The organism is Spiroplasma apis B31 (assembly GCF_000500935.1).
GTDB lineage: Bacteria > Bacillota_I > Bacilli_A > Mycoplasmatales > Mycoplasmataceae > Spiroplasma_A > Spiroplasma_A apis.
The window spans coordinates 1-115,343 of the sequence record NC_022998.1; the positions used below are offsets into that span (position 1 = coordinate 1).

Here is a 115,343-nt window from a genome sequence, read left to right on the forward strand (position 1 = left end):
ATGACAAACGAAGAATTATGAAAAAAAATTAAGGAATGGTTGATTGAGTCAGACTCGATAGAACCAAATATATACGACGAATATATAAAAACTGCTATGCTTAGGAGACTCTCAGAACAGCATTTGGTAGTGATAGTTAAAACAGAACTATCAAAATGGTATTTGGAAAATATTTTAAGTGTCATGCGCTCTAAAGCATCTTTTTTCTTAGAAAATGATGTTGATCTTTCTTTAATGACAAACGAAGAATACGAAAAAGAACTAAACATTACTGAATTAATAGAACAAAAAAGAAAAAAACTTAAAAGTCAAGATTTTATGTTCGAGAATTTTATTTTTGGTTCAAGTAATATGAACGCGTATAAAGCATCAAAAGCTATAGTTGAAAATATAGGAACTAAATGAAACCCTTTGTTTATATATGGTGATTCTGGATTAGGAAAGACCCACTTATTGAAGGCAATAGCTCACGAAATAGGAAATACAAAAAATAAGCTTGTTGTAAAATACTACACTTCCTCAGATTTTAGAAAAGAAATTGTAGATTCCTTACAAGATGGTTTCAAAGAAATTGAATCAACAAAAGAAAAGCTCTCAAAAATTGACGTATTACTAATCGATGACATTCAATTTTTAGCAAATAGTGGAAAAACAAACGAAATATTCTTTAATCTTTTTAACTTTTTTATCGAGAATAATAAACAGATAGTTTTAACTTCTGATAAATTTCCAGAACAACTTAATGGTTTTGATAAAAGGTTGGTGTCGAGGTTTTCACAAGGTTTGAATGTGAAAGTAGAGACACCAGACATCATAACCGCTATAAATATCGTTGATTATAAGGCGAAAATCGTGAATTTAAACCTTTCTGAAGAGAGTAAAAAGTATATTGCTTCTTTTTTTGGTTCTGATGTCAGAAAAATAGAGGGAATTATAAACAAAATCGAGTTTTCAATAATACAAGATAACTCGGCTGCACCAAAAATAATCGAATTGGAGGATATTAATAAATTCCTTGAGGATTACTCTTTTGCTCCCGGTGGAGAAATCACAGTCCAAAAAATAAAAAACGTAGTGGCGCAAAATTATGGAATATCGGTTAAGTCTATAGACTCTCGATTACGAATGGCGAACATCGTTAAAGCTAGACATGTAGCTATGTTTTTAACTGGGGAGATTTTGAAAAAAAATTATTCTGAAATCGGGGTTGCCTTTGGTGGTAAAGACCACACTACTGTATTACATGCTTTTAAAAAAATTAACGATTTATTAGAAAAAGACAAAATCTTCAAAAAGACTTTAACTAAGATAAAAAAGGAGATAACTTCTTAATGTTAATATCATTTATTTATAGTTAATAAAAATTTTAACTATGTATAATAATATTAACTTATGCTGTGGTTTATCCACATATCAAGACTATAATAATAATATAAATAAATAAAATCTAATAAGGGGGACTTCAGATGTTTTTAAAGATAAATCGTTCATTTTTAATAGAAGAGTTAACTAAGTGTAACCGAATAATAGATCAAAAAACTCCAACACCTAGTCTTATTGGAATTTTAATAGATGTTGAAGTAGACAAAGTTTCTTTTATGTCAACTAACAACTCTCTCTCAATAAAAACATCAACATCTGTAGGTGAACATGGATTATTTATTAAGGAAACCGGAACTTCTTTAATAAGAGGTAAGTATTTTTTAGAAATACTAAGAAGAATGGATGATGAATTCATTTCTATAAACCAAACAGAAACCAATATTATGACGTTATCTGGAGAAAACTCAGAGTTTACTCTAAATATTTTGGACTACAAGGATTACCCAATGTTGGCTTTTAGAGAAAAAGGTGATCAAATTGAACTTAGTGCCTTTGAACTTAAAAAAAGTTTAAACCAAACTATAATTTCAGTAAACGAGTACAATCAAAAAATTGTACTAGGAGGATTAAATTTCTCAGCGATTGATAATCAATTTTTTGTGACTGGAACCGATGGTTTTCGGGTTTCAAGAAAAAGAATATTCATAGATGAAGAAAAGACCTCAAAATTTGAAGCTAATATACCATATAAGAGTGTTATGGAAATCATCAAGGTACTTCCGGATAAAGGAAAAGTAAAAATAGTTCTTTTAGAAAATCATGTTTCGTTTTTATTTAATAACACAGTGTTACAAACAACAATATTAGAGGGTCAGTTCCCAAATGTTAACTCTGTTTTTCCAAGCACATTTGCAAGTACAATTTACGTGGAAAATAAAAAGTTTTTAAAACTTATCTCTCGAGCTGACATACCGAGTGATGAGAATGTTTCAATTGTAGTAAATCTAAAGTTAGAAGGACAAATAATTTATATAAAGTCTAATATACAACAGATCGGAAGCTTTGAAGAAGAATTCAAAGACTTTGAATTAAAAGGTTTGGATGAACAGGACATTTTTTTTAACTCTAAGTTTTTAATTGAATCGCTAAAATCGTTTGAAACTAAGAATGTTGAAGTTAGTTTCATTGATGCTAAAAAACCTATTGTTATCACATCTTCAGAAGATAACTCTTTAAGTCAAATAATCTTGCCTATGTTTTCTAACTAGGCTATTTTTAGGGGTTTTTAAATGTTATAATCAATTTGATAAGTGCAGGTACAATATATGGAAAAGAAATATGGAGCTAATCAGATCCAAGTTTTAGAGGGTTTGGAAGCCGTAAGAAAAAGACCTGGTATGTATATTGGTAATACTAACAAAAACGGTCTACACCATTTAATTTGAGAAATACTTGATAATGCTGTTGATGAAGCATTAGCAGGTTATTGTAATGAAATTACAATAATTCTAACTGAAAAAAATGAAATAATAATTCAAGATAATGGTCGAGGAATTCCAATCGATATACATCCAAAAACACAAAAAACGACTTTAGAGACTATATTTACTGTTTTACATGCAGGTGGAAAGTTTGATGAAGATACTTACAAAATATCAGGTGGCTTGCATGGAGTAGGAGCGTCAGTTGTTAATGCTCTTTCTGTATATGTAGAGGCAATGGTACTACGAGATAGTAAAATATATCATCAGAGATTTTCTGAAGGTGGCACTAAAGCAACACCGCTGAAAATAATTGGAACATCTGATACAAACGGAACTATAATAAAGTTTAAACCCGATCCAGAGATTTTTAAGGATACTATACTTTTTGACTTTAAAACCATACAATCAAAAATTAAGCAATTAGCTTTTCTGAATAAAGGTTTAAAATTTTTTTTATACGACCAAGAAAAAGATAAGTTAAGTACTTTTATATTTGAAGATGGTATAAAGGATTATATAAAAGAAATAAATAGTGGTAAAGAAAAAATAAACGATCAAATTTTTTACATAGCAAGTAGTTACGGAAAAATTGAAGCTGAGATTGCAATACAATACAATGATTCGTATGACGATAACGTATTCTCATTTTGTAATAATATTTTTACTTCCGAAGGTGGAACACATGAAGATGGATTTAAAAACTCATTAATTAGGTCGATAAATCATTATGTGAATGAACTTAAAAACTTCAAAGGAAATAAGTTCGTTTGAGATGACTTAAAAGAAGGTTTATGTGCAATTATATCAGTTAAACATCCTGATCCACTTTATGAAGGTCAAACCAAATCTAAGTTGTCAAATAATGATGCAAAAGATGCTGTAACTAATATTGCAGTCGAAGGATTTACAGAGTATTTGTTGAAAAACCCTGCAGACGCAAAAAAAATAATTGAAAAATTACTTGTATCTCAAAAAGCTAGAAAAGCAGCTCAAAGAGCACGTGAAGACATTAGACGAAAAACAACTATAGATAGTTTCTCATTACCAGGTAAACTTGCTGATTGTGAATCTAAAGATGCAAATGAGTCTGAATTATATTTAGTCGAGGGTGACTCTGCTGGAGGTTCTGCAAAAACCGGTAGAAATAGAAAACATCAAGCAATCTTATCTCTAAAAGGTAAAGTATTGAATGTTGAAAAAGTAAAACAATCGAAAGCTTTTGAAAATAATGAAATACAATCAATTATTGCAGCTATTGGAGTAGGAGTCAAAAAAGACTTTGATATTACAAAACTGAGATACAATAAAATAATAATTATGACAGATGCTGATGTTGATGGGGCACATATAAGGGTGTTACTATTAACATTTTTCTACAGATATATGAAAGATTTAATTCTCAATGGAAACATCTATATTGCTCAACCACCACTTTATAAAATTGAAAATGACAAAAAAAGAGTCGCGTATGCATACTCAGATAGTGAATTAGAAATACTAAAAAATAATGAATTTAAAGACACTAAGTATGTTATTCAAAGATATAAAGGATTAGGAGAAATGGATCCAATACAATTATGGGAAACCACTATGGACCCAAATACTAGAACAATGCTTCAAATCAAAGTAGAAGATGCTTTCTTAGCTAATGAAGTATTTTCAAGTTTAATGGGTGAAAATCCAGAGTTGAGAAGAAATTTTATTACAGATAATGCACAATTTGTAGAAAACATTGATATTTAAATAATAAGGAGGTTGGGCTAATGACTAACAATTTTGGTAATGGAAAAATAATAGAAGTTGATATCAAAAACGAGGTAGAAAAAGATTTTTTAGAGTACTCGATGAGTGTTATAGTTAGTAGAGCTTTACCTGACCTTAAAGATGGTCTAAAACCTGTGCATAGAAGAATTATATATGCAATGAATGACTTAAAAATAACTTCTGATACTCCTCATAAAAAATCTGCACGTATAGTAGGTGAAGTTATTGGGAAATATCATCCACATGGTGACTCATCAGTATATGAAGCTATGGTAAGAATGTCTCAAGACTTTTCATATAGATATCCTTTAATAGAAGGTCATGGAAATTTTGGATCTATTGATGGTGATGGAGCTGCAGCAATGCGTTATACTGAAGCTCGACTTTCAAAACTATCAACCATGTTGTTAAAAGATATTGATATGGAAACTGTTCCGTTTATTGAAAATTACGATGCATCAGAAAAAGAACCAAAATATTTAACAGGTTATTTTCCGAATCTTTTAGTTAACGGAGCGACAGGGATAGCAGTTGGTATGGCAACAAATATACCACCACATAATCTAAGAGAAGTTATTTCCTCAATTGTAGCTTATATTGAAAATAAACAAATCTCGATCGAAGAGATTTTAAAATATATCAAAGGGCCTGACTTTCCAACAGGAGCTTTAATGACAAATGGCGAGAGTATGAAAGAAGGCTATCGCATAGGTAAAGGAAATTTAATAATAAGAGCTAAAATTGAAATTGAAAATAATCAAAAAAAACAACGAATAGTTATTAAAGAGATTCCTTATCAAACAAATAAAATGAGAATTGTAGAAAAAATAGCAGAACTTTACAAAAACAAAATTATAACTGGTATTACAGACTTACGTGATGAATCAAACTATCAAGGAATTAGAATTGTATTAGAACTTAATCAAAATGCCAACGCACATTTGATAATAAAAAGACTTTATAAATATACAAGTTTGCAAACAAACTTCGCAATTAATATGTTATCTTTAAATAATGGGATTCCTGTAGTGCTTAATATAAAAGAAATAATTAAGTATTATGTAAATCATCAAATAGATATAATAACAAAACGCTCGATATAGGAACAAAAAAAACTTGATGCTAAGTTACATATTTTAATAGCTATCAAAAAAACACTAGATAATATTGATAGAGTTATAACTATAATTAGAGAATCTAAAAGTACCAATGAAGCTTACGAGGAATTGAACAAAGCGTTTGGTTTTGATGAAAAACAAGCCAAGGCTATTTTGGATATGCGTTTGCAAAGATTAGTTGGTCTTGAAAGAGAGAAAATAGAGAAAGATATTAACAACATTGAAAAAAGACTTCAAGAATTAAAAATAATTTTGGAATCTAAGGAAGAGAAAGAAAAAATTTTAGTAGAACAACTACAAGAAATCGAAAAAAATTTTGGAGATGACCGTAGAACTCAAATTATCGAAGAAGAACAAACTCAAATCAACGATGAAGAACTCATCCAAAACACACAAATGATATTAACTTTATCTGAAGAAGGTTATTTAAGACGAATAGACCCATTTGAATTAAAAACTCAAAAAAGAGGTGGTAAAGGTATGATAATAAATTCACTACCTGAAGATAACATTGTTATCTCTAAAATAGGAAAAACTAAGGATAACATACTTTTTTTCTCGAACGAGGGTAAGGTATATAAAACAAAGGGTTATAATATAACGCAATTCTCAAGAACAGCAAGAGGTTTACCAATCATTAACTTTATAGGGATAAACACTTCGGAGAAGGTTACAACAATTCTATGTTTAAAAAACAACAAGTCTAAATATAAATTTTTAGTCTTTGTTACAAAAAACGGAGTTGTGAAAAGAGTTCCAGTAGATTTATTTGATAAAATTAATAACTTTGGAAAAATAGCCATCATTTTGGATAAGGGTGATCAATTAGTTTCTGTGGTTGCTACTTCTGGTACAAATAATATTCTTATAGCGTCGCAAAAAGGAAAAATCATCAGAGTATCAGAAAATGACTTTAGACCAATGTCGAGATCATCTAGAGGAGTTAAAGGAATGTCATTAGATAAAGATGATGTTGTTATGACTGCTGTAACCGATTATGGTAATGATAGTATAGCAACCATTTCAGAACTAGGTATCATGAAAAAAACCTTAATATCAGAGTATACTTCATTGGGAAGAGGAGCAAAAGGTGTTGTTGGTATGAAATTGAACGATAAAACAGGTAAGTTTAAATCTATCTTAGCTGTCAGAGATTCTGACAAAATTTTGATGGTATCTTCAAAAGGAAAAATTATTAAAATCAATGCCAAAGATATTAATCTTCAATCTCGAAACTCTATTGGGGTAATTGGATTCGATCTTGATGATGGTGAATATATTACCGCCACTTCTTTGGAGTGAAGTAAAGGAGAATAAAAGAATGATAGATATTAAGTTTATTGAAGATAACTATGAACTTGTTTTACAAAGTCTAAACAAGCGACAAGGAAACTATGAAGGTGTGTTAAAAAAAGTACTTAAGTTGAATGAAGAAAGAAAAGAACTTATCAAGGTTATAGAAGAAAAGAAAGCTAAAAAAAATCAAATTACAAAGACTTATGGAGATTTAGTAAAAAGGAACCAAAGTATTGTTGACTTGAAAAATGAAGTACTAAAAATTAATGAATTTATCGAGAGTAGAGAATCCGATTTCAAAAAAATTGTGGATGAACTAAATAACTGTTTGTTAGAAATACCTAATATTCCTAATGAGAATATACCTTTGGGAGTTAGTGACGAAGACAATTTAGAGGTCAGAACATGACCAGGACTAGGGTTAAAAAAAGATGGTGAAGCTCATTGAGATATAGCAACAAAGCTGAATCTTGTAGATTTTGAATTAGGTAGTAAGTTATCAGGAGCTAGATTTTTAGTTTATACAGGTAAGGGTTCAAAGATGGTAAGAGCGATAGCTGACGTATTACTAACTAGACATACTAAAAATGGATATAAAGAAATATCAGTTCCTCTCCTAGTAAATAAAGAAATCATGTTTGGAACAGGACAACTTCCTAAGTTTGAGGATGATGCATATAAAATAGATGATAAATATCTCATTCCAACATCTGAAGTTCCATTGACTAACCTTGTTCGTAACGAAACTTTGAAATCTACCGATCTGCCGATCTACCTTACCTCATTCTCTCAATGTTTTAGAAGAGAAGCGGGGAGCGCAGGAAGAGATACAAAAGGGATGATTAGACTACATCAGTTTAATAAAGTAGAGATGGTTAAAATAACAGACGAGACCTCCTCATTTATAGAACTTGAAAAAATGGTAACTGATGCCGAGGATTGCCTTAAATTATTTAATATACCATACAGAGTTGTTGAACTTTGTGGGGGAGATATCGGCTTCTCATCTAAAAAAACATATGATCTTGAGGTTTGATTTCCAAACCAAAATAAATATAGGGAAATATCATCTTGTTCTAACTGTGGGGACTTTCAAGCAAGAAGAATGAAAGCTAAATATAGAGACAAAGAAGGAAAAACAAAGTATGTTCACACACTTAACGGTTCTGGTCTAGCGATTGATAGATTATTTGCGGCTATTTTGGAAAATTATTACGATGGTCAAAAATTAATTCTACCTGAAGTATTAAAACCGTATTTCAATGGAGATGAATTTATTACCCAATAAATTGATGTTTCACGTGAAACATTCTCATATTTTGTTTCACGTGAAACATTCTTTGAAACTATAAAATAAATATTTTTATAATTTATAAAAATTATGTGATACTATAAAATTGTCATTGTAAGGGTGACGTTCGAAGTTGGTCAGGATCGGAAGATAGCAGCCATAAGAATCTAGTGCCTTGTACATTGACTTTTTTTATCTCAAAGGAGTAATTTATGTTTGATGATTACTTTAATATTCTCTTAAAAGAACTTAATAAATGTCTTAATACGAATGATGTACCAGTGGCTGCTTTGTTAATAAGAGACAATAAAGTGGAGTTTAAGGCACGTAATGTGAGGGAAAAAAACAAAGATATAGCAGGGCATGCTGAGATAAAAGTTATAAATAAATGTTTTCTACGTCAAAAGTCTAAAAATATGAGTGAATATAAAATGGTTGTTAGTTTACAACCTTGTTTTATGTGTATAGCTGCAATGGAGCAATCTAATATAAAAGAAGTTTATTATTACTTAAATAATAAAAAATGTGACTATGAAAATCTAAAAACAAAATTAAAAATGATAAAATTAGAAAATAAGGAAAGATGTAAAGTTCTTGAAAACATGTTAGTATCGTTCTTCCAAGATTTAAGAAAAAATTAGTATTTAAGGGTGTTGTTATGGAAAATAAAAAAGCGTTATATAGACTTTATAGACCAATTAATTTTGATCAAGTTGCAGGTCACGATGGAGTCAAAGAGATTTTAATATCACAAATTAGATCTAATAACTTTCCTCATGCTTTACTTTTTTCTGGTCAAAGAGGTACGGGTAAAACTTCTGTAGCAAAAATATTTGCTAAGGTTGTAAATTGCCAAAACCTAATAGATTATAATCCATGCGAAAATTGTCTAAGTTGTTTAGAATTTAACAAAAACTCTCATGCAGACATATTCGAGATGGATGCTGCATCAAATAATGGTGTTGATGAAATAAGAAATTTAAAAACAAATACTACAACACTTCCGACCTTCTCTAAATATAAAGTTTATATAATTGACGAAGTTCACATGCTTACGAACTCAGCTTTTAACGCATTACTTAAAACGTTGGAAGAACCACCTAAGCATGTGTTATTTGTTTTAGCAACTACTGAATTATCGAAAATACCCGCAACTATAATATCTCGTTGCCAACTTTTTAATTTTAAAAGTATAAAAAAAGAAGCACTAAAAAACAAAATTAAAGAGATTTGCTTCAACGAAAAAAAACAAATCACAGAAGAGACGCTTGATGAAATTTTTTATATGTCCGAGGGTTCTTTAAGGGATGCGTTGAATTATTTGGAACAAGCGATGACAATATCTGGTGAAGTTATTTCAGTAGAAGAGCTAAAAAAAATCTTTTACATTTCTACAAAAAAAGAGAAATTAGATTTGATTAAGGCAATATTAAATAATGAGAATACCGTAATTATTAAATATTTCAATAGTGCAAATGAAGCTGGTGTAGATTTTCAAACGCTTGTACTTGGTTTAATTGATCTATTGAAAGAAATTATAGAATATAAATTAACAAATAACTTAGGGGTTTTGAAAATATTAAGTATAGAAGAAATTGAAACTTTGAAATATATAAATAAAGAAACTTTATTTGAAATTGTAGAAAGTCTAATTAATGCATTTTCTAAATCAAAAAACTCATCCATAAGCTTTCAATATATTTTGATAAGCGTCTTAAGAATAGCTACAAACATCAATCCACAAGAAACAAACAAATATTCGTCGTCCAATGAGACAAAAACTATAGAGGTTAAAGAAGATACTTTTCCAAATTTAGACAAACAGGAGATGAATATAATTTTCAATAATGATTTGATAAGCGGTGAAAATAACGTTAATCAAAATTTAAATGATGTAGTTAGCACATTGAAACCTGATATAGATTCTTATGCGGATATTAAACATATTGAAAATCACGAAAACATCGATGATGAATCAAATCTTAATGATAGCGAGTTTGTTTACTCGGAAGAAAATCTTTTAAAGGCACAAATGAAATTATTACTTGAAGAACCGAGAACTTCTGATGTTATCGACTTTAGTGATGATTTAATAATATCAATATTGATTGGTGCTGATAAAAATACACGTACAAAGTTATCTGACTTGCTCTACTCTGTGTTTGATGAAAAAATGGGTTGGAGTTACACTCAAAAGTTTATATGCTTTTATAATACAAAATTATCTGCTGCAAACGATAAGGGTCTTATAATACTATGTGAAGACAGGTCTATAGCTCGTTTAATCAACAATAAGTTACAGAAAAAAGATTTTAGAAAAATGATATTCGATTTATTTCAATTAGAAACAAAAATATTAGCTGTTGAAAAAACTAGGTGGAAACATATTAAGAACGAATATCTATTTAGAAAGCAAAACGGTGTTTTTAATGTTAATGTTCCGAATCAGTCTGTCGAGGAGTTTTACGAACAAGTGGTAAAAACAAAAGATGACATCAATAACGAGAACGAGTTTTATAGTAAAGCAAAAGAGATTCTTGGCGTTGATAACATAAAGGTAGTTGATTAGTATATGGAAACACTTATTGAATTGTTAAAAAAAATAGATGGAATAGGGAAAAAAAGTGCGGAGAAAATTCTTGTTGATTTAATATCCAATAAAGAAAGTTTGATTTCTATAGATAATGTTATCAAATCGATTGAGACTGATTATGTCGAATGCGAAAGGTGCTATTATTTCAAATATAAGAACCGTTGTGCTTTTTGTGATGACAGTTCAAGAAACAAAAATATATTGTGTGTGGTGTCTTCTGTTTTAGATGCACAAAGAATATTACATAGTGATTTTAGAGGAGTTATTCATGTTCTTAAAGGGGAAATCAACGTAAACAAAAATAGGTTTCCAGAAAATTTAACTTTGAAAGAATTATTTGTTAGAATTAATCCAGAAGTAGAAGTATTGTTAGCATTGAATTTAACATTCAACGGAGAAGTCACATCTAATTACATAGCCAATGCCATAAAAAGTAAAGCGAATAAAGTCTCAAGGATTGCTAGGGGTATACCACTAGGTGGTATGTTAGATTATATCGATAATGAAACACTTAATGATGCTATAAAAAACAGAAAAAAAGTTTAACAGAAATGAGGGAATTAATATGTTATTTATTTCACTAGAAGGAATTGATGGTTCTGGAAAAACCACAATATCAAAAATGATTAAGGATAAATTACTGCAAAAAGGTTACCAGGTACTATTGACAAGAGAACCGGGTGGAGAACCTATGTCTGAGAATATTAGAAAAATAATCTTGGATCCAGAAGCAAAAATTACTCCTTGAACAGAAACACTTCTCTATGTTGCGGCAAGAAAGCAACACTTAGATACCATAATAATACCCGCATTAAAAAAAGGGATTATCGTTATTTGTGACAGGTTTATGGACTCAACATCAGCATATCAAGGTTGTGGAAGAAATATTGGAATGGCAGACGTTGACGAGTTACAAAATATAGTATTAGGTTCTACAAAACCAGATTTAACAATATTTTTTGATATCACTCCAAAAGAAGCGCAAATACGATTGATCAATAGAAAAAGAACCGTGGATAGGTTAGAACAAGAAGATCAGAAGTTTCATGAGGCAGTTTATGAAGGTTATCAAATGCTAATATCAGAAAACTCAGATCGCATAAAAGTTGTAGACTCAAGAAAACAAATTAATGAAGTATTACAACAAGTTGATTTTCTTGTTGCTAACGCGATAAATGAAAGAATGAAAAAGTAATGGAATTAAATGGTGTTTATGGGTATGTAAATGAATTACTTTTAAAAAAAATAATGTACCAAGCAATAATTGTTTCTGGTGATAATCAGAAACTATTAAATGAATGTGCACACGAACTATCAAGAATGTTAGTTTGTGAAAATAACTCTTTAAGTTTTGATGACTGTGCTTGATGTGTTAAGGCGAATAAAAACTTATTATCAAACGTTGTTGAATTAGGCGATGCTAACACTGAAATAAAGAAAACATCAGTTTCAGCTATGATAAGAGAATTTAACACTAGCAACATTGAACAAAATGATAAAAGAATATATATTGTAAAAAATGCTGAAAATTTAAACTTACAAGCAGCAAATGCAATCTTGAAGTTCTTAGAAGAACCAACAAAAAACACGTTTGCAATATTTTTAACCATAGACAGAAATGCAATTCTACAAACCATAAGGTCAAGGTGTAAGTTTTTAACGTTGAATACTTGTAAAAAAGAGTATTCAAAAAGTAATAATTTAACAATACTTATAGATAAAAAACAAAAACAAAAAATATTACTCTATGGTCAGGTTCTGAAAAAGCAAGATAAAGAGGAAGTTTTAGACATACTCGAAGTTCTGTATAATTATTTGTTAATAAAAGGTTTTCCTTCGATTGCTGAAAAAGCACTAGATCTGATTAGAATAATTCAAAAAGGCGGTAGTCATTTTTTGGCGATAGAGGATCTTTTGATTAGTATAAGTGAGGTAATCTAGTGGAAGTTCTAAATAATGTGTTAGGTTTTAAAGACTTAAAGATAATACAAAACACAAAGATGTTTTCGTTCTCGCTTGATTCAGTACTTCTATCAAATTATTATAAACCTAACAAAAAAGTTAAATTTATTGCTGATTTTGGGACCAATAATGGCATTATACCTTTGTTAATTTCAAGGATTTCTGATTGTAGAATTTGAGGTTTAGAAATTCAAAAAGAAGCGTGTAACTTAGCTAAAAAAAATATGCTTCTGAATAACTTAGAACATAGGGTTAGCATTATTGAATGTGATTTAAGAGAATATGTAAAGAATAAGAATAACTTTTTTGATGTCGTATACTCTAACCCGCCATTCTTTAAAGTGGATGATGGATCAAAACTTAACAAAAAAAGTGAGCATTTAATTCCTGCAAGACACGAAACTTCACTGACTCTAGATGAAACGATATACTCAGCTAAAGTGGCCCTAAAAAACGGAGGAACACTTGTTATGATACATTTAGCTGAAAGGTTAGAGGAAATAGTTGTTTCTTTAAAACAACATAATTTCTCTTTAAAAACATTAAGGATTGTTTATTCTAAAAAAGGTGGGATTGCAAAAAAAGTATTGTTGACAGCAATAAATGATGGTAATCAAGGAATTACAATATTAGAACCACTTTATGTGCATAACCCAGATGGTTCATACACTGAAGAAGTTATTAAAATGTTTGGTGAAACTAATGAGAAAATTTCAGAATAAAAAGTTTTTGATAGGACTCTCTGGTGGACCAGATAGCGTTTATTTGTTGAATAAGATCAAAAACAAGATACCAAAAAATAACTTAATTGCTTGCCATGTAAATTATAACTATCGAGAAGACTCGTCAGTTGATAAAAATATTTGCATAAAAATTTGCGAAAAGTATAACATAAAACTATTTGTTAAAGAAGTCCTTGTTGATTACAAAAGATTAAGTGTTAATTTTGAAGCTTGAGCTAGAGAAGTGAGATATGAGTACTTTTGTGAATTAGTTAGTCAACAACTCGCTGATGTCATTTTGATTGCGCATAATCAGAATGACGATGTGGAAACCTTTTTAATGCAATTACAGAAGAACTCTCTTCCTAACCACTATGGTATAGAGAAATTGAGTTATTATAAGAGTACTCCTATATATAGACCCATTTTAAATATAAAAAAATCAAGAATCATGAAATACCTAATTAAAAATAAAATCGCTTACGCAATTGATAGTACAAATGAAAATTCAATGTTTACTAGAAATAAAGTTAGAAAAAGTCTTATGGAAAATGATTTTAGAAGGCTTTTAAAAGAAAAGAAAAATAAAAATAAACAATTAAAAATATGAGATAAAAAAATCCGTAAAACGTTGGAAAAAGGATTTTTATCAGTTAAAGATTTATCCAATGTTTTCGAGTATAATCAAAGACTCGTATTTGAGTATTTTAAGAGTAAAGATGTTGGTAGCTTGCTTTTCACACGAAAAAAAGCCACTCTTAAAGAATTGATTAAACAATTGCTTAGCAACAAAACCTTCCTGAAAATCAGTTTGGGTGGTTATTCTCTAATCAAAGATTACAATCTGATATACCTGCTAAAAGACAATGAATGACAAACCATAACTTTAAAAAACAATAATGCTCAAAGCGACATGTCTTACTTTTCAAATATAAAAGAAATTAAAACCATATTAGACAAGCATAAAATAGGTGAAAACCTTATAATAACAAACGATTGAAAAACTTTTAAAGACAAAGTCTTTTACAAAAATAAAAAGTTATCTAAATATTATAAGGATAACAAAATCTCATATTTGAAAAGAAATAGGGTTGGGTTGGTAATTAAAGATAACATGCTTTTATTAAATGAAAAACTTTAAAACTATTTTGTTTATAATGATAAAATTATATCGAAAACTTAGAAAATGGTGAATATATGAAAAACAAAAAAACATTTTGACTATGGTTTCTGTTTTTAGCAGCTATCGTTATTCTTGGGGTTTCTGTCTATTTGTTACAAAAAAGTACATCTCAGGTATTAACGTGAGAAGAATTCAATAGACTAAGCCTTGGTGACCTTATTGATAAAGATGCAACCACTGCCCAAAAATTTAATAACGGTTGAATTGCTGTTAATGGCTGGTATTGACTCGATGGTGCAAAACACAAGTTCTATACTGTCATGAATGAAGAACAGTTTAGTCAAGTATCCGCCTTTAATGGTATAAGATGAATCGTTGAAGCTGGATCTTCTTGAATGTCTCTAGTAACAAGCTTCTTACCTATGATAATCCTTATAGTTTTTTACATTTGAATGTTCAATTCAATGTCAAAAGGCGGAATGGGTGGCGGAATGTTTGGTGGAAAAAAACAACGCCCCCGTGAAACAAAATCAGATGTAAAATTTGCTAATGTCGCAGGTATTAACGAAGAAAAACAAGAACTCGTTGAGTTAGTTGATTATTTAAAAAACCCAAATAAGTATGCACAAATGGGTGCACGGATACCAAAAGGGGTTCTTATGGAAGGGCCACCAGGAACAGGTAAAACCTTACTTGCTAAAGCTGTTGCCGGCGAGGCTGGGGTTGCATTTTTCTCTATGGCTGGTTCGGAGTTTGAGGAGATGTTTGTAGGTTTAGGTGCAAGTAGAGTTAGGGACTTATTTAGTGACGCAAAAAAAGCTGCACCTTGTATAATTTTCATTGATGAAATAGATGCAGTAGGTAGAAAACGTAACTCATCTATGGGAACAGGAACTACAGAACAAACATTAAACCAACTATTGGTTGAATTAGATGGTTTCGACACTAACTCGGGTGTAATTGTTATGGCAGCAACTAACAGAGTTGATGTCTTAGATCCTGCGTTACTAAGACCAGGAAGATTCGACAGAACTATTCAAATATCATTACCAGATATTAGAGAACGTGAAGAAATTTTAAAACTTCATGCAAAAAACAAATCTGTTTCACCTGAAATAAATTGAAAAAGAGTTGCTGAAAGAACACCAGGATTCTCTGGTGCGCAACTAGAAAACGTTTTGAATGAAGCTGCTATTTTAGTTGTTAGGGATAAAAGAAAAATGATAACTTTAAACGATATCGATGAAGCAATAGATAGAGTTGTTGGAGGTCCTGCTAAAAAATCAAGAGCAATGACATTACAAGATAAACAAGTGGTTTCTTACCATGAAGCAGGACATGCTCTAATCGGTCTAAAATTGTCAGCGGCGTCAAAAGTTCAAAAGGTAACTATAATACCACGTGGTAATGCCGGTGGCTACACAATTATGACACCTAAAGACGAGTCAAACTTTTCTTCAAAAGAGGATCTATTTGCATCGATTGCAGGTTATCTAGGTGGTAGAGCTGCTGAAGAAATTATTTTTGGTAAAGATAATATAACAACAGGGGCCCACGATGATTTAGATAAAGCTACAAACATTGCAAGAAGAATGGTTACTCAGTTTGGTATGTCTTCACTTGGTCTAACGAAATATTTAACAATGCAAGAAGAATCATACGGTCAAACCAAAGGGATATACTCAGATGAAGTGGCTTATAAAATTGATACTGAAATAGACAAAATTTTAATTGAGTGCTATAACGTAGCTTTCAAAACAATTAATGAATATAGAGATTTGTTAGAACTAATCGCTGAATCACTACGTATTTTAGAAACAATTACAGCAGAACAAATTGAATATATAAATAAAAATAATAAGCTTCCGAAAGAAGTAATTCTTGAAAAAGAAAGAAAAGAAAAAGAAGAAGCAAAAAAAGAATCTGGCGAAATCTTAGAGTTTGAACCAGACGAAGAAAAATAATAAACCCGGAAGGGTTTTTTATTTCAAACTAGTATGTGTAAAATTATATAGTAGGAGAAATTAACTATGGATATGCAAATAAGAGCAATAAGTGAAAAAAATAATATTAAAATGTCGGTAGTAGATATTACCGAATCGTTAGCTGAAATTACGGTTTTACAAAAAACAAATCCCTTAGCATCGGTAGCTCTAGGAAGAACATTGATCGCTAACGCTCTTGTCAGTCTTAGTGTAAAAGATGGCGACAAAGTATCAACAAACATAAATGGGATGGGGCTCGGAGGAACAATAATAGCAGAGTTTCAAAATAACACTATTAGGGGATACATTGAGAAACCTAACTTCGATATTGAAAAAGTTCAAGAAGGTGAGGGTAGCGCCTTATCTCAAGTTGTAGGAACAAATGGGTTTTTACAAGTAACAAGAGAGCTGAATACAAAAGAACCATATACCTCAAGAGTAGAGTTGATTTCCAGTGAAATCAATATGGATTTTATGTATTATTTGCAACAAAGTGATCAAATCAAGTCACTCATAACCACAAGTGTAGAATTAAATGATGATGGTACTATTAAAAAAGCATGTGGAATAATGTTACAACTTTTACCTGGATATAGTGATGAAACAATTGATTACATCGAAGAAAAAATAGGAAGTTTGAGTCATCTTATAAATACTCTTGTAGCTTCAACCAATTATGAGGCGCTTTTAAAGGACATATGTGACGACAGCAAAGTACTGGATATCGCTAAACTCAGATTTGAATGTACTTGTAACTTAAGTAAAGTTATGGAGTCAGTTAAGTTATTAGGAGTGGAAGAATTGAAAAAAGCTTATACGGAAGGAGAAGTTATTGAAGTTATTTGTGATTTTTGTAAAAAAAAGTATAACGTTAATCCAAAAGAATTAGAAAACTTACTTGTGTAATTATGTTAAAATTTTAGTGACGCTATATAATTCTCAAGGAAGGATGTCTAAAATGAATAATAAAGATAACAACAAAGAATTACAAAAGTCTTCGGAACCGAATTCAAAAGAAAAAAAAAGCAAGAGCAGAGAAAATATTAAACCATTAGTTCAAGAACGTGAGTTTAAAATAATCGATGCTCCTGAAAATACTGATGAAGGGGTTAAAGGTTTCAAACAAAGAATAAAAGTACAAAAACAATTGACTTCTAGATACTCAAAAGAAATCTTAAAAGGTTCAATAATTTCAACGACTGGTGTCGAGCCACAAACTTCTAAGTATGTTACTGAATTAGTTAACGTAAAAAAATGATACGTAACTGGAGATATGTTAACACCAGTTTTAAGGGGTATAAATCTTAAATTAGAGAGAGGAAAGTTTATAGTTATTTTAGGTCCTTCTGGATCTGGTAAGACCACATTGCTTAACACAATCTCTGGTCTTGATAAAGCAAACGAAGGAGATGTTTTCGTTTTAGGAAGTAACTTAACATTATTAAAAGACTCTCATTTGACTAAATTTAGAAGGGAAAATGTTGGTTTTATTTTCCAACAGTATAATTTACTTTCTAACCTAACAGCAAAAGAGAACGCTGAAGTCGGAGAGAATTTAAGTAAAAACAAAGAGGGAAGTATGTCAATTGAAGATATATTTAAAACAATTGGTATGGAAGAACAAATGAACAAATATCCTCATCAAATGTCTGGTGGACAACAGCAAAGAGTTTCCATCGCAAGGGCATTAGCAAAAAATCCTGAAATTCTTTTTGGTGATGAGCCAACAGGAGCACTTGATGAGGAAATGGGACGAAAAGTGTTGGACATTCTTGTAGATGTAAAAAACAAGTACAATACTACAGTTATTGTTGTTACTCACAACCCAAACATAAGTGAAATTGGTGACACCGTTATCCATGTACGTAATGGATTGATTGATGAAATACGGCAAAATCCAAATCCTAAAAAACCTTCAGAGATTGATTGATCTTAAAACCTACAAGGTTTTTTTTTTTTTTTTATAACCAATTAGGAAATAGTTTCTTTAAAATAATAGAAATATATATATAATTATATTTGTAAAGGTGGGGATTAATTATGCCAATATTTAGTTTTAGGGGAGTACCAGAAGAAAAGGTGCGAGAATACTATAATAAAGTAGATGAAATAGGAAAACTTATAAATGCAAACGTAAAGAAAATTGTTTTTTGGTTTGAACCTTATAAACTTATAGGTGATTCTCGTCAAGAAAATGCTATTTTAGTGAAGGTTGATTGAATAGGTAGACCGCTAAAGCAAGAATTGCTAGCGAAGCATATTCAAGAAAATTTCTCAAATTACTCAGATAATATTTATGTACAATTCAATGAGGTAAATAACTTTTTATATTTAAATGGAGTATGTGTAGGATAATGAAAATTAAAAATCTAGAAATTAAGGGCAGCATTTTTTTAGGACCTATGGCCGGTACAACAAATGCTGCTTTTAGAATAATTTGTAAGGAAAAAGGAGCTGCATTAGTTTACGCAGAAATGGTTAGTACAGAAGGTTTAGTTCACAATAATAAAAAAACTAAAACAATGATTGAAGTCTCAGATTTGGAACATCCAATATCATTGCAAATATTTGGTTTTGATGTTAATTCATTTGTTGAAGCTGCAAAAATAGTTGAAGAGTATTCTACCTGTGATGTAATTGATATCAACATGGGTTGTCCAGCTCCTAAAGTAGCTGTTAGAAGCCAAGCGGGCGCAAACCTATTGAAATATGAAGATAAAGTTGGGGAAGTAATTAAAGCTGTTGTAGAAAATACCACAAAGCCAGTAACAGTCAAGATGAGAATTGGTTGGGATGAAACAAGCAAAAATGTAGTTGAACTAGCCAAGATTGCGGAAAAAAATGGTGCTAGTGCAATAGCTGTGCATGGAAGAACAAGAAACCAATTCTTTACAGGAAAAGCAGACTGGTCTTGAATTAAAAAAGTCAAGGAAAGTGTTTCTATTCCTGTAATTGGCAATGGTGATGTTGTTGACGGACCAACAGCCAAAAAAATGTTGGATGAGACTGGTTGCGACGGAATCATGATAGCCAGAGCGGCACAAGGTAACCCATGAGTATTTAGAGAGATACAACACTATATCGATACTGGTGAAGAACTTCCGAAACCATCTTATGAAGAATGAAAAGAAACTGTTCTGAGACACGCAAACTTATTAATAGATATGCGTGGAGAAGAACTTGGCATTAGAGAAATGCGTAAGCAATTATTATGATACTTAGCTGTCTTGGAAAAACGCCCTGTAGTATTAGAAATGAAAAAAATGGCAACTGAAATAGTTGTATTAAAAGATATATATAATATATTTAATTTATATGAAAGTTAGAGGTTTTAATATGCAAGATAATAATGAACGACAATTCACTGAACAGGAATTAGTACGTAGAAAAAAATATCAAGAATTAGTGGACATGGGTAAAGACCCATTTATAGAGAACCAATATCAAAGAAGTTACAAAATTGTTGATTTATTTGCAGAGTTTGATAAATTTTCTAAAGATGAGTTGAAAAATCATGAAGGGAAAGTTATAAAAGTTGCTGGAAGAATCAGACTATTTAGAGAAGCTGGAAAAAAAGCTATATTTGGTAATATACAAGACCAAGATGGGTTCATCCAATTTTATGCTAGACAAGATGAGTTAGGAGAAGAAGACTTTCCTTTATTTAGAAATTTAGATCTCGGAGATATCATCGGAATAGAAGGAAGCATTATGAAAACTGATCACGGTGAGTTGACAATCAGGGTAAAAAAATATGTTTTACTGACAAAAGCTCTTAAACCATTGCCTGATAAACACTCTGGTATAAGTGATATTGAGGAAAAATATCGCAGGAGATATGTAGACCTTATAATGAATCCTGAAACAAAAAAAACATTTATTTCGAGAAATAAAACCATTAGAACAATACAAAATACACTAGATAAAAAAGGATATATAGAAGTAGAGACCCCAATTTTGCACCCCCAAAGTGGAGGTGCTGCTGCAAAGCCTTTCAAAACTTTTTATAATGCATTAGAAAATGATTTTTACCTTAGAATAGCCACTGAACTACATTTAAAAAGATGTATTGTTGGTGGTTTTGAGGGTGTATATGAAATAGGTAGATTATTTAGAAATGAAGGTACAAGTACAAGGCATAATCCAGAATTCACCTCAATTGAAATTTATGTAGCATATCAAAATATGGAGTTCGTTATGGAACTTTGTGAAGAAATTTTTAAAGAATGTGCCTTAAGTGTATTAGGTAAAACAAATCTATCTTATGGCGGTTTTGATATAGATTTAGGAAAACCTTTTAAAAGATGACATATGGTAGATGCAATTAATGATGTATGTGGTGTTAATTTTTGAGAGGCCATCTCTTATGAAGAAGCTAAAAAACTTGCAACGGAAAAAGGTATAAAAGTTGAAAAACATCACTTCTCAGTGGGTCATATAATAAACTTGTTCTTCGAAGAGTTTGTTGAAAGCACAATTGTTGAACCAACATTTATTTACGGACACCCAAAAGAAATTTCACCACTTTCAAAATCAAATGCAAAAGATCCTAGATTTACTGATAGATTCGAATTATTTATAATAGGAAGAGAATATGCAAATGCATTTTCTGAGTTGAATAATCCAATAGACCAATACGAAAGGTTTTTAGATCAGTTGAAAGAGGCTGACGCCGGTAACGATGAAGCAACAGAAATGGATATTGATTTTGTTGAAGCGTTAGAATATGGTCTACCACCAACCGGTGGGATTGGTATAGGTATTGATAGACTTGTTATGTTATTAACTGGGTCAGATTCTATTAAAGACGTCTTGCTATTTCCACAAATGAAACCGAGGTCATAAAAATGAAGTATGGGATAACACTAGGTTACACATCTAAATTGAACGAGTTAGAAACAATTGAAGGAATCGAGTTTGTTACAAACGAGTTGGAAAGTAGGCTAAAACTTGATTTTGACCTAATAAAAGTCAGAAGTGGGCTTGTAACTGATAAAATTCTTTGGCTAAACGATGATTTCCAACAAACAAAAAGACCAATCGACTTTGATGTATCTTCTGAAAAAATGTATGGTGAATTATTGCAATCAAATAACAAATGAAGAAGATATTTCTTGATGAACAACGGTTTAGTTGAAAATAATCAAGGCATAATAACAAACTTTTCAACAGTTACTCGTGACACTGTTATCGACAATATGAACTCGGTAGTTTATGACGAACTAGGGTTTGAGATTGTAAAACTTGATTATAGTATTGAAGAGATCAACAGCGTTTTAATTAAAGTTTATAAAGCTTTAGTTGAAATAGATTTAGCTTGTTCTTCAAAGTATAACTCACTCGGTAAAAACCATCTCGGAGAAAAATTAACTTTTATATCACATAAAAAACTTAAAGCTTTGTACCCTCTTTTGACATTTAAAGAGCGACTTTCAAAGTTCGGGAAAGATAATGGCAGTTTTGTACTCCAAAATTATGTTGAGAAAACATTAAATCAACAAAAAAATACCCAATTCTCTGAAGATGTCTATGATTTTAATAGTTATTCTAAATTATATGTATACAACAAAAGTTGTGAAAAAGTAACTAGTATGGGATATGTATCGTATCAAGTTGATAGAGAAACGTTGAAGTCCCAAAGCACTATCTTGAAAGAAAACAATAAAACCCAGACATTTTATCATCACTTAATCAAATCTAACAAACTCCCTTTGACAATAACTGGTGGGATTTTTATAAATCGTTATATTATGACTCTTTTAGAAAAGCAACACATAGGCGAAGTCCAATCTTCTCTATGAAATAAAAAGTTTCTTCAATATTGCGAAATCAACAACATTAAAATTTTATAAAAACTAAAACATATATGGAAATTTATATTCAAGGAGTTTAAATGGTTAGTTTAGTAATAGTAGCAAATGGTAAAAGTGTAAGGTTTGGAGAAAACAAACTGCTTTCACAAATTGATAAGGATATTTTAGTTTGCAAAACTATCAAATGTTTCTTGAATATAGCACAAATTACTGAAATCATTGTTGTATGCAACAATGATTTGGCTTTAAAGATCGTAGAAAAAGTTAAGCAAAAATTAATTTTTGTTAAAGGTGGCGCAACAAGGACACTCTCAGTCGCGCAAGGATTAGAAAAGGTAACTAACGAAAAAGTCTTAATCCATGACGGAGCAAGGCCCTTTGTTAAAAAAGAGATGATTGAAGAAATTATCAATTGCCTTAACGTTCATTCAGTTGTGATACCTACAATAAAAATTGTTGATTGTTTAAAAAAGATAGTGGATGACAATGTGAAAACCTTAAATAGAGAAAATTATTTACTAACTCAAACTCCACAAGGCTTTGATACACATTTAATCAAAGAAGCATACAAAAATATTAATATAAATTGAGCAGATGACTGTCAAGCAATAGAAGACTTTGACGATAAACCGAAAATAAAATTTATCAATGGTGATGTTGATAATGTCAAAATAACTTTTATGAAGGATTTGAAACCATCCAGTTAGACCCATTAAAATTAGAGTTTATTTTATGACAAACTCTTTTTTTTAGTTTATAATAAGTTTGCGAGTTAATTTTAATTAACTCCTTGCCTTTTTTAGGCCAATAGACCATAAGGAGAATTATACATGATTAGAAAATACGAAATAATGTATATTTTAGATCAAGATACTACCGATGTTAAAGCAACACAGAAAAAATTACATGATGTGTTGACAAGTAACGGTGGGAAAATCCTAGAGTCAGAAGACTGAGGATTAAAAGACTTTGCTTTTGAAATAAACAAAAAGAAAAAAGGACACTATACTGTTTTAATTGTTGAAACAGACTCATCTAATATTTTAGAGTTCCAAAGAATCTCAAGAATAGATAAAAATGTGGTAAGGGAATTAGTGATAAATACTGAAAATGAAAAAAAATATATTCAGTCAACTAAGCTAGCAAAAACAGATATGTCAAAATACAAAGAAGAAAAAAAACCACAAAGAAGCTTCGACAGAAAACCAGGGGCTAAAAGATACGATGACAAAAGCAACGGTATAAAAAAAGAATATAAAAAACCAAATGACAAAGAAGAAATAACAAATGACACAGAATCGAATAAATAATTATTATAAGGAGGTATTATGAATTCAGTTAACTTAATCGGGAGAATAACTAAGGATCCAGAGTTAAAAACTGCATCCAACGGTAAAGTATATTCTTCATTTACACTTGCTGTAAATGAATACTCAAATGGTACCCAGTATACTCAATTTGTACCTTGTTTTGTATGAGAAAAATCAGCCGAAAACTTAGTAAAGTATGTTCGTAAAGGAGCACAAATCTCAGTAGAAGGTTCTATCAACGTTAGACAAGATAACAATAATGGACAGTATTCAACTAGCATAACAGTTAGAGTAAACAGGATACAATTTCTAGATAGACAATCTAATACTGGTGTTTCAACCCAAGGAACATTCGCGAACACTCAACAACAAACAGACTCAAATAAGACATCAACAAATATGGATTTTGATTTGATTGAGGATAGCAAAATATCAAACGCTGACGACTCAATATTATGAGAAGATTAATAGGAGAATAGATTATGAAAAAATTTGTTAGAAGAAAAAAAGTAAACTTCTTTGCTAAAAATGGTATCGATTATATCGATTATAAAGATGTGGATTTACTTAAAAAGTTTATTTCAGGCAATGGACAAATATTACCAAAAAGAATTACTGGTACATCACCAAAACATCAAAGAATGTTGGCAACTGCAATAAAAAGAGCCAGAATAATGGGTCTACTACCATTCGTTAGCCAATAGTTACTAACCCTTCTCGAAAGGGTTTTTATTTTGGTCGGACATAAAAACCCCCTAAATTTGTTATAATTACAAGGGTGATAAATATGAAAGTTATACTTTTAAAAGATGTTAAGAATTATGGCAAGAAGGACGAGATTGTTAATGTCTCAGATGGTTTTGCAGTTAATTATCTAATACCCAAGAAACTAGCTATTGTAGCTAGCAAAGATGGTGTTAGTCACTTAAATGTTAAGTTAAAAAAAGAAAGTGAAATATTAAAAAAAGAAAAAGAAGTCATCCAAAAAGAAGCTGAAAAGATTAATAACTTGGAGTTAGGCTTCAAATTAAAGACTCAGGACGGTAAGGTATTTGGGTCGGTATCTTTAACCCAAATTGTTGACCGTTTGAACAAAGAGCACGGAATACTAATTGACAAAAGAAAATTTGAAAAACATGAAAACCTAAATAAACTAGGACTATTTTATTTAAAAATAAAATTAGATCATCAAATAACTACAACTCTTAAGGTTCTTATAGAAGGAAATAAAAATGGATAATTTAATAGATGTTAACCAAGAGTCTATTCTTTTAGATTCAGAAAAAGTTGTGCTCGCTGTAGCAATGCATTCGCCTAAAGCTAGTTTTGAAATATTGACTCAATTGAATGCCGATGATTTCTCCACAGAAGCACACTCTTTTATGTTTGAAGCCATAAACTCTATTAGTTCAAGTAGTCAACTTCCGACAATCACAAAGGTGGCAGATTATTTGCAAGATAAAAAACAACTCGAAAAAGTCGGGGGTATTGATTATATATCGGAAGTGTCCGGTTATTTTTATACAGATGAGGGTGTAGAAAATTATATAGAAATAGTGTTTAAAAATTCTATAGGTAGACAATTAGATAGAACTATAAATAATATTCGACAACTTAGGGAAAGTAAAGCACCTGTTGAGGAGGTCTTTTTAGTTGCTCAACAAAAAATATTAAACATAAAAACAGAGATAAAAAAAGATGATGCTACGGAAGTTAAAAAAACTGTCGTAGAAGTTGTAAAAAAAATAGCAGACCTAGAAACAAATGGTGGCCAAATAACAGGAATACCTTCTGGGTTTGCTTATTTAGATCAACTGACTAACGGTTGACAAAATGGAGATTTAATTATTTTAGCAGCTAGACCATCAATGGGTAAAACTGCGTTTGCTTTGAATTTAACTGTCAATGCTGCTGAAAGAAAAAAAGGTGTTGCTTTTTTCTCACTTGAAATGCCCAAAGAACAGTTAGTTCAACGTATGTTATCCTCTGTATCTGGAGTAGATGCAACCGCTTTGAGAAATGCACAAGGGTTAACAAAAGAAAAATGAAAAAGAATAACAAGTGGTGCAGATGAACTTCAAAAGATGAATATAATCATCGATGACTCTCCGGGGTTAAATGTATTACAATTACAATCTAAGTTGAGAAAAATGAAGAGAGATTTTAATGTTCAAATATGTTTTATTGACTATTTGCAGTTAATATCATCAATAGGCAACAAATTTGATAGTAGGCAAAACGAAGTAGCAGCAATCTCAAGGCAATTAAAAAAAATCGCCAGAGAATTAAACATCCCTATCATTTGCTTATCTCAGTTATCAAGAAGTGTAGAAAAAAGAGAAGAGAAAACACCTTTAATGTCAGATTTAAGGGATTCTGGTGCGATTGAACAAGATGCAGATATAATCATGTTTTTATTTAGAGAAGCATACTACAAAATAAAAGAATATAGTATTGAAGCTGATAATCCAACCGACGAAACTGATGTTATTATATCTAAGCACAGAAACGGTGCAACGGGTGTTGTTAAAGTTAACTTTCTTCGTTCATTCGGTAAGTTTATCGATCAATCTTCGACATAATAGTGAAAAAGCGTGTAAAAAATAACTCCGGTTATTTTTTTTATATATCGAAGTTAGTTTATTTTAGCAGTTAAAAAATATAGGACAACTTAATAGCAAAGTGTATTTGTTTTTCTAAATTGTCGTAGGTAACATTTAAAAAAATGTAAAACCTAAATGTTTTATTGTAAAATTATATATAGAGATTTGAGGTAAGAGAATGAAAAAATTATTATCTATATTCAGTGTACTCACAGTATCTTCAGCCCCTATTGCTACTATCGTTTCATGTGGTGTACCCACAGAAACTTTATCAATAGAAACTAAAGATGGTTATAAGTTGAGTCAGTTCGACAATTCGACCAGTAAGGGAAAACTAGGCGCAATGTCTATTCAACTTTTAGAAGCGATAACTTTCACTGAGACAAAATATCAAAATAAAGAAAAACTAAAAAAACAGCAAGAAACATTGGGAACAAATGGTCTTGGTTTATCTCTTGAAAGTTATTTGAAAAATCAACACGAAGAAAATAGCACTGTTTCTGAAGATTTAAAAAACTTTGAAGACTCATATTCTGCTAAGCGAAACACAAATTTCTCTTCAATCAAATACAATGGGGATGTAACAAAATATAATCCAGAAAATATAAAAACCTTTGAAGTAGTAACGGAAGTAGAGTCTGGTAAAGCCAAAAAACAATACTTGGCAACAGATGAAAACGGTTATAAAATCAAAGGGCAAGGAACATCTTTAAAAGAGTATTTTAAAGATTTTGCAAAACCAGAGAGCGAAACAACCGGAGAAGAAGCTGAAAAAAAAGAACAATCATCATTAACAAACATTAAAAAAGAGTTTGACGAACGAGAAAATACTCTAATTATGGGGAATTTTAATGAAGTTTTAAAAAAAGAATTTAATACAAAGGAAATAGTTAAGTCAAATCAAAACGAAGGTGAAGAAGAGAATACTCCAGTAAAAGCAAATAATTTAAATGAGGAAGGGTGAAAGCTTTTTTTTGATAAGAATAATGAGTTGATTCAAAGCACTTCAACCTTTATACATGGGATGGGTAATTTAGGACAAGTTGTCTTGAAATTTGATGATATAAAGGATACCAAAACACCTAGGGAGTTCGAAATTACATACGATAATTTCGAAAATGTTGTGTTAAGATTTGATCTTAAAGGACAAAAGATCAAAGAAAAAAAGGATGGAGATAAGAGATTTGACACTTATCTATATTGGTACCAACCTGCCGGTTATCAATTTACTGACGAAAAAGCTCTAAGTAATTCTTCGCTTAAAGATATATTTAAGAGTGTTGGTAAGTTACCAAAAATAACAATAAAAAAAATATAGAGATGCATAAGTAATTAACTAAAAAGCTGGATAATTTCTTAAGATTGGAGTGGAATAATTTGGGCTTCTACATAATTCTTAACTATGGAAACTATCAAGTTATTGACGCAAGTTTTAATAGGGTAGTGGCGACTTTTGTGAGTGAAATAGAAGCTCACAAATTTTTGCAATCCCTTTTAATGAATCCATCAAGTCATTTACCCACCAATTTTCAACCGATAAATCCAGTTTTAAATCCCCAAGGGTTTCAAAATAGTTCCAATATTATCAATGAATATCCCAGAATTACAAATCAGCCACCTTTTAGCGTAAATGCTGAGAGTCTTTTTAATTATGGAAGTTATGATGTAAATAGACAACGCACACCTATCGATCATTATCCTTTGAATAATCCCAATGATATTATAAAAACAAATACTTCACACTATAATTATCACAATGAAAACCACAATGCGAAAGTCTTCGATGAGTATCAACCCAACTCTTTTCCCCAAAATAATCAGTATAACCCTAACCAAACTAGACAGTTCAATAGTGCATTTAGAGACCATCAAAGCTCATTTAGAGACCAAGCACACCAGCCTGAAGTTGAACATAAATATGTGCAAAAAGAGAGTTACAATATTGAAAATGTAACTAATCGTAAACAAGACAATGTTGATTGACAGTATCATGAAAGTTGTGAGAACTGCCAAAGTATGAGGTCAAAAGGAGATAATTACCAAAACTCACATAACCACCAAATTGGCTTGGAAAGCGAATTAAGGGATACAAACAGAAATTATAGTAATTACAACCAAGAATATCGACCCAAAAAACATAGCGGCGGAGAAATCATTCCTCAAGAATTATCTAATAAAAATTATAAAGTACCAGAAAATAACAGTTTAGTGAGGGGTAACCCAAATACTGATGTCGGTAAGGAACTATCTCCAAAGGATATTCACGAAGCTCAACATTGAGATAAGAATGAATTAAAAGATAATGAACAATTTTACCGTGGTGAGAGACCGAACTTGAAAAATACGGAGAACATAGAATGGGAAATAAAAGACAATCAACTATTTGAAGATAGTAAAGAATCTTTTGTGAACTCAAATAAAGAAACTAAGGAAATAGCAAATAACCAAGATCAAAGCTCGGGAGTGACTTATGATAAGAAAACTTATAACATGGGCTTTGATATCATGGAAACTGACGAATTAAAAACTGGAGACTTTGAGTTTATTGTTGAGAATAATAAAGACAAGAAAAACGTGTCTTTATTTAATGATGCCACAATCTCGCTAGATCAAAATTTATTAGAAAATGATCTGGAAGGAGCGATTATCCAAACCAACTTACCTATTTTAAACAATACAGATGATGATAGTTTGGGTGAAGCTGCATTGTATAAAGAAAAAAAACAGCTAAACAAAACAAAAATATTTGAAAAAATGGAAAAAAATCCAAAAGTAAGTGATAAAATTAGTAAGAATAATGAATCGCTAGTACCGATAGAAACTATAGATTTAGAAAGAGCCGAGCTTGAAAACACACAAACAAGTGCTTTAAATAAATCTGTGATTCTCCCAATCAATAATCACTATATCAGTAACCCATTCCTTCCGAAAAGGGATGACAGTATAATTGATTTAGGTCCGATTGATGAGGATGACACTATATTTTCTACACCAAGGAAGGATGCTGACTCTGAGGAGTTAGAGAACATAGTTTTAACAAAAAAAGATAAAAAGCTTTTAAAAAAAGCAAAGAAAAAAGATGCAAATAATAGAAAGAGACTTAGCAAAGTGCTAAAGTAATCTAAATATGCAAAACGTCAAGAACGGATGAAAAATTTTATTCGAAAAGAATAATATTTTTGAAGGTATCAACAAAACCCTTTTAAAAATTAAGAATCTTAATAATGTATACCCCACTTACGAAGAGATTTTTCGTGTGTTTGAGTTGGTAGACGTCCCCGAAGTTCAGGTTGTAATATTAGGTCAAGATCCTTATCATAAACCTGGAGTAGCTAATGGAATTGCATTTAGTTGTGCCAACAATATAAACGCTCCTCCGAGTTTAAAGAACATATTTAAAGAATTAAAAAATGATTTAGATATAGATCACACTTTAAATAATGATCTCTCTAGTTGGGTTAAGCAAGGGGTCCTCTTGTTAAATACTTGCTTAACCGTTGAAAAAGGAAAACCAGGTTCTCACAAAAACCTAGGTTGAGAAGAACTTATAATTAAAATTTTGAATCAACTAAATAAACAAAATAAAAATATTATTTATTGTTTATGAGGAAATCACGCAAAAAACTTATATAATAATCTAGAATACTTAAATAAACTTGTGATCTTTTCAGCTCACCCTTCGCCTTTTAGTTATAAAAAGGGATTTGAGGGCAGCAAACCATTTTCAAAGATCAACAATATTCTTAGTTGTTTGGGAAAAAATCCAATAAATTGGGAAAAGTAAGGGGAATTAATTATCATGCAAAAGTTTGCCGAAATCCTTTTGAAAGGAAATAATTTGGCTTATGCCGCTTCTGGTCTCATAGGTCTTTTTATTTTAGCTTATATAGTCTATAACTCGTTATCTTATCTAGTTTTAAAGGAAAGATATCACGGGATAAGGTTTACTACCAAAAATATTGCCTATATAACAATGTTCACTGCTGTCAGTGTTAGTGTGACTGTCGTTATATCTTTAACGGTTCCTATTACTGTATTTCCCCCTGTAAGAATTGCATTTGAAGGTGTAATGGTTAAAATCACAGGATTCATTTTTGGTCCTATTGTTGGAGTAATTGTGGGTTTAATTACCGAGGCTCTTGTTATGATATTTGTACCTTCGTTTGTACACCCTGCTTACATAATAGTTATAATTTGTTATGGTTATATAGCTGGTATAGGTGCTAGTTTCTTAAGGGTTGGTAAAGGTAACAATTGAGTAACACTAGCGTTAGTGAATATATTTTTAATTGGTTTCGCTCTTTTGATGGCATATCTAATTGATTTTGCCAACTTAGAAAGCGGGATTGAATTTTTCGGTTTTACAATGAGTAAAGAAGTTTTTAAATGAGTTTTCATAGGTTCTGTTATGACTTGTATATTTTTAGTCTGAACATTCACAATAGTTTTCATGGCTAAAGGTCATAATAAAGTATTAAACACACTACTTCCAATTGTGTTATTTGCTTCGGCAGCGGAATATTTGGTAACGGCCGTTATATCCGCGTGGGGTGATTACGAGTTTCTTGGTTTAAACACCGGAAAAGAAAACGGAGTAGGCTACGAAAGTGGTTATGTCTTGATGCTTATGAGTCGCCTTGTTCAGGCACCTCTAAAAATAATATTCAACTCAGCGGTTTTATATTTTACATATAAAGCTGTATCACCACTCATAAAAACCGATAGATAGCGGGAGATTCAAAATATGAAGTTATATGATTCTTTGTCATCCGAAGTTAAGGAAATTGATGTTCCAAAATATTGTATTTATACTTGTGGTCCAACAGTTTACAGTTATATACACATAGGTAATGCAAGACCTTTAATTTTAACAGACATAATTATCAGATACTTAGATTACAAAAACATCAAACATAAATATTTATTAAATATTACTGATATTGACGATAAAATAATTAACCAAGCCGAGGTAGAAGGCATTCCTGAAGAAGATTACGCTAAAAAATATACAGAGTCTTTTTTAGAAGATATGAAAAATCTTAATGTTAAAAAGCCGGAAAAAATCATATCAATCTCTGAGAAGATTAACGAGATTGTAGATTTTATTGATATGCTCATAAAAAGTGGTCATGCATATGAAGTTGATGGAGACGTCTATTTCAATGTAAAATCACTTGAACAAAAATATGGTAATTTGTCTAAACAAAGCATTGAGGAATTAGAAGTTGGAAACAGAATTGAAGAAAATAAAAACAAGATCAATCCACAAGATTTCGTACTTTGAAAAAAAACAACTAAAGGAAAAAAATGGTTATCGAAGTGAAGTCTAGGAAGACCTGGATGGCACACAGAGTGTGTGGCACTTATAGATGGCTTCTTTAGTAATACTATAGATATACATGTTGGCGGTATTGATTTAAAGTTCCCACATCATGAAAACGAAAGAATTCAATATATCGCAAAGAAATCTTGTGAACTATCAAATGTGTGACTGCATAACGGTCACCTATCAATTGATAACATTAAAATGTCAAAATCTTTGAAAAATACAATATTAGTTAAGGATTTCATAAGAGATTATGGAGCCAATGAGTTAAGATATATATTCTTAAACAGTAATTACAAACAACCTATAAACATTAATCAAGAGACATTAAAACAATCTTCTGAGTGGGTTTCGAAAATTGAAAACTTATTAAGGAAGATGAATTGATCAATTGCCTGTGATTATATAAAGACAAATAATAAAACGCCAATTGACGATGATTTCAATTCGTATAACTACGTTTCAAGATTTAGAAGCTATATTAATAATGACTTAAATACACCAATGATTATTTCTTTAATTAATGAAATGGTGAAAAACATCAATAAACAATTAGCTTTTAAAGAAGTGGACAAAACGTATGAAAAATTAGTTCTTATAATCAACACCCTAGGATTCAGGTTTGATATCAAAAACCTTAATAGCGAAAATGTGAAAAAGATTAGAGAATGGCAAGGGGCTTTATTAAAAAAAGATTTTGAAGTGGCGGATAAGTTAAGAGAAGAGTTAAAACATGAAAAAATCATCTAATAAAAAAAATTTAATCTACGGTAAAAATGTGGTTGAGAATGTAATAATAAACTTTCATAATCAAATTAAAGAAATCTATATATTGAAGGGTTATGCATTTAGTCAAGAAGCTTACTCAATAATAAAGAAGTACAACATTAAATGAACCTCGTGCGAGAAAGAAACTTTTTCAAAATTTATACAAGAAAAAGTTACCCACCAAGGGATAATTGCAGAGGTAAAACAGTTTCAATACTCAAAATTAGATGACATAATAGATTATTCAAACACTCAACAAACAATTCTTATTTTAGATCGAATACAAGACCCAAACAACTTTGGAGCAATCATTAGAACCTCATCCCTTTTTGATGTGACCGGAATTATAATTTTAGATCACAATCAAGTGGATGTTACACCAACAGTAGTTAAAGCTTCTGCAGGAGCAATTTATTGTACCCCAATAGTTAAAGTCTCAAATATTAGTAATGTAATAAATGTTTTAAAAGAGAAGGGTTACTGAATCTATTGTTCTCTTTTAACCGAAGAGTCAATTAGTATCAATGAATTAAAATTTGATAAAAAGACTGCTATAGTTTTAGGAAGTGAAGGTGAGGGTGTGCTTAAAAAAAATGCATCTCATTCTGATTTCTGTTTTAAAATTCCAACTAGTAATAAAATTAATTCCTTAAATGTATCTGTTGCGGCAGGTATAATTTTGTACGAAAGAAGTAAACAAAATTAAAATTAAAGAAGTTATTTTTACCTTAATTGTAGATTATTTTCCAGAGTTGCCTGAAGATCAGGCAAAATGGTTAGCATGAGTCATTAATCAAAATATTAGCAAATGCGCATTTTTAAACAAAGATATATTTTTAGAACCCGAAGATTTAATAACTGCAACATATTTTGCCTTAAAAGAAGTGCGGTCAAAGTATGTAACATATAAAGGAATCAAGTTAACAACATACACAATGTTTATAGTTAAATTGCGGTTATTAGATTATGTGCGACAAGCACGAAGAAAAAGCGAAAAAAACCACATTAAAAGAAGGAGTTTTTATTCAGAAGATTATTTAGATGGTGTTGAATACGACCTAGAAATATTTTCTTTCTCACAATATCAAAGCTCTAAAATAACAAGAGAAATAATTGAAATGATAAATGAATACATTGAAAGTATAGAAGATGAAACACACAAAAAAGCATTAATTTATTTGTGTATGGGAGAATCTAAATACAAAATATGTGAAATTTTATCAATCAAAAGACGGGATTTAGAAAGATATAGAATCAAGTTAAAAAAGTATTTAATTAGTTTGATAAATGGCTCAAGTAATATATAATTATTTGGTAAGAAAAGAGCTGTTTCATATGCCAAAAAACATTAAGAAAGTCATTCTAGTATGTAGTGAATGCTTAGAAAGAAACTATACGATCCAAAAAAGCTCATTATCTCAAAAAGAAAGACTTGTAATAAAAAAGTTTTGTAAAACTTGTAATGCCCACACTACCCACAAGGAGACTCGATAATATGAGTAATAAGCAGAAAAAAAATGAAGATAAAGCAAAAGCTAAACTTGTAAAAATTGAGCAAAAAAATGCTTTAAAAGAAGCCAAAAAACGAGAAAAAGCTCTTAAAAACGAGCAAATGAAGGAACTTTACAAGCAGTTGGATAGTGATAGTGGACTAACACAAGAAGAAAAACTAAAAAAAGCTAAAGAAACAAAAATTAAAAAACACAAAGAAAAAATAAATTATAAACTAGCACTAAAAGAAGCACCAATTAAAATGTTGAAGGAGATCAACAAAATTAAATGATCAGATAGAAATAATCTCGGATCTAAGTTTTTGTGGGTTATCATATTCCTTTTAATATTTGGTATATTTTTCTACGCAGTTGATTATGGTTTACAATGATTATTTGTAATAACAAAGATCATATAGGAGGTAATAAGAGTGGAAAGCACTTTGATAAATTTAGAAGAAGAACTAGAGTCTTACAAAGGTCAATGATTTGTTATTAACTGCAATAGTGGTCACGAAGAAAGAGTACGTGGAGATTTACTTCAAAAAGTAGAAACATCTAGTTTAGAAGATAGAATTTTTAATATTAGAATAGCAAAAGGACCAGTTAATGGGAAAAATAATAAAGTAGTCGAAAAAAACAAATTTCCAGGATACATCTTTATTAATATGTTGATGACAGATGAAACTTGATTTATTGTTCGTAACACACCTGGTGTCACTGGTTTTATAGGTTCATCAGGTAAAGGTGCAAAACCGCTTCCATTAACTAGTGAAGAAGTTTCTAGAATGCTAGATGTTCAAGTCGAAGAAAAGACTAAAAAAACTCATTCAAAAGGCCAACCAAATCAGTCTAAAAAAGAAAAGATCTTATTTGAAGCTGATTTTAAAATCAAAGAAGTGGTCAAAGTCAAAGACGGACCTTTTGCAAATACCGAAGGACAAGTTGTCGAAATGGATTTTGAAAAAGGTGTCGCAGTTGTTAATATTGAATTATTCGGAAGAATTACACCAACAGAATTTGAGTTCAACAGCTTGGAGTTGGCTTATAAATATTAAAATAAAACTTTGGGTCACCAAAGTTTTGTTATATAAAGGAGATTATAATGAAAACAATCAAAGTTCAATTACAATTAATTGATGGCAAATGTATAAATCTTGATTTATATCCTGACTTAGCCCCAATAACTGTAGAAAATTTTTTAAAACTTGTAAAAAGTAACTTTTATGAAAATTTGATATTCCACAGAGTTATAAATGGTTTTATGATTCAAGGTGGTGGATTAGACCAAAATATGGTTGAAAAAGAAGCGCCTAATACTATTAAAGGTGAGTTCTCGGTAAACGGCTGAAATAAAAATACTACAACTCTTTCTCATGAACCTGGTGTTGTTTCTATGGCAAGAACTAGTATATTAGACAGTGCTTCTAGCCAATTTTTTATCGTTACAGGAGATGCTAAATTTCTAGATGGTCAGTATGCTTCTTTTGGAAAAGTCTCTGATGAAAAAAGTATGGACATTGTCAAGGGTATCGAAAAAGTTAAAACTATGTCAAAGAGTTATCATGATGATGTTCCTATAGATCCAATTATTATTAAAACAATAACGATTTTAGAATAATTTGTGATAATATTATTTATGGCAGATTTTAATTGTGGAAGTATAGACCAGTATGTGTTTATGCGATATGACCACAGCGAAAACGGAGGTGTTGTTCGTGGCAAAAAAAATCACACGTATAGCAAAATTGGAATTTATGGCAATGCAAGCAAAACCAGGAGCTGAATTAGCATCACTTGGAATCAACATGCCCCAATTCACACAACAATTTAATGAAGCCACTAAAGAAAGAGCTGGGGAGGTAGTCCCTGTAGTTATAACTGCATATGACGACAAGTCTTTTGACTTTGTTTTAAAAACTACCCCAGCAGCGTTTATGTTAAAAAAAGCAGCAGGAATACAAAAGGGTTCAAAAACACCTGGTAAAGAAGTTGTTGCAACTTTAACAGCTGACGATATTAAAAAGATAGCAGAGTACAAAATGCCAGACTTGAATGCTCACACAATTGAGGCAGCAATGAAAATTATTGAAGGATCAGCAAAAAATATGGGTATCAAAGTAACTGGTATGCCTGAAAAGGAAGCTAAATAGTTATGAGAAAATTAAGCAAAAAATTTAAAGTAGCTAACGATAAGGTAGACAAAACAAAGCTTTACACTATCACTGAAGCAATTAAGTTAGCAAAAGAAACTTCAATAACTAAATTTGACTCGACTGTTGAAATTGCTTTCAACCTAAATGTCGATCCAAGACATGCTGACCAACAAATTAGAGGTGCATTAGTATTACCTGGCGGTACCGGAAAAACACAAAAAGTTTTAGTTTTAACAAAAACAAAAGTAAAAGAAGCGCAAGAAGCTGGCGCAGACTTCGTTGGAGCAGAAGAATTAATACAAAAAATTCAAAAAGAAAGTTGATTCGAATACGATGTTATTGTAGCTACTCCAGAAATGATGGCTGAACTAGGTAAAATAGGTAAAGTATTAGGACCAAAAGGTCTTATGCCAAACCCTAAAACCGGAACTGTTACTACCGATGTAAAAAAAGCATTGGAAGAAATTAAAAAAGGTAAAGTTGAGTATAGAACCGACAAAGAAGGAAACATACATTCGATAATCGGTAAAGTTTCATTTAATGAAGACAAATTACTACAAAATTACCAAGCAATTTTTGATACAATCAAGAAAGCTAAGCCAGCAGCTGTTAAGGGAACATACATTAGAAATATTTCATTATCTACTACAATGGGTCCTGGAATAAAAGTTCTTATCGAAAATTAAAATTTTAAACCTGTACTCAAACGTACGGGTTTTTATTTTTTTGTACAAAATTTAATAACACTAAATATACCTATTTGTGATGCGAATCCTTTTTTCTATGGTTGTGTTCCTTGATTCATACACACCATAAAGTTGGTATGAACCAAATCGATTTTAGAGTTTAACTAATATATTTAAAATATATGAAAGGTAATGATTTTTTTGTGGTAATATAAAAATGCTATTCGTACCAAAGAAAGTAACTGGGAATCCCTTAATTTGTTACCGAGGAATGAAATTACATATTTAAGCACTTTAAGTGTGAGTTATTGTATTTTTAATTTACCTCGGAACTACGTTTCGAGGTTTTATTCTGATTACTAAAATAATGAAAAGGAGGTTATGTATATGAAACTTGCAAGACCGGCACATGCCAAAAAAAACGAAATTGTTAAAGAGCTTTGTGACAGAATTAAAAATTGTAAAGGTTTAGCTATAGCTGATTACAAAAACCTGTCTGTTGCACAAATGACTGATTTAAGAAATCAAGCTCGTGAACAAGGTATATTTGTTAAAGTTTACAAAGATTCTCTAGTAAAAAGAGCTATGGAAGAATTAAAAATAACAGGTCTAGATCCTTATTTAGTTCAACAAAATGTTTATATATTTTCTGATGAAGAAGCTTTATATCCAGCAAAACTTGTAGCAAATTTTGCAAAGACTAATCCAGATTTAGAACTTAAAGCTGGTATCTATGAGGGTACTGTTCTTGATACAGCAGCGATCACTGAAATTGCTTCTCTTCCATCAAAAGACGAATTATACTCAATGTTCGCTTCATCTCTTATTTACCCATTACGTCAATTCATGTTGACTGTAAAAGAAATAGCAAACACAAAATCAGAATAACAAAATAGAATTAAGCGTACAAATAGCGATTTTTAAAGAAAAAAGGAGACACATAAAATGGCAATTACAAAAGATGATATTATAAAAGCATTAGAAGAAATGAAACTTACTGAATTAAATGATTTAGTTAAAGCAATAGAAGATCACTTCGGAGTTGTTGCAGCAGCCGCAGTTGCAGCACCAGCAGCCGCAGGAGCTTCTGCAGCACCAACTGAAGTTAATGTTATGTTAACTAATCCAGGTGGAAACAAAGTTTCTGTTATTAAAATAGTTAAAGAATTAACTGGTTTAGGTTTAATGGATGCAAAAAAATTAGTAGACGGAACTCTACCTGTAACTATTAAAGAAAACGTTAAAGTTGAAGAAGCAGAAGAAATGAAAAAACAACTAATGGATGCTGGGGCATCAGTTGAGTTGAAATAATTTCATACGATTTAAATAATCCCAAAAGGGTTATTTTTTTTTATTTAAAATATATTTAAGGAGATAATTTATGCCGCGTTCTAAAAAAATATTTATTTTAAATGAATATATTACTAATAAGAATATTGAAATTGGTGACTATACTTATTACTACTCTCTTGATGGAGAAATGGGAGCGAGAGACTTTCAAAATAAAAATATACTTTATCATTTTCCAGATATTTATGGTGACAAGTTAGTTATTGGTAAATATTGTGCGATTGCCCATGATGTTAAGTTCATTATGAACGGGGGCAATCATAGAATGGATTCATTCTCAAGCTTTCCGTTTGAAATGTTCGATAGTTTCAAGAAAGGGTTAAGTTTAAAAACCCCAAAAGAAAAAGGTGACACTATTGTTGGTCACGATGTATGGATAGGTCTTGGTGCAACAATCATGCCCGGTATTACTATTGGTAATGGTGCAATAATTGGTGCTATGTCAGTTGTCACAAAAGATGTGGAACCATATTCGATAGTCGCTGGAAATCCTGCCAAACAGATCAAGAAAAGATTCAGTACTTCCGAAATAACTGCCTTGCAAATGGTAAAATGATGGGATAAGACACACGAAGAACTCTTGAAGTTAATACCAGAGCTTTTAAATAAAACAAATTGATAAAGACCTACTAATTCAGAAAAAATGAAAATTAATTGCAAATACTATTGATTTAATTGTCTAATTCATATAGAATTTGTTTGCGTATGTTTTACTCGAATGGAGGCTATTTGATGAGTTATAAAGTAAAAAATGTAAATGCATTAGTTCAACGACGTGACTATACAAAGGTATCTGGTGATCTTGCACTGCCGGACCTTATAGAGTTACAAACTAAGACATTTAAATGATTTTTAGATGAAGGAATAAAAGAGGTTTTCGACGAGGTATTTCCAGTTGTATCTGCTGATGGTGATATAATCCTAACATTAAGTAATTGAAGTTTTAGAGAACCAAGATTATCTATTGTTAAGGCAAAAGAAGAATCAAAAATCTTCGAGGCACCGATTTATGCAGATCTTTCACTAACAATCCATCAAGAAAATGTTGAAATATTCAAAGAGGATATTTCAGGTGACATGCAGACCTTTTTAAAAGGCTGACTGCAAGAAAAAATAGAATCATCGGGGGTAGAATTTAAAAACAGCCAAGATAAGCTGTACTTTTTTGAGTTCAAATCTAAAACCGGTGACAAAGATTCTATTCAAATAGAAATAATTGAAGAGAAAGATGACTTATATTTAGCAAATATTGACATCTACAAAACAGGAGAAGTATTCTTTGGAGAGTTCCCTCTTATGACTGATAGAGGAACATTCATAATAAACGGAAGTGAAAAAGTTGTGGTTTCTCAACTAGTTAGATCTCCGGGGAGTTATTTTAAAACTGAATTAAACAGAAAAAATGGAGAGACTATCTACTATGCGGATATAATTCCTTCAAGAGGAACATGATTAGAATTTGAAGTCGACTCAAAAAAATTATTAGACAACAAAGTTGCAAATGTATTTTACGTAAAAATTGACAAGTCTAGAAAAACAACAGCGACAAGCTTATTAACATCTTTCAAGATGGATAAAGAAACTATACTTGAATTGTTCGACAACGACCCAGTTATAACAACAAGTTACGAGCAAGACTCACTAGTTGGTGACATAAATATTGATTGAGAAAATCAAGTTCAAGAAATATATAAAAAAATCCGACAAGGTGAAACAGCAACAGCTGATGGAGCAAGTAAATATCTTTACGGTCTTCTATTTGATAAAAGAAAATATGACTTGACAAAAGCTGGAAGGTTTAAGTTACAACAAAAATTAGCTGTAAAAAACAGACTTGTTGGAAGAGTGTTAGCTGAAGATCTTGTTGATGTTTCTGGAAAAGTGATTTTTGAAAAAAACACAGAGATAACAAAAGATATGTACAAAGAAGTTGAACGAGTTCTTGATAATGGTGCTATGGTGCACAGGGTCTCATTTAACGAATTAATTAAATCTTCAAATGAAATTCAAAGAGTTAAGGTTTATAAAGATAATGATTTAAGAGATGAAGTTACAACAATAATAGGGATAACAAATACTTCTAATGATGAATTTATAAATGTAACTGATATTATTGCTACTATTTCATATGCAATAAACTTAATGGATGATATTGGTGAAGTCGATGATATTGACCACCTAGGAAATAGACGTGTACGTACAGTTGGAGAACTACTTCAAAATCAATTCAGAATTGGAATGATGCGTATCGAAAAGAATGTTAAGGAAAAATTAGCAACTTCTAATCCTTTTAAAATGAAACCATCAAGTATCATAAATAATAAACCACTTACTGCAATAATTGGTGAGTTTTTCAACTTATCACAATTATCTCAGTTCATGGATCAAACAAACCCACTAGCAGAACTTACAAACAAACGTCGTTTAACTGCTCTTGGACCAGGAGGTTTGAGTAGAGATAGAGCTGCACTTGAAGTGCGTGACGTTCACCCTTCACATTACGGGAGAATTTGTCCTATCGAAACTCCAGAGGGACCAAATATCGGGTTGATAAACAACTTGTCTACTTATGCACGTATTAATAAATATGGATTTATCGAAACACCATATAGAAAAGTAGAAAACGGTAAGGTTCTTATCAACGAATATGAATATCTAACCGCTGATAAAGAAAGAGATTATGTTGTTGCGCAGGCAAACATCCAAATAGACGCAAATGGTAAAATCCTAGACGACAGTGTGATAGCTCGTTATAGAGGAGATGACATAATGGTACCACCTATGGATGTTGATTATGTCGATGTTTCTCCAAAACAAATTGTCTCAATTGCAACATCTTGTATACCATTTTTAGAAAACGATGATGCCAACAGGGCACTTATGGGTGCGAACATGCAACGTCAAGCAGTTCCCCTTATCAATCCTGAATCACCAATAGTTGGTACAGGTGTTGAACACGAAGCTGCCCGTGACTCTGGTGATGCAGTTGTTGCCAAAGCTGATGGTATAGTAAAATATGTCGACTCAAGAAAAATAACTGTTGAAGAAAGTAGTGGAGTAAGAAACTATGTTCTAAACGACTTCAATAGATCGAATAATGGTACAGCTATTACTCACATCCCGATTGTTAAAGTGGGAGATAAAATTAAAGAAAGAGATATATTAGCTGATGGTCCTTCAATGGAAAACGGAGAATTAGCATTAGGTCAAAACTTAGTCGTAGCGTTTACCACTTGAAATGGGTATAACTATGAAGATGCTGTAATCCTTTCAGAAAGAGTTGTAATCGATGATCGATTCACTTCAATACATATTGATGAATACACTATCGAAAGAAGACAAACTAAACAAGGACCAGAAGAAATTACTAGAGAGATTCAAAATATAAGTGAAGCTAGCAAAAAACACTTAGATGAAGAAGGTATAGCTGCTATTGGTTCAGAGGTAAAGGTGGGTGATATCCTTGTAGGAAAAGTTACACCAAAATCTCAAACTCAATTATCACCTGAAGACAAATTATTACATGCAATATTTGGTGAAAAATCAAGAAATGTAAAAGATAATTCTTTAAGAGTTCCTAATGGTGGAGAAGGTATCATCAAATCTATTAAAAGATTTAGTAGAGCAGATGGTCATGATCTACCCGCAGATATTTTAGAGATTATCAAAGTATACGTAGTTCAAAAACGTAAAATTCAAGAGGGAGATAAAATGGCTGGAAGACACGGTAATAAGGGTGTTATTTCAAAAATTTTACCAATTGAAGATATGCCACATACAGAAAACGGAGTACCTGTTGACATTATGTTAAATCCACAGGGGGTTCCATCACGTATGAATATAGGACAAGTTTTAGAAATACATTTAGGAATGGCAGCTAAGAAATTAGGAATAAAAGTAAGTACTCCTGTTTTTGAGGGTGTCAAAGAAAATGAGTTAATTGAAATCATGGAAGAAGCCGGAATGGAAAACTATGGTAAAGTTAAACTTATCGATGGTAGAACAGGTGAAGCATTTGACAAACCAATATCTGTTGGTGTTATGTATATGTTAAAACTTTCACACATGGTTGATGATAAGTTACACACAAGAAACATTGGTCCTTACTCATTGATTACTCAACAACCATTAGGTGGAAAAGCACAAAATGGGGGACAAAGATTTGGAGAAATGGAAGTTTGAGCTCTTGAAGCTTATGGAGCTGCTTACACATTGCGTGAAATTCTAACTATCAAATCAGATGACATCAAAGGACGTATAAAAACTTATGAATCTATTGTTAGATCTAAACCAATCCCTAAACCAAGTATCCCAGAATCTTTCAATGTTCTTACAAAAGAGATTATGGGACTTGGATTCGATATGCATATGATAGACGAAGAGGGAAACAAAGTACAAATTAACGCTTACGATGAGTCAGAGATTGAAACTGAATACGACAATCTTCACTTACCAAAACAAGTAGAAGCCTTCGATGCAGATGATGTTGAGGAATTCTCTGAAGCTTCAGAAGAAGATGAATTATTTTTAGATGACGAAGAGTTAAGCTTAGATGAAGCGGAAATCGACGAAGATTTTGATTTATCAAACATAGATTAATAAGGAGAAGGATAAAATGGGAAACCCAAATAAAAGAATGATAAAAATAGAGCTTGCTTCTCCTGATGTGATTAGATCTTGATCACGTGGTGAAGTAACAAAACCAGAAACAATAAATTATAAGACACTGAAAACCGAAAAAGAAGGTCTATTTGATGAAAGAATCTTTGGACCAACTAAAAACTACGAATGTAGTTGCGGTAAATATAAAAAAGTTAAAAATAAGGGAAAAGTTTGTGAACGTTGTGGAGTTGAAATTACTGAGTCAATAGTAAGACGTGAACGAATGGGACATATCGAATTAGAAGAACCAGTTACACATATATGAATGCTTAAAGTAGCTCCTTCAAGAATCGCTTCAATTTTAGATTTAAAAACAAAAGAAGTTGAAGAAGTAGTATACTTTGTAAGTCATATTGTTCTTGATCCTGGTAACTCACGTCACCTAAAAAGAGGACAAGTACTAGATCTTGGTAATGCAAAAGCAAGTTTAAAAACTAGAGAGAAGCTCTTGAAAACATTGGAAGACATCAAGGTAAACCTTGAACCAGAATCATTACAATGAAAAAGAGCGGAAATCTTAATACAACAACTTAAATCTCCGCAAACACCATTCTCAATGGATGAGGCAGCTTCATTCATTTCAAGAAATATTCAAGCTAAGTTTGGTATTGGAGCAAGTGCAATTGAAGAACTTCTAAGTAATATAGATCTTTCTAAAGAAATAGCTAAGATTAAAGAAGATTTAAAAGAACGTAAAGGTTCAACCGAACAAAATAAACTTATGAAACGTCTTGAAGTTTTAGATTCACTACAAAAATCACAATCAAGACCTGAGTGAATGATATTACATGTAATACCTGTAATCCCACCAGATATTAGACCAATAATCCAATTAGATGGAGGAAGGTTTACAACATCTGAAATAAACGACTTATACAGAAGAATAATAATCAGAAATGAACGTCTTAAAAAAGTTAAAACAATGGGTGCACCAAGTATAATTGTTAATAATGAAAAACGTATGCTACAAGAAGCTGTTGATGCATTATTAGATAACGAACGTAAGCCAAGACCTGTAACCGGAAAAGACAAACGTGCTTTAAAATCTTTAACATCAATTCTTAAAGGTAAACAAGGACGTTTCCGTCAAAACCTTTTAGGAAAACGTGTTGACTACTCAGGGAGATCAGTTATTGCTATTGGTCCAGATTTAAAAATGTATCAAGCAGGAATTCCTCGTGATATGGCTATCACATTGTTCAAGCCATTTGTTATAAGAAGACTACAAGAAAATGAGTTAGCTGAGAATGTAAAAGTAGCGGAAAAAATGATCGCTGCAAATGATTCTAAAGTTTGAGACGTACTTGAGGAAGTTATAAAAGATAGACCAGTATTGTTAAACCGTGCACCGACTCTTCACCGTTTAGGTATTCAAGCATTTGAACCTAAACTAGTAAAAGGGAAAGCTATTCGTTTACACCCTCTAGTAACAACTGCATTTAACGCCGACTTTGATGGTGACCAAATGGCAGTCCATTTACCAATTAGTGATGAAGCGGTTGCTGAGGCAAGAGCTCTTATGCTTGGAAGTAAGGCAATTTTGGGTCCTAAAGACGGAAAACCAATTGTAACTCCAACACAAGATATGATTCTTGGAAACTATTACATTACAACTGAAGAAAAAAGTAATGAAACAAATCAAGTAAAAGGAGAAGCAACTATATTCTCTTCTTGCGAAGAAGTTCATATAGCATACGAAACTGATACAGTCTCTCTAAATGCTATCGTTGCAATACCAGTTAGTGAACTTAAAAATAAAATGTTTAGTCAAGAAGACCAAGACAAATATCTAATAACCACAGTCGGAAAAATTATTTTCAATCAAATGTTCAATGAAGAATTCCCTTGAATTGTTAATAACAATATATTGAATGCTGAAGAAGAAATTAAAAAATTCTTATTACCTTCCGATATTGATTTACGTAAATATATTCAAGAAGAATATGTAATACAACAACCAATCAAGAAAAAAGAACTCTCATTAATTATTGAAAGATACTTTAAAGCATATGGAGCACAAAAAACTGCACAAATGTTAGATAATATGAAGGACTTAGGATTCAAATACTCTTCTAAGTCTGGAACTACAATTAGTGCAGCCGATGTTGTTGCTTATACTGAAAAGTTTGAAGATTTCAAAATTGCGGATGAAAAAGTTGCACAAATTACAGAGTTTTACAACCTTGGTATGTTAACTAAGACCGAGAAAAAACGTCGTGTCATAAATGTATGATCACAAGTAAAAGATAAAATTCAAACAAAACTAGAAGATGTTCTTAAAAAGGATACAAAAAACCCAATCTTTGTGATGGCTGATTCTGGTGCCCGTGGTAATGTTTCTAACTTCACACAACTTGTAGGTATGAGGGGACTTATGAATGACCCTAAGGGTGATATTAAAGAAATTCCGATTAAATCTTCTTTTAGAGAAGGTCTAACCGTTTCTGAATACTTTATTTCAACCCACGGTGCGAGAAAAGGTATGGCCGATGTGGCTCTTAAAACAGCTGACTCTGGTTATTTAACAAGAAGACTTGTAGACATATCACAAGAAATCATTGTAACCGAAGAGGACTGTGGTACAAGCAAAGGATTTAATGTTCATTCAATTGTTGAAACAAAACATGATAACATAATTGTTCCTTTGAAAGACCGACTTGTTGGTAGATATATTTTCGAAACAATTAGAGATCATACTGGTAAAATCATTGTTGAAACAAATGATTTAGTAACAATTGACATAGCTGACGAAATAATTAAGGCCGGTGTTGAGGAAGTAAACATTAGGACTGTCTTGACTTGTGATACCAATAGAGGTGTTTGTCAAAAGTGTTACGGTATCAACTTAGCAACTGGTGATCCTGTTTCAATTGGTGAACCAGTTGGTGTAGTTGCCGCTCAATCAATTGGTGAACCCGGAACACAACTTACAATGCGTACATTCCATACTGGTGGTGTTGCTGGTGGAGCCGATATTACCCAAGGGCTACCACGTATTAAAGAGTTACTCGATGTTACAACACCAAAAGGTTCAATTGCAATCATATCTCAAATAGATGGTGTGGTTAAAGAAGCGAAAGAAGAAGATGGAATATTGTCTATAACAGTTACTTCAGACCAAGATGAGAGAAAATATAAATCTCAATATGGTGCAATTACGCGTGTTAAAGAAGGTGACGAAGTTACAAGGGGACAAAAACTTACCGAAGGTGCAATAAATATTAAAGAATTGCTTGAGGTAGCTAGAATTGAAGATGTTCAAAATTACATATTAAAAGAAGTTCAAAAAGTTTACCGTTTACAAGGTATTGAAATTTCTGATAAATATATAGAAATAATTGTTAAACAAATGTTAAACAAAGTAAAAATAATTGATTCTGGAGATACTCCACTTCTTCCAGGAGAAATTATATCTTCACGAAATTATCGAACAGAGGTTTTAAAAGCTATTGAAGCTGGACAAAAACCTCCATTAGCAAAACACGTAATATTTGGAATTAAAAAAGCACCACTTGAGTCTGATTCTTGATTATCAAGTGCGTCATTCCAAGATACAGCCCGTGTTCTTGTTAAAGCAGTTATCAAGGGTAAAGTTGATAAACTTGAGGGTTTAAAAGAAAACATTATGTTAGGAAACTTAATCCCTGCTGGAACTGGATTAACAGGATCAGCTGATATTATTCAAAGAGGTAAAGACACTTACGACTCAGAATATTAAAACTTGTTTTATAACAAGTTTTTTTTAATTGAAATGAAAAAATGGTGTATAGTTTTATCAGGGGGAAAGTAGTTTGAAAATATATATAGGAAATGATCACGCAGCAGTAGAAATGAAAAATGCTATAGTTGATCATCTTGAAAAAAACAACATACAAGTTGAAAATATCGGTACCGATTCAAACGAAGCTGTTGATTATCCAGATTATGGTAAAAAAGTAGCTTCCTTGGTTGTTAATGACGATAGTTCACTAGGTATTGTCATTTGTGGCTCTGGAATAGGTATTTCAATCGCCGCAAATAAAATTGACGGTGCAAGAGCAGCATTATGTTATGAAGAAGAGACAACAATTCTCGCAAGGCAACATAACAATGCAAATATACTAGCACTAGGAGCAAGAATATCAACTGTAGAAAAAGCAATAAGTCTTGTAGATTTATTTATTAATACTAAGTTTGAAGGTGGCAGACACCAAAAAAGAGTGGAAAAACTTTAAAGGAGAAAAATGGCTTTTACAATTATTCAACATCCATTAATTATGGATAAAATAACAAGAATGAGAAGAGAAGAAACCTCATCAAAAGATTTTAGAGAAAATCTAAACGAAATAGGACAACTAATGGCCTATGAGGTATTTCGAAACATACCTCTGAAAGAGATAGAAATAAAAACACCTGTAACTAAAACTATCGGAGTAACTATTGATATTCCCGTTGTACTTGTTCCAATAATAAGAGCGGGTTTAGGTATGGTGGAGGGGATTCAAAAGCTAGTTCCCACATCTAAGATCGCCCATGTTGGTTTATACAGAAACGAAGAAACTTTAGAACCCGTGCAATACTTTGCTAAAAAAACTGAAGATATTGAAAATAGTTTTGTACTTGTTGTTGACCCAATGTTGGCAACAGGTGGTAGTGCATCAAAAGCTATTGAAATAGTTAAAGAATGAGGTGCTAAAAATATCAAATTTGTGTGCCTTGTTTCAGTTGAAAAGGGTGTTAAAAGGTTGCAAAATGATCACCCTGACGTTGACATTTTCACAGCAAGTCTAGACCCTGTTTTAAATGAAAAAGGTTACATCGAACCGGGGTTGGGAGACGCTGGCGATAGAATATTTGGAACTAAATAACTTTAAAATTTTTTTTCACAATTTTATCTGTTTTTTAATTTATAGACTTATGTAAATTTTAGGAGTATTATATTTGAGATGGAACCTTAGGAATGGTAAGAAAGATGTTAAAAAATTTTTTTATTAAGTGAAAAAAGTTAATTTTGACCTTATTACCCGTTTATTCAATAATATTGACCATATTGATAACTCTTGGGGTTTTTAATAAAATTAGTTATTCGTGAAGCGCTGGTTTCTTATTATCAGTTTTCGCAGGTACTATGGCTTTTATATGTATAAAAGTATCGATCAAGACTTTGCTAAATGAGCAAAATCCATATCTTTACGTTTTTTTCTCAATATTGAGACTTGGCATATATGTGGTTCCATTCCTTATAAGTTTTTATTTACCAATGTACATAAATATATTCAGTGTAATGATTGGTTTAGGATCTATTATCCTAACTAGTTTTTTTTATAAATTTACTAGCAAATAATTCTATATAAGGCATAAAAAGGGGGATATTGGCAAGATGCAAGAAAATTTACAAAAAAATTGAAATCTTCTAAATCCACAACTTATATCAATATTTTTAACGTTTATCGTAATTTGTACATTTTGTATTGTTTATAACGTCAAAATCAGAAACAAAAAAGATGGGCAACAACTGAGCGGATTTTTGGTCTTAACCGAGACGTTTATCACTCAAGTTGAAAATATGATAGTAACAGTTATGGGTAAAGGTTTTAAACATTTGACACCATATGCGATGTACATATTTATGTATGTTGTGATATCATCCATACTAGCAATTCTTGGGTTTGAACCTTTAACAAGTTCATTTACAGTTACTCTCTCAATGGGACTAGTAACCTTTTTTGGAATATATTACTACGGGATAAGATATCAAAAGCTTGCTTTTTTTAAAAAATTTTTAAATCCTGTTGAACTACTAACACAATTTGTTCCATTAGTATCAATTTCATTTAGGTTATTTGGTAATATGCTGGGTGGTAGCATTATTTTGGGCTTGTTATACGGTACGATGATCGGTCTACAAGGAACAATTTTTGTAAAAGAAAATATCGCTAAGCTTGTTGAAGAAGACTGACATAGACAATTCACTTATTGGTGAGGAGGGTTCAACATCTTCACTACTGCACTAATGCCTTGACTTCATTTATACTTCGATTTATTTGATGGGGTCATTCAATCTATAGTGTTTGTTATGCTTACACTCTCATATTGAGGTAACGCAAAAGATGGTGAACACGAAACAGATGGAGATGCGTCCGAGTCTGAAAATATCAAAAAGCTAAAAAGAAAAGAAAAATTATCAAAAGAATTAAGAATTTAAAAAGGAGAACATAAAAATGTTTACAGAAGTACTTACAAATTTTTTCCTAAACTTTGGGGGAAATTGAATTACATTATTACCAATGTTTGCTGAAGGTAATATCGAAAAAGGATTAAAATATCTTGGTGCTGGGATCGCTGGTGTCGGGGTTTTTGGTGCTAGTTTAGGGCAAGGTATACTTGGTTATGGTGCATGTATGGCGATTGGAAGAAATCCTGAGGTTGCACCAAAAATAACTACAACAATGATTATTGTCGCTGGTATTAGTGAATCTGGCTCAATTTATGCCTTAGTTGTTGCCTTGTTGTTAATTTATGCAGTTAATTAATTTTTATCATACAGATACTTTGTTGACAAAGAGCGAATCAGCTCCTGGTGTACCAGATATTGTTAATAATTTATTTCCAAATCTACCAATGTTTATTGCTCACGTTCTTGCAACAATTGTAATAGTTATCTTTTTATCCAGACTTGTTTACAAACCTTTCAAAAAAATGATTGCTGAAAGAAGAAAAAAAATAAATGAACTTCTTGACGATGCCTCTGGAAAACAAGCTATTGCAAATAAAGATAAAAAAGATGCAGAGAAGCTTATAAATATTGCAAAAGTAGAGTCAAAAGAAATTGTTATTAAAGCTAAAGGCGAAGCAGATATACTAAAAATGGAAATTATTGAGAATGCACGTAAAGAGGCGGCAAATATCCAAAATCATGCGAAAAAAACAATTGAGTTTGAGAAAAATGAAGCCAACGAAGAAATACGTAAGCAAATTATTGATCTAGCATTTGAAGCCGCAAATAAAATTATGGATGTAAATGTATCTAATGATGTAAATAAAAAACTCATCGACGAGTTTTTGAATGGCTTAGGTAGTTAAGATGATAATAAAACAAAGTCTAATAAATAATTGGGCAAGTGCAATCTCTTCAATAGCTATAGAAAATAATAACATTAAAGAATATATTGAATTATCAAATAAAATAAGAAAATTATTCATGGAAAATGAGGAATTACCAATTTTTCTAAAAAATAATTTCATAGATTTAAATACAAGATATAACTTTCTTGATAAAGTTTTTTTGAATACTAATTTAGATAAAAACTTGTTAAATGTTTTAAAACTCTTAACAGAACGAAATTTAATCTCAGCAACTAAAAGTATTTTCAAAAAAGTGGAATTCAACTTATTAAAAGCAACTGAGATATCAAAAGGTTATGTTTACTCTGTTGAGAAGTTAGATGAAAAACTTATTAAAGAACTAGAATTGAAACTTAGTAAGAAACTTAACCAAACAATTACACTTGAAAATCTGATTGACAAGTCACTTATTGCTGGAATAAAAGTTGAAATCAACGATCATAGGTTTGATTCTTCTATAAAAGGAAAAATAGAAGATATGAAACTTCAAATATTACAAAATAGAAAATAGGGGTGAAAATATGCCACTAAAAATCAACGAAATTTCCGAGGTTATTAAAAAACAAATTCAAAATTACGGAAAAGAAATAGTTAAAAGTGAAGAAGGTGTCGTAGCCAGTATCGGTGACGGTGTAGCCTTATTATTCGGACTTGATGAAGTTATGATGGGTGAACTTTTAATCTTTGACAACGATATTTATGGTATGGCTTTAAGTCTTGAAGATGGTGCTGTTGGTGCTGTTATTATTGGTGATGATTCACAAATAAAACAAGGTGACAAGGTCAAAAGAACAAAGAGAGTAGTAGAAACACCTGTCGGAGATGAGTTACTTGGAAGAGTTTTAAATGGTATTGGTCAGCCTATAGATGGTAACGGACCTTTCAAAGAAAACAAGTTCTCTCCAGTAGAAAAAATAGCTTCAGGAGTTATGTCAAGGAAATCTGTCGATCAACCACTTGAAACAGGGTTGCTTTCGGTAGACTCAATTATTCCAATTGGAAAAGGTCAACGTGAGCTTATAATTGGTGACAGACAAACTGGTAAAACTGCCATAGCAATTGACACTATAATAAACCAAAAAGGTAAAAATGTTAAATGTGTTTATGTTGCAATAGGTCAAAAAGAATCAACAGTAGCACAGGTTGTCGAAAAGTTAAAGCAAGCTGGAGCAATGGAATTTACAACAGTTATATCAGCTTCTGCTAGTGAATCTGCTCCAATGCAATATCTTGCACCTTATTCTGGTGTTTCTATTGCAGAGGAATGAATGTCTCAAGGAGATGATGTCTTAATTATTTATGATGATCTTTCTAAACATGCCGTTGCATATAGAACGCTTGCACTTCTACTTCGTAGACCACCAGGTCGTGAAGCTTATCCAGGAGATGTATTTTACTTACACTCTAGACTTTTAGAAAGAGCAGCAAGGGTTAATGAAAAGTTTGGTGGTGGTAGCATAACCGCTCTACCAATTATTGAAACTCAAGCTGGAGATATATCAGCTTACATTCCTACTAATGTAATATCAATTACAGACGGACAAATATTCCTTTCAGATCAGTTATTCAACTCTGGTATTAGACCAGCTGTTGACACAGGTTTATCTGTTTCAAGGGTAGGTTCTTCTGCACAAATTAAAGCTGTTAAACAAATGGCTGGTACATTAAAATTAGAACTAGCACAATATTATGAATTACAAGCGTTTGCAAAATTTGGTAGTGATTTGGATGAGACAACTAAGGCTACATTAAACCATGGAAATAAAATTGTGGAGTTATTAAAACAGAGACAGTATAATCCGTTGTCACAAATTGATCAATCTATAATACTTTTAGCTATTAAAAAAAGATTAATCAAATGACTTCCTGTAAGTGAAATGTCAATTTTCAAAGAAGCGCTGTTGCTCCATTTCAATAATGATAAAACAGCACAAGCCTTAAGAAAATTATTAGAAGCAGAACAAGAGTTCAGTGAAGAACTAACAAAAAAAATTGAAGCACAAATTGTTATTGTTCTTAAAAAAATAATTACCGGAATTAAAGGATGAAAAGCATCAGACTTTGGTGACCAAAAGGAATGGAGTAAACTATAGATGCCAAACCTTAGTGAGTTAAAAACACAAATTGGATCAGTTAAAGATATCGGTAAAATAACAGGGGCAATGGAATTAGTTGCAACAGCCAAATTAAAAAAAATCACTCGTAGAGTTGGTGAAATCCATAATTACCTTGAAGAGGTGTACGACGTTTTCAATTATATTATTTCCAACTCAGAAGATTCGATTTATTTGAAAAAACCTAACCAACAAATTAATAATACATTATGAGTTTTGATATCTTCTAACTTGGGATTGTGTGGCGGTTACAATGCAAATATTTTTAAACTTGTTCAAAATGAAATTAAACAAGAAGATAGCATAATTGCTATTGGGACAAAAGCAATCAGTTTTTGTAATCAATATAATTTCAATATCAAGAGCAAAGTTACGAATATTGATGTTGACTTTACTAACGAACAAGCAAGAGAAATTGCATCTGATATCCTGGAAGCATATACTTTAAAAAAATATGATGCAGTTAATATTGTTTATACAAAATTCATCAATAATGCCACATTCGAACCAAGCATTATAAATATGTTTCCGATTGAAAAAAAAGAACAATCAAATACGGGAGAGATTATTACACTTGAACCAGACCCAGAAACAGTCTTGGCTACGTCTATTTCACTTTATTTGAACACAATAATCTTTGGAACAATACTTGAATCTCAGCTTTCCGAGCAAGCAAGTAGAAGAATGGCTATGGAGTCAGCTACAAAAAATGGAAAGGAATTATCACAAGAGCTAACAGTTTTATATAATAGAAAACGACAAGAAAACATAACACAAGAAATTAGTGAAATTGTTGGTGGAGCTAATGCTCAAAATGATAATTAATATAGGAGGTATAAAAAATGAAAATTACTAAAGGTAAAATTATTCAAGTTATGGGTCCGGTAGTCGATGTTAAGTTCAAAGAAAATGAAATGCCAAGCTTGTATAATACAATTGAATTACAAAACAACGGTGGAAAGCTTGTTTTGGAAGTTGTCCAACATATTGGAGATGATCTTGTAAGAACTATTGCCATGGGACCAACAGAAGGTCTTGTAAGAGGAGTGGAAGTTACCAATACAGGAGCACCAATTTCTGTACCTGTAGGAGACGAGGTTCTTGGAAGAATGTTTAATGTGTTAGGTGACCCTATTGATGATAAACCTCCTGTTCAATCAAAAAGAATGCCCATTCATAGAGCGGCACCAACATATGATGAATTGACTACATCAGCTGAAATCTTAGAAACTGGAATAAAAGTTGTAGACTTAATGATGCCTTTCTCAAAAGGTGGAAAAATTGGTTTATTTGGTGGTGCAGGAGTTGGTAAGACAGTTCTTGTTCAAGAATTAATCAATAACGTTGCAAAAGCTCACGGTGGAATCTCAGTATTTGCTGGAGTAGGTGAGAGAACAAGAGAGGGTAACGACCTTTATTATGAAATGATAGAAGCAGGGGTTATTGATAAGACTAGTTTAGTTTTTGGTCAAATGAACGAACCCCCAGGTGCTAGAATGAGAGTTGCTCTTACTGGCTTGACAATCGCTGAATATTTTAGGGATGAAAGAAATCAAGATGTACTACTATTCATTGACAACATCTTTAGATTCACACAAGCAGGGTCCGAAGTATCGGCGTTATTAGGTAGAATGCCATCTGCTGTTGGTTACCAACCAACATTAGCAACTGAAATGGGAGCTTTGCAAGAAAGAATTACATCTACTCAAAAAGGTTCTATTACTTCCGTTCAAGCAGTTTACGTACCAGCCGACGACTTAACAGACCCAGCCCCAGCAACCACCTTCGCTCACCTTGACGCAAGGGTTGTTTTGGATAGATCAATAGCAGCTCTAGGTATTTATCCAGCCATTGATCCACTTGACTCGAGTTCAAGAATGTTAGATCCAAGCATTGTTGGTGAAGATCACTATTCTGTAGCCTTGAGCATTCAAGAGACTCTTCAAAAATACAAAGAGTTACAATCAATAATAGCTATTTTAGGTATGGATGAACTATCTGAGGAAGATAGAATTATAGTTAACAGGGCTAGAAAAATAAGAAACTTCATGTCACAACCATTTACTGTGGGAGAAAAATTCACCGGAAGAAGTGGTAAGTATGTCCCAATATCAGAAACAATCAGATCATTCAAAGCAATCTTAAATGGAGAGATGGACGACGTTCCAGAAACATTATTTATGTATGCGGGTTCTATTGATGAAGTAAATGAAAGATTCAAAAAAGAAAATAAATAATGAAGCTTAAAGTAATCACACCCGACGGAATTTTCTTAAATGATATTGAAGTTAACTATGTTGGTGTTCAAACTAGCGCCGGTGATATGACTATATACTCAAGACATATTCCGATAGTTTCAACACTCATTATTGGTGTTTTGAAATATGAACACGAAAATATAAAAAAATATATTCATGTACATAGAGGAATTTTACAAGTGTCTAAGGAACAAGTAAAAATTCTAACACAACGTCTTTATGAAGTTGACGAAAATGGGAAAAGAATCTCTGAAAACACATACGAATAATAAAAATACTCGTTTATTTCCAAAACGAGTATTTTTATTTTTTTAATTCTGTTTTCTTTAAGAGAAGTGCATCTTCCCTTTTTCTTAATTGGTCTTGAACCTTGTCTTCAATAATCTTTGTAAAAGCTCACATTTTTTCTCTTTTAAGAAAACCCATAAACCTTACATAGTTTACTTGTAATGGTTTAAAGTTGATTCTCCCAAGATCTACATTTTTTAAAATACCTGCTATTTTTTTGTTCATAATAACTTGTTCGCGACAATTTTCTAACCTAGTTCTATGTTCAGGCGGAAAATCACTTAAATTTTTGTAAATGTTTTCGACACTTCCATATTTTTCTATGAGTTTGATTGCCGTGTTGTAATGCATCCCTTTAACACCTTTTATATTATCTGAGTGGTCACCCAACAAACTCTTCATATCTGGTATTTGTGATGGTTTACATCCAAACTTTTCAAAAACTTCTTTTTCTGTTATGGTTTCTTTTTCTGTTTTTTTAGACTGTTGTGAGATTACATTTACATCTTTTGATATTAGTTGGTAAGTATCTTTGTCATTTGAAATAATATCAACCTTATAACCAAGTTTGACAGCAATCCTGGTTATTGTGCCCATGATGTCATCTCCCTCGTACTGACATTTTTCATATCAGGGGATGTTAGCGGATGTCAAAAAATCTCTTACTAATTGCATTTGTGGTATTAAATCACTTGGCGTTTCTTTTCTTGTAGCTTTATAAGCAGGATAAATATCTCTTCTTCAACATTCTTTTCCAACATCAAAGGTAACAATAACTGTGTGATAATTGTTGCTATTAATCATTTCATATATTTTTGCTACAAACACGTAAAGTGCATTAATTAGCACTCCCTCACGATTTACAGCAACCTTTTTCCTTTTTAAAGAACCGTAATATCCTTTATGTAATAAATGATAACCATCAACTATTACGACCTTTTTCTTTTCTTCCATTTTTCATTCTCCTAATAATAATCATATTTTTTTGATATTATTTCTATTTCGTTACTGATGGGATTTAGAAGTTCTAAATCGTTTATAAAAAAATCCAATACAACAGTATCTTCTCAAAACTCTTTTGTTGTCTCTTTGATAGATAATTTATGTAGATACGTTGTTATTTTTTTTAAGTGACTAATATTAAAACTTATTTTTAGACTGAATTTGAGTTCTAAAATACTAAAACTCATCTCCTTTAGTAACTGGATTGCACCATTACTATAAGCTCTTTGAAGCCCGCCAGTTCCTAACTTGATTCCACCATAATATCTAACACAAAAGATTATTATGTTCGTCAGCTTGTTAACTTCAATCAGTCTTAATAAAGGTTCGCCGGCTGTTCCTATGGGTTCGCCGTCATTATTGTAACCATATTTTGGATTTTCATAGCCATATTTATAAGCTCAACAATTGTGTCGTGCATCTATTCTTCGATACTTATTTATAAATTCTTCTAAATCAGATTTGTTTTCAACTCTACCTATATAGGTAATAAATTTAGATTTTTTGATTGTTTCTTCAAAGATAAGAACTTTATCAACATCAGGTACCTTCAAATAAATCACCATCGTTACCAAATTTATTTTCTCACATATATGAAAAAAATAAAGGTTTAAGTTGGATTATTTAAAAATAAATATTTAGACTTTTTTGTTTTTTGATTGCCTTTGTAAGTTATTTTGCAAGAAAAAGGTTGAATTAAAATAGTAACTATTTTAAAAAAAAGTTATAATTACTTTGTTATTGGTTTAATATTATCTAACAAAAAAAGGAGATACCTATGGCTAGAGACAAGGTTATAATAAAGAAACACGGTAAAATAGCCGATCAAATAATTTCTTTACAAGAAAAATTTGAAAAACTTTCTGATGAGCAACTTAAGGAAAAAACTTTAGAATTTAGAGAAAGATTGCAAAACAACGAAACTCTTAATGATTTATTAGTAGAGGCCTATGCAACTGTCAGAGAAGCTGCATACAGAGTTCTTGGATTAAGGGCATACAAAGTTCAACTTATTGGAGGTATCATATTACACGAAGGTGACATCGCAGAGATGAGAACCGGTGAAGGTAAGACTTTAACAGGATTGTTTCCAGCATATTTAAATGCTCTTACAGGTGAAGGAGTACATGTTGTTACAGTTAACGAGTACCTTTCAAAAAGAGATAGTGAAATTAATGGACAAGTTTACAATTTCTTAGGATTAACTGTTGGTTTGAACGGAAGAGACCTTACAAAGGATATGAAAAGAGATGCCTATAGTCAAGACATCACATATACTACTAACTCAGAATTAGGTTTTGACTATCTAAGGGATAATATGGTATATTCATACTCTCAAAAAACCCAACGAAAACTTAATTATGCAATTATCGATGAGGCAGATTCTATCTTAATTGACGAAGCTAGAACGCCATTGATAATATCTGGTGGAAGCCAAAATAGGGTAAATATGTACAAGGCTGCAGACGCCCTAGCCAAAACACTTAAAGAACCCGCTGATGTCGAAATTGATTTGGAATCTAAACAAGTTTATTTGACTGATGAAGGAATTAAGAAAGCGCAAAAGTTTTTTAGTATAGACAACCTTTTTGATTTTAAAAATACTGAGGTTTTTCACTTAATCATGAATGCTTTGAAAGCCAACTTCACTTTTAAAGCTGAAATTGAATATACAGTCCAAGATAATGAAATAATTTTAATTGACCAGTTTACAGGAAGAACTATGCCAGGTAGAGCGTATAGTGATGGTTTACAACAAGCATTACAAGCTAAGGAAAATGTTGAAATAGAGGAAGAAACATCTACTTTAGCAACAATAACTTATCAAAACTTTTACAGACTTTATAGTAAGCTAGCGGGTATGACAGGTACTGCTAAAACCGAAGAAGAAGAGTTTATAAAAATTTATAATACAAGGGTTATTGTCTGTCCAACTAATAAACCAATCATCCGTAAGGATGAACCAGATCTTACTTTTGGTACAAAACACGCCAAATTTAAAAAATTGATAGTAGATATCAAAGAAATAAATGAAAAAGGAAGGCCAATACTTATAGGTACTACAAGCGTTGAGTCATCAGAACAAGTTGCCCATTATCTTGATAAAGCTGGACTAAAGTTTGAGATGATTAATGCCAAAAATCACCATCGTGAAGCAGAAATAGTTGAAAAAGCTGGACAGTTTAAAGCAATAACCTTAGCCACTAACATGGCGGGTCGTGGTACTGATATTAAATTAACAGAGGAAACCAGACAATTGGGTGGTTTATATGTTATTGGAATAGAAAGAAATGAAGCTCGCCGTATTGATAATCAGTTAAGAGGACGTGCAGGTCGTCAAGGTGACCCTGGGGACTCAAAGTTTTATATATCGATGGAAGACGATCTTATGGTTCGTTTTACAGCACCAAAAGTTAGACAAATGTTTTTAAAACTAGGTGATGATCACATAGAATCTAAGATGTTTACAAGAGCAATCACTAACGCTCAAAAAAAACTTGAGGGATTAAACTTTGATCAAAGAAAAAATGTTCTTGATTATGATAATATTTTGAGTCAACAAAGAGAAGCCATTTATGCTCAAAGAGATGACATTCTTTTACAACCAGATCTGAAAGTTGTTCTTGAAAAGTTTCAATACACAATTGCATATGAGTTGGTAGATCGCAGTTCAGAACTCGTTCGTGGAGAAAAAACAGTTAGAATCAAAACTCTTATTAATCAATTAAATAATGTCTTTGTTATGGAAGATAGTTTAATAGAATCTGATTTCGATGGACTTGAAAAAAACGAAATGGCGAAGTTAGTTCAGAAAAAAATGATGGAGTTTTACATATTCAAAACTAAAGATGTACCAGAGAATGTAATTACCGAACTAGAACGTCGCACTATTTTGCAAGCTTTTGACAAATATTGAACAAGACACATCAACCTAGCTCAAAAACTAAGAAGTGGTATTTACTTGCAACAATATGCTCAAAACAACCCACTTCACCAATATGTTGAAGAATCTGCTAAGTTATTTAACAAGATGAAGATAGATATTGCAGAAGAAACTATCACAAACCTAAATACTTCTTTCTTCAAACAAAAAGAAGATGTGTCAGTTGAATTCGATCCAAACGAAAGTGAAAAGAAAGTTATCAACATTACCGAGACAGATATTGATGATATTCTGGCTGAAATTGGTATTACAAAAGAAAACTTCTCTCGTGATAGTGTTAATAAAAGGTTCGCTGAGTTAAATGACGAGTTTAAAGATGACGAACAGACACTTCGCAAGTTGAGTATTCAGTATGAAATTTTAAAAGGTCTTATGGATAAATTGGATTCTATGTTCGAAGATCAACAAAAAATCACTAAAGAATTGTCGCAGCAAGAATTAGACAAAATTGTTTCTAAATTTGGATTATCTGGGAAAAAATTTACTCCGAATGATGTTAAAGAAGCTTTTGAAAGGTTATCTGAAGGTTTAGACGAGCAAGAACGAACTACTCTTTTAATGGAATCACAAATTGTTATGGCTATATCACTACAGCTTGAAAAACTTCTAAAAGAACAATCAAAATCAGGTGAGTTTGTTGTTACTGATGAGGACGGAAAAGTTAAAAAGGTATTCAAAACAAATAAGGATGGTTCTATTTCAGAAGACGACATAGAAGATACAGAAAAAGTACAAACTAAAACCAAAATTGGATAAATCCAAAATTGGTTTTATTTTTTTTATTAAAAAATGGTAATATCTTTAAAATAAATCTAAAATAGGTTTATAAAGGAGTCTAATTTATGGCAAAAACATTTAAAGAATTTGACTTGGTAACAAACTTCAAACCGGGTGGAGACCAACCAAAAGCAATAGAAGCTTTAATAAATGGTTTGAAGGAAGGAAAAAAACATCAAGTTTTGTTAGGTGCAACTGGAACGGGTAAAACATTTACAATGGCAAATATCATCAAAGAAATGAATAAACCCACATTAGTATTAGCTCACAATAAAACATTAGCTATGCAGTTATATATAGAGTTCAAAGAGTTATTTCCAAATAATAGAGTGGAATATTTTGTATCAAACTTTGACTTTTATCAACCAGAGGCTTACATACCTGCAAGAGATTTATATATAGATAAGGATGCTAAAAGAAATAATGATTTAGAGATGATGCGATTAAGCACTATGAATGCTTTAATGCTTAGAACAGACACAATTGTTGTTGCATCTGTCGCTGCAATTTATGCCACACAAGATCCAAAAGAGTATGGTGAGGTTTTTTTTGAGTTAGCAGTTGGTCAATCTATTTCTAAAAAACAGTTATTAACATTTTTAGTTCAGACTGGTTATGTAAGAAATGAGACCCACTTAGATATGGGTTGTTTTAGCGCCAAAGGTGATGTAATTAAAATTGCTCCAAGTTGGACAGATGATTATAATATTAGAATATCAATGTTTGGAAATGAAATTGAAGCAATAGATATTCTTGATGTTTTAAACAATACTGTTAAAGAAAGTTTGAGAATGTTCACAGTATTTCCGGCTTCGTCATATGTAACAGATTTTGATAAGATGAAACTTGTCATTAAAAACATTGAAAAAGAACTTGAAGGTCGTGTAAAGGAGTTGCTTGATCAAGGAAAAGTTTTAGAAGCAGATCGCCTAGATAAAAGAACAAGATACGATTTAGAATTGCTTAGTGAATTTGGAATGTGTAGTGGTATTGAAAACTATTCTGCGCATATTGACTTTAGAGCACCAGGAACACCTCCGTATAGTTTGGTAGATTATTTTGGAGAAGATTTCTTAACTATTATAGATGAGTCGCATATGATGATTCCTCAAATAAAAGGGATGTTTAATACAGATAGAAGTAGAAAAGAAACATTAGTAAATCACGGTTTTAGATTACCAAGTGCATTGGATAATAGGCCCTTGAACTTTGAAGAGTTCACTGGAAAACTCCAAAGCGTAATTTACACTTCAGCTACTCCTGGTGATTATGAGTTAGAATTAACAAATGGGGTAGTTACTGAACAAATTATTAGACCAACAGGACTAGTAGACCCTGTCATCGAAGTTTGACCAACCACAAATCAAATGGAAAATATAATTACAGAAATACATAAAGTATCTGCTAAGAAGCAAAAAGTGTTCATAACTTCTCTTACAATAAAACAGTCCGAAGACATCACCTCATTTTTACAAGATAGAAATATTAAAGTGGCATATCTTCACTCTGAACTTAAAACTTTAGAAAGAAATCAAGTGCTTTTAGATCTTCGAAAAGGAGTTTACGATGTTATTGTTGGTGTCAACTTACTAAGAGAAGGATTAGACATACCTGAAGTTAGTCTTGTGTGTATTTTAGACGCAGACAAACAAGGATTTTTGAGAAACACAAGAAGTTTGATACAAACAGTTGGTAGAGCTGCACGTAACTCAGAAGGTAGAGTTATATTTTTTGCAGATAAAATCTCACAAGCCATGGAAGAGGCTATGCAAGAGACAAAAAGAAGAAGAGATAAACAAATCGCTTTTAACAAGGCCAATAATATTGTGCCTCAAACAATTGTAAAAAAAATAAGTGATATTGGTTCTTCTGTAAATATAAGAAACAAAATTAAAGAGCTTAAAGGAAAAAATAGTAAAGAAAAAGCCGAAGAAAAAATTATTGCTGATCTTAGAAAAGAAATGCTTTTGGCAGCAAAAGAACAAAATTATGAAAAAGCAGCAGAATTAAGAGATATAATCTTAGAACTACAAGCTTTATAGGAGAAATAAAATGGCAAATAACAAACTGATAATAAAAGGTGCTAGGGAACACAACCTTAAAAATATTGATATAGAATTACCAAAAGAGAAATTAATAGTTTTTACCGGTTTATCTGGAAGTGGAAAGTCTTCACTTGCTTTTAATACTATTTATGCAGAAGGAGAAAGAAGATATATAGAATCATTATCTTCATTCTCTAGACAATTTTTGAAGTCAGTGGAAAAACCAGATGTTGACGATATAGAAGGACTAAGTCCAGCAATCTCAATTGATCAAAAAACCACTAGTCATAACCCGCGTTCTACAGTTGGAACAACTACTGAAATACACGATCACTTAAGACTACTTTATGCAAACGTTGGAACTCCATATTGTATTAACGGTCATGGTCCAATTCAAACTTCTTCAATCAAAGAAATAATCGATACTTTAAAAAAAGAAACGAGTGATCATGAACAATTCTTTATTTTGGCACCCGTAGTTAGAGATAAAAAGGGAACACACAAAGACTTATTCTTGAAACTAAATAAAGAAGGATTTATTAGAGCGCTAGTTAATGGCAAAATCAGAAACTTAGACGAAGACATAGAACTAGAACAAAATAAAAGACATAACATAGATATTGTGGTAGATAGATTAATTTATCAAGAAGATGATGAAGATTTGCAATCAAGAATATATGCTGCAATTGAGGTCGGTCTTTCTTATTCTAATGGTTTAATAAAAATACAATATCCTAAAAGAAATGATGAAACCCGTCTATTCTCAACTAAGTATTCTTGCAGTGAGTGTGGATTTATAATACCAAACCTTGAAGCAAACCTATTTTCTTTTAACAAAAAAAATGGAGCTTGTGAAGTCTGCTCTGGTTTGGGAGTTAACTTAGAAGCTGACCCGAGCCTGATTATTCCTGATGACAACTTATCTATCAGATCAGGAGGTATTCTTTATTATAAAAATCTAGTAGACAGTCAAAACATAGAATGACAAAAGTTTAAATCTTTATGTAATTACTACTTAATAGATTTGAATCAACCCATTAACACTTTATCTGCAAAACAAATGAAAGTCATATTATGGGGTAGTGAAGAACCAATCGAAACAAAAATAACAACTTCAAGCGGTAATGTCTATAATGCCTTCGATTATACTGAGGGAGTTGGAAGTTTAATTGAAAGAAGATTTATTGAAACTAGTTCTGAAGAAAATAGAAAATATTATGGAAAATACATGGTATCAAAAGAGTGTAAAGCTTGTCAAGGACAACGTTTAAACCCAATTGCATTGAGTGTAAAATTAAATGGATTAAACATTGCTGAGTTTGTGAATTTAACCATCGAGGAAGAACTTAACTTTTTATTAAATTTAAAACTTACTGAACAACAAGAAAAAATAGCAAGCCTAGTCCTTCAACAACTTTTATCTAGAATAAGTTTTTTAAACGAAGTCGGTCTAAACTATTTAACACTTTCTAGAAGTGCAACCACTTTATCTGGTGGAGAGGCACAAAGAATTCGTTTAGCTAAACAACTTGGTTCGAAGCTGTCTGGGGTCCTATATGTTTTGGATGAACCTTCTATAGGATTGCACCAAAGAGATAACGACAAATTAATCAATACTTTGAAAAAGCTAAGAGATTTAGGGAATACCCTTATAGTTGTTGAACATGATGAAGATACTATGAAAGAAGCTGATTGAATTGTTGATATTGGCCCAGGAGCCGGGACACGCGGTGGAGAAGTTATGGCCCAAGGAACATACGAAGATATTTGTAAAAATGAAAACTCGATAACTGGACAATATTTATCTAAAAAATTATCTATACCAACACCAAAAAAACGTAGAGGTGGAAATGGGAAGAAGTTAGAAATTCTCGAAGTTACAGAAAACAACTTAAAAAAAATTGATGTGACCATACCACTTGGTAAGTTTGTAACTATTACAGGAGTAAGTGGTAGTGGTAAATCAACATTAGTTGAAGAGGTAATATACAAAGGTCTCCGTAAGGAAATAAACAATGAATTAATTAGACCTGGTAAGTACAAAAAAATGAAAGGTCACGAGAATATCGATAAAATAATTTATGTCTCACAAGACCCAATTGGTAAAACTCCTAGATCAAATCCAGCAACATATACATCTGTTTTTGATGATATTAGAGACCTTTTTGCAGAAGTCCCAGAAGCTAAAATTCGCGGATATAAAAAAGGAAGATTTAGTTTTAATGTACCAGGTGGAAGATGTGACACTTGCCAAGGTGATGGAGTTGTTAGAGTGGATATGCAGTTTCTTGGTTTTGTGGAAGTTGTTTGTGAAACTTGTAACGGACGTAGATATAATGAAGAAACTTTACAAGTTAAATACAAAAAGAAAAATGTACACGATGTATTAAATATGACAGTAGAAGAAGCTTATGAGTTTTTTGAAAACGTTCCAAAAATTAATCTTAAATTAAAAACAATACTTGACGTAGGTTTGGGTTACATTAAACTCGGACAAAATGCAACTACTTTGTCTGGGGGAGAAGCTCAGAGAGTTAAGTTATCTACTTTCTTGTTAAAAAAATCAACTGGAAAAACAATGTTCTTACTTGATGAACCAACAACGGGTCTTCATATAGATGATGTAAAGCGATTAATAAAGATTTTAAATATTTTAGTAGACCAAGGAAATACAGTTTTAACTATTGAACATAATTTAGACTTCATCAAGGTTTCTGATCATATAATTGATTTGGGACCAGATGGAGGTTCAGAAGGTGGGAACATTTTAGTAACAGGAACCCCTGAACAAGTTTGTTTGTCATCGGAAAGTTATACTGCCAAATACCTTAAGGCATACTTAAATGATTAGTGTAGATAAAAAACTTATCCCATTCAAGACTTATTTTCAAAGGCAATATAACCTAAGTAAACTTTTGAATGATATTGGTAATCCACAAAATAAATTTGAGGTTGTAAATATTGTAGGCACCAATGGGAAGGGTTCAACAGCTAAGTTTATTTATGATAACTTAGTCGGTAAAATAGCTAACATCGGTCTTTTTACATCGCCAGCATTTTTATTTCATAATGAGCGAATTAAGGTAAATGAAAATTTCATTACTGATAAACAATTAAAAGCAATCATCAAAAAATATAAAAAAACTTTTGCGAACTATAAGTTAACGTTTTTTGAAATTTGAACTTTCGTTGCAATAATTTATTTTACACATATGAATGTAGAACTCGCAATAATAGAAGCTGGCATTGGTGGTATTTTGGATTCCACTAATGTATTTCAAAATCAAAAAGCAGTCTGCATTACAACTATTGATTTAGATCACACAGAAGTTTTAGGGTCAAAAGTTGAAAACATAATTGAACAAAAAATAGGGATTGTCAAACCAAATGCAAAGGTTTTTATTAGCAACGACAACTTAAAATACAAAGATATTATATCGATGTATTGTAAGAATGATATAGATTATTGCGAGATTTTTCAAGGAGAACAAACATACCAAAAGTACAATAAAGGTTTGGCAAAAGAACTTGTTGAGTACTTAGGTTATTCTTTTACAAGTTATCTAGAACCTCCTTTAGGTAGATTGACCATCTTAAATAAAAATCCCTTGCTATTAATCGATGGATGTCATAATATCTCAGGGGCAAGAGAGTTGTCCAAAGAATGCAAAAAAATCCCAAACCTAACAATTTTGTTCGCTGCGATAAAAGGTAAAGAACAAAACGAAATGATAGAAGTTTTAGAAAAAAGCTGTGATAAACTTTTTGTTACAACATTCAAACATTTCAAAAGTTGGGACATTAATAAAGTTGATCATCCGAATAGGGTCAAGAACTGAAAAAAGTTTTTAAGAAAAAATAAAGATAAAAGTATTCTTATATGTGGAAGTTTATATTTCATTCCATTAATATATAAGTGGTTTTTAAGGAGAAAATAATGAATTTTTACATTTTGACAAATATTATAGGTATTATTGGTGTTTGTGCCACCTTAATAATTGCACTAGCAATGGAAAAGTTTACATTTAAAAAAATAAGTGTTAAGCACTTAACTGTCATATCAACTTTTGGCGCTTGTTCTGTTGTATTAACGAATATACTTGGTTACAATATTCCGATATTAGGAAATATTAGATTAGCTTTTGGTGATTGAATTATATTCTTTTTAGGAATGCTATTCGGACCAATTTGTGGTGTTATGTCTGGAATCTCGATAGATGTTGTAGGGTCAGTTATACCAAATAGTTTTGGATACCACGCGGGTTACATGTTTAACAAATCTGTTTTAGGATTACTGGGTGCACTTGTATTCATTTTTAAAAAAGAAAAACATATACTTTTAAAAGTAATTTTACTATATAGTATCGGATACGTACTCCAAAGTCTTTTACTTAACCAGATATGGATGATGTCTTGAAAAGGAGAAGCAGCTTGAGTAGATTTGATAGGTAAATTGATAAAGTTACCAATAACTTTACCCATTTATATATCTGTGACATATTCAAGCTTCAGAATTATAAAACCATTACTTAATAAATGGACTATGGAGAATGTTTGGTGTTTTAGAAACAAAAACACAGCTACTAGCTCATATTTAACTAGTGATAAACTTTAATGAGTTTAAAACTAGTTTTTTTTATCCATAAATCTCGTTATAATAATTAAAGCGAGGTTACTTATGAAAAAACTAACACTTAAAAACTTAATAGAAAAGTTTGATTTAGAAGTATTGGCTGGTTTAGAAAAAATAGACAGTCAAGTAAAAGTTTATGGTCTTAATCGAGCAGGTTTGGAGTTAACTGGTTACTTTGAAGAGGGAGCTAAATCACACAGGCTTGTTCTAATGTCAACAAAAGAGTATAACTATATCATGAATTTCGATGTGAAAGAACGTGAAGGACGTTATCGAAAATTATTGATGAAGGATATTCCGGGAGTTATCATTACATCTAAGTTCACAGATGAAGTATTTTTTAATGTAGCAAAGGAATTGAATGTTCCTGTTTTAAGAACTTCAATTGAGTCTACAAGTGACTTTATGCACAACTCTCTAGATTATATGGATTATTTTTTCGCACCTAAAATAGAAATGCATGCTTCTTTTATGAATATATTTGGGAAAGGCGTTATATTCATTGGCGAGTCTGGAATCGGTAAATCTGAGATTGCAATGGACCTTGTTAAAAGTAATCATTTATTTGTTGGTGATGATAGGATTGTGGTGACAAAAAAAGCCGGCTCTCTATTTGGGAGAAGCCATGAAATCTTAAAAAATTTAGTTGAAGTTCGCGGTATCGGTATAATTGATATTTCAAAAACAAATGGTTATCAAGTAATTATGGAGGAATCAACAGTTGATTTGGTCATTGAATTATCAGCATTTAAAAAAGATGGTGTTGATGATTCTGAAAGGTTAGGAAAAGATTTTCAAAGTTATAATATTTTAGGAGTTGATGTTCCCTACATAAAAATACCAGTTTCTTCTGGAAGAAATATTCCTAATATAATAGAAACAGCAGTTTCAAAATTAAAAATAACACAGAGCGGACTTTATAATGATGATGCTTCTCTATTAACGGAAAGAGTGATGGCTTTTACAGATGATTAATTTTTTAGCCGATGATCAAAGAAACACGTCAAATGAACTGTGAAATAACGGATCAGATTACTTATCTTTTATGTATCCTATACTTGTACTATGCGGGGTGCTTGTAACAATTATTGCATCTGCAATCCAACTTAAAATAAGAAAAATACCACTTAAAGAGTTTATGAATTCTATTTATATAGTTATTCCAGCTGGTGTAATTGGAGGGTCTATATTTGGTAAGTTAGGTACAAATACTCCGATATATAAACTTATATTTATTTGAGAACCGGGACTAAGTATTTTTGGTGCTTTATTTGCTGGTGGAGCAGCGGGGTTTGTTTGATTTTGATATCAAAGACATCACACAAAAATCTCTATATGAGTTTATGCTGATTGTATTGTTCCAAATATATTATTAGGACAAGCAATAGGGCGATGAGGAAATTTATTCAATCATGAGATTTTAGGAAGGCAAACTGATATTTCAAAGTTTCAATGATTACCTGAGTGAATTTGAATGAGATTGTTTTATTTTGTTGACCCTTCAACGGGTCAAAAATTATCAAGCCTAAGCTATAACGAACCGCTATTTTTATTTGAATCGATTGCTACATTGATGACTTGATTTTTTATAACATTTTTTATCGCGAATCTGGGTAAAATTATTAGTAAAAAACCTTGGAATGTTAATCCTTTAGCATTTCCTTGTAAAAAATGAGTTTCAAAAAACTCGCTTCAAGACTTTGACAACACTTATCAAAATATTATTTACAAGGTAAATGATAATGGTGAATATAAGTTATCAAAAAGACAAGCATGGTTAAAAGCTTATTTTGTGTATCAGGCAGATAGTCAAGAAGTGAAATCTGCTCAAAGTATTATCGACAATCACAAGCGTTCGTATTTACAAGCTTTAGATAAGTATAAAGGAGTTAAACTTAAAAGAGATAATGAGATAAACGTAATTAAAAAAGAAATGTTCAAAAAACGATTATCTAAAAAAGAATTCAGATTGCGTAAAAATAATTTGAAAAAAGATTATGGAAAAATTTTGAAAGAGTTAAGATGAAAGAAAAGTAGACTATTAAATTTCTTAACCTTGAACTCACAAGAACTATATAATATCAATAATAAGGATAAGTATTGTGTCATTCATTCTGGTGTATTGTGCTCCACATATGTTATATTTTATTCTATAATTAGATTTATATTAGACACATCAAGAACAACCTATGAGTTGTCGTTCAAATGAAATCCCGTAATGAATTATCTTTCCTTAACAGGAATATTGATTTTGGGGTTCATAATGTTGATTTGCGCTCAGTTTATAGCGCCAAAAAAATGAAGGGAAGAAGGTTGGTTGTATGAAAAATCATATTAAAACAGATTACGATTTGATTATAGCGGGTGCAGGTCCAGCTGGATTAACCGCTGCGCTTTACGCTTGTAGGGCTGGCTTGAATGTGCTAGTTTTAGAAAAGGAAGCACCAGGTGGAAAAGTTGTTAAAACTGGTGAAATTGAAAATTATCCTGGATTTAACTCTATTAATGGACCAGACCTAGCTTTCAAATTTTTTGATCAAGCAACTGCCATGGGTGCAAAATTTGAGTTTTCAGGATTGTTAGACTTCGAAAAACAAGATATTTTTACTGTTAAATTAGAAAATGGAAAAGAAATCACTTGCAAATCATTAATAATAGCAACTGGAACTAAAGAAAATTTATTAGGTGTACCAGGAGAAAAAGAACTTTATGGTAAAGGAGTTTCATATTGCGCTGTGTGTGACGGTAGCTTCTATAAAGATGTACCTGTTCTAGTTGTTGGTGGAGGATATTCTGCTATTGAAGAGGCTATATTTTTAACTAGATTTGCTTCAACAGTTTACATAGTACATAGAAGTCAAAACTTTAGAGTTGATAATAAATCACTTGAAAAAGCTAAGAAAAATGAAAAAATTAAATTTATTCTAGATAGTGTTGTTGAAAGAATAAATGGTGATAACAAAGTGGAAAGTGTTGATGTTAAAAATCTCAAAACACAAAAAACCGAAAGTTTTGAAGTGAAAGGTATTTTCCCATTTATTGGTCAATATCCCGTTACAAGTTTCATTAAACACGAAGAAATCTTAAATGATCAAAGACACATAAAAAGTGACGAAAACATGAAAACGTTGATTGAAGGTTTATTTGTAGCAGGAGATGTTAGAAACACACCTTTCAGACAAATTGCGACCGCGGTAGCTGATGGAGCTTTAGCAGGACAAAACGCTGTATCATATATTGAAAATCTCGACTAAAGTCGTTTTTTTTCATAAAATTGAAAATAATTACACGAAAAAGTTCATTTATAAAATTTATATTTTAATTTTCATACTCTTGATAACAACGTATACAATTTATGTTAAAATTTTAAAGGTTAAGGAGTGTTTTTTAATGGAACAATGAACGACGGGTGACAAATTTCCAAATAACCCCAACATAAATCCGCAATGAACAATACAAGGTGACTACGGTTTCTTACATGTTTATGCATTTACTATGACTTTGGGTGTTATTGTCACTATAGCCATATCCGCCTTTAAATTTTGGCGAAAAGGGCTTAGCTTACGTGAACTGTTGATAGGAGCTTGTTTGAGTGTACCTGCTGGTTTGTTTGGAGCTAGTTTCTTTGGTAAACTAAATGCCGACGGTTATGGTAAAAATGCAAATGGAGCTAGTTTCTTTGAACTATTTGCATTTTGAAAAGAAGGAATGTCGATTCATGGCGCATTATTTTTAGGAGGTTTTGTTGGTATATTAATCTTCTATATTTTAGGTCGTAAACAAAGAGTATCTGTCTTAGTTTACATGGATTGTATATTACCAAATATACTTATCGGACAAGCTATTGGAAGATGGGGAAACTTTTACAACCACGAAATTTTTGGAAAACCAGTCTGAGATGTATCTAGTCACAGTCCAAACCCCTTAAACTGACTACCTGAGTTTTTAAGAGTAAATACTCAATTTAAATACACAGGTAGTGGGGGTGAATTTATTAATGGCATTGAAATGATTAATGGTCATACTTATCAAATGCAACCAATTTTCTTTTACGAATCTATAGCTTTATTTTTAGCTTGGATTGTAATTACGGTGTTCATTCCCGGTATTGGTAGATGAATAAGTAAAAAACCATGAAATTTACATCCAGAAACTTACCAACTCGATTTAAAATATTCGTTTAAGCACGCTTTTACTTGAAAAAAAGACGCTGAAAAACAAACATACTTCGAAGTTTGAAAAAAAGCCTTTTATTCAAATAACAACGAACAAGCAATTAAAAAATATAAAGAAGAGATAACTAAATTGCAAGGAACTAATTCACTTGCAAATAAATGAAAAAAAGGAAAAATGTTAGTTGACGCTAACAATCCAGACAATTATAAAATAATTAAAGCAGGTGTTGAAGCTGGAGCATATTTCTTTTTGTGAAACTTAATTAGATTTGTATTAGAACTTGGTAGACCTAATGATCACTTGTTTTTAATTTATCTACCGACAGCTTCATATATAGCGGTTGGTCTTACTTCCTTATTTGGATTACTTTTTATGTTAGTGTCACAGTTTATTTTTCCTAACTTAATCAGGACCCCTGGTTATGTTTATGAAAAGGAATATTTTTATACTGAGGAGGTTATTGATAAAATGACCTCTCAAGAGAGTAAATTAAAAAAAGTTTTAACAAAAGTAATAAGTAAAAAGAAAAGCAAGTAGGGTGATTTAAATGTCTTTTGCAATGAAAGTGAAAGAAGAAATCTTAGAACACACTTTTAGTAAAGAACAAACCATCATGCTACTTTCGGGCTTCATAAAATACAATGGAGAACTTATTTCTTTAAACGAAAACACAGTCTTGAAACTTTTTTCGCATTCTAATAATGTTATTCGAAAGATATATGCTTTAATTAAAGAAATATATGTTGGTAACATAGAAGTATCCATTATTGATTCGAAAAAATTAAAGAGAAAAAAAATTTATCAATTATTATTAACAACTAACGTTATCAATTTTTTAGCAAAGTATAACATCTATGATATAAAAAAATCTAAAAATTATATCGAAATATATTTAAACTCGGATGAAACCGAAAATTATGGTCTTACGAGAGCCTATATTTCGGGTGTGTTTATTGCTGTTGGAAGTGTTAACTCTCCACAAACAACAAATTATCATGTTGAACTACAAACAAAAGAACTGGAATCAGCTAAATATCTTTGTGATCTTTTAAACCAATTTGATTTTGGTTTTAAAGTTACTACAAGAAAAAAGAAATTTGTATGTTATGCAAAAAAGTCACTTGTAGTATCTGATTTTCTCAAGTTTGTAGACGCCGCAAAGGCCGTGTTAATGTTTGAAAATACTAGAATAAGTCGGGATGTAAATAACAATGTTAACAGAATGTTAAATATTGAAATTTATAATCAACAAAAAACTTATAACGCTGGAGTCAAACAAGTAAGGCAGATATCACACATTATGGAAAAAAACATGTTTGACGAATTATCTAAAAAGGCACAAGTGTTAGCACAAGTGCGTTTGGAAAATCCGGAAGCAACCTTCTCTGAACTCGGTGAAATTCTGAACGAAGAGAAGAATGTAAAAATTACCAAGTCGGGAATTAGTAATCTTTTTAAAATTATTGAAAGGTTGTCAGAAAGCATTGGTGAATAGATATGGAAAAAAACAACATAATCTTTATATTTAGTCAAAATATGAAAGAACTAAGAGTAAAAGCAAACATGACTCAAGAAGAATTAGGGTTTAAATCTAAGTTACATAGAAACTACATTTCAGATACCGAAAGAGGTAAAAGAAATGTATCTCTTAAAGCAATTGAAAAAATTGCTGAGGGATTAGGTGTTAATGCTATTGAATTATTTAAAGGTTTCTAAATATTTAGAAAACAAAAAAACATTTTTTGAAAACTCAAAAAATGTTTTTTTTGCCTAATTTATATTTTTTATTAATTTGCGAATTAGTAAATAACAACTTCTGTAAAATTTTCAAACAAAGGGTTATTTCTAATGTCATCATAATTACCGTACAATAAATAAGATTTGAATCCTTTGGATTTTAATGTTTTATAAATTGTTAAATGACTTCTATAATTATTGTCTAATATTAAAATTTTCGAGTCTTTGTTTATTTTCTTAAAATATTTATAATTAAAAGTTGTGACAGGGATGTTAATGGAACCTTTTAAATGATGTTCCGAAAAAGATAGACTATTTCTAATATCGACAATTTGTCATTTTGGGTTATCAATTATGTTTATCAATTTTTTTATACTTTTCGTTCTAAATTTTTTCTTGAAATGATTTGTCTTCAAAAATCTAGAGAAAAACTTTATAACATAATCTAATCACTGCATAATCTCACCGTTATGATTATACTATTCATTCTCATATTTTTGGGGTCTGAGATAAACTTTTAATTATTTTTTTAACTACCTTTTAAAGCGATTGGTATAAGAATGCCAATCATTAAGAACAAATAAATTGTGTCTTTGTACTTTTACACATTCTTTTTTAGAAAAAGTATGAGAAAATATAGTAATATTATATTGAATTGGAGGCGAAAGTGTGTTAGAAATATTGGCAAGCACATCACAAAGACAACTTGGTAACCAAGTGATATTTGTTTTTGAAATACTAGGCTTAGTGGTCTCGTTCTTGATGATTATGGTTGGACTTATCCAAAATAAAACATCTCAAACAGGCTTAAGTGCACTGAATGGTGGAAATGATGAATTATTTTCTAACTCAAAGGAAAGAGGAACAGATAAAACAATGTCCCTTTGAATGTTTGGGTTGGGAGCTTCACTATTTGTTATTACAATAGTTATAGGTATAATTACAAACACTGTTCTTAAATAATGGTGTTTTTTTATTAGAAAGAAAAGAGTTAATATGAAAGATCTAATTATGAAGGCTATTGGAGTTGATAATAAAACTCACATCAATAACCTTTTACAAAAGTTAAACAAGGATTACGAGGAAATTTTAAGTAATTTAAAGGAGCTTCAACAAGGTTACAAAATAGGTTGGTCAAAAGAAAATGTAATTTATTATATTGGTGCTAAATATAAGCTTGGTGTGATAAAAATAAATGATAAAGGTTTTGGATTTGTCAAAGATATGAATGAAGTTTGTGATGATTATTTTGTGCCTCCGATGAGTTTGAATGGTTCAATCTCCACTGATGAAGTTGTTTTTACTTTGGAAAAAGAAAATGATGACAGGTTTAGAGCCAACATTGAAGACATAAGTTGTAGGACAAAAACTTCCTTAGTTGGCGAAATACAACCCAGCAAAGACGGGAGGTTTCTTGACTTTATATCTAATGAACCTGGTTTTAAAAACTACCGGATTGTTATGGTCAACCAAAAAGATTTTCACCTCAAAAAAGACATAATTGTAAAAGTAAAAATTCTAGATGTACGAGAAAAAAAACTATTTACTCGTATACAAAAAATTATTGGTGATGCTAATAAGGCAGTCGATAGAATAATTTCAATTGCCTATGAATATAATATTCATCCAGATTTTAATAAACAAACTCTTAGCAATGCAGATCAAGTAGCGGTACCTTTAAACTATGGTGACCCTCAGATAAAAAGGCGTTTACCAAAAAGCTTGGTAGATAAAAATTTAGTTACAATCGATGGAGCAGACTCAAAAGATTTAGATGATGCAATTTATGTAGAGAAAGTAAAAGAAGGCTTCAAATTAATAGTAGCTATCGCTGATGTGAGTTATTATGTTACACCGTTTTCACCTTTAGACTCAACAGCATTATTTAGAGGTAACTCGGTATATTTAGCAAATAAAGTAATACCTATGTTGCCTGAAAAATTATCTAACGGTGTTTGTAGTTTAAACCCTTATGAAGATAAACTTTGTTTAGTAGCTGAAATAACTTTTGACAAAAATGGAAAAGTTTTAAATAGAGATGTCTATGAGTCAATTATGAACTCTAAAGCACGCCTTACTTATAAAGAAGTAAATGATTTTTATGCCACAGGTAAATTAGATCATAACAAAGAAACAGCAAAAATGTTAGAAGTAGCTAAGGAGTTACATGACCTATTAGATATGGAGCGATCAGTTCGAGGAGTAATAGAGTTTGATATACCAGAACCAAAAATAATCTTAGATAAAGATAGCAATGTAATTGATATAAAGCCAAGAGATAGAGGAATTAGTGAAAAGCTGATTGAGAATTTTATGGTGAGTGCAAATGAATGTGTGGCCACTATCATCTTTAAAAAAGAACTACCTTTCATTTATAGAAATCATGGTGTTCCAAAAGAAGAAAAGTTAATTGAATGACACTCCATAATAAAGGCTCTTGGTATAAACGTTAAGTTAACAGAGTCTGATAAAGCAAATCCTAAAACTATCAATAAGGCTCTTAAAGAAATTGAAAAACAAATATCAGATCAAACCGAACGAGATGTAATAAACGTTACTTTACTTAAATTTATGGAAAAAGCACAATACGAGCTAGAAAATATTGGTCATTTTGGCTTAGCCAGCGATTGTTATACACACTTTACAAGTCCAATAAGAAGATATAGTGACCTTATGGTACATAGATTTTTAAAACAATATTTAGTAGAAAAAGATGTTAGAAGCTTTAAACAAGAACAGAATGAAAAATTTATTTTAAAGGCTTGTAATATAATAAATGATACAGAGAAAAACGCCGTTAATGCTGAAAGAGAAGTTAATAAAGTCTGTATGGCCGAGTTTTTAAAATCAAAAATCAATCAAGAGTTTGAAGGAATAATAGCAGCAGTACTTAAGTTTGGTTTATTTGTTCAACTTGAAAATTGTGTAGAGGGTTTAATTCACATATCTGAACTACCTGATTTCAAGTTTGATGAAAAAGCCAACATCCTTGTTGATAAACAGAATAAAATATTTAGGTTAGGTCAAAAAATAAAAATCAGAGTTAAAAACGCAGATATTAAAAAAAGAATAATCGATTTTGTTCTTGCTTAAAGGGGATTTTTATGGGTGAATTTGTAATATTAAAAAATAAAAGAGCTTATTTTGATTATGAAATCATCGAAAAATTAGAAGCGGGTATAGTGCTAACCGGCCCCGAAATTAAATCGATAAGAGCTAATGAAGTGTCGATAAACGAAGCGTTCATTTTGATTAGAAAAGGTCAAGTAGAATTATTGAATATGAATATAAAAAAATATGAATATGCAAATTTTGTAGTTCAGGAACCAACTAGAACAAGAGTTCTACTACTAAATAAATCAGAAATAAATAAATTACTCAAAAAAATAAAGCTCGAGAATCTTACACTAGTACCATTAAAACTTTATTTTAAAAACAGCTATGTCAAATTAGAAATTGGTTTAGCAAAAGGTAAAAAAAACTACGATAAACGTGAAACAATCAAAAAAAGAGATATAGAAAGAAGACTTAATAAAATAAAAAAAATTTAGTCGAGGTGACTCAATGTCTACTTATAAAATAATATATTTAAGCGCAGCATGTGCTTTCTACGCAATCACATTAATTTTATTCATAATATGATTAATATTAAAAATTAGAAAAAGATCAGAAGTTTCAGTTACACTTAAAAATACTCAAAAGGGAGGATTAGCGGGGTTATTGGACTTTACAAAAAGACATATATTAACATACTCAATCGTTTTTTGTTTAACAATGGCGATTGCCTCAACCTTCTTAATGATTCAGGCCTAAACCTGTTTTTTTTTTTTTTTTTTGAAAACAGGGTCTGAATACAAATTATAAGCAGAAGTTTTTATACAAATTTTTGAACATTCTGTTTTTATTGTGATATTTTTCGAATATCTAGAAACAATACACATCACAAAACACCAGTATGCACACTAACAAGTCCTTTTTCCTTATTAAAGAAACTTTTTTATGTTGTCATTAGTTGAATCCTTCACTTATATGCGATAAGTTTGCCAAATTAAACATTTTTCGAAGTTAGAAGATTAAACCTTTAGTCAAAGATAACTTTATTGTGGTTGGTTTTAAAAAACACCTTGTAAATAAAGGGTTTTTTAAACTTATCAAAAAATTTCCCAATTTATGAAAATATGCAAAAAAAATTCCTTTTTCTTAAAAAAAAGAATAAAATAAATTTATGGTTATTAAACCTCTAGAAAGGATATAAATATGACAAAAAAAATAACAAAAGAAAATGTTAATGCTAAAACAGGTACTACTTGGTCTAGGTTTAGAGCAAGTACAGCAGCAACATTCTCAAAATTAAGTAAAGCCTTTTTGTTACCTATAGCATTGCTACCAATTGCTGGAGTTTTTCTTGGTGTTGGTGCAACTATAGCTAACGAAGCGGCGAAAGATTCGTTCCTATGATATTTAGGTACTACAATGAATAAAATGGGAGATGTTGCATTTGGTAACCTTCCTATTCTATTTTGTATAAGTGTTGCCATTGCTTATACTGAAGATTCAGGTGTAGCCGCAATTACAAGTGTTGTTGGTTTCTTGGTTCTTAATGGTATACAAGCAGCACTTATAACAAAAAATGGTAAAGAAGTTGCAACCAGCTATAATATGTTGTGGTGAAAAGAAATCCCAACAGGCTTGATTACACAAAATGTTGGTATAACTTCTTTAAATACGGGGGTATTCGCGGCTATATTTGTTGGGGCAATCGCTGCCTTTATGTACAATAGATTTCATAAGACACAGCTACCACAATTTATAAGCTTTTTTTCTGGAAGTAAGTTAGTACCTATAATCACTTTCTTTGCTGTTATCCCATTATCATTCTTCTTCCTATTCATATGACCTCCAATAGGTCTAGGACTACAATGATTTGGTACAAATTCAGGTAAACTACCAGTTGGAGTAGATTCTCTAGTTTATGAAATTATTGAGCGTTCATTAGTTCCTTTTGGACTACATCACGTATTCTACGCTCCCTTGTGATGAACAAGTGCAGGGGGATCAATTAGTGGAGCATTACTAGAAAATCCAGATAAAATAATTGATTGAAGTAACCCTACATTCTATACAGAAGGTTCACCTTGAACAACTCAACAAGTTTACAATTGAATAAATTCACAACCTGGTGGTGATGATTTCCTAAAAGCAATTGGAGATCAAACTATGATGTACAGAGTTATAGGTAATGATTTTGGAATAACATTTACTGATTTACAAAATCTAGGACTTAACTTAGGAAGATTCCAATCAGGTAAATTTGCATTTATGATGTTCGGTCTACCTTGTGCAGCTCTTGCAATGTGATTGAATGTTCCTAAAGAAAATAGAAAACAAGTAATGGGAATTTATTTCTCTGCAGCGTTCACTTGCTTCCTAACAGGAATAACTGAACCAATTGAGTTTACATTCTTGTTCTTAGCACCTTGATTATTCTATGGTGTTCATATGCCATTAGCAGCAATTTCATTCATGCTAACCGGTTTGATGAAAGTGCACGTATCAATGACAGTTTCTGGGGGATTCATCGATTACATAGTGTTCGGTCTGATACCTTTAAAACTAGGAACTAATTGATATCACGCTTTATGAATAGGTGCAATAATGGCACCGGCATATTTCTTCTCATTCTTCTTTGCAGTGAAATATGCAAACGTAAAAGTTCCCGGTAGAGAAGGTGATGCTACATTATATACAAAAGCTGACTTCAAAGCTAAAAGCGGAAATGGTTCAAACCTTAAAGCCGAAGCTCAAATTGAAAAAGCTACTAAAATAATTGAGTATTTAGGTGGAGAAAGTAACATTACCGCTGTAGACTCTTGTGCTTCAAGATTAAGATTAACTGTAGTCGATGGCACAAAGGTGAACAAAGAGGGTATAATGTCACTCGGGGGATCAACTGGTATAATTATCAAAGGTTCTAGTGTCCACGTAGTTTATGGTGGAGAACAAGAAGTAATTAAACCAAATATGCGAGAGATCCTAGCTAAACAAAGATCTTCTAAATAATAAAAAAATCTATGAGTATTCTCATAGATTTTTTATTCTTTATTAAACTTATGTATTGACTTTCAATAGCCCCTAAGGATTCTATGTATATTTTTGATGGAAATATTTTTGAATAAGAAACTTTAAAAAGAAAATAGACTAATTAAATATTTAACTAAAAGTGTAGACTTTGAGCTTTTCGGTCATAAGAATTGAAAGGAACTATCAACAGTGGCATTCAAAGTCACCGTAAACGTTTCGTAATAAAGATAATGAATTAACAAAGATAATAAAAATTTATTACTACAAATTGAAATGTGTTATTATGACAATGTAGGATAAGGAGACATTCATAATGAAAAAAGAACAAAAAATAGTATTAGTTGGTTGTGGGGCTGTAGGAACAAGTTTTGTGTACTCAGCTATTAATCAAGGATTAGCACAACATTATGTTTTAATAGATGTATTTAAAGATGCAGCTGAAGGAAACGCATTAGATTTATTAGACACACACGCAGTTTTATCAAGTCCATTTGACTCAATCAAAGCAGGAGATTACCAAGACTGTAAAGATGCAGATCTAGTAGTAATTACAGCAGGTAGACCTCAAAAACCTGGTGAAACAAGACTTGAAATGATTGCTGATAACGCAAAAATTATGAAAGAAATCGCAACAAGCATCAAAAAGTCAGGATTTAAAGGAGTAACACTTATTGCTTCTAACCCAGTTGATGTTTTAACAAGAGTTTATCAAAAAGTTACAGGTTTTGACTCAAATAGAGTTATTTCTTCAGGAACCACACTTGATTCTTCAAGATTAAAAAGATTATTGGCAGATAAGTTAAATGTTATTCCTAGATCTGTAAAAGCATATTTATTTGGAGAACACGGGGATTCATCAGTAGCTGCTTGAAGTAATGCAACTGTTATGGGTAAATCTTTACAAGCATACCTAGATAATGGAAAAATCACAAAAGAGGATTTAGAAGAAGTAAAAAACGATGCTGTACATATGGCTTACAAAATAATTGAGAAAAAAAGAGCAACATTCTACGGTATCGGAGCTTGTTTGGCAAGAATCTCTAAAGCTATCTTGACTGATGAAAAAGCGCAACTAATGGTTGGTGCACAGTTAACAGGACAATACGGTATTAACGGAGTTTATACAAGTGTTCCTTGTATTCTTGGATGAAATGGTATTGAAGAAATCTTAGAATGAGATCTTACTTCAGAAGAACTAAGCGGTTTTGGTGCATCATGTAATCAACTTGAAGAAGTGTTCAAAACAGCTGAAGAAGCTATTAAATAATAATCTATTATGTGACTATTTAATTAATAGTCATTTTTTTATACTAAAAAAACCAAAATTTTTCTAGACTTAATTTTTTTAAAATATATGTATTAAGAAATTTATAGTGGTAAAATAATTTTGCGTAATTACAAAAGTCAATTAAATAAATCAAAGATCGTTTAATTCTTTTGAAAAATCTTAATATTTAGTTATGGTAAATTTAAAAATTATATCCATATAACTTATTTAGATATGTGATTAATAATGAATGGGTGTTCAAATTGTTTATCGTATAAAATTACTCTTTTATTTATCAATATTTACATAAATCTTTTTCAATATAAAATTTATTAATATATCCACAGTTCATTGATTCCTTAACTAAAGAATTAATTTAACGGATTTATACTTTTGTATTTTACTAGATTTTTGTCTTTGTTTATACCCAATTACAGTTGGTGATTGAGTGTAAGTTGATTAATTTTATTGAAATGAAAATCAAATATTAATGTTTTATTAAGTACTTATATAAAGAAAGGTGAAAATATGCAAACATTGGACGAAAGAGTTAAATTTTTCTCTAAAACAAAATTCAAAAAGCTTGGTATTCTTTTAAAAGAAGTTGCAAAAGAATATCCTGTACTTTTTTCTTCATATATAATAATAGCTTTTATAGATACATTTTTGTTCTCTGCTATGTCTATTGTTATTACGAACCTGATAAAAGTTATAAATCAAGAAGGTGGTAATTCTCTTTTTGGGCTACCAATGTATTGATATAATTGAGCAATAATTGGTGCTGTCATGATAGTATGTTTTGCTTTTTCGGAATTTACACTAAATTATCTTAGTGGATTGCTTACAAGAAAAGCTGAAATTTTTCTAAGGGTGAAATGTTTAGATAACTTAACTAATGTAGACCTTAGTTTTTATTCAAAAAATCAGATTGGAAATATAATGACAAAAATAGTTGGTGACTCACAAGGGGTAGCCGATGGTTTGAATGAGTTTGGTGTCAACCTGATATATTGTTTTGTAATGTTCACCACTGTTAATACAGTTATGTTCTCATTAGATGTCAAAATTGCTAGCATTTGTTTAGGACTATTTTTCATATTATTTTTAATATCTTGAATAATATTTTTCGCATACCAAAAAGCACTTATAACATCAATCGATTATAAACAAAAACTTGATACTGATAATACTGATCGATTAATGAATATTCGATTAATAAAGTCTTCTGGAACAGAACTTTATGAATTAGAACGTGTCAAAGAATTTAATAAGGAATACGATAAAAAAATCAACAAAACTGTTAAAATTAACGCTTGTCTTGTTATATTTTCAAACTTCTTTGGTTGAATTCTCCCTGGAATTACAACTATATTGGTTATTGTATTGTATAAAGATATTTGAGAGTTAAAAAGAGTTGTCTCATTGGCTATTGGATTTATGTCATCTGTTTCAATCTTAACCTCGGCTGTATTTTTATTGCCAATTATTTTAAGAGCTTTATCAAGAACCATAAACTGTAATACAAGACTAAACTTTATATATTCTCATGAATCATTAATAAAATACATAGAGGAACCAATAGTTGTGAATAACATTGACTCTATTGAGTTTAAAGATGTAGAATTTTCTTACCCTGAATCACCTTCAAAACCAATCCTCCCAACCACAAACCTAGTGTTTGAAAAAGGAAAAAGTTATGCTTTTGTTGGGGAGACAGGTAGCGGTAAGTCTACAATTGCAAAACTGTTACTTAGATTTTATGACCCTAAAGCAGGAAGTGTTCTTATCAATGGGGTTAACTTAAAAGAAATAGATCTTCCTAGTTATTTAGATAAAGTTGGTTATGTTGAACAAGAGCCGCAAATATTATATGGTACTGTAATGGATAATATAAAATATGCTAAGTTTGATGCTTCAGATGAAGAAGTAATTGAAGCGGCTAAAAAGGCCCAGATTCACGACTTCATATTAACTCTTTCTGATAAATATGACACTATTCTAGGGGAAAGAGGATTTATGTTATCAGGAGGACAAAAACAAAGATTAGTAATAGCTAGAATGTTTTTGAAAAATCCTCAATTATTGATTCTTGATGAGGCAACTAGTGCATTAGATAATATTGTCGAAAAAGAGGTACAAGCACAATTAGATAAATTGGTGGTGGGAAGAACTACAATTGTTATTGCTCACCGTCTTTCAACAATTAAAAATTGTGACAAAATTGTTGTTTTAGGGCAAAATGCTCAAGGAATAATACAAATCGGAACATTTGATGAGTTAAAAGAACAAGAAGGAAGATTTAATAAGTTATATAAAGCAGGATTAATGGGATAGAAGGAGGTTTTTATGGCATTCGAAGAAAAAGCAAAAGAAAGTATCTTAAAACAAATAGATAAAGAACGCAAACATAGAGGTTATATAAAAATGATTTTTATTTACCTAAGAAAACATAAGTTGTTTGCTCTTTTAATTTTTATCCTAGCACTAATGGCTAGCTCAATTGGAGTATCTGCTCCTTTGGTTATGAAACAAATTATGAAGTGTCTTGTTGATATGACAGATGAGAGCCAATCTCAACCAACAACAAAGTTTATTATTTGAGACTTTACTTGATTGCATTGAGTTTTACTTCAAATAGCAATGTATTGTGGTCTTGGAATAAGTATTTTTTCATTAAATATTGCAGTAGGTAAGTTAGGTAAAGCTGTCGAAATATATTTAAGAAATGAAACTGTACGAGCACTTATTCAACAAGATATTTCATACTATTCTGATAAGAAAATCGGAGAAATTCTTACTAAGTTGGGTGCAGACACTTGAATAATTGGTGAACAAACTCAAAATATTCCAATGATGATTCTTATCGCTATATTCAACTTTATCGGTTCTTCAGTCGTACTTATCTCAGTTGATTGAAGATTAGGACTAATATCAATGTCTTTTGTTGCTTTTGGTTTGTCTGCAATTCTGATCTTCTTTTCAAAAGTAAAAAGTTGAATAAAAAAATTACGTACAACAATAACATTCGTTAACGGAGATGTCACTGATAGAATTGGAACAATTCGTCTTATTAAAGCAAGTGGTACAGAAAGTTACGAGAAAAAAAGATTCAGAGAAATTCACACCGAATTTTATGAAACTGTAAGAGCTTTCTTCAAAAGACTAAGTTTTGTTCTTACAAGTGCTTTTGTCTCTATTATGGCAATTCAATTACTAATTCTTACAACTGCATACGGGTTTTATAAAAATGATACTGAAAAATTACTTATCATTACAACTTCGTTTATCTCAGGATTAGGTACAATGACATCTCCAATCTTTCAGTTATTAAGAGCTTTATTCGGTTTCTTGATGGCGAACGAATGTACTCGAAGAGTATTTCAAATTATTGATTCTAAGCCAATAATGGATCCACACTTTTATTCAGGTCAAGGAAAAATAATAGATAAAATAGACAAAGACATAATATTTGAAAATGTTTCTTTTAACTACCCAGAAAAACCCGAAAAAAATGTATTACCAAAATTTAACTTTGTTTTTGAAAAAGGAAAAAGCTATGCTTTTGTAGGGGAAACTGGTAGTGGTAAATCTACAATATCCAAATTATTATTAAGATTTTACGACCCAACAGAAGGACGAATATTGATTAATGGAGAAGTTGATTTAAAAGAGTTACACTTAAAATCATATCTTGACCTCGTTGGTTATGTCGAACAAGAACCCCAAATAATGTTTGGAACTGTTAAAGAAAATATAAAATACACAACTCCAAATGTCACCGATGATGAAGTTATCGAAGCGGCTAAAAAAGCAGACCTTCATAATTTAATAATGTCTTGACCAAACAAGTACGAAACTATTCTTGGTGAAAGAGGGTTTATGTTGTCGGGAGGACAAAAACAAAGACTAGTAATAGCTAGAATGTTTTTAAAAAACCCACAAATTCTAATTTTAGATGAGGCAACCAGTGCCTTAGACAATATTGTTGAAAAAGAAATTCAAGCAGAATTAGAAAAACTTATGATCGGTAGAACTAGTGTTTCTATAGCTCACAGACTTTCAACAATTAAAAATTGTGATCATATTATAGTTCTAGCACCAGGGAAAGGTGTAGTCCAAATTGGTACGTTTGATGAATTAAAAAATACTGAAGGACATTTTAAAAAACTATATGATGCAGGATTGATGAAAACCGAGGAAGTTAAGAACTTGATTTAATTTGCAAACAATGAAACTTAAAATAAAAAGCTCTACACTATAAACTAGTGCAGAGCTTTTTTGTCTGTAGTTCAATGTATAATGATGAAAAGATGAGTAATATAGTAAGTACAGTTTCCCAAGGTTGACATAACAAAAAATGTAATCATTTTAAAATATTTAACTATCTTTTCAATACCTTCAAATTTATTAGGAAAAAAACTTTTTAAAGATTTGTACATATCAAAATTACAAAATTAACATTCACTTGTTAAAAAAGATTTTGATAAAATAAAAGAATTTTCTTTTATGATTGATTTATAATAAACATATGGGGGTGCCCTGGTTTCGACAGGATATATCCTTGCTATAACTGCAGTGGTTTGGTAGACCTTAATACTTCTAGGTTTGATAAAATGCAAACAAAAATAAAAATGAATTTGAAATGCCAGCATTCATGATCAATAATGCATCAGCTGGAGTTGCTTTAGCAGCTTAATTAAACAATAGTTTAATAGCATTCAACACTATTCGATGTTCTTGTACTTCATTGTGTAGTGCCTTACCTAGTACAATAGAGTGAACTAATTTGGTGATAAACTCACTCGAAATTAAACACCAACACTAAAAACGATTTTTTGTTAACTTCTGTAGTTTCTAGTGTATATAAAAGTTAACTAAACTGTAGACGTTATGGTTAGGAGTATTTTGGACGCGGGTTCGATTCCCGCCATCTCCACCATTTTTTTTGTTTAATTATAGTATAAGAAAGGAATGTGACATCTATGAATTTTACATCATCGCTAATCGCATGTCTTTCTTACATTATAATTACAATTTTAATATTTACCATCACGTGAGGACTCTCAAAACATCTTTTTGAAAAAATAAAAATTTACTACGAATTAGTTCTTGGCGTAGCACTTGGTGTTTTATCTTTGTTTGGTGTAATTATAATTTCTCTTCTAATGTCTAAGGATAAAAATTTACAGTTATCAATTTTGTTACCTATATTTTTATTTTGAACTTGTTTATTATTCATTTCTCCTTATTCTTCTATTGGGGTTCTTAGTTGTAATTTAATAGCTCTTTTGTTATTTCCAAAAATATTCCCAGAATATTTCGGACAAATCGAAGGAGCAGCAATGATCTCAATAGTGGTTTTAGCATACTCAGTAACCTTTATATTATTTTTTATAAGTTTGTTTTATAAAAAAATAACAAAAGGACTGATATGATCAGTTACAACGTTCTTTATTTTATTGAGTGGTTTTGTATCATTCATGCCAATCATAAAAGATAAAACAGCTTTAAATAATTTTGGTACCTTATTATTATGGTTGGGTGTAAGTTATCTAGCATATGCATACTTAACAGTTGTTAATCAAGTTCACACTCATGCAATTAAATTGCAAAACATTGTAAGGTATGAAGATCAATATTATCTTAACTCTGCATCTGCACACGAACAAATTTTGAATAATATTTGAAAAAATAAAATCAGGTACGGTATTTATTTAAATTATTATATATCCAACTTTGAGAAGTTTGAAACAAAAGTAAATACGAACATTAAAGAAACTATAGTATCTGAAATCTCTTCACAAGCTTACAACTTGTTCTCCAATAAGTTTTCGGGTTCAATATTCTTCAAGCCGAATTACAAAAACTTTGGGGTTTTCATTCCCTTAATGGAACATGACCAATTAGCTGACAAAGAGAAAAAAGAAGTCTTATCGAAGGAAGTGGAACTAATAATCAAAAGCATTACCTCAGATTTCTTTATAGAGAATTATAGAGTAAGTGTAAAAATTAAATCAGTCATGTCATTTTATGGTCTACATTCTAACAATCTTGATACACTTCTTGAATATAATAACTTAGCACAAAGTCACATAACCTTTGCTAACGAGCAAGTATTAAATGAGATTCAACCACAACAAATAACTAAACAAAAAAATAGAAATAAAAAGATGCTTTCTTTAAATGAAATTGTAGCATTGAATCACTGTTCTGTGCTATTTGAACCTATTTATTTCTCAGGGATAAAAGACTTTTTTGGTTACAATTTGAATAATATGATCGAAGGTTCTGAAGTAAATTCATCTCTTTTTGAAGAAAATAAAAACATAATTGAAAATTATGGACTTCAGTCTTTATTTACTAGATATCTTGCACTCTATTCTATTAAAACATTGGCTAAATACAAAATTAAAGATAAAAAATTATTTTTAAGTTATGACATTGGTTACTTTACTAGTCCAGAATTTGACTTCCAAGATTTTATAACTAAAATTAATTTATATAAAATAAATAAAAAGAACTTGGTAATTTGTTTTGATATAACACAAGAAGTGGTTAACAAAAATTACCTAGAAAAAAACATTAATCTTTGCATGGAAAAAGGACTTAAGATAGCTGTAACTAACTTCGGAGCACTTGGAACAGATTTTAGCTTGTTGGAATTTTATAAACCTACTTATATCTTTTTAGAAGGAGACATTGTAAAAAAAATTAACTTAATAAAAGAGAATGAAGCTATATTGTTAAACTGTATAGCTATTGCAAATAAACTAAAGGCTAAATTAATTGCACAAAGAGTAGATACTTATATGATTTATAAAACTTTAAAATCAAAAGGTGTAGAATATTTTAGTGGCGACCTAATAGGAAGCTCAAGTGAACCTACACCATTAATTGGTACAGAACTTAGATATTTATTAAACAAATAAAAAAGGAGTAAAAAAAATTGTGGAAAAAAATAAAATACAAGAGTTAACAAAAAATATCCTTCATTGTCTAGAAGAGAATAATGTAAAGAAATTAAGAGAAATAAGTGAAGACAACTACCCAGCGGACATAGCCGAAGCATTGGAAGAACTTGAAAACAAGTATATTTTGATAGCTTTAAGGTTATTCTCTACTGAAATAAGTGGGGAGATATTTACTTTCTTAGATACTGAAATACAAGAGGAAGTTGTAAAGCAATTCTCTTCAAAACAAATAAAAGAACTTTTTGAGGAAATCTACACAGATGATGTTGTAGAAATACTCGAAGAAATGCCTTCTAACATCGCTAAAAAAATTTTACGTTCTGCTTCTAGAGAATCTAGAATGCAGATTAATGAAATTTTAAAGTATGAAGAATACTCAGCAGGAAGCATCATGAATGTCGAGTATACTAAACTTCGTATGAATTGGACGGTTGAAAAAGCGATTGAAACAATCAAGGCCGAAAGAGATAAAACTGAGGAAGTCTACGATTTTTTTGTTGTTGACGAACTTAATAATTTAAAAGGATTTGTTGAACTTAAAGAGTTATTTTTCTCCAAACCAGAACAGTTAGTCAAAGATGTTATGGATGATAGAATAATTTATTCTTATACCAAAACAGACCAAGAAGAAGTAACAGAAAAGTTTAAAAAATATGATATTACAACTTTACCAATTTTAAATAGTCAAAACAAGCTTGTAGGAATAATAACTGTCGACGATATAATTGATGTCATAGAAGAAGAAGCAACTGAAGATATTCAAAAAATGGCTGGAATTAGTCCAACAGAAGACGAGTACTTCAAAACTAGTGTTTGAAAAATGGTGAGATCTAGAACCTTATGATTATTGATATTAATGTTGTCTGCAACCTTAACCCAAATAGTTATCATACTTTTCATGAAAAAGTATAATATAGATACTAAAGTTTCAAGTGCAAATGGAACATGAAATATAACTTATATAGTCACAATGCTCCTTATGCCTTTGATAACCGTTATATCTGGCACTTCTGGAAACGCCGCCAGTCAAACATCGACGATGGTCGTTCGTTCATTATCTTTAAAAGAAGTTGAAGCTAAGGACTTTTTTAAGATTTTATGAAAGGAACTGCGTGTTGCATTTTTTGTGGGATTAATACTTATACTTGTGAACTTTATAAGAATGATTGTTATTTATAGTGTCGAATACAAAGGAAATATTAATAGACAAGAATTATGACACACTATCGCAACAATAACTATTGCTATGTTTTTAACTTTGATGGTTTCAAAAACTCTTGGTGTTTTGTTACCGATATTTGCCAAAAAAATAAAGTTGGATCCTGCAATAATGGCGGCACCCTTACTCACTACATTGGTGGACGCTCTTGCTACCGCAATATTCTTCTCAGTTGGTCTAATATTCTTTATGCCCCAAATTAGCGTTTAGGAGTTTTCATGAGATTAAGAAATAAAAGATGAACAGATGAGTATATTGAAAAGAATAAACACAAAATGTTAGATACTACACACAAAGCAGATTTAAAAAAGCTTTTCGATAATGAGAATGAAGTTTATTTAGAAATAGGCTGCGGTAAAGGACAATTTAGTATTGAAAGCGCAATAAAATATCCAAATAGAAACTTTATTGCAATGGAAAAAGAAAAAACTGTCATTGGCGTGGCTTTAAAAAAAGCATTAGAAATCAATAGTCAAGAGTTAAATAATCTATACTTTTTAAATAGCTACGCCGAAAACCTAGAAAATATCTTTGAAAAAAACTCATTAGGGGGAATATATTTAAATTTTTCGGACCCTTGACCAAAGTCAAGACACTATAAAAAAAGATTGACTTATCAAAGTTTTCTAGAAGTTTATTTTAAGATACTTAAAGAAAATGCTATTATTGAGATTAAAACAGACAATGATGATTTATTCAATTTTAGTATCGAACAAGCAAAAAGCTCAAAATTTGAAGTAATTTACAGCACCACTGACTTATACAATGATTTTGAACAACTTCAAAATAATATACCGACCGAATACGAAATTAAGTTCCATAAAATGGGCAAAAACATAAATAAATTAATATTAAAAAAATGTCCTTAATTAAAAGGACATTTTTGTTTACTCTTTTTTCTTAACGTTTTCATAATATGTTAAATAGTCGTTTTTAAAATCTTCATTCGTCTTAAACACAAACAATGTCATTCCAAAAAACAAATAGAAATAAACTATATTCAAGAAGTATACCAACAAATATATCCACCAAAAGTTTTCTATTTGGGTTAATCAACTTTGTTTATTAATCATTGAACCACTTGCAACCTCTATAAAAAAACACCCTATGGTAAATATATGAATAAATAAGTGTACATACCTACTTTTTTTAATTTCTATGGCCTTGGTCTCCTCTACAAATGTGACTTGAACATTGTAGAATAACGAAATTGTTGACTTACTCATATTCATGATTTTACTTATGAATAAAATTATGACAAAGTTTAAACTGATTTGTAACGATCAAGATATTTTTTCTCTAGTCGCAATTGAAAGTGAGCTAATTATTATAATTGTTATCAATAAAATGGTAAATACGGTGCTTGCCATCCATAATACTGGTTTTCTTAATACTTTCTTTATTTTTTTAAATTCCACTTTTTTCACCGTATTTATTATAACTTTGATTATTGTAGAAGCAAAAAAGATTTCAAACTCCTACCTACGAAGTCTAAACTTTTTTCAGAAATACTTTCAATATAAGCCTTTATTAGGGGGAGTATAAAAGTTAATTTATATTTAAAAAATGTAATATTTAATACTATAATTAAATTGTAAATGATTTAGAGCTTATATATTTCAACATAAAGGGTTGAAGTTTCTACAGTCAAACCAATTTGACTACTATAAGTTATGGAGGTAAAGAGAATTGATAATAGATTTTATTAATTGTTCTTTACCTTTTTAATAATTAAAATGAGCTTGATTTGTCTTTTACACAAATAAGGAGAAACTCATATGAGAAAATTGTTAACAAGTTTAATGGTGGCTACAATTGCCACTTCAAGCGCATCGACAGCAGTGTCTTGCGGAAAAAAATATACTAGATGATCAGAAGTTTATGTAATTACTGATTCAGGTAAAGTTATGGACAAAGCCTTCAATGAAAGTGGTTACAATGCCGGTAAGGAAGTTATGAAAATGTTAGATGTTAAAACTTCTAGTGGAAGTAACTATGATGGTATTTCATATATAGAGTCAAAAAGTGAAAGTGATATTCAAAATAATTATCAAACAGCTAAAAACGGTGGAGCAAAAACATTAATTCTTCCAGGTTATAAGCATGGTGGGGAAAATTTAGAAAAAGCAGCCAGCATTGTTGAAAATGTTGTTGTAATCGATGTACCTAATAAAGACAAGAAACAAGAAAAAGCGTTGCCAAATGTAACTGGATTACTTTATAGAGCAGATATATCTGGATTCTATTCAGGCTTCGCAGCAATAATTTATTCACTCTTGAATGATAATTATAAAGACAAAAAATTACGCTTGTCTACATTTGGTGGTGAACATAATGGAACAGCAGTTGATAGCTTTATGCATGGTTATTTAGCAGCTATAGATACTTATAATACAATGAAAGAATCTAAAAAACCGGTTATAGAGAAATTATTCAAAGATAATAATAAAACCGACGACCAAATCAAAAATATGCTAGAAGTTAATGTAGAAAGAGTAACTTCTCAAAGTGATGGCCCAACAGGAGACAAAGACTCTAGTTGATTTTCAAATAGTTTCAATCCCGGTGGTGGAAGAATCATATCAGATAAACTAATTAATGAAGGTTCGGATGTTATTATGCCAGTTGCTGGTGCACAGGTAAATGACTTGCTAAGTGTTATCAAAAACAAAGGTGACTCTACAAAAGTTAAAGTTGTTGGGGTAGATATAGATCAAGCAGAAGTATACGATACCCACAAAGGTTTATTTATAACATCTGCAGAAAAAGATATTGTCTCATCAACAGTATTAGCTATGTCTCATCAAGACAGTTATATTAGTAATGATAATCTTTTCAATGCAGCAAATGAAAAATATAAAGATATCAGTGTAACTGAGGACGCTGATAAAGGGTATGAAAAAGTAAATATAACTGAAAAGAAATCATGAGCTGGAACCACTAAATGATTTGGTGGGAAATTCTCTTCAGGAAATAGCAATCTCTTATCTTCAGATTTACACGACGCTATAAAAAAACTTTTTGATGAAAACAACCTATTAGAAGCTTCTAAAAATTATTTCAAAGAATACGCTAATAAAGGTGCAAAAGAGTTGCTTTCAAAAGTCGCAATAAAAGAGTTTTCAGAAAAAGTATTAGAAGCAAAACAAAGTACAAAATAAAATTTAATAATGACCGTCTTATAACCGGTCATTTTATTACGAAAAAAGGAGTTAAAGATGGAACAAAATTATGCCGTTGAAATGGAGAATATATCGATGGTTTTTAATGGCAATATTGTTGCCAATAAAAATGTTAATTTTAAAGTCAAAAAAGGTGAAATACATGCATTAGTCGGAGAAAATGGTGCCGGTAAATCAACTCTTATGTCAATCTTATTCGGTATTTACGAACCCACTTCTGGACTTATTAAAATTAATGGTAAAGTTGAAACTATTTCCAATCCTGTGAAAGCATCTAAGTTAGGAATAGGTATGGTTCACCAACACTTTAAGCTAGTTGATATTTTCCCTTTATGAAGAAATATTGCTTTAGGTAATGAAGAAACTTTTTTTAATATGTTCGTATGACAAAATAAAATAAAAAAAGATATCAAAAATATTATGGAAAAATATAATTTTCATATCGATTTGAATAAACCTGCTGGTAGTGTTAGTGTTGGAATGCAACAAAGAACAGAAATATTGAAAATTCTTTATAGAGAAGCAGATATTTTGGTTTTTGATGAACCAACAGCTGTACTTACACCTCAAGAGATTGAAGAACTTATGAAAGTTATGAAGGAATTACAACAGGCTGGAAAGACCATAATATTCATTACTCACAAAATGGCCGAAATCTGAGAAGTCGCAAACAGAGCAACTGTAATTAGAAAAGGTGAGGTTGTAGACACATTTAATATCAAGGATACTCGTATAGAAGATCTTGCCACAGCTATGGTTGGTCGTAAATTAGTTGAGGTTAAAAATAATTACACAAAACCATCACCTGAGGTAGTTTTGGAAATGCAAGATATCAGTGTGAAAAAACACACCAATCACAAAGTACTTGGTCTAAAAAACTTCAATCTAAAAGTACACGCAGGAGAAATAGTGGCGATTGCGGGTGTTGAAGGAAACGGGCAACACGAAATAGTGAACGCAATAACTGGTATGACAAAAATAACAAAAGGGAAAATTCTTATAAACGGTGTAAATATTACAAACTCTTCAATCAAAAAACGATATGAAACTTATAAAATTAGACACATTCCCGAGGACAGACATAAACATGGTTTGGTTCTTGATTTTAATCTTTTAGACAACCTAGTTTTGCAAGATATCTCAAATAAAAAATTTAGCAAGTTCGGAATTTTGAACTTCTCTTCAATTCAATCCGATGGCCAAAAAATTTTATCAATGTATGATGTTAGAAATGCTCAATCTGGTTTTGCAATCGCAAGACAACTTTCTGGGGGTAATCAACAGAAAGCCATAGTAGGTAGGGAGCTATCAAGAGAAAGTGATCTAATAGTGATTTTCCAACCTACGAGAGGTTTGGATGTAGGCTCTATAGAATATATACATAAACAAATATTAAAGGCAAAAGAAAAAGGTAAGGCTATTTTATTAATATCATATGAATTGTCAGAAGTTATGGCATTGGCTGATAAAATAATGGTAATAAATTCTGGGTCATTAGTAGGAACACTTAATGGTAACGGTGTGAGAAAAGAAGATATAGGTAAAATGATGTTAGGAAAGGGTAGATAATATGGATTTTAATTTGAATAGATGAATACGAAATCAAAAGTTCAAAGCCCTTTTAGCTGGTGATAAAGTTAAGGAAAAAGCAAACTATCTAAAATCTTCAATAATCGCAATAAGTATTGGTTTAATTATCGGTGCAATAGTTGTTTATATTAATGGATATGATGGATTAGGCTTTTTAGTTAGTTGCTTTGATTATGCAATAAGTGAATCAACTATAAACAAGACAATGAATTATTTTGCTGTTTATATGTTTATGGGTCTTGGTCTTGCGCTTGGATTTAAAGTTGGAATTTTTAATATGGGGGGTTCTGGTCAAGCTATTCTTGGACTAACATTAGCAAGTCTAGCAATCGGTTTAAAAGCGAAACATGATAACATTTCTTTTTCAGAAGTAAATTCTTCATTTATGTTTACTGCGTTCCTTTTATTTATTTTTTCAGGTGTAATCGTATCATTAACCGCAGGTTTATTAAAAGTTTTATTTAATATTCATGAAGTCGTAACAACAGTTATGTTAAATTGAGTAGTATGATACTTCTCAAAATGAATATTGTCTGCGGATTTTACAAAGTCAATAGTTCCTCAAGATATTATTGGCACAACACCGTCTTTAAATTCAAGTTGGTTAAATATTGGTGATAATAATTGAGCACTTGGTGTGATATTAGCATTTTTATCTATATTAGTAATGTATTTATTAATTACATTTACAACTTTTGGTTTCAAATTCAGAGTTGTTGGTAAACAACCAGAAGCAGCCCATTATGCTGGTATAAAAAATAAACAATATATTATTCTAACAACAGCTTTACAAGGACTATTTATAGGTCTTGGAGCAATGTTTTATTGAATGAATATTAAACGAAATGAAAATATCGTAAATGAGTTACTTCCTTCAATTGGTTTTGATGCAATTCCAATTACTCTCGTAGCTTTTAATAATCTAATTGGGATAATTCCAGTGGCATTGATTTGAGCTTCTCTTCAAACGGGTAGTGAACAAGCTATCGGTATTGAATTTATGGGTCTATCTGAACAAGTTCCACAATTAATATTTGGAATCATAATATATGTTTCTGCAATTTATATACTCTTTTTGAAGATGAAACCTATCGAGTTACTCAAAGAGTTCATATACCAACTCAAAGATATTACTCTCAAACAAATAGTTACAAGTTATCGAAGTAAAATTGCAGAATTAAATGTTAGCAAAAAAACTGTTAAATTGTTGTGCAATTTATCTATTTTAAAATTACACTCAAGCAAAACAAAAGAGAGTGACTTGATAAGAAACCTACAAGAAGTGGTAGACTTATTTACTAGTTATAATCTCAAGAAAGAAGATCAATCATTTTTAATTAGAAATAAGTATAATTCTATTAAAGAATCCATCAAAAAAATTAAATCTTATAAAGATATTGATGGAGAGAAACCTTTAGATCAAGATCACACAACTTTAAACGCTTTAAAAAAAATCGAAGAAAATTATTTTGATTTTGCTAATGCACAAATCAAAAGAGTACAAGACGAAATAAAAGCGGTTAGACATGAACGCTATCAAGAATTTTTAAAAGATTCATATAAGAGTATAGCAATGGACTTTAAAAAGATGCGTAATCTTAACTGATATCTTTTAATGGACGAATTGATAATTGAAAAAAATAATTCTATTGAAGTTATTAAAAACCTTAAAGCTACTAATAGTCCTAATGATTTCTTGAGATTAAAAAACGATATTCAAGAAGAACTTAACTTAAAAAGTCTAAATAAAATTTTAACTTTTAAACAACAAGTAAAAGAGATGAAAAGTGAATGTCTTGAAAAACAAATAAGAGCAAAAGTCTTTTTAAAAGAACTTTGATATGAAAGAAATAATCAAATCAAAATGCTCAAGAATGACAGAAGATCAGCTATAAAAAGTATAAAAGATGGTATTAACATTTTAGAAGACAGTAAAGTTATATCCATAAAGGAATCAAAAATTTTGGCTTCTAACAAAAACAATGTTATGATAGAACCAGAAAAAAACCTTCTGATGGTTAAATATAACAACACCTACAAAAAAAGTTTAGAAGAAATTAAAGCAATCGCTTTTGATAAAGAAAGGGAGGTTAATAAAACTCATGATTTCTAGTTTATTGGAAAACTTCTCTATGTTTTTAGTAATATTCACCTTGGCATCGATTGCGGGAATGATTTCAGAAAGAGCCGGAGTTGTTAATGTCGGAATAGAAGGATTTATGATAATCGGTGGATTAGTAACGGCGTTAGTTGGTGCTGATTGTTATTCAAGTATGGGTAATATTTCTCAAATATTAGCATTGCTTGGAGCAGCCTGCGCAGGTGCAACTATTTCATTGTTACACTCATTTGCTTCTATTAAATTAAAGGCCGACCAAATCATATCTGGTACTGCTATAAATTTATTGGCACAAGGTATCGGATTATATGTTGCAACCACAGGGAAAACATATATTTATGCTGAATACACCCCGATCTCTTTCGAGAGTAAGAATTTTTTAACATTTTACTTTCTAATTGCAATTTTAATTACTTCTATTACTGGTTTGTACTTTACTTTCACTAAAACAGGTATGAGACACATTTCTGCTGGGGAAAACCCAAATGCATTAGATGCAGCAGGTGTTAATGTCATAAAGTATAGATATGTAGCAGTTATTGTTTCGGGAGCAATCGCTTCAGTTGCAGGAGGAATTTTTACAATAACTGTAAAAGGGTCCTTTTTCTATGGAACAGCTGATGGATATGGATTTTTAGCTTTAGCAATTATGATAGTTGGACAATGAAGAGTTAAGTATATAGCCTTAGGAGCGTCTCTGTTCTCTTTATTTTTCACAATATCAAAATTAATTCCTCTATATGGTGGAATTAAAGACACCTATCGTGATTTATTTTTAGTATTACCATTTGTACTTTCACTTTTAACTATGATAGTACTTTCAAAATGGTCAAAAGTGCCAAAAGCAATTGGTAAGCCTTTTGAGAAGTCTAAAAGATAATCATAAAAACAAGACAAAGTCTTGTTTTTAGTTTAAATATGATTTATTTATTAACAATAGAATGTACATGGAATGTTAAAATATTTAAGTACATTAAAGGAGATTATAAAATGACACCACATATAAATGCAAAAAAAGAAGATATAGCAAAAATAGTTCTTATGCCAGGAGACCCATTGAGAGCTGAAAAAATAGCTAAAACTTACTTAAAAGATTATAAACTTGTAAACGAAGTAAGAAATATGTTCATGTATACAGGTTTTTATAACGGGATTAAAGTAACCATTGCTGGAAGTGGTATGGGATGTCCAAGCATAGGTATATATTCTTACGAACTGTTTAAGTTCTATGATGTAGATTGTATTATAAGAGTTGGTTCTGCTGGAAGTTATAACGCAGATATCAATGTTTATGATATATATAATGTTAAAGAAGCATTAGGAGAAAGTAATTATGCTAAAATAGCAGCAAATATTGACAATAACATAGTTCCTTCTACTAAAGAAGTGTATGATTTAATAAATGTTGTTGCAGAAGAAAGAAAAATGAGTTTACATAGTGGTAGAGCTCACTCATCTGACGTATTTTATAGATATGATGACTCTTTAGAGTTTGCAGCTAAAAATAATTTAGATGTTGTTGAAATGGAATCTTTTGCATTATTTGCTAACGCTTTAGTAACAAACAAACAAGCGGCTTGTCTATTAACAATTTCTGATAGTTTCATCACTAAAAAAGCAACAACACCTGAGGAACGTCAAAATAACTTTATGAATATGATTGAGTTAGCTTTAGAAACAGCTAAAAGACTAACAGTTTAGTTGCAGACTTATTTATGATAATATTGGCAGTTGAGTCAAGTTGTGATGAATTTTCAGTCTCAATAATGGTGGATGGAACAATTAAATCAAATATAATATCATCCCAAATAAAAGACCACTCAGTTTATGGCGGCGTTGTTCCAGAGTTAGCCTCTAGACTTCATGTTAAAAATTTTTCGTGAGTAGTCAAGGAAGCAATCAAGGAAGCAAAAATTAAGATTGATGATATAAACTATATTGCATATACAGCAAAACCAGGTCTTATTGGAAGCTTGATAATTGGTAAACTTGTAGCGCAAACTATCGCCCTTTATTTGAATAAACCTATCTTAGGTTTAGATCATATTCAGGGACACATTTATGGAGCTAATATAGAGGAAAAGTTCACTTTTCCTGTTTTGGCCTTAGTTGTTAGTGGTGGTCATACACAAATACAATACTTAAAAAGTCCACTAAATTTTGAAATCATTGGTACAACTCAGGATGATGCTATAGGTGAATGTTATGATAAAGTAGCTAGAGCCTTAGGTTTGGGATATCCTGGAGGACCTATCATTGATCAAATAGCGGCTAATGGAGATCCTGATTTTTATAAACTTCCTTTAATTAAAAATGACAAAACGCTTGATTTCTCCTATTCAGGACTAAAAACAGCCTCTTTAAATTTATTAAATAAATTAAAACAAAATAATGAACCTCTCAATTTGGAAAATTTTTGTGCTAGCTTTCAGAAAGCGGCTATTGATGCATTAATTATCAAGTTAGAATCGGCAATTAAAGCATATAAACCAACCACTTTAACTGTTGCGGGGGGAGTCTCTGCTAATAAAATGTTAAGAAAGAGAATAATTTCCATTGGTTCATTGTATAATATACATAGATTGATATTACCGAAACTTGAATATTGTACCGATAATGCAGCAATGATAGCAGAACTCTGTAAAGAATATCTAGCAAATAAAAGTAGAAAAACGGAGGGTTAATTATGAGATCATTTCTAAGTAAACTAACTACTATTGACGATAAAGACCTAACTAGTAAAGAAAAAAAAATAGTAGAATATATCAAGTCTCACTTGAAAGAAATCGTTGAAACTAATATGAAAATTGAAAGAATGGCACAAGAGGCTGGAACTGGTTATAGTGCCATCTATGGATTATTGAAAAAACTTAATATCAAAGGTTTCCGAGACTTTGCAATTTCATTAGCTAATGACGCGGAAAATCAAGAGATCAATATCGCCAAGAACGATGAGAATGTAGTTGCTGGATATATAAATATAATTAAGCAGAACTATGCACTAATTGAGAAAAGGTCTATATTTGAAACACTAAATTTAATAAAGGGCACAACAGGAGCTAGGATATTTTTCTGTTATTGAGAAAACTTATTGTCAGGTCCTGTACAAGAATTAGCAAACTTTTTTTATAAAGAAGGATATAATGCAATATTATTAGATAGTGATCAAGAAATACTAAAAGATAGAATCAATTCTTCTAATAGTCAAGACTTATTTATTTTCTTCACTAGATACGGAAATTCATCAAGGCTAAATAGTTTTATTGAAAACCTTGGAGAAGCTAATCGAAAGATAATATATATATCGGGTAAAATTGCGTCAAGCGACATAACCCAGCATCTATCTTCAATCCATACCTTAATTGTAGATAATCCAGATCAAACGATTTATAAAGGACACATATCAAATTCAGTACCATTTAATTATTTCAACGATTTATTAATTTATCACTATTTGAATTCTAATGAATAAAGAGGTAAATAAATGAGTAAGATTTTTAAAATAAAACCATACTTCTCAAAAAAAATTTGAGGAGGAAATAAATTAGAAAATTTTGGTTTCGAACTGCCAAATGATTCTATTGGAGAAGCATGATTGATTTCAGCACATAAAAATGGTATGTCTTTTTTAGAAAGTAATGGCTCACGCATCAGTTTAAAAGACTTTTATGATAAATATAAAAGTCTTTTTAATTTGTCTGAAAGAGAGTTTCCTTTACTTACCAAAATTATTACTTCAAATGATTTTTTGTCTGTACAAGTTCACCCTAATGATGAATATGCTTTAAAAAAACACAACTCCTTAGGGAAACCTGAGGCTTGGTATGTACTCGATTGCCCACCAAACAGTAGTCTAATATATGGACATACAGCAAAAACCTTGGAAGATTTTAAAAATAAGGTTATGAATAATCAGTGAGATAGTTTACTTGTAAATGTACCTATTAACATAGGGGATTTTCTATATGTAGAACCAGGTAAGGTTCATGCAATATCACCGGGGTTAACAGTATTTGAATTACAAAGATCAAGTGATATAACTTACAGACTGTATGACTATGATAGAATTGATAACAATGGTAAAAAAAGAGATCTTCATTTAATAGAATCATTTGAAACTGTTTTGATTCCTGATTCGAAACCAGTCATCATCAAAAATAAAACTAAATTAATATTTGAATCTTCATTTTTTTCTTTGTATTTATTAGATACTTCTGTCGAAAACAAGTTTAAAATTAAGGAAAGCATAAAATGATTTCAAATAACCGTCATTGAAGGTCAAGGTCTAATTAATGACGTATTCTTTAAAAAAGGTGAGTCTGCATTAGTACTAGAAAATGGAGGCGAATATTCTTTAGAGGGAGAATTTAAAATGCTTATTTCATGAGTAGAGAGTTAAAGAAATGAGAGCGAAAAAGTTTAAACCAAACTTCATAACAAAAATTCGTAGAGTATTTTATGCACTTTATTTAAGCGCCGAAAAAGCATTTAGAGCATCTAAAAAAGAAAAGAAACAAGTGGAGAAAAAGTTTGCATGGTTGTTAACAACAAACAAAGTATGTGAAAAATATTACAAGAGAGAAGAATTAAAAATACTAGATCTTAATAATTTAAGCTTTATAGACTTCAATTCTCGAGATGGTATTTCTCTTAAAGGTGTTGTTTATGAACCGAATAAGACTTCAAATAAGTGGGTGATTGCATCGCATTGGTTTGCAGGCCACAAACTATGAAGTTTACACCACTCTAAAGTTTTAAGTGAAATGGGATACAATATTTTAGCATATGATTTTAGAGGTCACGCAGACTCAAAAAAAGCAGAAACTTATATGGGCGCTATAGAATTTAATGATTTGATGGGAGCGTTTGATTGGTTAAAATCTAATAAAAAAATTGATAAACTCATACTTCACGGAACAAGTATGGGCGCTTATGTGTCCAATTTTTGTGCAATTAAATATTATCACGAGTTAATTATGCATAATTTAATTGCAGTGATATCAGATTGCACATATGGAAGTGTTTATAATTTATTTTTACATGTAAGAAATGTTTATCTAAAAATAATTCCGAAACGCAAAATTAAAAAACTAATACAGAAAAACCTAACTAAATATGAACGGTTAAATGAGGATATCAACTTAACAGCGGCAGATATTTTTAAATTAATGGATGAGTCAGATAATGATTTAGTGCCAACATTATTTATACATAGTAAAGATGATAAAGTTACACCACCTGCTGATACATATGAGTTGTTGTTAAAAAGAAGTAAAATATGTAACCAAGATGAACATTTAGTATTTAATTATGCTATGCATACCCAAAGTCTTAGAAATCATTTTAAAAAATTTAACTACAAAATAATTGAATTTATATCTAAAATAGAAAACTTGAATGAAGATTACTCATCCCTTATAGACAAGTGGAGATTACTTGAAGAAGAGGAAAAAGACAAAAAGTCAGTCTTGCTTTTTTAATAAAATTTCCACTTTTTTTATAATATTTGAAAAAAGTACCATTTTTTTCGTTTACAATCTTTTTGTGAGGAGATTAAAAAAATGGAAAAAGCTTACGAAAATATTAATGTTTTTTTGGACGTTGAACTTAGCACAAGGAACGACGTTTTAGAGTACATATCAAGCAAAGCTGTAGAACTAAATATTTATAGTAATAAAGATGATCTTTTGTTAGGCTTCCTAAGCAGAGAAAAAGAAGCATCCACGGGCTTTGAGGACGGTTTTGCTATACCGCATTCAAAAGTCAAAGGAATTCAAGAACCAAGTATAATTTGTGTAAGATTAAAAAATGGTGTTGACTGGGAATCACTAGATAAAAAACCAACAAATATCGCAATTGCGTTGATCATTCCCGATAAAGCTAATGAAGACCACATAAATCTTTTGAGCAGTATTGCAATTAAGCTTATGAACAAAAACACCAGAGAGTCTTTAAAAAAAGCGACTACCAACGCAAAATTTATTAGTATTCTTTGTAAAGAGAAAGATAAACCCAAAGAAAGAGTACAAAAATTAGACCCTAAGGGACTTAATATTGTAGCTGTAACGGCATGTATTATAGGTGTTGCTCATACTTATATGGCTGAAGAAAGGTTATTAGATTCACTTACTAAGGCTGGACATAACATAAGAGTGGAAACCCAAGGTAGCAAAGGGGTAGGAACTCCTTTGACAAGCTCTGAAATAGAAAAAGCAGATATAGTAATTCTTGCAGCCGATACAAATGTTGAAAAATCAAGATTCAATGGTAAAAAAGTTTATGAAACACACGTTTCAAGAGCTATTAAAGAACCGCTAAAAGTTCTAAATGATGCTCTTGATAAAGGAAAGGTATTACAAGATTCAGTAAGTTTTGGTGATGCTAGTTCTCAATACCACGAGAAACAAGGTGTTTTAAAACATATTCTTGCTGGTATAAGTTATATGATACCAATTATAATTATGGGTGGTATTTGTCTAGCGGCCTCACTAGGAATAGCGAAAGCAATATGAGGACCAACTGCATCTACAACTGGTCTAAATAACGAGCATCCTTGAAATCCATTGGCTATAATGGAAAAAATTGGGGGTGCAGCCTTTACATTGATGATTCCAATACTAGCTGCTTTTATAGCTAATTCAATTGCAGGAAGGGCAGCCATTGCCCCTGCACTAGTTGGTGGTTTTATTGGAAATGATGCAAAAAACTTTATGCCTTTACCAGGAATGCCTGAAGCTTCCGCACCAATGGGTTTCATTGGAGCAATTATTGCAGGACTACTAGTTGGGTATTTTGTGAGATGAGTTAATACTTGAAATGTTCCAAAGGCTTTACGAGCAGCGATGCCAATTTTCTTTATACCGATCATTGGTGGTGTTGGGATTTCAATACTATTTATATATATAATTGGTGGACCAATTGGATATGTTGTAGGAGAGTTTGGAGAAGCAATTAAAAAAGGATATAAATCAGAATCATTTGGTGTTGGTTTAGGAATGGCATTAGGTATATTATTAGGAGCAATGGCTTCATTTGATATGGGTGGACCAATTAATAAAGTTGCCTTTGTTACATGTGTTGCGTTAATTGATCAACAAGTATACTATCCAATGGGTGCTATGGCCACTGCAATACCAATAGCCCCTCTAGGAATGGGTTTAACCTCAGTTCTATTCAAAAGATTTTTTTCTAAAGATGAACAAGCGATGGGTGCTAGTGCCATAATTATGGGTACAATAGGTATTTCCGAAGGAGCTATACCCTTTGCTATAAGAGACCCTAAAAGAGCTATTCCTTGCAATATTTTAGGTGGAATGGTTGCAGGTGGAATAGCAGGAGCATTTAAAATAGAAGATAGTGCTGGACATGGTGGACCAATTGTCGCATTCCTCGGTGCTATACCTTATGGAGAACAAACTTTAATTTACTTCGTAGCAGTAGCTGCCGGTGTTTTTGTAACAAGCTCTTTATATGGATTATGATTAGTTTCTTCTCTTGGTAAAGTAGGATCTGTAAAGGAAGCAAAAGTTAAAAGAATAGAAGTTTTATTAGAGGAAAGAAAACAAAAAGAGTACGAAGTAACTAGAAAAATAAAAAACCTAAAACAACTTATAAAAAATGCAAATAACGAGGACGAAGTCTCTGCTTTAAAAATTAAAATAGAGGACTTACGATCACAATATCTACCAATAAAAACAGAATTTATAGAAAGAAAAGAAAAAACTAATAAATCCTATCTAGAGGTAAAAAACTCAGAAAAATCATTTGTAGCATCTAATAGAAAAAATATTAAAGATGCTAAAAATAAGATTATTAAAAATAAAAAAGAGGAGCTTGAAAAACTACATAAAGCAAAAGCCGAAAGTTTTAAAACACTGGATAAGTTCGCTAAAAGAGACTTTAACAAAAACTATTTTAAAAATATTGAAGAAGTTAAAAATACGGCTAGTCAAGAGCTTTTAGATAACTTGATTAATGTGCGCAAACCTTTTGTTTCAAAGTTTGTAAAAAATTGCTAATTTAAAAAAAGTATGTAAATACTTTTTTTAATTGTACGTTTAATTAGGAGTTCAATTATAATAAAAATGGTGAGATAATATGGAAACTTGTATTTTAAAAGGTTACGAAAATAAAGATCTACAGTTATATATTTGAAAAGATGTTTCTTCCCCAAAGGGTGTTTTACAATTGGTACACGGAAGTTGTGAGCATTCTCTTCGCTACAATGATTTTGCAAAGTATTTAAATAGTATTGGATGAATTGTAATAGCTAACGATCATAGGGGTCATGGCAAAACAGCAAATGTAGAAGATAATGAGTTGGGTTATTTCTCAGATGATGAAGGTTGAAACATAATCATAGAAGATTTAAAGTATGTTAATAATTATATAAAGAGTAATTATGCAAATTTAGATATCGTAATGTTTGGACATTCTATGGGAAGCTTTATGAGTAGAACATTTATTATAAAATATCCCACTCTGTTGGAGGGAGTAATTTTATCAGGAACCGGTTGACAAAATAATTTTCTTTTAAATATTGCAATCAGGTTGGCTAAACGTAACCAAAAAAAGTATGGTTCTAAAAATATTGATAAAAAAATTTGAAACCTAAGTTATAAAAAATTAAATAAGCGTTACAGTAAATCAAACAGCAACGGTGTAGAATGGTTAAGCTCGGTTGAAGATGTACAATCAAACTTTTTAAATGATCCACTATGTGGTCAAATATTTACATCAAGTGCTTTTAAAGATATGTTTGAAGGAATAAAGTTCATACAAAATACAACAAACATCTCTAAAGTATCTAAAAATCTACCTATTTTGTTGTTGTCAGGTAAGGATGACCCAGTAGGAAACTACACTAAATCTGTCAATAAAACATATAAAGTGTTTATTAACAACTCTTTAAAAGTTGAAATGAAATTGTACGACAAAATGAGACATGAAATATTAAACGAAGTGAACAAAGAACAAGTGTATGAAGATATAAATAATTTTTTAAGTAAAATCAAAAATACTAGTTTAAAATAAAAAATAGAATTATACAAAAAATAATAATAGATAGTCTAAGAGGGAAAAAACATGGATCTAAAATTTATTTATAAAAACCACAAGGAATATGAAGGTAAGGAAGTGTCTTTCATAGCTCGTATTAGAAGTCACAGACAGGGTAAAAATATAAATTTTCTTGTGATGAATGATGGAACTACTATTAATGACATTCAAGTAGTCTACACTAGCGATTTAAAAAACATTAATAGTATCTCTGAAGCAAGAGTTAGTGCAATTCTCGAAGTAAAAGGGATAATCGCTTTAACCCCCGGGAAACAACAGGAGTTCGAAATTAAGGCAACAAATATAGAATTATTAGATCAAGCAGTTGAAAACTATCCTTTACAAAAAAAAGAACACTCACCAGAATTTTTAAGGGAAATTGCGCATCTAAGAGCAAGAACAAAAACTTTTCAATCGATTTTTAGAATAAGGTCAGCTGCCGCATTTGCAATACATAAGTTCTTTAATGAAAACGATTTTATTTACGTGCATACTCCAATAATCACTGAGAATGATGCAGAAGGTGCTGGAGAATCATTTATAGTGACAAACAGAGCAGATGATAAATATGAAGAAGACTTTTTTGCTAAAAAAGCTACATTGACTGTCTCTGGGCAATTGAATGCAGAAGCATATGCACAGGCATTTAAAAAAGTTTATACTTTTGGTCCAACATTTAGAGCAGAAAACTCTAATACTTCAAGACATGCCGCTGAATTTTGAATGATTGAGCCTGAAGTAGCTTTTGCTGACTTAAATGATAATATAGAGTTAATAGAATCAATGGTTAAATATGTAATCAATTATTTGTTTGAGCACAATAAAGAAGAATTATTATTTTGTGAGCAAAACCTTGAAAAAGGTTTAATTGATAAACTGCAGAATGTAAAAGATTCTAACTTTGTAATCAATGATTACAGGGAAGTCATTGAGATACTTAAAGAAGCCGTTAAAAACGGACATGTATTTGAAGACTCAAGAATAGAGTTCGGAATGGACTTGGGTACAGAACACGAAAGATACATTTGTGAAGTTGTAAATAACTGTCCTACTTTCGTAAAAAACTACCCAAAAGAAATCAAGGCTTTTTACATGAAACAAAACGATGATCAAAAAACTGTAGCTGCAGTAGACTTGTTGGTTCCAGGAATTGGTGAATTAGTTGGTGGAAGTCAGAGGGAAGATGATTATGATAAGCTAATCTCTAGGTGCCTTGAAATGGGAATTAAACAAGAAGATTTATGGTGATACAATGACCTAAGAAAGTTTGGTTATTATAAATCAGCAGGATTTGGATTAGGGTTTGAAAGACTTATAATGTATGTAACTGGTGCAACTAATATCAGAGATGTTCTTCCGTTTCCTAGAACTCCAAGAAACTTATTGTTTTAATCAAATTACTTGATACCATATCATTTGAACTTTTATAAGTAAAAATGTAAGTATGGAATTATAAATAAAATTGTCTCGATTAACCACTCGAGACAATTTTGTTCTTAGACTTCAAAATCTTTTTAGTCAAGTATTTATAATATAGAAATTATCAAATATATAAATCTGAAAAAATGTATTTTAGTTGCGATAAAGATGGTATATTTCTCAAATGAGAAAGGTTTATTTTATATATAAAACTAAGCTCTAGTTAATTGAAACTTAATATAGTTTTCTATCCTGTTTACTTTAAAAAATGAGTGTGTGGTAGATTTAAAGGGGGCATTATGTTTTTTTAACCATTGCGAAACTATGATATCAAGTCAAGATTTTTAGTGTAAAATTATTATATAGTGATTCAGGGGGAATAATATGCTTCTTTCATTTGTGGTTGTTACTCAGGAAGGGTTACAAGACTTCGAAAAAACAATAAATAGTATCAATAATCAAAGCTTGCAAGATTATGAAATAATAATAGTGATGGACAGACCATCTCATGACGATAATAATGATTCATTAGTAAAAAAACTTTTCACAGAAAAAGACAATGTCAAAGTAGTTTTCAATAGTTCTATTCAAGGTTCATCACTTTCTTGAAATTTAGCTTTGGATTTAGCTGAAGGAAAGTATATAAAGTTCTTTAAAGAAGGTGATTTTATAGCACCAAACTTTGTAGAAGTTATAAGCGAAAACTTAGAAAAAAATAAAGATAAAGAGTTAGATATTATTGAATATAAAATTCAATTCACAGGTAATGTGGAAAGTGAAATTTTAACATATTTGGACAAAGGAAAAGTATACGAAATTAGTAAAGATTTTGATCCCTATGCGTACACTAATCCCTTACTTTTTAACAAAATTTTTAGAACAAAGTTAATAAAGGACTTTGGGTTTAAATTCAGGAATTTTGTAAGATACGATATGCTGTTCGTATACAAGGTTTTGGGACAAACTGAATATTATTTATTCATTGACTCTGAATCAATTGAAAAATCTAACATCCAACCAATACCTTACTCTGTTTTTGATCAAGTAAATCAGTGAACACACATTTTAAACTATTATAGAAGAATCGGAAAGTATAAACATCTTAAGGATTATTTGAATTACAGCTATTACAAAACTTTAGTTTATATTTGACTATGAGAAATTAAAAAATACGATAATAAGTTATTGATAAAAAAAGCAACAAATTTTGCTATAAGAAAATTTAAAGATAAAAGAGTAGAGTTCACTACTGATAACACCGTTTTTTTAGAAAAAAGAGACGAAAGATTTACTGAAATTTGTGTTAATTTTGATGATTATATAAAAGAGATTTACAAAGTCGTTAAATAACTCAGGGGTGCAAATTATGGGTAAATTACCTAAAACTATCGAAAATTTTAATTCAGACTCTTCACAAAATTGAGTGCCTGCTCATCTAGGAAGAGTCTTTTTTGCACGGTTTTTCGATATCGTGATTAGTTCAGTTCCGATGTTGATAGTTTTCATTTTTTATAGAGTGGTGGATAGTAAAACAGCCTTAATTGCTGTGAGTTCAGGTTTGTTAACTATTTTTCTTTACTTCAACATAGTACCCTTATTTTTCAAAGGAAAAACTTTAGCAAAGTTGATGTTTGGATTAAAAATTATACATTTAGAAAACAAAAAAATAACATTTAAAATATTATTTATTAGGGAGCTTTATTTTTTATATATCCCGTTGCTTTTTCAGTTATTATGTCAAATTGCAGCCGTATCTATTTTTTTACTATTCACAAGTGATGGTGAAGAAAATGCTAACCTAATGGCCTCCACAACAAGCTTTATTTTGCAAAGGATTGGTTATGCGTTCTATGTAGGCTGATTTTTGTATTTACTCATCACCATATATTTACAAGTTGATCATATAGCTGCAATAGATTTAAAATTAAAAATAAGAGTTTTGCACACAATAAAGGTGTACAATGAACCTAACATAAAAAAAGAGACACATATTCATTTGGAGAATAAAAAACCAGGAATTATTAACCTAGAAGAGTTGAATGTTATACAAGGGGCAAATATGTTTAAAAATAGTTGTAATGCAATAGAAACAATGATAGAAGAGAAATACTTTAGTGGTGCTGTTTTTTGTGTGTCAAAAAACAAAGAGCAGGTTTTTTTAAAGTCATTTGGAATAAATGATGTCAAAGAAAACACACCAATGAACGAAAATTTAATTTTTAGAGCTTATTCAATGACTAAACCAGTTACTGTTATCGCGTTTCTAAGATTAGTCGATGCAGGTATAGTTAGTATCGACGATGAAATTTCAAAATTTTTACCGGTATTCAAAAGTCTTAATGTACTCCAAACTAAAACAAGTGATAATGTAGTTCCTCTATCTAATCCAATAACTTTTAAACATTTACTTACAATGACGGCCGGTTTTACATATCATGGTAATAAAAATAAAACACAAATATTGACTTCTGAGTTCCTAAAAAACTATGTTGTTGGTGAAAATGGCAAATATTGGAATTACGATGATTTCTGCACTAATTTAAGTAAAATACCTCTTTTATTTCAACCAGGAACTGACTGAAATTACGGTTTAGAAATTGACGTATTGGCAGCTGCAATTGAAAAAATAACTAATCAATCGTTTAGAGATCATTTGAAAGATACATTATTCAAAGACTTAGGAATGTCAGATAGTGATTTTTATTTATTTGATAAGAGTCGAGAAGCATTTGTTAATGTATGAAATACCGGAGAAGATGGAAACACTTTAAGAAAAAGAAATAACTTCAAATATCTTTCACAAGAAATAGACAAAGTTCCTAATGCCCCTATGGGCGGAGCTGGTTTATTCACAACTGCGACCGATTACAATAAGTTTTTAAATTTTTTACTCGATGGTAAAAACTCTGAAGGTCAGCAATTAATCTCAGAAAAATTATTAAATGAAATGTGTAAAGACCAACTTGGGGCACTTAAAAAAAGTTTTATTTGAACTTTAAATGCGGATTATTCTTATGGTTACGGAGTTAGGGTTAGAATAGACAACAACGAGTCGCCTTTGACAGAGATCGGCGAGTTTGGTTGAGATGGTCTTTTAGGGTCTGCATCATTAGTAGATAAGAAAAATAATATAACAATGAATATAATGTTAAGCTCGTTTCCAGGGCATAATAAAAAAATATCAACAGAGTTTTTCGAAGCATTTTATAAAGATGTTAAGTAAAACTTTTTTTTATTTCCATTAATTTTTAAATAAATGGTATTTTTTCCAAAATATGTGATAATAGATACGAGGAGGATAAATATGAGATACAAAGAATGAGAGGGCTTTAAAAAAGGTCAATGAACGGAAGAGGTTGATGTTAGAGGATTTATTCAAGCTAACTATGAACCGTACATTGGGGATGACACCTTTTTAATGGGTCCAACAGAAGGTACCAAAATACTTTGAGATAAAATCATGGAATTAACTAAGAAAGAAAAAGAAGCTGGTGGGGTTTTGGATGTCGATAATGACGTTCCATCCACTGTAACTTCTCACGGTCCTGGTTATATCGATAAAAGTCTAGAAAAAATTGTGGGTCTTCAAACTGATAAGCCTTTCAAAAGAGCTCTAATGCCATGGGGTGGGATTAGCATGGCAGTCCAAGCCAACGAATCTTACGGTTTTGAAGTAACTGAACGAGTTAAAGAAATTTTTACCAAATATAGAAAAACACATAATCAGGGAGTATTTGATGCATATACTCCAGATATGCGTAAAATTAGAAGAAGTCATATTGTAACAGGTCTACCTGACACTTATGGAAGAGGTAGAGTTATTGGTGACTATAGAAGATTGGCTCTTTACGGAACTGATTTTCTGATACAAGAAAAAATAAGTGATGCAGCTTTAATTGATGGAGAGATGACAGAAGATAAAATTAGATTAAGAGAAGAAATTGCTGAACAAATTAATGCATTAAATGACATTGTAACTATGTCGAAGTCTTACGGTTTTGATGTAACTAAACCTGCCAAAAATGCAAAAGAAGCTTTTCAGTTCACATATTTAGCTTATTTAGCGGCGATTAAACAAAACAACGGGGCAGCCGAATCCTTTGGTAGAGTAGCTACTTTCTTAGATATTTATTTGGAAAGAGATTTAAAAAACAAAAAACTTACCGAAACCGAAGCTCAAGAGCTAGTAGATCATTTAGTAATGAAACTAAGAATTGTAAAATTTACAAGAACACCCGCCTATAATGAAGTTTTCTCAGGAGACCCTGTTTGAGCTACAGAATCAATTGGTGGAATGGGGTTAGATGGTAGAACACTAGTAACCAAAAATTGTTATAGGTTTATTCATACCTTATCTAATATGGGGCCTTCACCAGAGCCTAATTTAACTATATTATGGGCTCAAAACTTACCAAATAATTTCAAGCAGTTTTGTGCTAAATATTCAATCTTGTATTCTTCAATGCAATATGAGAATGATGACATTATGAGAACCACTCACGGAGATGATTATGCAATAGCTTGTTGTGTTAGTCCGATGCAGGTTGGTAAACAGTTGCAATTCTTTGGTGCCAGAACTAATTTAGCGAAAACACTATTATACGCAATTAACGGTGGAGTTGATGAAATATCTAAGGAACAAATTTCACCAAGATTCGAACCAGTAACTACAGGAGATGAAAGTTTAAACTTTGATGAAGTTTGAAACAAGTTTGATAATATGATGTCTTGAGTCGCTGATAAATATGTAAATACTTTAAACGTAATACATTATATGCATGATAAATATTATTATGAAAGTGCCGAAATGTGTTTTTACGACACTAAAATGCACAAATTCTTCGCTACAGGGATTGCAGGTCTGAGCGTAGTAGCAGACTCACTTTCTGCAATTAAGTATGCAAAAGTTTATCCAGTTAGAGATAAAGACGGTATTGTTGTATCCTATAAAACAGAAGGTGATTTCCCTAAATATGGAAATGATGACGATAGAGTAGATACAATTGCCAAAGATATTGTAAAAATATTTATGAATAAAGTAAGAAGTCACCAAACATATAAAGGTTCTGAACCTACAATGTCAGTGCTAACAATTACATCAAATGTTGTTTATGGAAAATCAACAGGTGATACTCCTTGTGGAAGAAAGTTCCCAGAAGCTTTTGCCCCAGGAGCTAACCCTATGCACGGAAGAGACTGCACTGGTGCAGTAGCTTCATTAAAATCAGTGTCTAAAATTCCATTCAAACATGCATCAGATGGAATTTCTAATACATTTTCTGTAATACCTAACGCCTTAGGTAAAGACGAAGATTTAGTTATAGCAGGAGATTTCAAAGTATCTGGAGAAATACCAGAAGAAGCAAAAATAAAATAAATCGTATTAAGACGTAAAGGAGATAAATATATGTCAAAACAACAACAAGAAAACTTAGTCAACATGCTTGACGGTTATATGAAAAACGGAGGATTCCATCTAAATGTAAACGTTTTAGATCGTCATATCCTAAAGGATGCTCAAATGAATCCTGACAAGTATCCACAATTAACTATTAGAGTATCTGGTTATGCAGTTAACTTTGTTAAACTAACCAAACAGCAACAAGATGAAGTTATATCAAGAACTTTTCACCAGTCAATGTAATATAAATTTATAAAAAAGGACTAAGATTAGTCCTTTTTAAATGGAAGGTGTAATATGGTTGGTTATTATAATAGTATAGAGACTTTTGGTGCTGTTGATGGTCCTGGTATAAGACTTGTTATATTCCTGCAAGGCTGTTTACTTCGTTGTAAATATTGTCACAACCCTGAGACTCTTGAGTTTAGCAAAGAAAAAACTATTACCGTTGATGAAGTCCTAGAACTTTTTGAAAAAAATAGATCATTTTATGAAAAAGGAGGAATAACTTTGTCTGGTGGTGAAGCAACAACTCAGATGCAATTTTGTATTGAACTTTTTAAACAGGCTAAGTCTAGAAATATTCACACTTGCTTAGATACTTGTTTTGGTACTTTTCAAAGCATACCGAAAGTTGAGGCGCAATGATTGCAGCTTTTGAAGTATACGGATTTAACTTTAGCGGACTTAAAGCACATAGACAATGATAAACACATAAATTTGACTTCAAGACCAAACATTAATATTCTGGAAGCTATCAATTTTTTGGACAAAAACGGGGCAAAAATGTGAGTCAGACACGTACTAGTTCCTGGGTGGACAGACGACAAAGACGATTTATTTAAGTTAGGACAATTTGTTGGCAGATTAAAAAACATGGAAAGACTTGAGATGCTACCTTATCATAACCTGATGATTCCAAAATATGAAAACCTTAAAATGAAGTTTCATTTAAAAGATGTCATTCCACCAAGCAAAGAATATGTAAAAGAATGTCGTGACATAATAAAATTAGGAATGTTGGATACAAAGAAAAGCAATAGTTAAGAAAGACTTCGGTCTTTTTTTTGATTTTTTGATTTTTTCTATAAATAATTGTTATTATAAAAAAGTTACAAGGAGTGAGTATATGAAAAATTTATTAAACATATTAAATGATCAACAGTTAGATAGTGTTATTACAACAGACGTACCTGTAAGAATTATAGCGGGTCCAGGTAGTGGTAAAACGAGAGTAGTAACAACTAAAATTGCATATCTAGTTAAACAAGAGAATATAGCTCCTTACAAGATTTTGGCAGTGACTTTTACTAACAAAGCGGCAAACGAGATGAAAGAAAGAGTAGAAAAAATGATAGGTCCAGGCTCAGACAAGCCTTTCATAAGTACGTTTCACTCATTTTGTGTAAGAGTCCTTAGAGAAGATTTTGAACACTGTAACTTAAAAAAAGATTTCGTGATTATAGACACTTCTGACCAAGCAAAAATATTTAGAAACATTATCAAAGAACTAAATATTGATATCGATGATAAAAGTTTTACAAGAAAGTGTGCATCAAAAATTAGCGGTTGAAAAAACCATTTTATAGATTGAAAAGAGGCAAGAGAATCTTTATATACTCATCAAGAAAAACATTTTGCTACTATTTACCGAGAATACTTAAAGTACCTTGAAAATAAAAACTTGCTTGATTTTGATGATCTTATTTTGAAAGTCCACACTCTTTTTAGAACAAATACTGAAATTCGTACAAAATGAAAAAACCGCTTTGATTATATACTTGTCGATGAGTTTCAAGACACCAATGATATACAATTTAACTTAATTCAATGACTACTTGGTGATAGAAACTGTTTAACAGTTGTTGGTGACCCTGATCAAACAATTTATTCTTGAAGGGGTGCTAAGTTAAGGATTATTATGAACTTTGAACAAGTTTACCCAAAAGCACGAACAATTTTATTGACGCAAAATTATAGATCAACAAAACCCATTGTCGATTTAGCAAACAATTTTATTATAAAAAACAAAAATCGTGAAGACAAAGAAATCTACACATTAAAAACCGAGGGTAGTAGAGTATCCATCAAAGAAGCGTCTTCCACAAATTTTGAAGCTAAGTTTGTTGCTAAGAAAATTCAAGAACTTGTTAAAAGCAAGCAATACGAATATAAAGATATTTATGTGATTTTCAGAATAAATGCTTGGTCACAAGAAATTGAAAAAGAATTTGCCAATGCTAAAATACCTTTCAGTTTAGTTGGTGGTTATCAATTTAGGGAACGTAAAGTTATAAAAGATGCAACAGCGTTATTAAAAGCGATCTCAATCAAAGATGATTTATCATTTGAAAGAATATTTGATTTCACTCCAAAAGTGGGTTCGGTTACATCTGGAAAACTTTTTGCTGCGGCAAAGGAAATGAATTTGAACATGTTCGACTTTTTAACTCAACACGAGAATAAAGTAAAAGAAATAACAAAGAACTTAGACTCTTTGATAATAACTCTAAAAACAGGAAATGAGATGTTTATGGAGAACACTAAACTAGCCACTCTTGCGAAGTCAATGATAAAACTGAGTGGCTATGAAGAAAAAATAAATTCTCAATCAAAAGAAGATTTAGAAAGCCTCCAAAACTTACGAGCCTATTATGATCAGTTCCAAAAGTTTGATGAAGAGTATGATTTAGAAAAACCAGAAATTAATAGATTAATTAAATTCTTACAAGAAGAGTCGTTATCTAGCTCATCGGAGACTCCTGAAGTTCCAAATAAAGTTACTCTTCTTACTATACATGCAGCTAAAGGATTGGAAAATAAGGTTGTTTTCATCGTCGGATTAAATAAAGATATTTTCCCTTCAAAACGAGCATTTACAAGTATGGAGAATCTCGAAGAAGAGAGACGAGCCTTTTATGTGGCAATAACAAGAGCGCAAGAAATGCTCTTTATTAGCTATGTATCAGGTGGCTTTTCATATTTAGTGGGTGGTGAACTTGGAGAATCTAGGTTTATTAGAGAATTGGATCCAAGTTTATATGACTTTGAAAAAAATATTTACTTTCATTCTCCAACTGAGATGACAAGCCAAATGTATCCTACTGGTTTGGTTCATAAAGAACCAACCAAAATAGAGTCAGGTGTATTTAAAGGTGATAAAGTTGATCACATAATGTTTGGTGAAGGAATTGTCACTTCTATTACAGATAAATATCTTGTAATTGCATTTTCGAATCCATCATATGGAACCAAATCTATTCCGATAGTATCTAAATCTTGAAGCAAAAAGTAACACTTTCTTATCACAAGTATTTACTTTTCTATATAATATATTTGTTAGGAGGATATAAAAAATGACTTCATTTACAGCTAAAGTTATTGATCCAGTAGGATTACATGCAAGACCAGCTTCTGTTTTAACTAAGGAAGCTTCTAAATTTGCTTCTGAAATTAAAATAAAATCAGGAGACAAAGAGGGAAACCTTAAATCTATTATGAACGTTATGGCGCTTGCTGTTAAATCTGGTGCAGATGTTACAATCGAAGCAACTGGTGATGACGAAAAAGAAGCAATTGCAGCTATTGAACAAGCTATGAAAGATAATTCAATTATCTAAAATTAAAATGAGTAGTAACTCATTTTTTTTATTCTTAGCTATATATAAATATTTTAATTTTAAAAACTTTTTACTAGACCAATAATGATATAATTCTTTCAAGATTGGAGTAAAAATATGATTGAAATTAAAAACCTTACTAGAACTTTTAAAAACGGGACAGGTATAAAAAATGTTTCTTTTAATATAAATCAAGGTGATATTGTTGCATTTATTGGCGATAACGGAGCAGGTAAAACCACAACAATTAAAGCACTTTTTGGAGAGGTAAGACTTAAAGAAGGGAATGTTTTGCTTAATGGTGAAAATCTTCACGAGAATAACAACTTAAAAAATGTGGCTTTTTTCCCTGACACAAACAATATACCTTTAGATATGAAACTTAATGAGTACATTCACTATTTGTGTGCCGCAAATGGTATGGAAAAAAAAGACTTTATGCCTAACATTGAGCCAATTTACAATATGTTGGGTTTAGATAAGCACAAGGGTAAAAAACTAAAAGAGCTTTCGGCAGGTTGAAAGAAAAAAGCTATAATGGCAAGCGTTCTTATTAGAGGTCCGAAATATATAATTCTTGATGAGCCAACAGCAAATTTAGATGTTGAATCAAAACTTGAGTTTATATCTATATTGAAAGAATTAAACACCTATGGTGTAACAATAATGATAACTAGCCACATAATAGAGGAATTACAAGAAATTGCAAATCACTTAGTTCTAATTAAAAATGGCGAAATTGTTTTCGATAAAATTATTGATAATCAAAAAGAGAGAATTATAGATATTTATAAAAAATTTGTAGATCCCAAAAAAATAGATCTAAGTAATCTAAATAATGTTTATAAAGGAGGACAAAATGGAAAAGCAATCTAACAAATTTGGTAACAAATTTAAAACAACAAAGATCCTCCTAGGGATTAACTTAAAACAAATATTAAGATATAAACCAACAATTATTATTGGTTCAATTGTATTAGTCTTGAATATATTACTATTATTAATTGGAGCTCACACAGGAAAAACTTTCGAGTCTGTTTTAACAAATTCATTAGTAACCAAGTCAATTTATTACATTATCGTATTATTCACTTTTGGTCTTTTTATGTCATTAGTCTCTTTGTTTTTTTATAAAAAACATATAAATGAAGGAATATTGAACATTGAATTAAGGGCAGGTATTAATATTTGAAATTCTTTTTTTCTAAGATATGTATTATCAATGATAGTTATATTAATGTATGTAACTATATATGTGTTAATCTCATTACCAATTATATATACTGGAAAATTAGATAGCGACTTAGTATCTAAAATTCAAGTACCACAAATATTATTTCTTTACTTCTTTGCGATAGTTGTATACCCATTTATAACTATAATCACTTCTTTATTTACTTCAGCTATAGGTACTCTATTGAATATTGTTGTTGTCCTTGCAATTTGTTTCACACCGATGGCAATTGGGCTTTCAACAAAACTAAGTAGTACAGGTAGTTTTGAAAAATACGAGA

At 30.9% G+C, this 115,343-nt stretch carries 98 protein-coding genes, 2 other RNA genes, 2 pseudogenes, 1 riboswitch and 1 other annotated feature (1 of these 104 running past the window's edge); of the genes and pseudogenes, 98 read left to right on the forward strand and 4 right to left on the reverse strand.

The window, feature by feature from the left end:
* The 55 genes and pseudogenes from dnaA to SAPIS_RS00260 all read left to right on the forward strand — a co-directional run bounded on the left by dnaA (window position 1) and on the right by SAPIS_RS00260 (window position 54,570).
* The gene (gene dnaA, locus SAPIS_RS00005; RefSeq protein WP_023788784.1) at window positions 1-1,332 is read left to right on the forward strand and encodes a chromosomal replication initiator protein DnaA; all 1,332 of its coding nucleotides are present in this window, start codon (window positions 1-3) and stop codon (window positions 1,330-1,332) included.
* A gap of 134 nt (window positions 1,333-1,466) precedes the next feature.
* Complete coding sequence (gene dnaN / locus SAPIS_RS00010) at window positions 1,467-2,591, forward strand: DNA polymerase III subunit beta (RefSeq protein WP_023788785.1); 1,125 nt, start codon at window positions 1,467-1,469, stop codon at window positions 2,589-2,591.
* Between the two features lie 57 nt (window positions 2,592-2,648).
* On the forward strand, window positions 2,649-4,550 hold the full coding sequence (gyrB, locus tag SAPIS_RS00015) for a DNA topoisomerase (ATP-hydrolyzing) subunit B (RefSeq protein WP_023788786.1): 1,902 nt from the start codon (window positions 2,649-2,651) through the stop codon (window positions 4,548-4,550).
* A gap of 20 nt (window positions 4,551-4,570) precedes the next feature.
* Window positions 4,571-7,006 (forward strand): annotated as a pseudogene (gene gyrA / locus SAPIS_RS05525) (DNA gyrase subunit A).
* A 4-nt stretch (window positions 7,007-7,010) separates the two neighbouring features.
* Window positions 7,011-8,273 (forward strand): serine--tRNA ligase, encoded by a 1,263-nt coding sequence (serS, locus tag SAPIS_RS00025; RefSeq protein WP_023788787.1) that lies wholly within the window; start codon window positions 7,011-7,013, stop codon window positions 8,271-8,273.
* Between the two features lie 104 nt (window positions 8,274-8,377).
* Window positions 8,378-8,475, forward strand: an RNA gene (gene ffs / locus SAPIS_RS05250) — signal recognition particle sRNA small type.
* A 13-nt stretch (window positions 8,476-8,488) separates the two neighbouring features.
* Window positions 8,489-8,917 carry a deaminase gene (locus SAPIS_RS00030; RefSeq protein WP_023788788.1) on the forward strand — a complete coding sequence of 143 codons (429 nt, stop codon included), beginning with the start codon at window positions 8,489-8,491 and terminating at the stop codon, window positions 8,915-8,917.
* A gap of 17 nt (window positions 8,918-8,934) precedes the next feature.
* Window positions 8,935-10,845 (forward strand): DNA polymerase III subunit gamma/tau, encoded by a 1,911-nt coding sequence (gene dnaX / locus SAPIS_RS00035; RefSeq protein WP_023788789.1) that lies wholly within the window; start codon window positions 8,935-8,937, stop codon window positions 10,843-10,845.
* A gap of 3 nt (window positions 10,846-10,848) precedes the next feature.
* Complete coding sequence (locus tag SAPIS_RS00040) at window positions 10,849-11,415, forward strand: toprim domain-containing protein (RefSeq protein ID WP_023788790.1); 567 nt, start codon at window positions 10,849-10,851, stop codon at window positions 11,413-11,415.
* Between the two features lie 19 nt (window positions 11,416-11,434).
* A complete protein-coding gene (gene tmk, locus SAPIS_RS00045; protein WP_023788791.1) occupies window positions 11,435-12,064 on the forward strand; it encodes a dTMP kinase in 630 nt (209 codons plus the stop codon).
* Complete coding sequence (locus tag SAPIS_RS05135) at window positions 12,064-12,810, forward strand: DNA polymerase III subunit delta' (RefSeq protein ID WP_023788792.1); 747 nt, start codon at window positions 12,064-12,066, stop codon at window positions 12,808-12,810. The genes tmk and SAPIS_RS05135 overlap by 1 nt, the downstream gene beginning before the upstream one ends.
* Window positions 12,810-13,553, forward strand: a complete 744-nt coding sequence (locus SAPIS_RS00055; RefSeq protein ID WP_023788793.1) for a tRNA1(Val) (adenine(37)-N6)-methyltransferase — start codon at window positions 12,810-12,812, stop codon at window positions 13,551-13,553. The genes SAPIS_RS05135 and SAPIS_RS00055 overlap by 1 nt, the downstream gene beginning before the upstream one ends.
* Window positions 13,534-14,694, forward strand: a complete 1,161-nt coding sequence (tilS, locus tag SAPIS_RS00060; RefSeq protein ID WP_023788794.1) for a tRNA lysidine(34) synthetase TilS — start codon at window positions 13,534-13,536, stop codon at window positions 14,692-14,694. Before SAPIS_RS00055 ends, tilS begins: the two co-directional genes overlap by 20 nt.
* Before the next feature lie 56 nt (window positions 14,695-14,750).
* Window positions 14,751-16,640 carry an ATP-dependent zinc metalloprotease FtsH gene (gene ftsH / locus SAPIS_RS00065; RefSeq protein ID WP_023788795.1) on the forward strand — a complete coding sequence of 630 codons (1,890 nt, stop codon included), beginning with the start codon at window positions 14,751-14,753 and terminating at the stop codon, window positions 16,638-16,640.
* A gap of 66 nt (window positions 16,641-16,706) precedes the next feature.
* On the forward strand, window positions 16,707-17,567 hold the full coding sequence (locus tag SAPIS_RS00070) for an Hsp33 family molecular chaperone HslO (protein WP_023788796.1): 861 nt from the start codon (window positions 16,707-16,709) through the stop codon (window positions 17,565-17,567).
* Between the two features lie 52 nt (window positions 17,568-17,619).
* Window positions 17,620-18,597: an ABC transporter ATP-binding protein gene (locus SAPIS_RS00075; RefSeq protein WP_023788797.1), complete on the forward strand. Its 978-nt coding sequence runs from the start codon at window positions 17,620-17,622 to the stop codon at window positions 18,595-18,597.
* A gap of 104 nt (window positions 18,598-18,701) precedes the next feature.
* Window positions 18,702-19,016 carry a DUF1904 family protein gene (locus tag SAPIS_RS00080; protein WP_023788798.1) on the forward strand — a complete coding sequence of 105 codons (315 nt, stop codon included), beginning with the start codon at window positions 18,702-18,704 and terminating at the stop codon, window positions 19,014-19,016.
* Window positions 19,016-19,987, forward strand: coding sequence for a tRNA dihydrouridine synthase DusB (gene dusB / locus SAPIS_RS00085; RefSeq protein WP_023788799.1), 972 nt, complete (start codon window positions 19,016-19,018; stop codon window positions 19,985-19,987). Before SAPIS_RS00080 ends, dusB begins: the two co-directional genes overlap by 1 nt.
* A 10-nt stretch (window positions 19,988-19,997) precedes the next feature.
* The gene (lysS, locus tag SAPIS_RS00090) at window positions 19,998-21,506 is read left to right on the forward strand and encodes a lysine--tRNA ligase (protein ID WP_023788800.1); all 1,509 of its coding nucleotides are present in this window, start codon (window positions 19,998-20,000) and stop codon (window positions 21,504-21,506) included.
* Window positions 21,507-21,508: 2 nt separating this feature from the next.
* Complete coding sequence (locus SAPIS_RS00095; RefSeq protein WP_023788801.1) at window positions 21,509-22,513, forward strand: class-II aminoacyl-tRNA synthetase family protein; 1,005 nt, start codon at window positions 21,509-21,511, stop codon at window positions 22,511-22,513.
* A 41-nt stretch (window positions 22,514-22,554) separates the two neighbouring features.
* A complete protein-coding gene (locus SAPIS_RS00100) occupies window positions 22,555-23,181 on the forward strand; it encodes a 2-C-methyl-D-erythritol 4-phosphate cytidylyltransferase (protein ID WP_023788802.1) in 627 nt (208 codons plus the stop codon).
* Between the two features lie 123 nt (window positions 23,182-23,304).
* On the forward strand, window positions 23,305-23,784 hold the full coding sequence (gene rpsF, locus SAPIS_RS00105; RefSeq protein WP_023788803.1) for a 30S ribosomal protein S6: 480 nt from the start codon (window positions 23,305-23,307) through the stop codon (window positions 23,782-23,784).
* An 18-nt stretch (window positions 23,785-23,802) separates the two neighbouring features.
* A complete protein-coding gene (locus SAPIS_RS00110; RefSeq protein WP_023788804.1) occupies window positions 23,803-24,252 on the forward strand; it encodes a single-stranded DNA-binding protein in 450 nt (149 codons plus the stop codon).
* A gap of 14 nt (window positions 24,253-24,266) precedes the next feature.
* Window positions 24,267-24,488, forward strand: coding sequence for a 30S ribosomal protein S18 (gene rpsR / locus SAPIS_RS00115; protein WP_023788805.1), 222 nt, complete (start codon window positions 24,267-24,269; stop codon window positions 24,486-24,488).
* Window positions 24,489-24,571: 83 nt separating this feature from the next.
* Window positions 24,572-25,024 carry a 50S ribosomal protein L9 gene (rplI, locus tag SAPIS_RS00120; RefSeq protein ID WP_023788806.1) on the forward strand — a complete coding sequence of 151 codons (453 nt, stop codon included), beginning with the start codon at window positions 24,572-24,574 and terminating at the stop codon, window positions 25,022-25,024.
* Complete coding sequence (dnaB, locus tag SAPIS_RS00125) at window positions 25,017-26,366, forward strand: replicative DNA helicase (protein ID WP_023788807.1); 1,350 nt, start codon at window positions 25,017-25,019, stop codon at window positions 26,364-26,366. The genes rplI and dnaB overlap by 8 nt, the downstream gene beginning before the upstream one ends.
* Window positions 26,367-26,565: 199 nt before the next feature.
* Window positions 26,566-27,705 carry a hypothetical protein gene (locus tag SAPIS_RS00130; protein ID WP_023788808.1) on the forward strand — a complete coding sequence of 380 codons (1,140 nt, stop codon included), beginning with the start codon at window positions 26,566-26,568 and terminating at the stop codon, window positions 27,703-27,705.
* Between the two features lie 59 nt (window positions 27,706-27,764).
* Window positions 27,765-29,507 (forward strand): hypothetical protein, encoded by a 1,743-nt coding sequence (locus SAPIS_RS00135; protein WP_023788809.1) that lies wholly within the window; start codon window positions 27,765-27,767, stop codon window positions 29,505-29,507.
* A gap of 7 nt (window positions 29,508-29,514) precedes the next feature.
* Window positions 29,515-30,171, forward strand: coding sequence for a uracil-DNA glycosylase (locus tag SAPIS_RS00140; protein ID WP_023788810.1), 657 nt, complete (start codon window positions 29,515-29,517; stop codon window positions 30,169-30,171).
* 15 nt (window positions 30,172-30,186) lie between these two features.
* Entirely contained in the window at window positions 30,187-31,116 is a 930-nt protein-coding gene (locus SAPIS_RS00145; RefSeq protein ID WP_023788811.1) for an ECF transporter S component, read from the forward strand.
* Window positions 31,117-31,131: 15 nt separating this feature from the next.
* Entirely contained in the window at window positions 31,132-32,463 is a 1,332-nt protein-coding gene (gene cysS, locus SAPIS_RS00150) for a cysteine--tRNA ligase (RefSeq protein ID WP_023788812.1), read from the forward strand.
* Window positions 32,447-33,187, forward strand: a complete 741-nt coding sequence (gene rlmB / locus SAPIS_RS00155) for a 23S rRNA (guanosine(2251)-2'-O)-methyltransferase RlmB (RefSeq protein WP_023788813.1) — start codon at window positions 32,447-32,449, stop codon at window positions 33,185-33,187. The genes cysS and rlmB overlap by 17 nt, the downstream gene beginning before the upstream one ends.
* A 46-nt stretch (window positions 33,188-33,233) precedes the next feature.
* Complete coding sequence (locus SAPIS_RS00160) at window positions 33,234-33,788, forward strand: hypothetical protein (protein WP_023788814.1); 555 nt, start codon at window positions 33,234-33,236, stop codon at window positions 33,786-33,788.
* 28 nt (window positions 33,789-33,816) lie between these two features.
* Complete coding sequence (gene rpmG / locus SAPIS_RS05255) at window positions 33,817-33,975, forward strand: 50S ribosomal protein L33 (RefSeq protein WP_023788815.1); 159 nt, start codon at window positions 33,817-33,819, stop codon at window positions 33,973-33,975.
* Window position 33,976: 1 nt separating this feature from the next.
* Window positions 33,977-34,390, forward strand: coding sequence for a preprotein translocase subunit SecE (gene secE / locus SAPIS_RS00165; protein ID WP_023788816.1), 414 nt, complete (start codon window positions 33,977-33,979; stop codon window positions 34,388-34,390).
* Window positions 34,391-34,402: 12 nt separating this feature from the next.
* The gene (gene nusG / locus SAPIS_RS00170; protein WP_023788817.1) at window positions 34,403-35,029 is read left to right on the forward strand and encodes a transcription termination/antitermination protein NusG; all 627 of its coding nucleotides are present in this window, start codon (window positions 34,403-34,405) and stop codon (window positions 35,027-35,029) included.
* Between the two features lie 47 nt (window positions 35,030-35,076).
* Entirely contained in the window at window positions 35,077-35,592 is a 516-nt protein-coding gene (locus SAPIS_RS00175; protein ID WP_023788818.1) for a peptidylprolyl isomerase, read from the forward strand.
* 97 nt (window positions 35,593-35,689) lie between these two features.
* On the forward strand, window positions 35,690-36,124 hold the full coding sequence (rplK, locus tag SAPIS_RS00180; RefSeq protein WP_023788819.1) for a 50S ribosomal protein L11: 435 nt from the start codon (window positions 35,690-35,692) through the stop codon (window positions 36,122-36,124).
* Between the two features lie 2 nt (window positions 36,125-36,126).
* Window positions 36,127-36,813, forward strand: coding sequence for a 50S ribosomal protein L1 (rplA, locus tag SAPIS_RS00185; RefSeq protein WP_023788820.1), 687 nt, complete (start codon window positions 36,127-36,129; stop codon window positions 36,811-36,813).
* Window positions 36,814-37,024: 211 nt separating this feature from the next.
* Window positions 37,025-37,173: a sequence feature (ribosomal protein L10 leader region), on the forward strand.
* 27 nt (window positions 37,174-37,200) lie between these two features.
* Window positions 37,201-37,701 (forward strand): 50S ribosomal protein L10, encoded by a 501-nt coding sequence (rplJ, locus tag SAPIS_RS00190; protein ID WP_023788821.1) that lies wholly within the window; start codon window positions 37,201-37,203, stop codon window positions 37,699-37,701.
* 57 nt (window positions 37,702-37,758) lie between these two features.
* On the forward strand, window positions 37,759-38,124 hold the full coding sequence (gene rplL / locus SAPIS_RS00195) for a 50S ribosomal protein L7/L12 (protein WP_023788822.1): 366 nt from the start codon (window positions 37,759-37,761) through the stop codon (window positions 38,122-38,124).
* A 70-nt stretch (window positions 38,125-38,194) separates the two neighbouring features.
* Window positions 38,195-38,785, forward strand: coding sequence for a CatB-related O-acetyltransferase (locus tag SAPIS_RS00200; RefSeq protein WP_023788823.1), 591 nt, complete (start codon window positions 38,195-38,197; stop codon window positions 38,783-38,785).
* Window positions 38,786-38,895: 110 nt separating this feature from the next.
* Window positions 38,896-42,762 (forward strand): DNA-directed RNA polymerase subunit beta, encoded by a 3,867-nt coding sequence (rpoB, locus tag SAPIS_RS00205; RefSeq protein ID WP_023788824.1) that lies wholly within the window; start codon window positions 38,896-38,898, stop codon window positions 42,760-42,762.
* Between the two features lie 16 nt (window positions 42,763-42,778).
* Window positions 42,779-46,543 carry a DNA-directed RNA polymerase subunit beta' gene (gene rpoC, locus SAPIS_RS00210; RefSeq protein WP_023788825.1) on the forward strand — a complete coding sequence of 1,255 codons (3,765 nt, stop codon included), beginning with the start codon at window positions 42,779-42,781 and terminating at the stop codon, window positions 46,541-46,543.
* A gap of 73 nt (window positions 46,544-46,616) precedes the next feature.
* Window positions 46,617-47,039, forward strand: coding sequence for a ribose 5-phosphate isomerase B (rpiB, locus tag SAPIS_RS00215; RefSeq protein ID WP_023788826.1), 423 nt, complete (start codon window positions 46,617-46,619; stop codon window positions 47,037-47,039).
* Between the two features lie 9 nt (window positions 47,040-47,048).
* Window positions 47,049-47,672 (forward strand): uracil phosphoribosyltransferase, encoded by a 624-nt coding sequence (gene upp / locus SAPIS_RS00220; RefSeq protein WP_023788827.1) that lies wholly within the window; start codon window positions 47,049-47,051, stop codon window positions 47,670-47,672.
* 104 nt (window positions 47,673-47,776) lie between these two features.
* Entirely contained in the window at window positions 47,777-48,148 is a 372-nt protein-coding gene (locus SAPIS_RS05585; RefSeq protein ID WP_023788828.1) for an MG406 family protein, read from the forward strand.
* Window positions 48,149-48,184: 36 nt separating this feature from the next.
* Window positions 48,185-49,009, forward strand: a complete 825-nt coding sequence (locus SAPIS_RS00225; RefSeq protein WP_023788829.1) for a F0F1 ATP synthase subunit A — start codon at window positions 48,185-48,187, stop codon at window positions 49,007-49,009.
* 82 nt (window positions 49,010-49,091) lie between these two features.
* Window positions 49,092-49,337, forward strand: a complete 246-nt coding sequence (atpE, locus tag SAPIS_RS00230) for an ATP synthase F0 subunit C (RefSeq protein ID WP_407636226.1) — start codon at window positions 49,092-49,094, stop codon at window positions 49,335-49,337.
* Complete coding sequence (gene atpF / locus SAPIS_RS00235; RefSeq protein WP_023788831.1) at window positions 49,324-49,887, forward strand: F0F1 ATP synthase subunit B; 564 nt, start codon at window positions 49,324-49,326, stop codon at window positions 49,885-49,887. Before atpE ends, atpF begins: the two co-directional genes overlap by 14 nt.
* A gap of 1 nt (window position 49,888) precedes the next feature.
* Entirely contained in the window at window positions 49,889-50,440 is a 552-nt protein-coding gene (locus tag SAPIS_RS00240; RefSeq protein WP_023788832.1) for a F0F1 ATP synthase subunit delta, read from the forward strand.
* Window positions 50,441-50,450: 10 nt separating this feature from the next.
* Entirely contained in the window at window positions 50,451-52,022 is a 1,572-nt protein-coding gene (gene atpA / locus SAPIS_RS00245; RefSeq protein WP_023788833.1) for a F0F1 ATP synthase subunit alpha, read from the forward strand.
* The gene (atpG, locus tag SAPIS_RS00250) at window positions 52,023-52,868 is read left to right on the forward strand and encodes an ATP synthase F1 subunit gamma (protein ID WP_023788834.1); all 846 of its coding nucleotides are present in this window, start codon (window positions 52,023-52,025) and stop codon (window positions 52,866-52,868) included.
* Window positions 52,869-52,885: 17 nt separating this feature from the next.
* The gene (gene atpD / locus SAPIS_RS00255) at window positions 52,886-54,280 is read left to right on the forward strand and encodes a F0F1 ATP synthase subunit beta (protein ID WP_023788835.1); all 1,395 of its coding nucleotides are present in this window, start codon (window positions 52,886-52,888) and stop codon (window positions 54,278-54,280) included.
* Window positions 54,280-54,570 carry a FoF1 ATP synthase subunit delta/epsilon gene (locus SAPIS_RS00260; protein WP_023788836.1) on the forward strand — a complete coding sequence of 97 codons (291 nt, stop codon included), beginning with the start codon at window positions 54,280-54,282 and terminating at the stop codon, window positions 54,568-54,570. The genes atpD and SAPIS_RS00260 overlap by 1 nt, the downstream gene beginning before the upstream one ends.
* A gap of 34 nt (window positions 54,571-54,604) precedes the next feature.
* Here SAPIS_RS00260 and SAPIS_RS00265 read toward each other — a convergent pair whose 3' ends face one another.
* Together SAPIS_RS00265 and SAPIS_RS00270 are read right to left on the reverse strand one after the other, a co-directional pair.
* On the reverse strand, window positions 54,605-55,543 hold the full coding sequence (locus tag SAPIS_RS00265) for a 5'-3' exonuclease (RefSeq protein ID WP_023788837.1): 939 nt from the start codon (window positions 55,541-55,543) through the stop codon (window positions 54,605-54,607).
* 11 nt (window positions 55,544-55,554) lie between these two features.
* Window positions 55,555-56,145 carry an IMPACT family protein gene (locus SAPIS_RS00270; RefSeq protein WP_051372137.1) on the reverse strand — a complete coding sequence of 197 codons (591 nt, stop codon included), beginning with the start codon at window positions 56,143-56,145 and terminating at the stop codon, window positions 55,555-55,557.
* Window positions 56,146-56,369: 224 nt separating this feature from the next.
* Between SAPIS_RS00270 and secA the strand changes: the two genes are divergently transcribed.
* The 11 genes from secA to SAPIS_RS00325 all read left to right on the forward strand — a co-directional run bounded on the left by secA (window position 56,370) and on the right by SAPIS_RS00325 (window position 71,882).
* Window positions 56,370-59,291 (forward strand): preprotein translocase subunit SecA, encoded by a 2,922-nt coding sequence (secA, locus tag SAPIS_RS00275; RefSeq protein ID WP_023788839.1) that lies wholly within the window; start codon window positions 56,370-56,372, stop codon window positions 59,289-59,291.
* Between the two features lie 86 nt (window positions 59,292-59,377).
* Entirely contained in the window at window positions 59,378-61,354 is a 1,977-nt protein-coding gene (gene uvrB / locus SAPIS_RS00280; RefSeq protein WP_023788840.1) for an excinuclease ABC subunit UvrB, read from the forward strand.
* Between the two features lie 10 nt (window positions 61,355-61,364).
* Entirely contained in the window at window positions 61,365-64,208 is a 2,844-nt protein-coding gene (uvrA, locus tag SAPIS_RS00285; RefSeq protein WP_023788841.1) for an excinuclease ABC subunit UvrA, read from the forward strand.
* The gene (locus tag SAPIS_RS00290; protein WP_023788842.1) at window positions 64,201-65,295 is read left to right on the forward strand and encodes a bifunctional folylpolyglutamate synthase/dihydrofolate synthase; all 1,095 of its coding nucleotides are present in this window, start codon (window positions 64,201-64,203) and stop codon (window positions 65,293-65,295) included. Before uvrA ends, SAPIS_RS00290 begins: the two co-directional genes overlap by 8 nt.
* Window positions 65,295-65,972 (forward strand): folate family ECF transporter S component, encoded by a 678-nt coding sequence (locus tag SAPIS_RS00295; protein ID WP_023788843.1) that lies wholly within the window; start codon window positions 65,295-65,297, stop codon window positions 65,970-65,972. The genes SAPIS_RS00290 and SAPIS_RS00295 overlap by 1 nt, the downstream gene beginning before the upstream one ends.
* A gap of 63 nt (window positions 65,973-66,035) precedes the next feature.
* Window positions 66,036-66,965 carry an HPr(Ser) kinase/phosphatase gene (gene hprK / locus SAPIS_RS00300; protein WP_023788844.1) on the forward strand — a complete coding sequence of 310 codons (930 nt, stop codon included), beginning with the start codon at window positions 66,036-66,038 and terminating at the stop codon, window positions 66,963-66,965.
* Window positions 66,958-68,328: a prolipoprotein diacylglyceryl transferase family protein gene (locus SAPIS_RS00305; RefSeq protein WP_023788845.1), complete on the forward strand. Its 1,371-nt coding sequence runs from the start codon at window positions 66,958-66,960 to the stop codon at window positions 68,326-68,328. Before hprK ends, SAPIS_RS00305 begins: the two co-directional genes overlap by 8 nt.
* On the forward strand, window positions 68,312-69,244 hold the full coding sequence (gene trxB / locus SAPIS_RS00310) for a thioredoxin-disulfide reductase (RefSeq protein WP_023788846.1): 933 nt from the start codon (window positions 68,312-68,314) through the stop codon (window positions 69,242-69,244). Before SAPIS_RS00305 ends, trxB begins: the two co-directional genes overlap by 17 nt.
* Before the next feature lie 136 nt (window positions 69,245-69,380).
* Entirely contained in the window at window positions 69,381-70,703 is a 1,323-nt protein-coding gene (locus SAPIS_RS00315) for a prolipoprotein diacylglyceryl transferase (protein ID WP_023788847.1), read from the forward strand.
* Window positions 70,704-70,713: 10 nt separating this feature from the next.
* Complete coding sequence (gene whiA, locus SAPIS_RS00320; protein WP_023788848.1) at window positions 70,714-71,661, forward strand: DNA-binding protein WhiA; 948 nt, start codon at window positions 70,714-70,716, stop codon at window positions 71,659-71,661.
* A 2-nt stretch (window positions 71,662-71,663) separates the two neighbouring features.
* A complete protein-coding gene (locus SAPIS_RS00325) occupies window positions 71,664-71,882 on the forward strand; it encodes a helix-turn-helix domain-containing protein (RefSeq protein ID WP_023788849.1) in 219 nt (72 codons plus the stop codon).
* An 83-nt stretch (window positions 71,883-71,965) separates the two neighbouring features.
* Here SAPIS_RS00325 and SAPIS_RS00330 read toward each other — a convergent pair whose 3' ends face one another.
* Window positions 71,966-72,361, reverse strand: coding sequence for a rhodanese-like domain-containing protein (locus SAPIS_RS00330; protein WP_023788850.1), 396 nt, complete (start codon window positions 72,359-72,361; stop codon window positions 71,966-71,968).
* Window positions 72,362-72,572: 211 nt separating this feature from the next.
* Between SAPIS_RS00330 and secG the strand changes: the two genes are divergently transcribed.
* The 12 genes from secG to trmB all read left to right on the forward strand — a co-directional run bounded on the left by secG (window position 72,573) and on the right by trmB (window position 88,310).
* Window positions 72,573-72,866, forward strand: coding sequence for a preprotein translocase subunit SecG (gene secG, locus SAPIS_RS00335; RefSeq protein ID WP_023788851.1), 294 nt, complete (start codon window positions 72,573-72,575; stop codon window positions 72,864-72,866).
* Window positions 72,867-72,899: 33 nt separating this feature from the next.
* On the forward strand, window positions 72,900-74,996 hold the full coding sequence (gene rnr / locus SAPIS_RS00340) for a ribonuclease R (protein WP_023788852.1): 2,097 nt from the start codon (window positions 72,900-72,902) through the stop codon (window positions 74,994-74,996).
* A gap of 11 nt (window positions 74,997-75,007) precedes the next feature.
* The gene (gene smpB / locus SAPIS_RS00345; protein WP_023788853.1) at window positions 75,008-75,454 is read left to right on the forward strand and encodes an SsrA-binding protein SmpB; all 447 of its coding nucleotides are present in this window, start codon (window positions 75,008-75,010) and stop codon (window positions 75,452-75,454) included.
* A gap of 13 nt (window positions 75,455-75,467) precedes the next feature.
* Window positions 75,468-75,716, forward strand: coding sequence for a hypothetical protein (locus SAPIS_RS00350; RefSeq protein ID WP_023788854.1), 249 nt, complete (start codon window positions 75,468-75,470; stop codon window positions 75,714-75,716).
* A gap of 444 nt (window positions 75,717-76,160) precedes the next feature.
* Entirely contained in the window at window positions 76,161-77,963 is a 1,803-nt protein-coding gene (locus SAPIS_RS00355) for a PTS transporter subunit EIIC (RefSeq protein ID WP_023788855.1), read from the forward strand.
* 331 nt (window positions 77,964-78,294) lie between these two features.
* Complete coding sequence (locus SAPIS_RS00360; protein ID WP_407636227.1) at window positions 78,295-79,251, forward strand: L-lactate dehydrogenase; 957 nt, start codon at window positions 78,295-78,297, stop codon at window positions 79,249-79,251.
* 528 nt (window positions 79,252-79,779) lie between these two features.
* Window positions 79,780-81,585, forward strand: a complete 1,806-nt coding sequence (locus SAPIS_RS00365; protein ID WP_023788857.1) for an ABC transporter ATP-binding protein — start codon at window positions 79,780-79,782, stop codon at window positions 81,583-81,585.
* 12 nt (window positions 81,586-81,597) lie between these two features.
* Window positions 81,598-83,469 (forward strand): ABC transporter ATP-binding protein, encoded by a 1,872-nt coding sequence (locus tag SAPIS_RS00370; protein ID WP_023788858.1) that lies wholly within the window; start codon window positions 81,598-81,600, stop codon window positions 83,467-83,469.
* A gap of 312 nt (window positions 83,470-83,781) precedes the next feature.
* Window positions 83,782-84,190: a transfer-messenger RNA gene (ssrA, locus tag SAPIS_RS05260) on the forward strand.
* Between the two features lie 43 nt (window positions 84,191-84,233).
* A complete protein-coding gene (locus tag SAPIS_RS00375) occupies window positions 84,234-86,180 on the forward strand; it encodes an EAL domain-containing protein (protein WP_023788859.1) in 1,947 nt (648 codons plus the stop codon).
* Between the two features lie 19 nt (window positions 86,181-86,199).
* Window positions 86,200-87,651 (forward strand): magnesium transporter, encoded by a 1,452-nt coding sequence (mgtE, locus tag SAPIS_RS00380; protein WP_023788860.1) that lies wholly within the window; start codon window positions 86,200-86,202, stop codon window positions 87,649-87,651.
* A gap of 8 nt (window positions 87,652-87,659) precedes the next feature.
* Window positions 87,660-88,310, forward strand: a complete 651-nt coding sequence (gene trmB / locus SAPIS_RS00385) for a tRNA (guanosine(46)-N7)-methyltransferase TrmB (RefSeq protein WP_023788861.1) — start codon at window positions 87,660-87,662, stop codon at window positions 88,308-88,310.
* Window positions 88,311-88,328: 18 nt separating this feature from the next.
* On the opposite strand, the gene SAPIS_RS00390 is transcribed toward trmB, so the two are convergent.
* Window positions 88,329-88,859, reverse strand: coding sequence for a hypothetical protein (locus SAPIS_RS00390; RefSeq protein WP_041612561.1), 531 nt, complete (start codon window positions 88,857-88,859; stop codon window positions 88,329-88,331).
* A gap of 190 nt (window positions 88,860-89,049) precedes the next feature.
* Window positions 89,050-89,113: riboswitch (nucleoside riboswitch) on the forward strand.
* A 106-nt stretch (window positions 89,114-89,219) separates the two neighbouring features.
* On the opposite strand from SAPIS_RS00390, the gene SAPIS_RS00395 reads away from it, so the two are divergent.
* The 20 genes and pseudogenes from SAPIS_RS00395 to SAPIS_RS00495 all read left to right on the forward strand — a co-directional run.
* The gene (locus SAPIS_RS00395; protein WP_023788863.1) at window positions 89,220-90,602 is read left to right on the forward strand and encodes a BMP family ABC transporter substrate-binding protein; all 1,383 of its coding nucleotides are present in this window, start codon (window positions 89,220-89,222) and stop codon (window positions 90,600-90,602) included.
* A gap of 57 nt (window positions 90,603-90,659) precedes the next feature.
* The gene (locus tag SAPIS_RS00400) at window positions 90,660-92,192 is read left to right on the forward strand and encodes an ABC transporter ATP-binding protein (protein ID WP_023788864.1); all 1,533 of its coding nucleotides are present in this window, start codon (window positions 90,660-90,662) and stop codon (window positions 92,190-92,192) included.
* Between the two features lies 1 nt (window position 92,193).
* Window positions 92,194-94,326, forward strand: coding sequence for an ABC transporter permease (locus SAPIS_RS00405; RefSeq protein WP_023788865.1), 2,133 nt, complete (start codon window positions 92,194-92,196; stop codon window positions 94,324-94,326).
* Complete coding sequence (locus tag SAPIS_RS00410) at window positions 94,316-95,212, forward strand: ABC transporter permease (RefSeq protein ID WP_023788866.1); 897 nt, start codon at window positions 94,316-94,318, stop codon at window positions 95,210-95,212. Before SAPIS_RS00405 ends, SAPIS_RS00410 begins: the two co-directional genes overlap by 11 nt.
* Window positions 95,213-95,322: 110 nt before the next feature.
* On the forward strand, window positions 95,323-96,033 hold the full coding sequence (deoD, locus tag SAPIS_RS00415; RefSeq protein ID WP_023788867.1) for a purine-nucleoside phosphorylase: 711 nt from the start codon (window positions 95,323-95,325) through the stop codon (window positions 96,031-96,033).
* A 14-nt stretch (window positions 96,034-96,047) separates the two neighbouring features.
* Window positions 96,048-97,016 carry a tRNA (adenosine(37)-N6)-threonylcarbamoyltransferase complex transferase subunit TsaD gene (gene tsaD, locus SAPIS_RS00420; protein ID WP_023788868.1) on the forward strand — a complete coding sequence of 323 codons (969 nt, stop codon included), beginning with the start codon at window positions 96,048-96,050 and terminating at the stop codon, window positions 97,014-97,016.
* A 2-nt stretch (window positions 97,017-97,018) separates the two neighbouring features.
* Window positions 97,019-97,804: a MurR/RpiR family transcriptional regulator gene (locus SAPIS_RS00425; RefSeq protein WP_023788869.1), complete on the forward strand. Its 786-nt coding sequence runs from the start codon at window positions 97,019-97,021 to the stop codon at window positions 97,802-97,804.
* Window positions 97,805-97,816: 12 nt separating this feature from the next.
* Window positions 97,817-98,731, forward strand: a complete 915-nt coding sequence (locus tag SAPIS_RS00430; protein WP_023788870.1) for a type I phosphomannose isomerase catalytic subunit — start codon at window positions 97,817-97,819, stop codon at window positions 98,729-98,731.
* Window positions 98,732-98,735: 4 nt separating this feature from the next.
* A complete protein-coding gene (locus tag SAPIS_RS00435; RefSeq protein ID WP_023788871.1) occupies window positions 98,736-99,812 on the forward strand; it encodes an alpha/beta hydrolase in 1,077 nt (358 codons plus the stop codon).
* Between the two features lie 81 nt (window positions 99,813-99,893).
* Window positions 99,894-102,350 carry a PTS fructose transporter subunit IIABC gene (locus SAPIS_RS00440; protein WP_023788872.1) on the forward strand — a complete coding sequence of 819 codons (2,457 nt, stop codon included), beginning with the start codon at window positions 99,894-99,896 and terminating at the stop codon, window positions 102,348-102,350.
* 79 nt (window positions 102,351-102,429) lie between these two features.
* The gene (locus SAPIS_RS00445) at window positions 102,430-103,365 is read left to right on the forward strand and encodes an alpha/beta fold hydrolase (RefSeq protein WP_023788873.1); all 936 of its coding nucleotides are present in this window, start codon (window positions 102,430-102,432) and stop codon (window positions 103,363-103,365) included.
* Window positions 103,366-103,416: 51 nt separating this feature from the next.
* Entirely contained in the window at window positions 103,417-104,781 is a 1,365-nt protein-coding gene (gene asnS, locus SAPIS_RS00450; RefSeq protein WP_023788874.1) for an asparagine--tRNA ligase, read from the forward strand.
* A 411-nt stretch (window positions 104,782-105,192) separates the two neighbouring features.
* On the forward strand, window positions 105,193-106,158 hold the full coding sequence (locus tag SAPIS_RS00455) for a glycosyltransferase (protein ID WP_023788875.1): 966 nt from the start codon (window positions 105,193-105,195) through the stop codon (window positions 106,156-106,158).
* Between the two features lie 16 nt (window positions 106,159-106,174).
* Window positions 106,175-108,031, forward strand: a complete 1,857-nt coding sequence (locus SAPIS_RS05265; protein ID WP_023788876.1) for a serine hydrolase — start codon at window positions 106,175-106,177, stop codon at window positions 108,029-108,031.
* An 81-nt stretch (window positions 108,032-108,112) separates the two neighbouring features.
* Window positions 108,113-110,452: pseudogene (gene pflB / locus SAPIS_RS00465) on the forward strand (formate C-acetyltransferase).
* 54 nt (window positions 110,453-110,506) lie between these two features.
* On the forward strand, window positions 110,507-111,256 hold the full coding sequence (gene pflA / locus SAPIS_RS00475; RefSeq protein ID WP_023788879.1) for a pyruvate formate-lyase-activating protein: 750 nt from the start codon (window positions 110,507-110,509) through the stop codon (window positions 111,254-111,256).
* 82 nt (window positions 111,257-111,338) lie between these two features.
* Window positions 111,339-113,504, forward strand: coding sequence for an ATP-dependent helicase (locus SAPIS_RS00480; RefSeq protein WP_023788880.1), 2,166 nt, complete (start codon window positions 111,339-111,341; stop codon window positions 113,502-113,504).
* 61 nt (window positions 113,505-113,565) lie between these two features.
* Complete coding sequence (locus SAPIS_RS00485; RefSeq protein WP_023788881.1) at window positions 113,566-113,829, forward strand: HPr family phosphocarrier protein; 264 nt, start codon at window positions 113,566-113,568, stop codon at window positions 113,827-113,829.
* 117 nt (window positions 113,830-113,946) lie between these two features.
* Complete coding sequence (locus tag SAPIS_RS00490; protein WP_023788882.1) at window positions 113,947-114,705, forward strand: ABC transporter ATP-binding protein; 759 nt, start codon at window positions 113,947-113,949, stop codon at window positions 114,703-114,705.
* Window positions 114,689-115,343, forward strand: partial view of a hypothetical protein gene (locus tag SAPIS_RS00495; protein WP_023788883.1) — the 5' portion only. 1,166 nt of this gene lie beyond the right edge of the window; only the first 655 of its 1,821 coding nucleotides appear in the window; its start codon is at window positions 114,689-114,691; its stop codon lies off the right edge, out of view. The genes SAPIS_RS00490 and SAPIS_RS00495 overlap by 17 nt, the downstream gene beginning before the upstream one ends.